The 115,343-nt window shown below is 62.4% G+C and carries 101 protein-coding genes and 1 pseudogene (1 of these 102 running past the window's edge); 59 read left to right on the top strand and 43 right to left on the bottom strand.

What is annotated here, in order from left to right; genetic code table 11:
- Both AMC88_RS23875 and melA read right to left on the bottom strand, forming a co-directional pair.
- Positions 1–1,590, bottom strand: partial view of an ABC transporter substrate-binding protein gene (locus AMC88_RS23875; protein ID WP_064826171.1) — the 5' portion only. 498 nt of this gene lie to the left of the window's left edge; the window shows 1,590 of its 2,088 coding nt (coding positions 1–1,590); the start codon lies at positions 1,588–1,590; its stop codon lies beyond the left edge, outside the window.
- A 125-nt stretch (positions 1,591–1,715) separates the two neighbouring features.
- A complete protein-coding gene (melA, locus tag AMC88_RS23870) occupies positions 1,716–3,182 on the bottom strand; it encodes an alpha-glucosidase/alpha-galactosidase (protein WP_064826170.1) in 1,467 nt (488 codons plus the stop codon).
- A gap of 244 nt (positions 3,183–3,426) precedes the next feature.
- Between melA and AMC88_RS23865 the strand changes: the two genes are divergently transcribed.
- The 5 genes from AMC88_RS23865 (at position 3,427) to AMC88_RS23845 (ending at position 8,049) form a co-directional block, all read left to right on the top strand.
- Positions 3,427–4,269 (top strand): AraC family transcriptional regulator, encoded by an 843-nt coding sequence (locus tag AMC88_RS23865; RefSeq protein ID WP_064826296.1) that lies wholly within the window; start codon positions 3,427–3,429, stop codon positions 4,267–4,269.
- A 108-nt stretch (positions 4,270–4,377) separates the two neighbouring features.
- Entirely contained in the window at positions 4,378–4,713 is a 336-nt protein-coding gene (locus AMC88_RS23860) for a hypothetical protein (protein ID WP_010012431.1), read from the top strand.
- Positions 4,714–4,974, top strand: a complete 261-nt coding sequence (locus tag AMC88_RS23855) for a hypothetical protein (RefSeq protein WP_010006063.1) — start codon at positions 4,714–4,716, stop codon at positions 4,972–4,974.
- Positions 4,975–4,985: 11 nt separating this feature from the next.
- The gene (locus AMC88_RS23850) at positions 4,986–5,225 is read left to right on the top strand and encodes a hypothetical protein (protein ID WP_016736563.1); all 240 of its coding nucleotides are present in this window, start codon (positions 4,986–4,988) and stop codon (positions 5,223–5,225) included.
- Between the two features lie 262 nt (positions 5,226–5,487).
- Positions 5,488–8,049, top strand: a complete 2,562-nt coding sequence (locus tag AMC88_RS23845; RefSeq protein ID WP_064826169.1) for a GcvT family protein — start codon at positions 5,488–5,490, stop codon at positions 8,047–8,049.
- Positions 8,050–8,107: 58 nt separating this feature from the next.
- On the opposite strand, the gene AMC88_RS23840 is transcribed toward AMC88_RS23845, so the two are convergent.
- Positions 8,108–8,845, bottom strand: coding sequence for a phosphatase PAP2 family protein (locus AMC88_RS23840; protein ID WP_064826168.1), 738 nt, complete (start codon positions 8,843–8,845; stop codon positions 8,108–8,110).
- Positions 8,846–9,035: 190 nt separating this feature from the next.
- Between AMC88_RS23840 and AMC88_RS23835 the strand changes: the two genes are divergently transcribed.
- Positions 9,036–9,578 carry a hypothetical protein gene (locus tag AMC88_RS23835; RefSeq protein ID WP_064826167.1) on the top strand — a complete coding sequence of 181 codons (543 nt, stop codon included), beginning with the start codon at positions 9,036–9,038 and terminating at the stop codon, positions 9,576–9,578.
- An 8-nt stretch (positions 9,579–9,586) separates the two neighbouring features.
- Here the strand turns inward: AMC88_RS23835 and AMC88_RS23830 are convergent, their stop codons facing one another.
- The 5 genes from AMC88_RS23830 to AMC88_RS23810 form a co-directional block, all read right to left on the bottom strand.
- A complete protein-coding gene (locus AMC88_RS23830) occupies positions 9,587–11,077 on the bottom strand; it encodes an HAL/PAL/TAL family ammonia-lyase (protein ID WP_064826166.1) in 1,491 nt (496 codons plus the stop codon).
- Entirely contained in the window at positions 11,074–11,850 is a 777-nt protein-coding gene (locus tag AMC88_RS23825; RefSeq protein WP_064808170.1) for an ABC transporter ATP-binding protein, read from the bottom strand. The genes AMC88_RS23830 and AMC88_RS23825 overlap by 4 nt, the downstream gene beginning before the upstream one ends.
- A 28-nt stretch (positions 11,851–11,878) precedes the next feature.
- Positions 11,879–12,583, bottom strand: a complete 705-nt coding sequence (locus tag AMC88_RS23820; protein ID WP_004674851.1) for an ABC transporter permease — start codon at positions 12,581–12,583, stop codon at positions 11,879–11,881.
- A gap of 10 nt (positions 12,584–12,593) precedes the next feature.
- Positions 12,594–13,319 (bottom strand): ABC transporter permease, encoded by a 726-nt coding sequence (locus AMC88_RS23815; RefSeq protein WP_064826165.1) that lies wholly within the window; start codon positions 13,317–13,319, stop codon positions 12,594–12,596.
- 105 nt (positions 13,320–13,424) lie between these two features.
- Complete coding sequence (locus tag AMC88_RS23810) at positions 13,425–14,267, bottom strand: transporter substrate-binding domain-containing protein (protein ID WP_012490473.1); 843 nt, start codon at positions 14,265–14,267, stop codon at positions 13,425–13,427.
- A gap of 191 nt (positions 14,268–14,458) precedes the next feature.
- Here AMC88_RS23810 and hutC (AMC88_RS23805) point away from each other — a divergent pair, with 191 nt between their 5' ends.
- Positions 14,459–15,214, top strand: a complete 756-nt coding sequence (hutC, locus tag AMC88_RS23805) for a histidine utilization repressor (protein ID WP_064826164.1) — start codon at positions 14,459–14,461, stop codon at positions 15,212–15,214.
- 32 nt (positions 15,215–15,246) lie between these two features.
- Here hutC (AMC88_RS23805) and hutC (AMC88_RS23800) read toward each other — a convergent pair whose 3' ends face one another.
- Both hutC (AMC88_RS23800) and AMC88_RS23795 read right to left on the bottom strand, forming a co-directional pair.
- A complete protein-coding gene (hutC, locus tag AMC88_RS23800) occupies positions 15,247–15,969 on the bottom strand; it encodes a histidine utilization repressor (protein WP_064826163.1) in 723 nt (240 codons plus the stop codon).
- 61 nt (positions 15,970–16,030) lie between these two features.
- On the bottom strand, positions 16,031–17,377 hold the full coding sequence (locus tag AMC88_RS23795) for a formimidoylglutamate deiminase (protein WP_064826162.1): 1,347 nt from the start codon (positions 17,375–17,377) through the stop codon (positions 16,031–16,033).
- A gap of 121 nt (positions 17,378–17,498) precedes the next feature.
- Here AMC88_RS23795 and hutI point away from each other — a divergent pair, with 121 nt between their 5' ends.
- The 6 genes from hutI to AMC88_RS23765 all read left to right on the top strand — a co-directional run bounded on the left by hutI (position 17,499) and on the right by AMC88_RS23765 (position 24,418).
- The gene (gene hutI / locus AMC88_RS23790; RefSeq protein WP_064826295.1) at positions 17,499–18,761 is read left to right on the top strand and encodes an imidazolonepropionase; all 1,263 of its coding nucleotides are present in this window, start codon (positions 17,499–17,501) and stop codon (positions 18,759–18,761) included.
- The gene (gene hutH, locus AMC88_RS23785) at positions 18,758–20,293 is read left to right on the top strand and encodes a histidine ammonia-lyase (RefSeq protein WP_064826161.1); all 1,536 of its coding nucleotides are present in this window, start codon (positions 18,758–18,760) and stop codon (positions 20,291–20,293) included. The genes hutI and hutH overlap by 4 nt, the downstream gene beginning before the upstream one ends.
- A 235-nt stretch (positions 20,294–20,528) precedes the next feature.
- Positions 20,529–21,335 carry an N-formylglutamate deformylase gene (gene hutG / locus AMC88_RS23780; RefSeq protein WP_064826160.1) on the top strand — a complete coding sequence of 269 codons (807 nt, stop codon included), beginning with the start codon at positions 20,529–20,531 and terminating at the stop codon, positions 21,333–21,335.
- A 24-nt stretch (positions 21,336–21,359) separates the two neighbouring features.
- Positions 21,360–23,033 (top strand): urocanate hydratase, encoded by a 1,674-nt coding sequence (hutU, locus tag AMC88_RS23775; protein ID WP_016736553.1) that lies wholly within the window; start codon positions 21,360–21,362, stop codon positions 23,031–23,033.
- A gap of 5 nt (positions 23,034–23,038) precedes the next feature.
- Positions 23,039–23,614: a HutD/Ves family protein gene (locus AMC88_RS23770; protein ID WP_012490464.1), complete on the top strand. Its 576-nt coding sequence runs from the start codon at positions 23,039–23,041 to the stop codon at positions 23,612–23,614.
- Between the two features lie 174 nt (positions 23,615–23,788).
- On the top strand, positions 23,789–24,418 hold the full coding sequence (locus AMC88_RS23765; RefSeq protein ID WP_012490463.1) for a J domain-containing protein: 630 nt from the start codon (positions 23,789–23,791) through the stop codon (positions 24,416–24,418).
- A 17-nt stretch (positions 24,419–24,435) separates the two neighbouring features.
- Here the strand turns inward: AMC88_RS23765 and AMC88_RS23760 are convergent, their stop codons facing one another.
- The 4 genes from AMC88_RS23760 to AMC88_RS23745 all read right to left on the bottom strand — a co-directional run bounded on the left by AMC88_RS23760 (position 24,436) and on the right by AMC88_RS23745 (position 27,736).
- Entirely contained in the window at positions 24,436–25,137 is a 702-nt protein-coding gene (locus tag AMC88_RS23760) for a DUF899 family protein (protein WP_064826159.1), read from the bottom strand.
- 243 nt (positions 25,138–25,380) lie between these two features.
- The gene (locus AMC88_RS23755; protein WP_064826158.1) at positions 25,381–26,283 is read right to left on the bottom strand and encodes an NADP-dependent oxidoreductase; all 903 of its coding nucleotides are present in this window, start codon (positions 26,281–26,283) and stop codon (positions 25,381–25,383) included.
- An 88-nt stretch (positions 26,284–26,371) separates the two neighbouring features.
- Positions 26,372–26,770, bottom strand: a complete 399-nt coding sequence (locus tag AMC88_RS23750; protein WP_064826157.1) for a DoxX family protein — start codon at positions 26,768–26,770, stop codon at positions 26,372–26,374.
- 117 nt (positions 26,771–26,887) lie between these two features.
- Positions 26,888–27,736 (bottom strand): DODA-type extradiol aromatic ring-opening family dioxygenase, encoded by an 849-nt coding sequence (locus tag AMC88_RS23745; protein WP_150126764.1) that lies wholly within the window; start codon positions 27,734–27,736, stop codon positions 26,888–26,890.
- Between the two features lie 128 nt (positions 27,737–27,864).
- On the opposite strand from AMC88_RS23745, the gene AMC88_RS23740 reads away from it, so the two are divergent.
- Complete coding sequence (locus AMC88_RS23740) at positions 27,865–28,764, top strand: LysR family transcriptional regulator (protein ID WP_064826155.1); 900 nt, start codon at positions 27,865–27,867, stop codon at positions 28,762–28,764.
- A 402-nt stretch (positions 28,765–29,166) separates the two neighbouring features.
- Here the strand turns inward: AMC88_RS23740 and AMC88_RS23735 are convergent, their stop codons facing one another.
- Entirely contained in the window at positions 29,167–29,349 is a 183-nt protein-coding gene (locus AMC88_RS23735; protein WP_016736542.1) for a hypothetical protein, read from the bottom strand.
- A gap of 69 nt (positions 29,350–29,418) precedes the next feature.
- On the opposite strand from AMC88_RS23735, the gene AMC88_RS23730 reads away from it, so the two are divergent.
- A complete protein-coding gene (locus AMC88_RS23730; protein ID WP_064826154.1) occupies positions 29,419–30,057 on the top strand; it encodes an alpha/beta hydrolase family protein in 639 nt (212 codons plus the stop codon).
- On the opposite strand, the gene AMC88_RS23725 is transcribed toward AMC88_RS23730, so the two are convergent.
- The 3 genes from AMC88_RS23725 to pcaQ form a co-directional block, all read right to left on the bottom strand.
- Positions 30,054–30,752, bottom strand: coding sequence for an RES family NAD+ phosphorylase (locus AMC88_RS23725; protein ID WP_064826153.1), 699 nt, complete (start codon positions 30,750–30,752; stop codon positions 30,054–30,056). The genes AMC88_RS23730 and AMC88_RS23725 overlap by 4 nt on opposite strands.
- Positions 30,749–31,261 carry an MbcA/ParS/Xre antitoxin family protein gene (locus AMC88_RS23720; protein ID WP_010012843.1) on the bottom strand — a complete coding sequence of 171 codons (513 nt, stop codon included), beginning with the start codon at positions 31,259–31,261 and terminating at the stop codon, positions 30,749–30,751. The genes AMC88_RS23725 and AMC88_RS23720 overlap by 4 nt, the downstream gene beginning before the upstream one ends.
- A 71-nt stretch (positions 31,262–31,332) precedes the next feature.
- Complete coding sequence (gene pcaQ, locus AMC88_RS23715) at positions 31,333–32,250, bottom strand: pca operon transcription factor PcaQ (RefSeq protein ID WP_064826294.1); 918 nt, start codon at positions 32,248–32,250, stop codon at positions 31,333–31,335.
- Positions 32,251–32,583: 333 nt separating this feature from the next.
- Between pcaQ and pcaD the strand changes: the two genes are divergently transcribed.
- The 8 genes from pcaD (at position 32,584) to AMC88_RS23675 (ending at position 38,874) form a co-directional block, all read left to right on the top strand.
- On the top strand, positions 32,584–33,393 hold the full coding sequence (gene pcaD / locus AMC88_RS23710) for a 3-oxoadipate enol-lactonase (protein ID WP_064826152.1): 810 nt from the start codon (positions 32,584–32,586) through the stop codon (positions 33,391–33,393).
- Entirely contained in the window at positions 33,390–33,788 is a 399-nt protein-coding gene (gene pcaC / locus AMC88_RS23705) for a 4-carboxymuconolactone decarboxylase (RefSeq protein ID WP_016736535.1), read from the top strand. The genes pcaD and pcaC overlap by 4 nt, the downstream gene beginning before the upstream one ends.
- Before the next feature lie 9 nt (positions 33,789–33,797).
- Entirely contained in the window at positions 33,798–34,547 is a 750-nt protein-coding gene (pcaH, locus tag AMC88_RS23700) for a protocatechuate 3,4-dioxygenase subunit beta (RefSeq protein WP_064826151.1), read from the top strand.
- Entirely contained in the window at positions 34,547–35,158 is a 612-nt protein-coding gene (pcaG, locus tag AMC88_RS23695; RefSeq protein WP_012490449.1) for a protocatechuate 3,4-dioxygenase subunit alpha, read from the top strand. The genes pcaH and pcaG overlap by 1 nt, the downstream gene beginning before the upstream one ends.
- 194 nt (positions 35,159–35,352) lie before the next feature.
- Positions 35,353–36,399 (top strand): 3-carboxy-cis,cis-muconate cycloisomerase, encoded by a 1,047-nt coding sequence (locus AMC88_RS23690; RefSeq protein WP_029531928.1) that lies wholly within the window; start codon positions 35,353–35,355, stop codon positions 36,397–36,399.
- A gap of 301 nt (positions 36,400–36,700) precedes the next feature.
- A complete protein-coding gene (locus AMC88_RS23685) occupies positions 36,701–37,531 on the top strand; it encodes an MBL fold metallo-hydrolase (protein WP_012490447.1) in 831 nt (276 codons plus the stop codon).
- A 96-nt stretch (positions 37,532–37,627) separates the two neighbouring features.
- Entirely contained in the window at positions 37,628–38,002 is a 375-nt protein-coding gene (locus tag AMC88_RS23680; protein WP_012490446.1) for a GFA family protein, read from the top strand.
- Between the two features lie 29 nt (positions 38,003–38,031).
- On the top strand, positions 38,032–38,874 hold the full coding sequence (locus tag AMC88_RS23675; RefSeq protein ID WP_046977164.1) for an alpha/beta fold hydrolase: 843 nt from the start codon (positions 38,032–38,034) through the stop codon (positions 38,872–38,874).
- Positions 38,875–38,882: 8 nt separating this feature from the next.
- Here the strand turns inward: AMC88_RS23675 and AMC88_RS23670 are convergent, their stop codons facing one another.
- Together AMC88_RS23670 and AMC88_RS23665 are read right to left on the bottom strand one after the other, a co-directional pair.
- A complete protein-coding gene (locus tag AMC88_RS23670; protein ID WP_064826150.1) occupies positions 38,883–39,635 on the bottom strand; it encodes a polysaccharide deacetylase family protein in 753 nt (250 codons plus the stop codon).
- A complete protein-coding gene (locus AMC88_RS23665; protein ID WP_064826149.1) occupies positions 39,632–40,726 on the bottom strand; it encodes a glycosyltransferase family 4 protein in 1,095 nt (364 codons plus the stop codon). The genes AMC88_RS23670 and AMC88_RS23665 overlap by 4 nt, the downstream gene beginning before the upstream one ends.
- A 183-nt stretch (positions 40,727–40,909) precedes the next feature.
- Between AMC88_RS23665 and AMC88_RS23660 the strand changes: the two genes are divergently transcribed.
- The 3 genes from AMC88_RS23660 (at position 40,910) to AMC88_RS23650 (ending at position 45,651) form a co-directional block, all read left to right on the top strand.
- Positions 40,910–42,622, top strand: a complete 1,713-nt coding sequence (locus AMC88_RS23660; RefSeq protein WP_064826148.1) for an adenylate/guanylate cyclase domain-containing protein — start codon at positions 40,910–40,912, stop codon at positions 42,620–42,622.
- On the top strand, positions 42,622–43,500 hold the full coding sequence (locus AMC88_RS23655) for an FkbM family methyltransferase (RefSeq protein WP_064826147.1): 879 nt from the start codon (positions 42,622–42,624) through the stop codon (positions 43,498–43,500). Before AMC88_RS23660 ends, AMC88_RS23655 begins: the two co-directional genes overlap by 1 nt.
- A 219-nt stretch (positions 43,501–43,719) precedes the next feature.
- On the top strand, positions 43,720–45,651 hold the full coding sequence (locus AMC88_RS23650) for an adenylate/guanylate cyclase domain-containing protein (RefSeq protein WP_064826146.1): 1,932 nt from the start codon (positions 43,720–43,722) through the stop codon (positions 45,649–45,651).
- A gap of 110 nt (positions 45,652–45,761) precedes the next feature.
- Here the strand turns inward: AMC88_RS23650 and AMC88_RS33270 are convergent, their stop codons facing one another.
- Both AMC88_RS33270 and AMC88_RS23645 read right to left on the bottom strand, forming a co-directional pair.
- Positions 45,762–46,250, bottom strand: coding sequence for a hypothetical protein (locus tag AMC88_RS33270; protein ID WP_150128066.1), 489 nt, complete (start codon positions 46,248–46,250; stop codon positions 45,762–45,764).
- 67 nt (positions 46,251–46,317) lie between these two features.
- Positions 46,318–46,797 carry a class I SAM-dependent methyltransferase gene (locus AMC88_RS23645; RefSeq protein ID WP_010024037.1) on the bottom strand — a complete coding sequence of 160 codons (480 nt, stop codon included), beginning with the start codon at positions 46,795–46,797 and terminating at the stop codon, positions 46,318–46,320.
- 122 nt (positions 46,798–46,919) lie between these two features.
- Here AMC88_RS23645 and AMC88_RS23640 point away from each other — a divergent pair, with 122 nt between their 5' ends.
- Entirely contained in the window at positions 46,920–48,095 is a 1,176-nt protein-coding gene (locus tag AMC88_RS23640; RefSeq protein WP_012490438.1) for a DUF3095 domain-containing protein, read from the top strand.
- A gap of 37 nt (positions 48,096–48,132) precedes the next feature.
- Here AMC88_RS23640 and AMC88_RS23635 read toward each other — a convergent pair whose 3' ends face one another.
- The 3 genes from AMC88_RS23635 to AMC88_RS23625 form a co-directional block, all read right to left on the bottom strand.
- Positions 48,133–48,405, bottom strand: coding sequence for a Txe/YoeB family addiction module toxin (locus AMC88_RS23635; RefSeq protein WP_010025739.1), 273 nt, complete (start codon positions 48,403–48,405; stop codon positions 48,133–48,135).
- 1 nt (position 48,406) lies between these two features.
- On the bottom strand, positions 48,407–48,658 hold the full coding sequence (locus tag AMC88_RS23630) for a type II toxin-antitoxin system Phd/YefM family antitoxin (RefSeq protein ID WP_010025738.1): 252 nt from the start codon (positions 48,656–48,658) through the stop codon (positions 48,407–48,409).
- A 79-nt stretch (positions 48,659–48,737) separates the two neighbouring features.
- Complete coding sequence (locus AMC88_RS23625) at positions 48,738–50,075, bottom strand: nucleotide sugar dehydrogenase (RefSeq protein ID WP_010025737.1); 1,338 nt, start codon at positions 50,073–50,075, stop codon at positions 48,738–48,740.
- 501 nt (positions 50,076–50,576) lie between these two features.
- Here AMC88_RS23625 and AMC88_RS23620 point away from each other — a divergent pair.
- The 10 genes from AMC88_RS23620 (at position 50,577) to AMC88_RS23575 (ending at position 65,209) form a co-directional block, all read left to right on the top strand.
- Positions 50,577–51,920 carry an adenylate/guanylate cyclase domain-containing protein gene (locus AMC88_RS23620; RefSeq protein ID WP_064826145.1) on the top strand — a complete coding sequence of 448 codons (1,344 nt, stop codon included), beginning with the start codon at positions 50,577–50,579 and terminating at the stop codon, positions 51,918–51,920.
- A gap of 155 nt (positions 51,921–52,075) precedes the next feature.
- Positions 52,076–53,965 (top strand): ABC transporter ATP-binding protein, encoded by a 1,890-nt coding sequence (locus tag AMC88_RS23615; protein WP_064826144.1) that lies wholly within the window; start codon positions 52,076–52,078, stop codon positions 53,963–53,965.
- On the top strand, positions 53,965–55,872 hold the full coding sequence (locus AMC88_RS23610) for an ABC transporter substrate-binding protein (RefSeq protein ID WP_012490434.1): 1,908 nt from the start codon (positions 53,965–53,967) through the stop codon (positions 55,870–55,872). Before AMC88_RS23615 ends, AMC88_RS23610 begins: the two co-directional genes overlap by 1 nt.
- Before the next feature lie 3 nt (positions 55,873–55,875).
- Complete coding sequence (locus tag AMC88_RS23605) at positions 55,876–56,874, top strand: ABC transporter permease (RefSeq protein ID WP_016736520.1); 999 nt, start codon at positions 55,876–55,878, stop codon at positions 56,872–56,874.
- Positions 56,874–58,046, top strand: a complete 1,173-nt coding sequence (locus tag AMC88_RS23600; protein ID WP_012490432.1) for an ABC transporter permease — start codon at positions 56,874–56,876, stop codon at positions 58,044–58,046. Before AMC88_RS23605 ends, AMC88_RS23600 begins: the two co-directional genes overlap by 1 nt.
- Positions 58,047–58,142: 96 nt before the next feature.
- Positions 58,143–59,348: a glycosyltransferase family protein gene (locus AMC88_RS23595; RefSeq protein WP_004679754.1), complete on the top strand. Its 1,206-nt coding sequence runs from the start codon at positions 58,143–58,145 to the stop codon at positions 59,346–59,348.
- 9 nt (positions 59,349–59,357) lie between these two features.
- Positions 59,358–60,605: a glycosyltransferase gene (locus AMC88_RS23590; RefSeq protein WP_064826143.1), complete on the top strand. Its 1,248-nt coding sequence runs from the start codon at positions 59,358–59,360 to the stop codon at positions 60,603–60,605.
- The gene (locus tag AMC88_RS23585; RefSeq protein ID WP_016736517.1) at positions 60,602–61,762 is read left to right on the top strand and encodes a glycosyltransferase family protein; all 1,161 of its coding nucleotides are present in this window, start codon (positions 60,602–60,604) and stop codon (positions 61,760–61,762) included. Before AMC88_RS23590 ends, AMC88_RS23585 begins: the two co-directional genes overlap by 4 nt.
- Before the next feature lie 165 nt (positions 61,763–61,927).
- Positions 61,928–64,642 (top strand): ABC transporter ATP-binding protein, encoded by a 2,715-nt coding sequence (locus tag AMC88_RS23580; protein WP_004679749.1) that lies wholly within the window; start codon positions 61,928–61,930, stop codon positions 64,640–64,642.
- 99 nt (positions 64,643–64,741) lie between these two features.
- Complete coding sequence (locus tag AMC88_RS23575; RefSeq protein ID WP_004679746.1) at positions 64,742–65,209, top strand: cyclic nucleotide-binding domain-containing protein; 468 nt, start codon at positions 64,742–64,744, stop codon at positions 65,207–65,209.
- Between the two features lie 87 nt (positions 65,210–65,296).
- Here AMC88_RS23575 and AMC88_RS23570 read toward each other — a convergent pair whose 3' ends face one another.
- From AMC88_RS23570 to AMC88_RS23550, 5 genes and pseudogenes are all read right to left on the bottom strand, one after another.
- Positions 65,297–65,926: a metallophosphoesterase gene (locus tag AMC88_RS23570; protein WP_237353181.1), complete on the bottom strand. Its 630-nt coding sequence runs from the start codon at positions 65,924–65,926 to the stop codon at positions 65,297–65,299.
- Positions 65,927–66,271: 345 nt separating this feature from the next.
- A pseudogene (locus tag AMC88_RS23565) lies at positions 66,272–66,561 on the bottom strand (type II toxin-antitoxin system RelE/ParE family toxin).
- Positions 66,558–67,019: a hypothetical protein gene (locus AMC88_RS23560; RefSeq protein ID WP_010011552.1), complete on the bottom strand. Its 462-nt coding sequence runs from the start codon at positions 67,017–67,019 to the stop codon at positions 66,558–66,560. The pseudogene AMC88_RS23565 and the gene AMC88_RS23560 overlap by 4 nt, the downstream one beginning before the upstream one ends.
- Before the next feature lie 151 nt (positions 67,020–67,170).
- Positions 67,171–67,734, bottom strand: coding sequence for a dienelactone hydrolase family protein (locus AMC88_RS23555; protein WP_039752211.1), 564 nt, complete (start codon positions 67,732–67,734; stop codon positions 67,171–67,173).
- A gap of 50 nt (positions 67,735–67,784) precedes the next feature.
- A complete protein-coding gene (locus AMC88_RS23550) occupies positions 67,785–69,116 on the bottom strand; it encodes an MFS transporter (protein WP_012490424.1) in 1,332 nt (443 codons plus the stop codon).
- A 375-nt stretch (positions 69,117–69,491) separates the two neighbouring features.
- On the opposite strand from AMC88_RS23550, the gene cyoA reads away from it, so the two are divergent.
- Genes cyoA through AMC88_RS23525 form a run of 5 tightly spaced genes read left to right on the top strand, consistent with a single transcriptional unit; the run spans position 69,492 to position 74,553 of the window.
- Positions 69,492–70,679 (top strand): ubiquinol oxidase subunit II, encoded by a 1,188-nt coding sequence (gene cyoA, locus AMC88_RS23545; RefSeq protein WP_064826141.1) that lies wholly within the window; start codon positions 69,492–69,494, stop codon positions 70,677–70,679.
- 42 nt (positions 70,680–70,721) lie between these two features.
- The gene (cyoB, locus tag AMC88_RS23540; RefSeq protein ID WP_064826140.1) at positions 70,722–72,725 is read left to right on the top strand and encodes a cytochrome o ubiquinol oxidase subunit I; all 2,004 of its coding nucleotides are present in this window, start codon (positions 70,722–70,724) and stop codon (positions 72,723–72,725) included.
- Positions 72,726–72,729: 4 nt separating this feature from the next.
- Entirely contained in the window at positions 72,730–73,350 is a 621-nt protein-coding gene (gene cyoC, locus AMC88_RS23535; protein WP_004679733.1) for a cytochrome o ubiquinol oxidase subunit III, read from the top strand.
- Complete coding sequence (gene cyoD, locus AMC88_RS23530) at positions 73,347–73,748, top strand: cytochrome o ubiquinol oxidase subunit IV (protein ID WP_004679731.1); 402 nt, start codon at positions 73,347–73,349, stop codon at positions 73,746–73,748. Before cyoC ends, cyoD begins: the two co-directional genes overlap by 4 nt.
- A gap of 46 nt (positions 73,749–73,794) precedes the next feature.
- A complete protein-coding gene (locus tag AMC88_RS23525) occupies positions 73,795–74,553 on the top strand; it encodes an SURF1 family protein (RefSeq protein ID WP_064826139.1) in 759 nt (252 codons plus the stop codon).
- Positions 74,554–74,588: 35 nt separating this feature from the next.
- Here AMC88_RS23525 and AMC88_RS34120 read toward each other — a convergent pair whose 3' ends face one another.
- Positions 74,589–74,837: a hypothetical protein gene (locus AMC88_RS34120; protein ID WP_225884121.1), complete on the bottom strand. Its 249-nt coding sequence runs from the start codon at positions 74,835–74,837 to the stop codon at positions 74,589–74,591.
- Between AMC88_RS34120 and AMC88_RS23520 the strand changes: the two genes are divergently transcribed.
- Complete coding sequence (locus AMC88_RS23520; RefSeq protein WP_225884118.1) at positions 74,721–75,812, top strand: acyltransferase family protein; 1,092 nt, start codon at positions 74,721–74,723, stop codon at positions 75,810–75,812. The two genes, AMC88_RS34120 and AMC88_RS23520, sit on opposite strands and share 117 nt — an antisense overlap.
- A 193-nt stretch (positions 75,813–76,005) precedes the next feature.
- On the opposite strand, the gene AMC88_RS23515 is transcribed toward AMC88_RS23520, so the two are convergent.
- From AMC88_RS23515 to AMC88_RS23505, 3 genes are all read right to left on the bottom strand, one after another.
- Positions 76,006–77,940 carry a hybrid sensor histidine kinase/response regulator gene (locus AMC88_RS23515; RefSeq protein WP_064823453.1) on the bottom strand — a complete coding sequence of 645 codons (1,935 nt, stop codon included), beginning with the start codon at positions 77,938–77,940 and terminating at the stop codon, positions 76,006–76,008.
- A gap of 69 nt (positions 77,941–78,009) precedes the next feature.
- Positions 78,010–79,416: an FAD/NAD(P)-binding protein gene (locus AMC88_RS23510; RefSeq protein WP_064826137.1), complete on the bottom strand. Its 1,407-nt coding sequence runs from the start codon at positions 79,414–79,416 to the stop codon at positions 78,010–78,012.
- Between the two features lie 285 nt (positions 79,417–79,701).
- Positions 79,702–80,319, bottom strand: a complete 618-nt coding sequence (locus AMC88_RS23505) for a flavodoxin family protein (protein WP_010014552.1) — start codon at positions 80,317–80,319, stop codon at positions 79,702–79,704.
- A gap of 276 nt (positions 80,320–80,595) precedes the next feature.
- On the opposite strand from AMC88_RS23505, the gene AMC88_RS23500 reads away from it, so the two are divergent.
- The 5 genes from AMC88_RS23500 to AMC88_RS23480 all read left to right on the top strand — a co-directional run bounded on the left by AMC88_RS23500 (position 80,596) and on the right by AMC88_RS23480 (position 87,454).
- Complete coding sequence (locus AMC88_RS23500) at positions 80,596–82,404, top strand: ABC transporter ATP-binding protein (RefSeq protein ID WP_064826293.1); 1,809 nt, start codon at positions 80,596–80,598, stop codon at positions 82,402–82,404.
- A 258-nt stretch (positions 82,405–82,662) separates the two neighbouring features.
- Entirely contained in the window at positions 82,663–84,561 is a 1,899-nt protein-coding gene (locus AMC88_RS23495; protein WP_064826136.1) for an ABC transporter ATP-binding protein, read from the top strand.
- Between the two features lie 111 nt (positions 84,562–84,672).
- Positions 84,673–84,987, top strand: coding sequence for a hypothetical protein (locus AMC88_RS23490; protein ID WP_064826135.1), 315 nt, complete (start codon positions 84,673–84,675; stop codon positions 84,985–84,987).
- Between the two features lie 303 nt (positions 84,988–85,290).
- Complete coding sequence (locus tag AMC88_RS23485) at positions 85,291–86,331, top strand: LacI family DNA-binding transcriptional regulator (protein WP_064826134.1); 1,041 nt, start codon at positions 85,291–85,293, stop codon at positions 86,329–86,331.
- Positions 86,332–86,416: 85 nt separating this feature from the next.
- Complete coding sequence (locus AMC88_RS23480) at positions 86,417–87,454, top strand: LacI family DNA-binding transcriptional regulator (RefSeq protein WP_012490412.1); 1,038 nt, start codon at positions 86,417–86,419, stop codon at positions 87,452–87,454.
- A 10-nt stretch (positions 87,455–87,464) separates the two neighbouring features.
- Here AMC88_RS23480 and AMC88_RS23475 read toward each other — a convergent pair whose 3' ends face one another.
- A complete protein-coding gene (locus AMC88_RS23475) occupies positions 87,465–88,757 on the bottom strand; it encodes an MFS transporter (protein WP_012490411.1) in 1,293 nt (430 codons plus the stop codon).
- Positions 88,758–88,895: 138 nt separating this feature from the next.
- Entirely contained in the window at positions 88,896–90,095 is a 1,200-nt protein-coding gene (locus tag AMC88_RS23470; protein ID WP_012490410.1) for a multidrug effflux MFS transporter, read from the bottom strand.
- Positions 90,096–90,377: 282 nt separating this feature from the next.
- Here AMC88_RS23470 and AMC88_RS23465 point away from each other — a divergent pair, with 282 nt between their 5' ends.
- The gene (locus AMC88_RS23465; RefSeq protein ID WP_041683959.1) at positions 90,378–91,118 is read left to right on the top strand and encodes a TetR/AcrR family transcriptional regulator; all 741 of its coding nucleotides are present in this window, start codon (positions 90,378–90,380) and stop codon (positions 91,116–91,118) included.
- Here AMC88_RS23465 and AMC88_RS23460 read toward each other — a convergent pair whose 3' ends face one another.
- Positions 91,119–91,559, bottom strand: coding sequence for a response regulator (locus AMC88_RS23460; protein WP_004673023.1), 441 nt, complete (start codon positions 91,557–91,559; stop codon positions 91,119–91,121).
- A gap of 285 nt (positions 91,560–91,844) precedes the next feature.
- On the opposite strand from AMC88_RS23460, the gene AMC88_RS23455 reads away from it, so the two are divergent.
- Complete coding sequence (locus AMC88_RS23455) at positions 91,845–92,366, top strand: L,D-transpeptidase family protein (RefSeq protein ID WP_081277767.1); 522 nt, start codon at positions 91,845–91,847, stop codon at positions 92,364–92,366.
- Between the two features lie 8 nt (positions 92,367–92,374).
- Here the strand turns inward: AMC88_RS23455 and msrA are convergent, their stop codons facing one another.
- Positions 92,375–93,079, bottom strand: coding sequence for a peptide-methionine (S)-S-oxide reductase MsrA (gene msrA, locus AMC88_RS23450; RefSeq protein WP_041683957.1), 705 nt, complete (start codon positions 93,077–93,079; stop codon positions 92,375–92,377).
- A 208-nt stretch (positions 93,080–93,287) separates the two neighbouring features.
- Here msrA and AMC88_RS23445 point away from each other — a divergent pair, with 208 nt between their 5' ends.
- Positions 93,288–98,759: an alpha-2-macroglobulin family protein gene (locus tag AMC88_RS23445; RefSeq protein ID WP_064826133.1), complete on the top strand. Its 5,472-nt coding sequence runs from the start codon at positions 93,288–93,290 to the stop codon at positions 98,757–98,759.
- The gene (gene pbpC, locus AMC88_RS23440) at positions 98,756–100,837 is read left to right on the top strand and encodes a penicillin-binding protein 1C (RefSeq protein ID WP_064826132.1); all 2,082 of its coding nucleotides are present in this window, start codon (positions 98,756–98,758) and stop codon (positions 100,835–100,837) included. Before AMC88_RS23445 ends, pbpC begins: the two co-directional genes overlap by 4 nt.
- A gap of 149 nt (positions 100,838–100,986) precedes the next feature.
- Here pbpC and AMC88_RS23435 read toward each other — a convergent pair whose 3' ends face one another.
- From AMC88_RS23435 to AMC88_RS23425, 3 genes are all read right to left on the bottom strand, one after another.
- Positions 100,987–101,895, bottom strand: a complete 909-nt coding sequence (locus AMC88_RS23435) for a glycosyltransferase family protein (protein WP_010024367.1) — start codon at positions 101,893–101,895, stop codon at positions 100,987–100,989.
- A 65-nt stretch (positions 101,896–101,960) separates the two neighbouring features.
- Positions 101,961–102,707, bottom strand: coding sequence for a hypothetical protein (locus AMC88_RS23430; RefSeq protein WP_016736495.1), 747 nt, complete (start codon positions 102,705–102,707; stop codon positions 101,961–101,963).
- A gap of 76 nt (positions 102,708–102,783) precedes the next feature.
- Positions 102,784–104,247 carry a lipopolysaccharide biosynthesis protein gene (locus tag AMC88_RS23425; RefSeq protein WP_225880714.1) on the bottom strand — a complete coding sequence of 488 codons (1,464 nt, stop codon included), beginning with the start codon at positions 104,245–104,247 and terminating at the stop codon, positions 102,784–102,786.
- A 349-nt stretch (positions 104,248–104,596) separates the two neighbouring features.
- On the opposite strand from AMC88_RS23425, the gene AMC88_RS23420 reads away from it, so the two are divergent.
- The 4 genes from AMC88_RS23420 (at position 104,597) to cueR (ending at position 111,402) form a co-directional block, all read left to right on the top strand.
- Positions 104,597–105,622, top strand: coding sequence for an acyltransferase family protein (locus AMC88_RS23420; RefSeq protein WP_064830099.1), 1,026 nt, complete (start codon positions 104,597–104,599; stop codon positions 105,620–105,622).
- A gap of 165 nt (positions 105,623–105,787) precedes the next feature.
- Positions 105,788–108,394, top strand: a complete 2,607-nt coding sequence (gene treY / locus AMC88_RS23415; protein WP_064826130.1) for a malto-oligosyltrehalose synthase — start codon at positions 105,788–105,790, stop codon at positions 108,392–108,394.
- 88 nt (positions 108,395–108,482) lie between these two features.
- Positions 108,483–111,002 (top strand): heavy metal translocating P-type ATPase, encoded by a 2,520-nt coding sequence (locus AMC88_RS23410; protein WP_064826129.1) that lies wholly within the window; start codon positions 108,483–108,485, stop codon positions 111,000–111,002.
- Between the two features lie 10 nt (positions 111,003–111,012).
- The gene (gene cueR / locus AMC88_RS23405) at positions 111,013–111,402 is read left to right on the top strand and encodes a Cu(I)-responsive transcriptional regulator (protein WP_004678499.1); all 390 of its coding nucleotides are present in this window, start codon (positions 111,013–111,015) and stop codon (positions 111,400–111,402) included.
- A 5-nt stretch (positions 111,403–111,407) separates the two neighbouring features.
- On the opposite strand, the gene AMC88_RS23400 is transcribed toward cueR, so the two are convergent.
- Entirely contained in the window at positions 111,408–111,716 is a 309-nt protein-coding gene (locus tag AMC88_RS23400) for a hypothetical protein (RefSeq protein ID WP_004678501.1), read from the bottom strand.
- Between the two features lie 175 nt (positions 111,717–111,891).
- On the opposite strand from AMC88_RS23400, the gene AMC88_RS23395 reads away from it, so the two are divergent.
- From AMC88_RS23395 to AMC88_RS23385, 3 genes are read left to right on the top strand one after another with little or no spacing between them, the layout of a single operon-like run.
- Entirely contained in the window at positions 111,892–112,431 is a 540-nt protein-coding gene (locus AMC88_RS23395; RefSeq protein ID WP_016736796.1) for a sigma-70 family RNA polymerase sigma factor, read from the top strand.
- A complete protein-coding gene (locus AMC88_RS23390) occupies positions 112,418–113,185 on the top strand; it encodes an anti-sigma factor family protein (RefSeq protein ID WP_037144868.1) in 768 nt (255 codons plus the stop codon). Before AMC88_RS23395 ends, AMC88_RS23390 begins: the two co-directional genes overlap by 14 nt.
- Before the next feature lie 20 nt (positions 113,186–113,205).
- Positions 113,206–113,916: a Bax inhibitor-1/YccA family protein gene (locus AMC88_RS23385; RefSeq protein ID WP_010022389.1), complete on the top strand. Its 711-nt coding sequence runs from the start codon at positions 113,206–113,208 to the stop codon at positions 113,914–113,916.
- Between the two features lie 121 nt (positions 113,917–114,037).
- On the opposite strand, the gene AMC88_RS23380 is transcribed toward AMC88_RS23385, so the two are convergent.
- Positions 114,038–115,171 carry an RHE_PE00001 family protein gene (locus AMC88_RS23380; RefSeq protein ID WP_064826128.1) on the bottom strand — a complete coding sequence of 378 codons (1,134 nt, stop codon included), beginning with the start codon at positions 115,169–115,171 and terminating at the stop codon, positions 114,038–114,040.
- Positions 115,172–115,343: the final 172 nt, after the last annotated feature.

Here is a 115,343-nt window from a genome sequence, read left to right as displayed (position 1 = left end):
CGCATTGATGACGATCTTCAGCCCGAGCTTCTCCATCTGGCCGACGACACCTTCGGCAAGGCTCTTGTCGGTCGTGTACTGATTGTTGATCAGCATGACGATTTCGACATTCTTGCCGCCGGCCGTGCCGGCCGGGAAGTTCACGATGCCGTCGCCGTCGGTATCCTTCAGCCCGGCCTTGGCCAGTTCGGCCTTGGCGCCCTTGAGATCGAAGGGATAGTAGACGGTGGAGTTGCGGTCGTAGAAGCTGGTGCCGGAGGACAGCCCGCCCGGATAGATCGCCGTGAACGGCCCCTTGACCAGCGAGTCGCCGATTGCCTTGCGGTCGAGCGCCATGGTGACGGCCTTGCGGAAGTCCTCGTTGCGGTTCAGTTCGCGGATCGCCTGGCCGCGCTCATCCGGATTGCCCCAGCCATTGGCGGAGAAGTTCATGCGCAGGTTATAGCCGATCAGGCGCGGCCCGAAGGCGAGACGGGCGGGCGCGGTCTTCTCGGCGGCGCGCTTCAGCGAGGCGACGAAGTTTTCCGGCTGCTCGAGGTTCGAGAAGTCGGCGGAGCCCGCCACCGCCTGCACGTCGCGGTCGGCCCAGGTCGAGAGCTTGTAGTGCAGCTCGTTCAGATAAGGCAGCTGATTGCCCTTCTCGTCGACCTTCCAGTAATAGGGGTTGCGGCGGAGCACGATGATGTCGTCGGAGCGATATTCCACCGGCACCCAGGCGCCCATGACAGGCATGTTCATGTATTCCGGCGGGAAGGCGTTCTTGAACTGGTCGTAGGTGTTCTTCGAATATTTCGGATGCTGCGGTTTGAGGATATGCGACGGACCCGGGCAGAAGTTCGGGTAGGCCATCGTATAGAGATATTGTTTCGGGAAGGCCTCCTTGAAGGTCCATTCGACGGTGTAGTCGTCGATCTTCTTCAGCGTCGTGCCGACACCAAAGGCCTCCGGCGAAGCGCCGCCGCCGAGCGGCGAGACGTTCGGGTCGATCACCTCGTCGTCCCAGTAGAACATGATGTCGTCGGCGTTGAACGGCGCGCCGTCCGACCATTTGGCGCCTTCGACCAGGTGCATGGTCAGCTTATGGCCGTCCTCGGACCAGTCCCAGCTCTTGGCGAGATTCGGCAGCGGCTCGGTATCCTGGGCTTTCACCTGGAACAGCGGTGCGGTGCGCGTCAGGCATTCGGAAAGGCCGATATCGATGCCGCCCCAGCCCTGTGTCTGGCCGGCGCCATAGTTCCAGCCTTCTGGGCGGCCGCCGATGACATGGCGCATCGTATCGCCGTAGACGCCGGTGCCGTCGGGCATATTGCCCGTCTTGAACACCATCGGCTCCTTCGGCAGCCGATCCTTCACCGGCGGCAGCTTGCCGGCGGAAACGAAATTCTTCGTCACCCAGTCGGGCTCGTGATATTCGGGCAGCGCCTTGAACTCCAGAATGGAGTCGCGCGCGACATAATTGATCTTGCCTTCGGCCGGAAATTCCGGCGGCACCGGCGGCACGGTCGGTTCGGAAGCATGGGCATGCAGCGCCAAGACCGAAACGCCGAGCGCCAGTCCGGCCAGAATGCCTGCTTTGCGGAAATTCATCATCGTTTCTCCCTCTTGTTCCGGAGCGCGGGCGTCACCGGGCTCCTTTCTCCTCGAACGGCGTGAAAGCGGGCTGATGTCATGGATTTTCCTCCCGGAAACCCATGACGACCCATCCTTCACGAAAATCAGCCGGCCTGTTTCAGCGCCGCCTTTTCCGCGCGCAGCTCCTCGATCGAGCGCACGTTGCGGCGTGCGGCCCCGGCCCAGTCGCGGGTCTGCACCTTGGATTTCGACAGCCGCTCCTTGGCGGCCGGCACGGCATCTGCATATTGCGGCAGCCAGCGCGCCTGGGCAACGACCATCTCGTCGACCATCTGCCAGACCTCCTCGGGCGTCGACACGGCGCCGACCAGCGGATCGTGCAGCACGGCGAGCTTCAGCAGGTCGATATCGCCCGAGATGGCGGCATGCACCGACATGCGCTGGACGTTGATCGAGGCGATGCAGGTCGCCGCGCAGGCTTCCGGCAGGGTGACGCCGGAGACCATATTGATGCCGAAGCGATCGACGAAGCCGGGCGATTCGATGATCGCATCGGACGGCAGGTTGGTGATGACGCCATTGTTCTTGACGTTGAAGTGGCCGCGATAGACCCGGTTGGTCTCCAGGGCCTCCAGAATGTGGCTCGCATGTTCGTTCGAGCGCTTGGCCGGATCGATCGGCTTGGAGGCGGATTCCAGGAACTGCGGGAACTCCGTCTCGAACCAATTGCGCGTCTCGGTGGAGTGGCGGAGATAGCCGCCGGTCTCGCCGTGGATCCAGTCGGACATGTCGATCCAGCGGGTGATTTCCTCCGGCCGCTTGCGGTACCAGGGCAGGTATTCCGAAAGGTGGCCGTTGCTCTCCGTCGAATAGACGCCGAAACGCTTCAGCACGTCGATGCGCAGTTTCTCCTGCTGCGAATAAACAGGATGCGCCTCGAAGGCGGCGATGAGCTCATCCTTGCCGATCTTGCGGCCGTTGAGGCGCAGGTCGATAAACCAGGTCTGGTGATTGATGCCGGAGCAGATATAGTCGAGTTCACCAAGCGATTTGGCCCCGAGCACCTCGGCGATCTGTTCGGCGCCGTGCTGGACACCGTGGCAGAGGCCGACCGTATCGACCTTGCCGTATTCGATGGCCGCCCAGGTGTTCATCGCCATCGGATTGGCATAGTTCAGGAACTTCGCGCCCGGCTCGGCGACCTCCCTGATATCCTTGCAGAAATCGAGAATGACGGGGATGTTGCGCTGGCCGTAGAGAATGCCGCCGGCGCAGATCGTATCGCCGACACACTGATCGATGCCGTATTTCAGCGGAATTCTGATATCGTCGGCATAGGCCTCGAGCCCGCCGACGCGGACACAGCTGATGATATAGCGCGCGCCTTCCAGCGCCTGGCGCCGGTTGGTCGTCGCCGTCACCTTGGTCGGCAGCTTGTTCGACTCGACGATACGGTCGAGGATCGCTTTGATCATTTCGAGATTGTGTTCGCTGAGATCGGTCAGCGCGAATTCGACGTCGCGGAACTCCGGAACGCACAATATGTCGGTGAACAGCTTCTTGGTGAAACCGACGCTGCCCGCACCGATGATAGCGATTTTGAAACTCATGATCTTCACCTCGACCCGATGGAATGCTAGAGAAAATATGGTTGTGAGGGATCAGGCCGCATGCCGGCGCATGTGGTTGAAAGAGCCGTAAAACCTGCCTGTTTTCCTCCCGGCCGCTGTATCGGCCGCGTTCTCCTCGTTTTGTTGAGCGGGATTATGCCCGAATTCGGCAGGCCGACCAGAGAAGGATTATGCTTTCAGGGGTAATTTTGTGCTGCAGGATTTGATCGCCAACGGACAGTCGATGAGGACGGTTTCGCTGCCCCGCGGACGCCAGCGTCTGCACGCCATGCCGACCAGCGCCGGCTATGAAGTGCGGGAGAACGAAACCTATGACTGGGACGGCCGAAAACGCGGCCAAACCCCGTTCACCGTGCTGCAGCACACGATCAGCGGCAGCGGCCGGCTGCGCTATTTGAATCGCAATTATCGCCTCCACGGCGGCGACACGCTGCTGGTGCTCGTGCCGCACAATCACCGCTACTGGCTGGAGAAGGGCGAGCGCTGGGAGTATTTCTGGATCTCGATGAACGGCGAGGAAACCCTGCGCATCCACCAGCTGGTGCTGTCGACCGCCGGCCCGGTCTTGAAGCTGCAGCCGTCGACCATCGATCATCTCGCCGATTGCAGCCTGCGTCTCGTCAAGGGCGCGGCCTCGCCGGGTGCGGCCTCGGCAATCGCCTATGAAGCGGCGATGGCGCTTTATGACGACGTCTTCAACTCGCCGGCCTTTGCCGCCGAGCTCAGTCTGATGCAGCCTGTCATCGACCACATCAACGCCAATCTCGACAAGCCGCTGCCGGTCAGCGAACTCGCCGCCATCGTCGGCCTCAGCCGCGCGCATTTCTCCCGCAGCTTTGCCGAGAGCGAGGGCGTGCCGCCGGCCGAATTCGTGCTGCAGCAGCGGCTGCAGCGCGCCGTCAAGCTGCTGACCAAGGCGGATTTCCTGCCGGTCAAGGAGGTCGCCATCATGTGCGGCTTCGAAGACGCCAATTATTTCTCAAAAGTCTTCCGCCGCGTCTACGGCACCAATCCCACCGAATTCCGCACGACCGGCATGTATGCCAGCATCGGCCGGCCGAAATAGCGTCGCAAGAGCGGCAGCCAGGCGATCTTCAGTCAGCAGCACCCGCTTGCCTTCGACGCCCGCGGGCACATCTTCAATGCTGAACCCGGGCCAACGATTGGAGTTTCAATGCAAGGCGGTTCTTCATGTCTATCTCCAGCCCAGTGCCGTGCCGCGCGTGCTCTCATCGCCTGGTCCAAGCAGGATCTGTCCGCAGCCTCCGAGGTAACCAAGGCGACGATTGCCGGCTTCGAGGCCGAGAGGCTTTTTCCGGACGAGCGAACGCTGCGACATATCAAGCGCACCCTGCAAGACGCCGGCGTGCTTTTCATTTCGGAAAATGGCGGCGGCGCCGGCGTTCGCTTGGCAAAACCGGCATCGGCTTCTATAGACACTGACGAGACCGAGACGGTTCAATATGAAGAATATCTCAAAAACGACGCCCCTCCCGGCGCTGGCGGCTGAATGACGAAGAAGCAGAAGCTTGAGCACTCCGAACTGGCCGGAGAATTCACCGACGACGGCATCACCCTGCTCGTCGATATTTTTCGAACGGCCGGCAGCAACGAAGACTGGACGATGGAAGTCGTCACCCAGTCGGAGGACCTGATCCGCTGGGACGAGCCGTTTGCGACCGACCGGGAGGCTTTCGACGAATTCCTGGCGGTGGTGGCGCGCGACGGCATCCGGTCCTTTCTCGAGGACGAAGAACCTTCCGTGCATTGAGGGGCAGCCCCGTGAAAAGCATCAATGATCTCGTCGCCTCGGCGAAAACCGTCTGCGACCGATACCGGGCCGGACGAATGGAGCGCGAAACCGTGCGTGAATGGGTCCTCGGATTGGGCGCCTATCCATCGCCGCATGGGGAGCGCGTGCGCGAAGCGATGGAATGGTTCCGCCTGCACAATCACGAGCCTGTTTCGGAAGATATCGTGCTGGTGGACATCGACCGGCTGAAGGCGATTTCGGCGCCGTGACGAGGAAGCGCTTTGCTTCAGCGGCGATCCGGACTAGCGCAATTGCGCCGTTACTCGGCGGCGTAGGACCAATGACGATCATGAGCCTTAGGCATAATGCGCTCATCGCAGCTTACATGCGAAGAGGGCTGGGGGTTCTGCGGGCTTCGGTAAACGTGACACGCTTACGAAGGCTGATATGAGTCCTGGATCTCAGGCGTGAAGCGCAAACCAAGCGCGGCTGGGTCAATTTAGTTCGTGCGATATGTAGAAGGAACAGCACGTGGCAGCATTTCCGGAAAAGGCAAAGGTCGTCATCATCGGGCTCGGCGGCATCGTCGGCGCCTCTATCGCGCACCATCTCGTCGAGCGCGGATGGGACGATATCGTCGGCATCGACAAGTCGGGCATCCCGACCGATATCGGCTCCACAGCCCATGCCTCGGACTTCTGTTACACCACCAGCCACGATTATCTCTCCGTCTGGACCACGCAATATTCGATCGATTTCTACGAGAAGATGGGCCATTACGCCCGCATCGGCGGCCTCGAAGTCGCCCGCACCGGCGACGATGCCTGGATGGAGGAAATCAAGCGCAAGCTGTCCTCGGCCCGCGCCTTCGGCACCCGCGCCCATTATGTCAGCCCTGCCGAGATCAAGGAAAAGTTCCCGCTGATCGAGGAAGATCAGGTGATGGGCGGCCTCTTCGATCCGGATGCCGGCCTCGTCATCCCACGCTCGCAGACCGTCGCCGGCAAGCTGGTCGATGCCGCCGAAAAGGCCGGCAAGCTCAAGGTGTTCGGCAACACGCCGGCGAAATCGCTGATTGTCGAAGGCGGCCGCATCAAGGGCGTCGTCACCCATCGCGGCACGATCATGGCCGACCACGTCATCGTCTGCGCCGGCCTCTGGGGACGCCTGATCGCCGAGATGGTCGGCGAAGACCTGCCGGTCATGCCGGTCGATCACCCGCTCACCTTCTTCGGCCCCTATAACGAGTTCGAAGGCACCGGCAAGGAAATCGGCTTCCCGCTGCTGCGCGACCAGGGCAACTCCGCCTATATGCGCGATACCGGCGACCCGGCGACGACCGAGGGCGGCCAGATCGAGTGGGGCTATTACGAAGCCAACAATCCGCGCATGTGCCATCCGCGCGAGCTTCTCGAAAAGCACGAAGCCCGCCTTTCGCCCTCGCAGCGCGATCTTGAGATGGAACAGATCCTCGAGCCGCTCGAGCGCGCCATGGAACTGACGCCGATCCTCGGCGAACTCGGCTATAACGAAGGTCACTCCTTCAACGGCCTGCTGCAGGTTTCCGCCGCCGGCGGCGCCTCCTGCGGCGAGAGCCAGAAGGTGCGCGGTCTCTGGTATTGCGTTGCCATCTGGGTCAAGGACGGCCCGGGCTACGGCAAGCTGATCGCCGACTGGATGACCGACGGCCGCACCGAAATCGATCACAACAGCATCGACTACGCCCGCTTCTATCCGCATCAGTTGACCGAAGAATTCATCGAAGGCCGCTGCTTTGAGGCCGCGCAGAAGATCTATTTCCCTGCCGTTCACACCCGCGAACCCTATCTATCCGGCCGCAACGCCAAGCGCTCGCCCTTCTACGAGCGCGAAAAGGAGCTGGGCGGCTACTTCATGGAACTGGGCGGCTGGGAGCGTGCGCACGGCTATGCCGCCAACGAGCACCTGCTTGAGAAGTACGGCGACCGCGTGCCGGTGCGTGAGAACGAATGGGACAACCGCCATTTCTGGCGCGTGTCGAACGCCGAGCATCTGGCGATGAGCGAGGATTGCGGCATCGTCAATCTCAGCCACTTCCACATGGTCGATATCGAGGGACCTGACCATGTCGAACTGATGGAATGGCTGTGCGCCGCCAAGGTCGGCGGCGATGCCAATATCGGCAAGGGCGTCTACACCCACTTCCTCGACGACGAAGGCATGGTCCGCGCCGACTTCACCGTCTTCCGCATGGCCGACCGCTGCCGTCTCGTCAACGGCGCCGATGCCGGCCCGCGCGACCTGCACTATATGAGACGCGTCGCGCAGGATCGCGGCCTTGACGTGACGATCACCGACGTCTCGGAAAAATTCGTGACGGTCGGCATCTGGGGTCCGAACGCGCGCGAGACGCTGAAGAAGGTCGTGGCCGATCCGGCCGGGCTCGATCAGGAAAACTTCGCCTTCGCAGCCATCAAGCCGATCGAAATCGCCGGCAAGACGGTCACTGCCTTCCGCATCTCCTATGTCGGCGAGCAGGGCTGGGAACTGCACATGAAGTACGAAGACGGTCTCGCCGTCTGGGATGCGCTGCGCTCGACCGGCGTGATGGCCTTCGGCGTCGAGACCTATGCAAACTCGCGCCGCATGGAAAAGAGCCTGCGCCTGCAAAACGCCGACCTGCTGACCCAGTACAACCTGATCGAAGCCGATCTCGCCCGTCCGAAGGTCAAGGAAGCCGATTTCCGCGGCAAGGCAAAACATCTCGAATACAAGGCGCGCGAACACCAGCCGGCCATGCTCTGCACGCTTGTGATGACCGAGAATACCGACAAGTCGGGCGTCAAGCGTTATCCGCTCGGCAACCTGCCGGTCGTCGATCCCGCCACCGGCGAGGTCTTGGTCGACGAGCTCGGCCGCCGCTCCTACACCACCTCGATCGCCTACGGCCCGACGGTCGGCAAGAACATTGCGCTCGCCTACCTGCCCTGGTCCTATTGCCAGGTCGGACGCAAGCTGAATATCGAATACTTCGCCGAGACCTATCCGGTGGAAGTCGTCGGCGTCGGCTACAAGCCGATCTACGACCCGGAAAACCTGAAGCCGCGCACTTAAGCGCTGAAATCGCTGTGGCGCCCCATGCGGGCGCCACAGTCTTTTTACGCGATGTGCGCTAGTTGCCGTCGTGATCGTCACCTTCGGCGCCATTGTCCGGCGCTCTGCTCGGAACGAACCGTTTCGAGATCAGCCAGCAGCCGAGCGCCCACAGCGCACCGGCGCACCACCCGGCGAAGACATCCGTCGGGTAGTGGACGCCGAGATAGATCCGGCTCAGACCGATGATGACGGCGAGGAAAACGCCGGCCCCCATGACGAAGATCCGGGTCGAGCGGTAACGCTGTGTGCGCGCCACCAACGCCCCGAGCGTCAGATAGGTGACCGCCGAAACCATCGCATGGCCCGAGGGAAAACTGAGATCGCTGACCTCGACGAGATGCGGCACGATATCGGGGCGCGGCCTCGCGACGAGGATTTTCAGCGTCGTGCTCGCCAGCCATCCTGTCAGCACCGAGGAAAAGACGAAGATCGCGATCGGCCAGCGCCGGTCAAGCAAGAGATAGACTGTGACGAGAACGGTCATCAGCGAGAGAACGGTGATGCCACCGAGACTGGTGATGTCGCCGACGGCATGCGTCAGCCAGCCGGGGCCGATCGGCACGCCAAGCTCACCCGGCCGTCGCAACGCCAGCAGGATCGTTTCGTCGAAACGGAGCGTCTCGCCTTCGAGCACCTCGCTCGTCATCCGCTGCAGCACGAACAGCCCGCCGGCGATTGATGCCATGGTGATCAATGTCAGCGGTTCATATGCGCCGAGTCTCGTCCAAAATCCGCGTTGTTGAACCTCGCTCATCCCTGAGTTCGAACTCCCTTCTTATCATGCCGCTCTCCGCCAGATCGGCAAGGTGAGCCGCAAATTCAAGACCTTGCGACATTTAAGGCGTGTTCATAATGGCATCCGCTGCCCATCCCGGCGGCCCGGTAGCAAAAGCTCAACCTTCTTTTGCTATCGCTGGAGCGATTGACCTGGAGAGGTTTCGGCGATGAAAATTCTGACCGCGATGGTTCTGATGGCAGGCGTCCTGCCGCCGGTCTCGGCCTTCGGCGAGACCGAATGGATGGGCGGCGCAAGGCAATGGTCGGTCGGCTTTGCCGGCGAACACCCTGCCTACTGCCGGCTGCTGTGGGACAGCGAACTGGGCAAGACGATGGAATTCCGTCAGAGCGCCACCGAAACCTTCTGGCTGGTCTCGAAGAACACGTGGGACATTCCCACCGGCACCACGACCGAGGTGACGCTGACCGATCGAGCGGCAACGAAGGTGGTCGCCGCCGAATTCTTCGACAAGAACACGCTTCGCCTCTGGCCCAAAGGCAGCAAGGGCAGCGGCGGACTGAAGAAGATCATCAAGAATTCCTTTGCTGGAACGCCTGACGTGCAATTGACCTTTGCCGGCGACGAAGGTGACTGGACGCTGCCGCTTTCGCGGGTGGATCAGCTCTATCCAACCTTCGCCCAATGCCTCAAACGGCTCGAGGCCAGCGAGCCGGCCAAGCAGGATTCGGCAACCAGTAAACCTTTCTGACGAGTCGCCTAGACAGCCGGCGGCGCTGTCTCGCGGATCAGATTGCGTACGGCCTCGATATCGCCGTTCAGCGGCCGCTCGTCGCCATAATGAACCACATGTTCACGCACGGCTTGATAGAGGAGCTCCGTGCCTGCCGCCCGCGGCGCGGTTGCCGCCAGGAAATCATGCGCCTGGGCTGCGGCCATCAACTCGATCGCCAAGATATATTCGGCATTGTCGATGACGGCGAGCAGCTTGCCGGCGGCCGCCGTCGGATGGGCGAGAAAATCCTCCTGCAGGCCGGAGGTCAGGCCGCCGTCCATGGCCGCGGGCGCGGCAAGCCGACGGTTGTCGTTGCTCAGCGCGGCTGCGGTATATTGGGCGATCATGAAGCCGGAATGGCTGCCGGCATCGCTCGCCAGAAACGGCGGCAGGCCGCTGACCAGCGGATTGACCAGCCGGTCCATGCGTCGCTCGCTGATCGCGCCGATCTGCGCCAGCGCAACGGCGAGGCTGTCGGCCGCCTGCCCGAGCGCCGGGGCGACGGCATGCGCCTCGGAGGAAACGATCGGCTGCTCCGGCGTGCCTGAGACAGCCGGATTATCCGTCACCGAGGCAAGTTCCTGATCGGCGATGCGGGCGGAATTGTCGAACACGTCGCGGGCGGCGCCATGGGCATGCGGTACCGAGCGAAGGCTCAGCGCATCCTGGGTGCGCCGGCCGAAGGCGGCGGCGACGAGGCCGCTGCCCTGGAGGCGGGCGCGCAAGCTGGCTCCGACCTTTTCGATCCCGGCAGACGGGCGCAGCGCCAGCACCGCCGCGTCGAAGGCGGCGATCTGGCAGCCTGCCGCTTCCAGCGTCAGCGCCGCGATGGCATCGGCCCAGTCGAGCAGCCGTTCGGCACGCAAAAGCGCTGCTGCGATCAGCCCCGTGGCGCAGGCCGTGCCGTTGACGAGGCTCAGGCCCTCCTTGGCGCCGAGCACCAACGGCTGCAGGCCGATCGCCGCCAGCGCCTCGCGGCCGCTCATGCGCCGACCGGCCACAGTGGCGCTGCCTTCGCCGATCAGGACGAGCGCGGTATGAGCATTGTGGGTGAGGTAACCGGCCGAGCCTTTCGACGGCACGTCAGGAATGCAGTCATGCTCCAGCAAGGCTGTGAGATGCTGGACGATCTCGCGCCGCACGCCGGAATGGCCGTGGGCGAAATTGGCGATCTGGGCGGCGATGATGGCGCGCACCTCCCGCCCGGCCAGCAGCGGCCCGACGCCGCAGGCATGGCTGAGCACGATGCTGCGCGACAACAGGCTCTGCGAGGCGCGGTCGACCACGGTATCGGCGAGCGCTCCGACGCCGGTGTTGACGCCATAAGCGCGCACGCCCGTCTCGACGATGCTGGCGACGATGCGGCTTGCCTGCTCGACCCGCGCCCAGGCGGCCGGCGACAGCGCAAGCGCCTCCCCTGACCCGACCCGCGCGACATCGCGCCAGGTTAGCACCCTATCGATGGTGATCGTCATTGGCCTGTTCCGAAATGACCGATGAACTGGCGGAAAGCCGGCGACGCGCCGCCGCCGAACATATCGTCCGGCTTGCCGCTGCTTTCGACCAGCCCTTCGCGCATGAAGACGACGCGGTTCGAAACGTTGCGGGCAAAACTCATCTCATGGGTGACGACGAGCATGGTCATGCCTTCCTCGGCAAGCGCCCGCATGACGCGCAACACCTCGCCGACGAGTTCCGGATCGAGCGCCGAAGTCGGCTCGTCGAAGAGCATGACCTTCGGCTTCATCGCCAAAGCGCGGGCGATTGCGGCGCGCTGCTGCTGGCCGCCGGAAAGATGGGCGGGATAGGCATGACGCTTATCCGCAATACCGACCTTTTCGAGCAGCGCTTCGGCCTCGGCGATGCAGTCAGCGCGTGGCCGCTTCAGCACATGGATCGGGCCTTCGATGACGTTCTGCAGGATCGTCATATGGGACCAGAGATTGAAGGACTGGAACACCATGCCGAGTTCGGAGCGGATATGGTCGACCTGCTTCTGGCTGGCCGGCCTTGTCTTGCCGTTCTTGTGCACCATCTCGATGTGCTCGCCATCGACCCAGATCTCACCGTCGCTGGCGGTTTCGAGCAGGTTGATGCAGCGCAGAAAGGTCGATTTACCGGAGCCGGAGGCGCCGAGCAGCGAAATCACATCGCCGTCCTCGGCATCGAGGGAAATGCCGCGCAGCACTTCGTGCGTGCCGAAGCTCTTGCGGATATTGCGGACCGAAAGTCGGGTTACGCCTGGCATGATTGCTCCAATCGAAATCAGGTTCCGCCTAGACCTTCAGCGCCTGCGGGATCGCGCGGCGGTGTCGGGACAGCGAATATTCGAGCAGAGCCATGCCCTGCAGGATGATGAAGTTCAAAACGAGATAGATGATCGCCGCGCAGAGGAAGACTTCCATAGTGCGGTAGGTTTGCGAGATCAGCCGCTGGGCCACACCGGTGACCTCCCAGACGGTGACGAGGCTGGCGAGCGCCGTCGACTTCATCATCAGCACGATCTCGGTGGAATAGGCCGGCAGCGCGTGGCGGAAGGCGATCGGCGCCAGGATGCGGCGCACCATCAGGAAACCGGACATGCCGATCGAGCGGGCGGCCTCGATCTCCTTCGGCGAAACGGCGCGGATGCCGCCGCGGAAGATCTCCGCCGTGTAGCCGGCGGTGCAGAGCGCCAGCGACAGCACGGCGCAGACCATCGGCTCGCGCAGGAACGGCCAGAGGAAGGAATAGCGGATGACGCCGAACTGGCCGAGGCCGTAGAACACCAGGAACATCTGGATCAACAGCGGCGAGCCGCGGAAGACGAAGATATAGCCCTTGGCGAAACCCGACAGGTAGCGGTTGCCGCTGACCCGCATCGTGACGATGACCAGCGCCAGCAGACCGCCGAAGAAGATCGACAGTGAAAACAGGATCAGCGTCGTCGGCACCGCCTTCAGCAGCGTCACCATGGTCGAGGCGAGAAAGGTGAAATCCATCGTCGCCCCCTTACGCCTGGCCCATGGCGGAGGCCGGCATGCTGCGATTGGCGCGGCGTTCCGCGCCGTTGAAGATACGGTCGGAAAGACTGGTCAGGATCAGGTAGAGGCAGCCGCCGGCGATGAAGAACAGGAAATATTGCCGGGTCGAGCCGGCCGCGACCTGGCTGGTGCGCATCAGCTCGGCAAGGCCGGTGACCGAGATCAGCGCCGAATCCTTGAGGCTGAGCTGCCAGACATTGCCGAGGCCGGGAATGGCGAAGCGAAGCACTTGCGGGATGATGATGCGGCGGAAACGCATGCCGCGATGCATGCCGATCGCCGAAGCCGCTTCGAGCTCACCCTTGGCGATCGCCAGATAGGCGCCGCGAAACACCTCCGCCTGATAGGAGCCGGAGATGATGCCGACGGCAAGCGCGCCGGCGGCGAAGGAGGGCAGGCCGAGGAAACCCTCGTAGCCCATCACCTTGCCGATCGAGGTGACGGCGGAGGAGCCGCCGAAATAGATCAGATAGATGATCAGCAGTTCCGGAACGCCGCGAAACACTGTTGTATAGACGTTGCCCAGCGAGACGAGGAGAGGATTGCCGGAAAGCTTCGCACCCGCGACGATCGCGCCCAGCACCGCGCCGATCGCAAGCGCCGTCGCGGTGACGGCCAGCGTCATCAAGGCAGCGAGAATGAGCAGCGCGCCCCATCCCGTCGAGCCGAAGCCAAGCAGTTCCAAGGTTGCCATAGCGTCCGTTCCCCGTCCGTGGCAGTGTTTTGTCGATCGAGAATAACACGCGGTCTCCGGCGATAAAGCCGGAGACCGGCGCCTGCGGCCAAAGGGCCGAAGCGCTTACTGTTGCGGGCTGACGTCGACCTTGAACCACTTCATCGAAAGGTTCTTGACCGTGCCGTCGGCGAGCGCCGATTTGATCGCCACGTTGAACTTGTCACGCAGATCGGTGTCGGCCTTGCGGATGCCGAGGCCTTCGCCCTCGCCCCAGATCGAGCCGACGATTTCCGGGCCGGTGAAGTCGAGCGCGCCGTTGGCGGCCTGGAAGGCATTGGCGAAATAAACGGCGTCGTCGAATCCGAGGTCGATACGGCCGTTCTGCAGGTCGAGGTCGCGGTCGGCGCCGGTCTTGTATTCGCGGATCTCGGCAATATCACCGAAATTGTCATAGACGAACTTGGCGTAGACGGTCGCCGCCTGGATGCCGATCGTCTTGCCCTTGAAGGCTTCCTTCAGCGCGTCGATCTCCTTCACGCCGGTCTGGCCAGGCGTCATCTTGATCGTGGCGCCGGTGCCGGCGGCTTTCGCCAGCGGGCTGTCCTTGGCGGTGGCGAAGGCGGCGGGGGTCGCAGCATAGGGAACGGTGAAGTCGATGACCTGCTTGCGCTCCTCGGTGATCGATAGCGCATCCATGATGACGTCGAACTTGCCGGCATTCAGTGCCGGGATCATGCCGTCCCAGTCGGAGGCGACGAGCGTGCATTCGATCTTGGCGCGCTCGCACAGCACCTTGGCAAGCTCCGGCTCGAAGCCGCCGAGCGTGCCGTCGGCATTGGTGAGGTTCCACGGCGCATAGGCGCCCTCGAGCGTGATGGTCGCCTTCGTCCAGTCCTTGGCAAAGGCAGGGGCGGCAAAGGCGGAAAAAGCGGCGACGCCGCAAAACAGGATGGCGCTAAATTTCATTGATGAATTCTCCTCTGGAGTTGAAACAGACCTTGCGGCACCGCCGATCTCCGCCGGCTTGCCCTTTCCGTCCTATTTTTATCTTGAGGACCGATTGGGAGGTTGTATATGGTACCATATGAGAAATTTTGTGATATGCAAGAGGAAAGTCGATTATGTGGCAAATTCCATCCGTGCAAAAGGAATAGGCAATGAAGCGTTCCGGCGAGATGAAGCGCGACCTGGCGGGAAATGACAGCACGCCGCTTTACGCCGGCGTCAAGCAGGTGATCCTCGACCGCATCCACAGCGGCGAATGGCCGCCGAAATACCGCGTGCCGTCGGAAAACGAACTGGTCGTCGAACTCGGCGTCAGCAAGATGACCGCCAACCGGGCGCTGCGCGAACTTGCCAATGAAGGCGAACTCGTCCGCATCCAGGGCGTCGGCTCCTTCGTCGCCGAGCGCAAGGGTTATTCGGCACTGTTCGAGGTGCGCAACATCGCCGAGGAGATCGCCGAACGCGGCCATATCCATGAAGCCTCGGTCATCGTTCTGGCCCGGGAAACCGCCTCTCCGGAGATTGCCGACGCCCTGGAGCTGGCAATCGGCGCCGCCGTTTTCCACTCGCTGATCGTCCACAGCGAAAACGGCGTTCCGGTGCAGATCGAGGACCGTTTCGTCAATCCGGAGGCCGCGCCCGAATATCTCGAGCAGGATTTCACGACGCTGACGCCGAACGCCTATCTGACCGCCGCCGCCCCGCTCAGCGGCTCCGAGCACGTCGTCGAGGCGGCGATGCCGCAGGCCTGGGAATGCAAGCTCCTGACCATCCTCAAGAGCGAGCCGTGCCTGACGATCCGCCGGCGCACATGGTCGGCGAAACAGGTGGTCTCCACAGCCCGCCTCGTCTATCCCGGCTATCGCTACCGGCTCGAGGCGCGCAGCGGCAAGATGTTCGAAGACTAGAACACCCGCGATGTTGTATATGGAACTTACGGTTATTGCGACGCCGGCGTGAACCGCGCCACCAGCGCGTGACGATCGCCTGGATAGGTGAAGCGCACGTGGGTCACCGGGCCGGCACCGCTCCAGGTGCGGCGCTCGACCACCAGGCAGGCGGTGTTGCGGGCGATGTCGAGGGCGGCCGCCACCTCGGCGCTGGCGGAAACGGCGTGAATCCGGTGTTCGGCGGTGCTCCACGGCACCTGGTTGAGCAGCCACGGCCCCGGCGCCACCGTCAGGAAATCGGCATCGGCCGCCTCCGGCACGGTCGCAAGGCTGATCAGCCGCTCCTCCAGACAGAAAGGCCGCGCGCCGGCATTGTGGATGCAGACCACCTCGACGACCGAGGACGTCAGAGGCAGCTCCAGCCGGCGACTGTCTTCCGCCTTGGCCTTGCGGCTCGTCTTCTTCGACACCGCATAGGAATAAGGCAGGTTCAGCGACTGCACCTCGGCCTTGATGTCGTGGATTTCGAGAACCGCCGATTGCGCCTGCGGCTGTGTGACGAAACTGCCGGATTTCTTGCGGCGCTCGATCAGCCCAGCCTTGGCGAGCTGGGTCAGCACCTTGTTCACCGTCATCCGTGAGACGTCATACTGCGTGGCGAGATCGACCTCGAAGGGAATGCGATGCCCCGGCGGCCATTCGCCCGAGACGATACGGCCTTCGATGTCGCCCAGGATGCGCTGATGCAAGGTGGGGTCCCTGCTTTGATTCATCGCCACGTTCCGATTGGTTTCCCGATCTAGTCCGAATGCCCCGCTCATGAAAAGCTCTTTTTCAGGCGGCCAGCAACTCACCCATCGCGGCAACGAAGCGACGGTCGATGGCGTCACGCTTGCGATGGCGACCGCCCTCCACCTGCTTGCGGCCGCGTGCCCAGACGCAATCGACGGAGATGCCGCCGGCAAACAGCCAGTGATCGAGGATCTGGTCGCCTGCGAGATAAGGAACGGCTGACATATCGAGCGAAACAAGATCGGCGTGATGGCCCTCGACGAGACCGGCCGGGGCTTTCAGCGCCGCGGCGCCGCCGGCAAGCGCCTTGTTGAACAGGCAAAGCGCCGTCGAACCGCCGGGTACGGCCACGACATTGCGGGCGCGCAGCGCCAGGCGCTGCGAATATTCGAGCTGGCGCAGTTCCTCCGGCAGGGAGATCCGCACGTTGGAATCCGAACCGATGCCGTAGCGCCCGCCCTCTTCGAGGAAAAGCGGCGCGGCAAAGGCGCCGTCGCCGAGATTGGCTTCGGTGATCGGGCAGAGGCCGGCGATCGCGCCGCTTTTCGCCATCCGGCGCGTCTCGTCCTCGGTCATGTGCGTCGCATGGATCAGGCACCAGCGCTCATCCACCGGCATATGATCGAGCAGCCATTCGACCGGCCGCGCGCCGGACCAGGCGACGCAGTCCTCGACCTCCTTCACCTGCTCGGCGACATGAATATGGATCGGGCCGTCGCCCGCCATCGGCGCGAGCTTCGCCAATTCCTCCGGTGTTGCGGCGCGCAGGCTGTGCGGCGCCAGTCCGAGCTCGGCGCCGTCGAGCCGCCCGGCCACCGCTCGGCATCCCTCCATCAGCCTTTCGAAGCTTTCGAGCGAATTGATGAAACGCCGCTGGCCGTCGATCGGCTGAGCGCCGCCAAAGCCGGAATGGGCATAGAAGACCGGTAGAAGCGTCAGGCCGATGCCGGTCTCCTGGCTCGCCGCGCCGATACGTTCGGCCAGCTCGGCGATATTGGCGTAAGCGCTGCCATCCCTGTCGTGATGGAGGTAGTGGAACTCACCGACGCGGGAAAAGCCCGCCTCCAGCATCTCCGCATAGAGCTTCGCCGCGACCGCCTCGACATGCTCCGGCGTCATCGCCAAAGCGAATTTGTACATGACCGTGCGCCAGCTCCAGAAGCTGTCGTTTGCCGGACCGCGCACTTCGGCAAGACCGGCCATCGCCCGCTGGAAGGCATGGCTGTGCAGGTTGCCCATGGCCGGGACGATCAGGGCATGGCGCTCATCGCCGGGTGCTGCGGCGACGCCCAGCTCGACCCGGGCGATGCGCCCGGCCTCGAGCGTCAGCCGCACGTCCTTCTGCCAGCCTTGCGGCGTCAGCGCAGTCCTCGCGTGAAGTATGGTCATGGCCTTTCTCCCCTTCTGCCGCGCCGCCGATCTTTCTTTTCCAGAAGAGCGCGCAAAATTTCTCTTGTCACCTGCTTATTATGTATATACATGTTTCAGCATAAGGAAAGGCGCAAAGCTGATGACCGGGAACAATTTTTCAGACGAAACCGCATCCGCCGATACCAGGCCGGTGCTGTGGCGCAACGCCCGACTGGCGACGCTCGCGCCTGATAGTCCCGGTCTCGGCATCGTCGAAAAGGGTGCCGTGCTCACCGAAAACGGCCGTATCGCCTTTGCCGGCGCCGAAAGCGAACTGCCGGCATCGGCCATCGAACGCTCCGAGATCGTCGATCTCGAAGGCCGCTGGATGACACCCGGCCTCGTCGACTGCCACACCCATATCGTCCACGGCGGCAATCGCGCCCGCGAGTTCGAGATGCGGCTTGAAGGCGCGACCTATGAGGAGATTGCGCGTGCCGGCGGCGGCATCGTTTCCTCCGTTCAGGCGACCAATGCGATGTCGGTCGAAGAGCTCGTCGCCACAGCTCTGCCGCGGCTCGATACGCTGCTTGCCGAAGGCGTGACGACGATCGAGATCAAATCCGGCTATGGTCTCAACCGCAGCGGTGAAGTGAAGATGCTGCAAAGCGCCCGCCTGCTCGGCCATGTCAGACCGGTGCGCATCGCCACCAGCTATCTCGGCGCCCATGCGACGCCTGTCGACTATAAGGGCCGCAACGGCGACTATCTCGACGATGTCGTGCTGCCCGGCCTCGACGACATGCATAATCTCGGCCTTGCCGATGCCGTCGACGGCTTCTGCGAAGGGATCGCCTTTTCGACAGCCGAGATCGCCCGCGTCTTCGACAAGGCCAAGGCGCTTGGCCTGCCTGTCAAGCTCCATGCCGAGCAGCTCTCCAATCTGGGCGGCGCCAAGCTGGCGGCCGCCTATGGCGCGCTTTCGGCCGATCATCTGGAATATCTCGACGAGGAAGGCGTCGCCGCAATGGCCGCCGCCGGCACCGTCGCCGTGCTGCTGCCCGGCGCCTTTTACGCGATCCATGAAAAGCAGAAACCGCCGGTGGAGGCACTGCGCCGGGCCGGCGTGCCGATCGCAATCGCCACCGATTGCAATCCGGGCACCTCGCCGCTCACCTCGATGCTGCTCACCATGAACATGTCGGCGACGCTGTTCGGCCTCACCGTCGAGGAGTGCATCGCCGGCGCCACCCGCGAAGGCGCGCGCGCGCTCGGCCTCATCGGTGAGACCGGAACGCTCGAAGCCGGCAAATCCGCCGATCTCGCCGTCTGGAATATCGAGAGCCTTGCCGAACTCGTCTATCGCATCGGCTTCAACCCGCTTCATACACGCGTCTTCAAAGGCGAAAGGAACGGTCGATGACCATCACCCTCCACCCGGGCTCCGTCTCGCTCAAGGATCTGGAAATCATCTATTGGACCGGTGAGCCGGCAAGGCTCGATCCCGCCTTCGATGCCGGCATTATCAAGGCCGCCGCCCGCATTGCCGAGATCGCCGCCGGCAATGCGCCGGTTTACGGCATCAACACCGGCTTCGGCAAACTCGCCTCGATCAAGATCGACAGCGCTGACGTCGCCACGCTGCAGCGCAATCTCATCCTGTCGCATTGCTGCGGCATCGGCGCGCCGCTGCCGGAAAATATCGTCCGGCTGATCATGGCGCTGAAGCTGGTCTCGCTCGGCCGCGGCGCCTCCGGCGTTCGGCTGGAGCTGGTGCGGCTGATAGAAGGCATGCTCGAAAAGGGCGTCATTCCGCTGATCCCGGAAAAGGGCTCGGTCGGCGCCTCCGGCGATCTTGCGCCGCTTGCCCATATGGCCGCGGTGATGATGGGCGAGGCCGAAGCCTTCTTCGCCGGCGAACGCCTTTCCGGCGCAGCTGCCCTTGCACGGGCCGGGCTGAAACCCGTCGTGCTCGCCGCCAAGGAAGGCCTGGCGCTGATCAACGGCACGCAGACCTCGACGGCGCTGGCGCTCGCCGGCCTCTTCCGCGCCCATCGTGCCGCGCAGTCGGCGCTCATCACCGGCGCCATGTCGACCGATGCGGCGATGGGGTCCTCGGCGCCCTTTCATGCCGATATCCATACGCTGCGCGGCCATAAGGGCCAGATCGATACCGCAGCCGCGCTTCGCGGGCTGCTCGAAAACTCCGTCATTCGCCAGAGCCATATCGAGGGCGACGAGCGCGTGCAGGATCCCTATTGCATCCGCTGCCAGCCGCAGGTCGACGGCGCCTGCCTCGACCTCTTGCGTTCGGTCGCCCGCACCCTCGAAATCGAGGCCAATGCCGTCACCGACAATCCGCTGGTGCTGTCGGACAATTCGGTCGTATCGGGCGGCAATTTTCACGCCGAACCGGTCGCCTTCGCCGCCGACCAGATCGCGCTTGCCGTCTGCGAGATCGGCGCGATCTCGCAGCGCCGCATCGCGCTGCTGGTCGACCCGGTGCTTTCCTACGGCCTGCCGGCCTTCCTCGCCAAGAAGCCGGGCCTGAATTCCGGCCTGATGATCGCCGAGGTCACCTCGGCGGCGCTGATGTCCGAGAACAAGCAGATGTCGCACCCGGCCTCAGTCGATTCGACCCCGACCTCGGCCAATCAGGAAGACCATGTCTCGATGGCCTGCCACGGCGCCCGCCGTCTGCTCGGCATGACCGAGAACCTGTTCGGCATCATCGGCATCGAGGCGCTGACCGCAGCCCAAGGCGTCGAATTGCGCGCGCCGCTGTCAACGAGCCCGGAGCTTGGCAAGGCGATCGCCGCGATCCGCGCCAAGGTGCCGAGCCTCGATAACGACCGCTACATGGCGGGCGACCTCGCCGCCGCAGCCGAACTGGTGGCGACGGGCGCGCTGAACGCCGCGGTTTCCTCGGGCATTCTGCCGGTTTTGGAGGGTTGATCGTGATGAATGTGCACCTGGCACCCCCCTCTGCCCTCCCGGGCATCTCCCCCACAAGGGGAGAGATCGGCTGGGCGTACCCGCTCGCTCCAACATCGATTGTTTGGGGAGATACCATCCGCGCGTCGATCTCCCCCCTTGTGGGGGTCCGAAGGACGGGTCGAGACCCGCGGCTCGACCCCGGGTCCGGCAGGACAGAGGGGGGTAATGCCCCCAGCGCCGGAGCGCTTTGCCCATGAGCACCCCCGTCTTCGAAATCCGTCAGGGCACGTCGCCCGTCATCCTCGCCTTCCCCCATACCGGCACCGACGTGCCGCCGGCGATCTATGACCGCCTCAACGACAACGGCCGGATCCTCGCCGATACCGACTGGCACATCCACGAGCTCTATGACGGCCTGCTGTCCGACTCGACGACGGTGCGCGCCACCTTCCACCGCTATGTGATCGACGCCAACCGCGATCCGGCCGGCGTCAGCCTCTATCCCGGCCAGAACACCACCGGTCTCGTCCCGGAAACGGACTTCGACGGCAAGCCGATCTGGAAGGATGGGCAGGCGCCTGACGAGGCCGATATCGCGGCACGGCTGCGGGACTTCCATGCGCCCTATCATGCCGCCCTTGCCGCCGAGATCGAGCGCGTCAGAGCAATGCACGGCGTGGCGGTCCTCTATGATTGCCACTCGATCCGCTCCCATATCCCCTTCCTCTTCGAAGGCAAGCTGCCGGATTTCAACATCGGCACCGATATGGGCAAGACCTGCGACGGCGCCATCGAGCAGGCGACGCTCACCGTCGTCGAAGCCGCAGAAGGCTATGACAGCGTGCTCAATGGCCGCTTCAAAGGCGGCTGGACGACGCGCCATTACGGCAAGCCGGAGACCGGCGTGCACGCGATCCAGATGGAGCTCGCGCAATCGACCCATCTGCAGACGGAAGCGCCGCCCTTTGCCTACGACGCCGCTAGAGCGGACCGGCTTCGCGTCCATCTCAAAGACATTCTGGTGCGCATTGAGCAGATCGCACCAGGCCTGAAACGATAACGATCACTCGACAGGGGAACCGCCATGAGCAATCCACGCCATAACATCCGCGAAATCCGCGCACCCCGCGGCAACGAGCTCAATGCCAAGAGCTGGATGACCGAAGCGCCGCTGCGCATGCTGATGAACAATCTCGATCCCGATGTCGCGGAAAATCCGAACGAGCTCGTTGTCTATGGCGGCATCGGCCGCGCCGCCCGCACCTGGGAGGATTTCGACCGCATCGTCGCGACGCTGAAGACGCTGACGGAAGAAGAAACCCTGCTGGTGCAGTCCGGCAAGCCGGTCGGCGTCTTCCGCACCCACAAGGATGCGCCGCGTGTGCTGATCGCCAACTCCAACCTCGTGCCGCATTGGGCGACCTGGGATCATTTCAACGAGCTGGATAAGAAGGGCCTTGCCATGTACGGCCAGATGACGGCCGGCTCGTGGATCTATATCGGCACGCAGGGCATCGTGCAGGGCACCTACGAGACCTTTGTCGAGGCCGGCCGCCAGCATTACGGCGGCAATCTCAAGGGCAAATGGATCCTGACCGGCGGCCTCGGCGGCATGGGCGGCGCCCAGCCGCTCGCCGCCGTCATGGCCGGCGCCTGCTGCCTCGCCGTCGAATGCAACCCCGACTCGATCGATTTCCGCCTGCGCACCCGCTATCTCGACGCCAAGGCCGAAACGCTCGACGAAGCGCTCGAGATGATCGACCGCTGGACCAAGGCCGGCGAAGCCAAATCCGTCGGCCTGCTCGGCAATGCCGCCGAAATCCTGCCGGAAATGGTCCGTCGCGGCATCCGCCCCGATATGGTCACCGACCAGACCTCGGCCCACGACCCGATCAACGGCTACCTGCCGAAGGGCTGGACGATGGCCGAATGGAAGGCCAAGCGCGAAAGCGATCCGAAGGCGGTCGAAAAAGCGGCACGCGCCTCGATGCGCGAGCATGTCGAAGCGATGATCGCCTTCTGGAACGCCGGTATTCCGACCCTCGACTACGGCAATAACATCCGCCAGGTCGCCAAGGACGAAGGCTTGGAAAACGCCTTCGCCTTCCCGGGCTTCGTGCCGGCCTATATCCGGCCGCTCTTCTGCCGCGGCATTGGTCCCTTCCGCTGGGCCGCCCTGTCGGGCGACCCGGAGGATATCTACAAGACCGATGCCAAGGTGAGGGAACTGACCCCCGGCAATACCCACCTGCACAACTGGCTCGACATGGCGAGAGAACGCATCTCCTTCCAGGGCCTGCCTGCGCGCATCTGCTGGGTCGGCCTCGGCGACCGCCACCGCCTGGCTTTGGCCTTCAATGACATGGTCAAGAACGGCGAGCTCTCCGCCCCGATCGTCATCGGCCGCGATCACCTCGATTCCGGCTCCGTCGCTTCGCCGAACCGCGAAACCGAGGCGATGAAGGACGGCTCCGACGCTGTCTCCGACTGGCCGCTGCTGAACGCACTGCTCAACACCGCGTCGGGCGCCACCTGGGTATCGCTGCATCATGGCGGCGGCGTCGGCATGGGCTTTTCCCAGCACTCCGGCGTCGTCATCTGCGCCGATGGCACCGACGATGCGGCAAAGCGCCTCGAGCGGGTGCTCTGGAACGATCCGGCGACCGGCGTCATGCGCCACGCCGATGCCGGCTACGACATCGCCCTCGATTGCGCGAGGGACAAGGGCCTGCGCCTACCCGGCATTCTCGGGAACTGAGACCCATGCGGATCCTGCGGGCCGGCGATCACAAGCGCATGCCGTGGAAAAACGGCGGCGGCGAAACGGTGGAGATCGCCGTTTCGCCCGAAGACGCCGGCCTCGCCGGCTTCGACTGGCGCGTCAGCATGGCGACCGTCGCGGCCGACGGGCCATTCTCGATCTTTCCCGGCATTGACCGAACGCTGGCAATCCTCGACGGCAACGGCATGGTGCTCGAGATCGAAGGCAGCGCGCCGGTGCTGCTGACGACGGCGAGCGATCCGCTGGCCTTCCCGGCAGATATCCCGGTGGCTGCCAGGCTCCAGGACGGCGCGATCACCGATCTCAACGTCATGACGCGCCGCGACGGTCTCGCCCACACGCTGATCCGCATCGACATCGACGGCGGCACGTCCGTGCCGCTGACGTCGTCGACATGCCTGCTGCTTTGCCATCGCGGCGCATTGTCGTTCAGGCGGGACGGTGAGAGCGGCACGCTTGCGGCCGGCGATGCGCTGCTGATTGCGGATGCGGCTGGAACCGCACTGGAAATCGACGGCGAGGCCAGATGTTATCTCGTCTCGATCGCCACGCCCTGATCTTCGCACAACGGATTGAAAAAACGGGACAATCGAAAAATGGCTTGGGCCTTCGCAGCGACGATTGCGATTTCCGGCCATGGACGTCATTCCTACTTTTGGTCTAAACTTCGCCTTGCTGATGCAGAAGAAGACCTAGACTGTCCGGACGTGCCGGGTAGCAATGGAGCAGGCGTGACGGATCCCTACGATATTCTCGGAGTTGACCGCGATGCGGACGAGGCCCAGCTGAAGGCCGCCTACCGGCGCCTGGCGAAGGTTGCCCACCCGGATTCGGGCGGCGATTCGCAAGCCTTCGACCATCTGCAGAAGGCCTATGCGCTGCTTCTCGACCCGGTCCGCCGCAAGGTTTACGACGACACCGGCTATGATGTCGAGTTCGCCGATGCCGCCGAGCTGCAGGCGCTTGTCATCATTGAGAAGCTCGTCACCGACGCGGTGCTCGACGAGCGCGCGCCCGGAAGTTTCGATCCCGTCGCCGTGATGCAGGACAGCCTGTCGGAGGAACTGCGCAAGGCGCGGTTCAGCAAGAGTGAACTGGAACGCCACGCCTCACGAGTCGGCCTGCACCTGGAGCGGCTAGAAAAACAGTCCGGCCGCGATGTGCTCGCGCACATGTTCCGCGCCCGCATCGAGGCGATCGGCAAGGCGGTGGCCGAAACCGAAGCGAAGATCAAGGCGACCGAACGCGCCGCCGACATGCTGAGCGGCTATGTCTACGACATCGATCCGTCGCTGTTGCCGGAGGCCTCGGTCACAAACCTCGAATGGATCGAGCCCTCCAGAAACCGCTCCACCGGCTAACGAAGCGCGCTGACGCGTCAATAGGACAGCTTCGGATACCAGTCCGGCGCGCGGCCTTCCGGCGTCGTGTCGATCAAGGTCCAGAGCGGCATCAGGTCGGGGGCGCCGCGCGGGTCCTCGCCGGGATCCGAGGTGACGTCGCCCATTTCCTGGCTCCAGAAGTGGCGGATGGTGCCGTCGCGCCGTGTGAAGACGTTATAGGCAGGGTCATCGCCCCCGCCTTTGCCGATGGCGTTGTAGTCGCGGCTGTAATCGCCCGTCGTGTCGGAATAGAGCGGCAGGTGATGCCATCCGCGTTCCTTCTTCAAGGCAAGCAGCTTTCCGATCGGCGAGCGGGCTACGACCGCAAGGGCGGCGCGTTGCTGGATGTCAGGCACCTCACCGTCCCAGGCCGACAGCAGCGAGGTACACATCGGGCATGGGCGCTCGCGCTCGGGGCCGAACATGTAGCTGTAGACGATCAGCGTCTCCTTGCCGGCGAAGAGTTCGGTGAGCCAGATCGGCCCGTCGGCACCTTCGAAGCGGTAATCCTTCTTCACCGCGCCGCCCGGCGGCAGCGCCCGGCGCTGTCTCGCGACGCGCTCGATGTGCCGGCGCAATTCGATCTCCTCGGCAAGCAGCGCGTCGCGGGCTCTGCGATATTCCTCGCTCTCGTTGGGAAAACGGACGCCGTTTTTTGCCGCGAGCACGGCGGCGGGTACCAGCTGTTGATCATCCATCACATATCCTCCTTCTATCGTCGCGCGGCTCTGGCGCTCAAAGGATGTGCCGCGATCGCAACGGATTTCCAGCACATCGTTAGAATGACGATCGGCAGATGCGAAAATCGACAGGACCGGCTGGAAAAATCCGCTTTCGAGGAGGAGTGGAACAGAAAACCGCGGTAGCGACCGAGGCGACCGGCATGAAGAACTTCATGCCGGTGCTACCGTTCGCGTGATGCCGTGCCGCTTCTCTGTCTTTCAGTGCTTGAGAACGACCTTCCCGGGAGCACCCGCCGCAACCGCATTCTGGGCAAGGCCGATCTGCTCCAGGGTGAAGGTGTGGGAAATCGGGATCACCAGCTCACCGCTGGCGGCGGATGCCAGAATAGCGTCGAGCATGGCCGCGTCGGTGCGATGGTAGAGTTCACGGACGATAACGCGGCCTGCGGTATTGGCGCCTTCCGGCACCGGAACGATGCTCGCAACCGTGCCACCGTCGCGGACATGACCGATGAGGTTGCCGGCCACCGGGCCAGCCGTGCTGATCGCATAGTCGAAGCTCGGGCTTGCGGCGGCAACCGTGATGTCGAGCGCTTCGCCCGCCAGCCCCCGGCCTTCGTTCAGCCGCTCGGGCCGGACGCCGGCAACCGGCTGGGCGCCGATCTGCTTGAGGTATTGGATGGCGGACCGTCCGACCGTGCCGAGTCCGCCGGAAACCAGAACCCGTTCGCCGGCCCTGACGCCGAGCGCTTCGACGGTCTGCCGGCCGGTAAGACCTGCCTTGACCAGCGAGGCGCCCTGCTCGAAGCCGAGTGCGGCGGGCAGCCTTGCGATGGATGTCGAGGGAACGACACCATACTCTGCATGGGCGCCCTTGCCGTTTGCGGCAAAATCGGCGACGACCCGCTCGCCGACCGCAAAACCGGTCACGCCTTCGCCGAGGGCCGAGATGGTGCCGGCGGCGTCACCGCCGAGCACGGCCGGCAGCGGAAGCGGGATATACTGGGCCATGAGGCCCTGGCGGAGAATTAGATCGAAAGGGTTGACGGCGGATGCCTCGATCTTGATCAGGACTTCGCCCGGTCCGGGCTTCGGCGCCGGAAGGTCCGCGATTTCAAACTGGTCGACATCACCGTAGGATTTGAGAAGTGCCGCTTTCATGGCGTCTCCAGAATTTCAGCGTTTCGTTGCGCCTATGCCCAATTGCCGCCCGGCAGCCGGGCACAGGCGATTTCCGGATAGTGCCGTCTCAGGCCGTGGCGGGACGACGCGCAGTGTCGAGCGTCCAGGCGCCGCCGCCGGCAAAGGCGATGTAGAAGAAGATGAAGCAGAACAGGATGGCGCCTTCGCCCATGTTGAGCGCCGGCCAGAAGCCATACGGCATGTGGCCCATGAAGTAGGCGGCAGCCATTTCGCCCGAAGCGATGAATGCTGCGATGCGCGTTTGAAATCCGACGAGCATCAGAGCAGAGGTGATCACCTCGATCGCGCCTGCAACCAGCATGATGGTGGGCAGCGGATAGGGGACGCCTTGAATCGGACCCGGAAACTGCAGAAACTTCATGGTTGCATGTTCGAGGAAGAGTAAGGCCGCCATGATGCGCACAAGTGCGAGGACGTATGGCGTCCATTTGCCGGTATTGGTCATCGAGTTTCTCCAACGAGGTTGAGGGGAGGTCAGGCGGCGGAGGCCGCCTTCTTGAGTTCCTGATTTTCTTTCCAGAGCCTTATCGACACGGCGAAGACGGCCTGACGGTTCCGCTGGTCATTGCAGGTCTCCGTTCGCGGGCGCGGCTGCGGGGACCCGGCCGAAACGGAAGCTCGATGCGGTGAGCCCGCCGGCGAAGTCCTTCTGGTGATAGGTGGTCGCGCCGGCTTCGTTCTCGGCGGCGCCGACCACCACCATCAGCGGGATGAGATGGTCTTCGCGCGGATGCGCCGCCCGCGCAGCCGGCGCCTGCTGCCAATCGAGCAGCCGCTCGGCGCGCTTGTCGCAGGCCGTGTGAACCAGCGTTTCCTGAAGCCAGGCGTCGAAGCGGCGGGACGGCTCATATCCGCCCGTGCCGCGCATGGCCGAAAGGTTGTGATAGCTGAGACCGCTGCCGATGATCAGGACGCCCTCGTCACGCAACGGCGCAAGTGCCCGGCCGACGCTGATGTGCAGCGCCGGATCGTAACCCGCATCCAGCGAAAGCTGCACGACGGGGATGTTCTCTTCCGGATAGAGCGGCTTCATGATGCTGAAAGTGCCGTGATCGTAACCGCGGGTCGGATCGAGCACCGCTTCGATGCCGCTCGCCCGCAGCTGATGCTGCACGCGGTTTGCGAGATCGGGCGAACCGGGGGCATTGTAGGTGATGTGATAGAGGTGTTCGGGAAAGCCGTAATAATCGTAGACCATGCCCGGCTTGACGCCCGACGATATGGCAAAACCATCCTCTTCCCAGTGACCCGAGACCACGAGGATCGCCTTCGGTGCATCACCGAGTTCGGCACGCATGTCGACCAATGACTGTTCGAGCACATCGAAATTGCGGCGGAATTCACCCGTCATATAGGGCCAGGGGCCGCCGCCATGGCTGACGAAATAGGTCGGGAGTCTGGAATTTGTCACCGGCATTGTCCTTCGCATCATTGCCACGAGCACGGGGGCGGCACTTCGATGGGAAGATTTTGAATTTTTCTCCATTATTGATCAATGTGGCAAATATTGAAGAACCATTTCCTGGATGTTGATGATCAATGGATACGTTGACGAGCCTGCGGGTGTTCTGCACCGTCGCCGAACTGAAAAGCTTCACCGCTGCCGCCGATCGCCTTGGCGTTTCACCGGCAATGGCGAGCAAGCATGTGATGCAGCTCGAGAATCGGCTGGGGACGCGGCTGCTCAACCGAACCAGCCGCCATGTCAGCCTGACGGAGACCGGGCGGCTTTATTTCAACCAAACCAGGGAGATGCTCGAACGGCTGGACGAGGTGGAAGACGCCATCGGCAATGTGACGGTGGCGCCCCGCGGTACCCTGAAATTGAGTGCGCCGGTTTGGGCGGCAACCGGCTATTTTACAGACATGCTGGCAGCCTATAACCGGCGCTACCCCGATGTCTGCCTGGACTTGGATCTCAGCGGCCGGCTGGTGAACCTGGTTGACGAAGGTTTCGATCTTGCGCTGCGGGCAACGTCGCAGGACCGGCTCGATCCCGGTCTCGTCGCCCGCCCACTGACGAATGTGCAGTTTCGTCTCATGGCCTCGCCGGATTACCTCGCGCGAACCGGGCGGCCTCAAAACGTCGCCGAACTCAACGGCCATGCATTGCTTCGCTACTCCGGCGTCAACCTCGGGGAAAGCATGTCGCTGGAAGGTCCTGACGGACCACACAAGATCACCTTCCGCACGGTGATGCTGAGCGACAACGAGACAATTATGCACCTCGCGGCCCTGCGCGGCATGGGCCTCGCCTTCCTGCCGGCGTGGATGGCCGAGCAGGATCTCGAAGCCGGCCGCCTGGAAATCGTGCTTCCCGCCATCACGCTCGGTTTCAACAGCACACTTTACGCCGTCTATCCGAGCCGCAAATATCTCTCCGCCAAGGTCCGCACCTTCATCGACTTTCTGACGGCGAGCACCCGGGAGATAGGATAATCCTGCTCAACGAGAAACGGCGGCGCGAAAAAAAATCTCACTTCGGAATCCCGAAATTCCCCCGCTTCGGGATCCCGAAATACGCCGGCTTTTTTGCCCCGCCACGGTGGATAGATATGTAATGATTTCAATCCCGCAGCCAATTTCGGGATTCCGAAGTGCTATATAGATTTTGGTGGGGATACCTCAAGATCGCCCAACTTCGAAAGCGAGGCCTCGAGAGCGGAATGTCCGAAAGCAAAAAGGGCGCTCGACCCTTGCGGGGAGCGCCCTTATCCTGTCGGACGGCAAAGGGTTCGACGACGTCGATACCCCAAGCATCCGTTTTTCAGGCAGGGCTGCTATATGCGCCCTTTGCCTCGCCGTTTCAAGGGCCGATCTGCATGATAATTTTGCGATCCGCTAAAAGGCGACGCCGGTCACGGGGTTGACCACCGGCCGTTCGCTTTTGTCCCTTTCCCCGGCCGGCTGCACGGCTGGCGGCGCCATCGATTCTGAGTCGGCGGGCTCGGGTTTCTCGGGAACGGCGGCGACATCCTTGGGACGGCGCTGCTCCGGCTTTACGTTTTCGTCGTTTGTCGACATTGTCTGTCTCCTTTCCAGGAACAAGTCGCGGCTGTCGACATGGTTCCAATGGCGGATGGAGGACTGCCGATGCTTGACCGATTTCTGCTCGACGGCCCGGAGGATGCCCGCTTCACGATCCTGCTTGCGCATGGCGCCGGCGCGCCGATGGATTCGGCGTCGATGACGGCAGCGGCGAAAGCGCTTGCCGACGCCGGTTTCCGCGTCATCAGGTTTGAATTCGCCTATATGTCCGCCCGCCGCAGCGGCGTCCGCAAGCCGCCGCCGCGCGCCGAAACGCTCAATCCCGAATATGAGGCGGCGATCGCCGCGCTCGGCGCAAAGGGCCCCCTCATCATCGGCGGCAAGTCGATGGGCGGCCGTGTCGCCACCATGGTCGCCGACGATCTCCATGACAAGGGGAAGATCGCCGGCCTCCTCTGCCTCGGTTATCCCTTCCATCCGCCCGGCCAGCCGGACAAGCTGCGCACGGGCCATCTCAAGCGGCTGGCGACGCCCGCGCTGATCTGCCAGGGAACGCGCGACGAGTTCGGCACACGCGACGAGGTGCCGGGCTACGATCTTTCCGACAGGATCGAGATTCTCTGGCTCGAGGATGGCGACCACGACCTGAAGCCGCGCAAGAAAATCTCCGGCTTCTCCGCTGCCGATCACCTTGCCACCATGGCCAAGGCGGCCAAGGCATGGGCTGAGCGGTTGCCGGTTTAAGCGCCGGCTTTCGGCTGCCGTCGTCGGCTTGCAAGCTTCCTGACGTCGATGCGCCGATCAGTGGCCGAAACGGTGATCTCGAAATGATCGGCCTGGACGACGTCGCGAATATTGCGCGGCCGGTGCGCGGCGATGTTGACGCCGCCGCGCAGCCGCACGCTGTCATAGAGAATGCCGGCGCCGCCGCTCGAACGCACCTGTTCTCCGAGCAGCTGCGAGGACGCATAGCTCGTGCCGTCATAGACATTGGGCCGGAGCGTCTGTTCGCCGCGAATGTCGAGATAGTCGCCGATCAGGGTGGCCACGTAGCTTCGATAGGTGCGCGCCATTGTCGTCACCCCACGGGCGACAGCCTCGCGCCGGAGATGATGGCCGACCTCGGCCGCGGCTGTCTTGAGATTGTCGGCGGCATACCAGGCGCCGAGATCGGGGCCGTTGAAGCGCATGCCGCCGGGCGCGACATGCAGGAATGCCGCCATGACGATGCTTGCATTCGGGCTGCCGTAGACCCATTCCGTCTCCGGAAGCCGCCGGATGCGGTCGGCGACGAGACGATCGTTGGTCCAGCCGACGAGGTCCATCACGGCCTCGAGATCGGCCGCCCTCGCCACCGTCTCGAAAAGTCCTATCGGCGGAAATTGCGACGGAATCAGCCGGTAGGACGGCCGCGGCGCCTCGGCATAACGATCGCTCACCGGAAGACGATGTCCGTGTCTTCGTAAGGCGTGAAGGTCTCGTCGAGCCTGGTGGGCGGCATATAGAGGCCGCCGCGCGCGCCGTCGAGGAACCGGCGCACGGTCATCAGCCCGTCCTGGGTTCCGTTGGTGACGATAGCGAGCGGCGGATGGCCGCCGAACACCGGCGCCTGGTGCGGCGTGCGCAGCCAGGCGACGCCGGCCCGTTCATCGGAAAACAGCACGCCAAGCGCCTGATGAATGCCGAACACGGCGGAAATCCGGGTCAGCGTATCGACATCGAGCGTGAAAGCCCCGTGTTCGCGCGCCTGCTTGGCCCAGCTGTGATAGGTCGAGCGGGAGGGATAGCCGAGCACGAGCAGCCGCTGCTCTTCGTTCAAACCCCAGAGATCGGCAATCGCCAAGAACGTCCGCAAGGCCGGCGGGCTCAGCCGCCGTCGGTTTGCCGGCGCAAACCGCTCCGTTTCCAGCCGTTCCGGCTCCCGCTCCCTGCGTCGCGCGTGCTGCATGATGCTCTCCTGTCCTGAACTAGATTTAGTCCAAATCTGGGCATGCAGCAAGCAAATTTAAAGAGGTAAGGTCAGGATAGCTCCCGCGCCGCCTCGCGGATCGTCTGCATCAGAATCGATTGCGGCGCCGACGGCACGGCATCGGCCCGCATCGTCAGCCCGACCGGCCCCCTGGTCTCGCCGGTCTCGATCGGCAGAAGCGCCAGCCGCCCATCGGCGACATCGCCGGCCACCACGCCGTTGGAAATGATCCAGATCGCGTCGCTTGCCCTAAGGAAGGCGCGGCCGAAGGCATCCGACACCGTCTCGATCTGGTTCGGCAGGCTGGAGACGCCGTTGGCGATGAGGAAATTTTCGACAACCGGCCGGATGATCGAACCGCGCGTTGGCATCAGCACCGTATAGTCGCCGAAGGCTGAGAACAGCGACTGCCGGCCGTCAAGCAGCGGATGACCGGCGCGCACGGCAAACACGACCTGTTCGGAATAAAGGTGTTCGAAGGAAAAGCCCGCCATCTTTTCGGCGCCGGCTAGGCGCCCGACGACCAGATCGAGGTCGCCGACGCGCAGCTCTTCCAACAGCACCGCGTTCTCGCCGGTGACGATCTTCACTCGGCTCCACGTCTTCTCCTGGAGGAAGAGCTCCATCGCCCGCGGCATGATACGCGACGAGACAGTCGGCAGGGCGCCGATGCGGATCGGCGGCGCTTCGGCGAACTGTTCCTGCGACACGGAATCGAGACCCTGGCGCAGTGCCGTCAGCGCCGCTCCGGCATGGCGTAGGAAAACCTCGCCGTAGCGGGTGATCTTGATGCCGCGGCCGTCGCGCTCGAAGACGTCGACGCCCAGCACCTGTTCCAGTTCGCGGATCGTCTTCGTCACCGCCGGCTGGCTGACATGCAGCAATTCCGCCGCCTTCATCACGCTCTTCTGCCGCGCCACCTCGACAAAGGCCTGCAGATGGCGAAACTTGATACGGCTGTCGATCATCGACCACATAACTCCTGGGTTATCGAAAAGCCAGAAAATATCATTTTACTTAACCGGATCAACCATCCAATTTCACTGTCAGGAGTATTTGCGATTGGATGGTACGGCGGGGTGAGTTTGGCGAGACGCCGCCCCACTCGGGCTTGACCCAAGGATCCACGACGCAAATGCTGGTGGCTGCCGTGTGGATACTCGGCTCAAGGCCGAGCATGACGGAGGGTGGAGAGACCGACGGAGCCATTCTCGGCGTGGGTATTCGTCTCGAAACGCACTTCGCCAGTGGAACCAAACGATGCCGGCCCCTCGGCTGAGCTAACTTGATGAGGATGTGAAGTGCAGTTCGCCCGCATAAACGACGTCACGATCCATTATCAGGTCATCGGCGCGCCTGCCGACCGGCCGGTGATCGTCTTCATCAATTCGCTCGGAACGGATTTCCGCATCTGGCGCGACGTCGTGGTGCGGCTTGCCGGCGACTTCGCCATCATTCTTTACGACAAGCGCGGCCACGGCCTTTCCGATGTCGGCCAGCTCCCCGCATCGATCGAGGATCATGCGACCGATCTCGCCGGGCTGCTCGATCTGCTGTCGGTCAAGAACGCCGTCATCTGCGGCCTGTCCGTCGGCGGCCTCGTTGCCCTATCGCTCTATCAGCGCCGGCCGGATCTCGTCGGCGCCCTCGTCCTCAGCGACACCGCCCATAAGATCGGCACGGCAGAAAGCTGGAATGCCCGCATCGCCGCGGTCGAGAAAAACGGCATCGGCAGCATCGTCGACACCATCATGGAGCGCTGGTTCACGCCCGCCTTCCGCCGGCCCGAGAACACAGCCTATTCAGGCTATTGCAATATGCTGACGCGCCAGCCGGTTGAGGGTTATATCGCCGCCTGCGAAGCGATCCGTGATGCCGATTTCACCGAAGCGGCCAAGAGGATCACGGTCCCGACGATCTGCGTCGTCGGCGACCAGGACGGCTCGACGCCGCCCGATCTCGTGCTGGCAACCGCCAAGCTGATCCCCGGCGCCCGTTACGAGGTCATCCCGGACTGCGCCCATATTCCCTGCGTCGAGCAGCCGGAAGCGCTGACGGCGATCATCCGCGCCTTCCTCACATCGATTTCGCCTGGAGAAAGCAGCCCATGAACGAGACTCCCTCCGAACGCTACCGGCAGGGCATGGCGACCCGCCGCGCCGTGCTCGGCGATGCCCATGTCGACCGTGCCGCCGCGACCGCCACGGAGTTCGACCGCCCCTTTCAGGAGCTGATCACCGAAGCGGCCTGGGGCCATGTCTGGTCGCGGCCTGTCCTGACCAAGCGCGAGCGCTCGATCGTCACCATCGCGCTGCTGGCGGCGCTCGGCCAGGACGATGAGGTCGCCATGCATGTGCGCGCCACCGCCAATACCGGAGCCACCCGCGAGGATATCTGCGAGGCGCTCCTGCATGTGGCGATCTATGCCGGCGTTCCCGCCGCCAACCATGCGATCAAGATCGCCAAGCAGACCTTTGCACAAATGGACGCCGAAAAGGCGGCCTGAGGGGGAAACATGTCCGAATTGGTCAATCGCAAGCCGGAGACCGGCGCCTTCTTCGCCCGCGACCGCGCCTGGCACGCGCCGGCGCTGACGCCCGGCTACAAGACGTCGGTGCTGCGCGCGCCGCAGCGCGCGCTGCTGTCGCTCGACGGCACGATCTCGGAGACGACAGGTCCGGTCTTCGGCCATTCGATGATCGGCGAGCTCGACAACGACCTAATCCTGAATTATGCGCGGCCCGGCGAAAGCGCCATCGGCGAACGCATCATCGTCCACGGCCGCGTGCTCGATGAGCGGGCAAAGCCGGTTGCCGGCGCCCTGGTCGAATTCTGGCAGGCCAATGCCGGCGGGCGCTATCGCCACAAGAAGGAAAGCTATCTGGCGGCGATCGACCCGAATTTCGGCGGCTGCGGCCGCGCCATCACCGATGAGGAAGGCCGCTATCATTTCCGCACGGTGCGGCCCGGCGCCTATCCCTGGCCGAACGGCGTCAACGACTGGCGTCCCGCCCATATCCATTTCTCGATCTTCGGCCACGGTTTTGCCCAGCGGCTGATCACCCAGATGTATTTCGAGGGCGATCCGATGATCTGGAGATGTCCGATCGTCGGCACGATCCCGGACAAGGCGGCGATCGAGCAGTTGATCGCGCCGCTCGACTGGGGCAACACCATTCCGATGGATTCACGCGCTTATAAATTCGATATCGTGCTGCGCGGCCGCCGCTCGACGATGTTCGAAAACAGGCTGGAGGGCAATTGATGCAGCAGCTCGGCTATCTCAAGGAAACCCCGTCGCAGACGGCCGGTCCCTATGTCCATATCGGCCTGACACCGAATTTCTGCGACATAACAGGCGTCTATGACAGCGATCTCGGCGCCCAGATGATCAACGACAAGACGCTCGGCGAACGCATCACCGTCACCGGCCGCATCTTCGACGGCGCCGGCGCCCTGGTGCGCGACGCCGTCGTCGAGATCTGGCAGGCCGACAGCGCCGGCCTCTATAACAGCCCCTCGGAAATGCGCGGCGCCGCCGACCCGAATTTCACCGGCTGGGGCCGCTGCCCGACCCGCGCCGAGGACGGCGTCTATAGCTTCGAGACCATCAAGCCCGGCCGGGTCCCGTTCAAGGACGGCCGCAGACAAGCCCCGCACATCACCGTCTGGATAGTCGCCCGCGGCATCAATATCGGCCTGCAGACGCGCATGTATTTCCCGGAGGAGACGGAAGCCAACGCCGCCGATCCGCTGCTATCGCGCATCGAACATCGCGAACGCGTCGCGACGATGGTCGCCACCCGCGACGGTGCCATCTGCCATTTCGACATCCGTTTGCAGGGTCCTGACGAAACGGTGTTTTTGGATATTTGAGGGGCTGGTCGGTGGCTGCGATGGAAAGCCCTGTGCCAGTAGCCCCCTCACCCTACTCTCTCCCCCAGGGGAGAGGAGATGTGCCATACGAGATGACATGCCCATAGGCACCGGCGCTGCCCCATATCCCTTCTCCCCTCGGGGAGAAGGTGGCGGCAGCCGGATGAGGGGGCCGCAGCCACAAAGAGCAGACCATGACCGCATCGCCCTTCGACCACCCCTTCCTCTCCGGCCTCGTCGGCGACGACGAAATCGCGCCCTATTTTTCCGCCGAAGCCGATCTCCGCGGCATGCTCTCTTTCGAGGCCGCACTCGCCAAGGCCGAAGCCGATCACGCCGTCATCCCCGCGGAAGCGGCAAGACAGATCGCCGCGGCCTGCACCGGCTTTTCCCCCGATCTCGCCAGTCTTCGCGCGGCAACGGCGCGCGACGGCGTCGTCGTCCCCGATTTCATCAAGCAGCTGCGCGCCGCGGTCGGCGAGGAAGCGGCCAAAAACCTGCATCTCGGCGCCACCAGCCAGGACGTCATCGACACCAGTCTGATGATCCGGCTAAAGGCCGTGGTTTTCCTGTTTGCCGGTCGGCTTTCCGCCGTCATTGCAGGGCTGGACGGGCTCGACGGCCGGTTCGGCGGCAACCGGCTGATGGGCCATACCCGCATGCAGGCGGCGATCCCGATCACTGTCGCCGACCGTCTCGCTGCCTGGCGCGCGCCGCTGACGACCTATCGCGACCGCCTGACCGAGCAGAATTTCCCCGTCCAGTTTGGCGGCGCCGCCGGCACGCTGGACAAGCTCGGGCCGCAGGCCACAGCCATCCGCGCCTCACTCGCCCAGGAACTCGGCCTCACCGATATGAGCCAATGGCAGAGCACGCGCCTTGTGATTGCCGATATATCAGGCCTGTTCGCCTCGATCTCGGGCAGCCTCGGCAAGATCGGCCAGGATATCGCCCTGCTTGCCCAGGTGGGCCGCGAGATCGAAATTTCAGGCGGCGGCACGTCCTCGGCCATGGCCCACAAGCAGAATCCCGTCGCCGCCGAAGTCCTGGTCTCGCTTGCCCGCTTCAACGCCACGGCGCTCTCCGGCATCCACCAGTCGCTCGTCCATGAACAGGAACGCTCGGGAGCCGCCTGGACGCTCGAATGGCTGCTGCTGCCGCAAATGGCCATGGCAACGGCCGCCTCGCTGCGGCTGGCAAAGGAATTGGTGGGGAATATCAGGCGGCTTGGAATAGCCTGAGGCCACGGCCCCAAGTCGGATTCGCAGGTGAGAGCGCCCAATTGTTTTTTCGATCGCGCGCAACCATCTAATAGGCATGACTTGCGGAAAACGCCCGCCTCGAGCAGCCCATTTACCGAAAACCAACCATACTGGGTTGCTTTCCGACGCGAAAGCCGATTGCTTAGGAAAATCTACTTCTTCTTCCGCTAGCGGTTAGGAGAATGAAAGGGGGCGCAGGCAAACCCGTGGAATTCTGCTGCTTCGCATCGGGATAAACTATGAGTACGATGGCGAAGCGGGAAGGCCGGTTTGAAAAACGATGACGACAGAACTGTTTCAGATAAAATTTTGGGGCGTCCGCGGCAGTATTCCCGTGTCGGGCCCCGAATTCGACCGCTACGGCGGTAACACGTCCTGCATCGAAATTCGCTGCGGAAACCATCGGATGCTTTTCGACGCAGGCTCCGGCCTGCGCGAGGCGGGGCTGTCATTGCTTGCCGACGGCGTCAGCGACGTCGACCTGTTCTTCAGCCATTGCCATTACGACCACATTATCGGCCTGCCTTTCTTCAAGGCGATTTATTATCCCTCGATCAACGTCAACATCTGGTCGGGCCATCTCGACGGCAAGATGAGCACACGCGAAATGGTCGAGCAGTTCATCAGCCCACCCTGGTTCCCTGTTAAAACCGACATCTGCCAGGCGACGATGAACTTCCGCGACTTCCATGCCGGCCAGGTTCTGAGCCCGCATGAGGGCATCGAGATCAAGACCTTCACGCTCAACCATCCGGGCGGCGCCATCGGCTACCGCATCGAATGGCAGGGCCGTTCGATAGCGCTGATCTACGACATCGAGCACAATCCCGGCAGCTATGATCCCGTCTCGCTGGAGATGATGCAGGGCGCCGATCTCGTCGTCTACGACTGCACCTACAATGAAGACGAGATGCAGCGTTTCAAGGGCTTCGGCCATTCGACCTGGCAGCACGGCACCGAACTTGCCAAGATGGCCGGCGCCAAGCGCTTCGCGCTGTTCCATCACGCCCCCTCCCGCACGGATGAACAGTTGGCGCAGATGGAAGCGCAGGCCGAGGCCGCTTTCCCCGGCGCCTTCGCCGCCCGCGACAATCAGACCGTGGTGATCTGAACCATCGGCAGCTCGCAATGCGCGAGCTGCTGAGGGAACAGATGCAGGGTCAGGCCGTTTCCCCAGAATCGCAAGATCATCAACGGGGTATCAGCCATGACCGTGCTTTCCGGAAACTGCCTTTGCGGGCAGGTGCAGCTTTCTGTTCGCGGCGAAGCTTTGCGCGTCGGCATCTGTCATTGCACCGACTGCCGGAAGGAGAGCGGCTCGGCCTTCACATTCTATGGAATCTGGCCCGCCGCTCAATTCGAATATTCAGGGGAAACCGGCGAATTTCGCGGCCGGCATTTCTGCACCGGCTGTGGTTCGCGGCTGTTTTCCGTCGATGACGAAGAGGCCGAAATCAAGCTCGGCATTTTGTCCGAAGCCCCGACGCCCCTCGTGCCGCGCTACGAACTGTGGATCAAGCGCCGCGAAGCGTGGCTGCAACCGGTGGAAGGCGCCGAGCAGCATGAGGAGGACCGAAGGTGAGCGTGGCCGGCCTCGTCCGGCATCGCGTCATGACGGTCGCAGGCATCGAGACTTTCTATCGCGAGGCCGGTCCACCGGCTGCTCCGGTCCTGTTGCTGCCGCACGGCTATCCCTGTTCGTCCTACGAGTTTCGCAATCTGATGCCGCGCCTTGCCGACCGCTGGCGTCTGATTGCCCCGGATTTCCCCGGCGCCGGCTACAGCGGCACCCCCGACGATTTCGACTACAGCTTCGACGGCTATGCCGCCTGGCTGGAGGCTTTTGTCGGCGCGGTCGACGTCGGCCGCTTCGCCCTCTACCTCCATGATTTCGGCTCGCCGATCGGCGCGCGGCTGGCAATCAGAGATCCGGGGAGGATCACGGCGCTGATCATCCAGAATGGCGACGTCCCCTATGAAGACGCCCTCGGGCCGAAATACGCGGATATCGAGGCGACATGGAGCCTCCCGCCGGCGGAGATGAGAAAGGCGCTGGCCGACGCGATCAGCGAAGAGACTTTCAAAGAGGAATTCCTCAATGATCTGCCGCCGCCTCTCGCCGAGACCATCCCGCCGGATCTTTGGAAGCTGCATTGGTCGCTGGTGACGCCGCGGCGCAAGGAAATCGCCATCGACCTGATCGCCGGATTGAAAGAGAACCGCGCCTGGTTTCCCGCGCACCGGAAATATCTGAGAGAAAACAGGCCGCCGACCCTGATCGTCTGGGGGCCGAACGACCACTACATGCCGGAAAAGTCGGCGCGGGCCTATCTCCGCGACCTGCCGGATGCCGAACTGCATCTGCTCGGCGGCGGACACTGGCTGCTCGAGACGCATTTGGAGCCGGTCACGGCCCTGATACGGGACTTCCTCGGACGCGTTCATGCCGTCTGATTGACGGACTAGGTTTGCAGCAGCGCCGGCGCTCCCGACCAGCGGACGGCGGGATGCCGGCCTGTCGCCGCAAACAGTGCCGACAGGAAATTCCAGGCGGCTGCGTCGTGCACCAGATGGTGGGTCAGCACCCCGATCGGCTCGTTGCTGCTGGCAAACCGGTCGCGCAACTCCGCCACCAGTTCGGCCACCAGCTCCTCGCCGCCGCGGCCGCCGCGCGTGCCGTGCCAGTCGATGATGTCGACATGGGTGTTGAGAAGCGGCAGCGGGCCGCCCGGCTTGGCCCGCCCGTAGACGGAAAGCGCTGCAAAGCCGAGGCCGGGCAACGCCGGGATGAGGGCGGCGTCGATCCGGTTCCACGGCGGCACCAGCACCGGCAGGAAACGGTCGGGATGTCGCCGCTCCAGCAGCCGGAACCCTTCGGCCAGTTCACCGAGCACGACGTCCGCCGGCCGATCGCTGCCGAGTTCCTGCTTTTTACGCTCCGGCCCGGCATGGTTCGTATGCGACCAGCCATGCACTGCGACACTGACGGCGGATTCCGCCGCCAGCCGGGCGGCCAGCGCCTCGCCGGTCAGGCCGGGAATGACGGCGAGCGTCAGCGGCACCGCGCTCTCGCCGGTGACCGCCAGCAGCCTTTCCAGATGAGGCGTCGGCTCGATCGCATCGTCGTCGCGCAGCCAGAAGCGGGCCACGCGGCCGGCGGCCTGCCAGCGGTCGAGCTCGCGCTGCAGCGGCTCGAAGCTCATCCGGTCGATCATCGCACCACTCCCGTTGCTGCATAGTCGCGCAAAATCCCGTCCAGCCGCGCGGCCGCCGTCGCCAGCGAGCGTTCCGCAAGCACGAAGCGCCGCGCCGCCTGCCCCATCGCGTCGCGCTTTTGCCCGTCGTCAAGCAAGGCCGCGACGGCGCCGGCATAGGCGGCGACATCACCCTCGGGCGTGAGCAGGCCGGTCACCTCGGGTTCGACCACGGCAGGCACACCGGCCGTTTGCTGCGCGACGACAGGCAGGCCGGCGGCCTGGGCTTCCAGATAGGCAAGCCCGTAAGCCTCGCCGCAGCCGGGCCAGACATAGAGGCCGCCGCATCCGAGCAAGCCGGCGATGTCAGCTCCATCCCGCTCGCCCAGCCATTCGATGCGGCCGGCGGGGAAATCCGCAAACAGCGTCTGCACCTGCTGGCGCATCGGACCGTTGCCGATGACGGCAAGCGTCCAGGGCCGGCCTTCGATCAGCCGCAAAGCCTTTGCGAGCATCGCATAACTCTCCATCTTGTCGCCGCCCCGCATCATTGCCACCACCATCAGCCGGCGCGGATCGGGCTCCGGCGACAGACTCTCGAACGGCGCGGTGTCGATGAAGGGTTTGAGGCCGGCAAGGCGCGCCTGCGGAAAGGCGGCCGCAAGCCCGGCCTGGTCTCGCCCGGTGAAACAGATATTGACGGCCGCCTGCAGGACCGCCTCGCCCACGCGCTTCTGCTGCGCCGCCCAGCCGGTCCCGTCCCGCTTTGCCGCATAGGAGGCCTCGGCGGTGACATAGGGAATGGCGAATTCGGCTGAGATCGCGGGCCCGAAGGGATCGGGCGATTTGTAATAGGGGTGATAGCAGAACCAGAGTTCGGGGCGCGTCGCGGATTGCCATTTCAGCCGCAGCCGCTCGCCTTCGAGAGCGATGGCGTTTCCGAGCGCGGCTGCCGCCTCCTGGGTTGCGGCATAGGTGCGGAATTCGGAGACGACCTCCACCTCGTGCCCGGCAAGCGCCAGCGCCCGGATCAGCAGCCGTGCCATCAGCCGATCGCCCGACGGCACCGGATGGTTCGGCGATTTCATCGGCGCGTAGAAAGCCACCCGCATGCCGCATCCCTTATAAGACAGACTGTTTCCAAATCGGCGCTCACGGCCGGGCGAAAAATTCCGCTATTGTCCCATTCCCTAAAACTTGCGCATAAGCATATGGAATGTGATCGCGCTCGAAGCAATTCCGCCTTTTTCGCAATCTCTAAGAGCCTGCGGTTACATCGACAAGAACGGGAATGAATGACGACGGCCTCAGTCACAGGGATTTTTTCGGAGCGCGCGATCAGACGGGCGAGGCTTGGTTCCGGCCTCATCATTTTCATTTTCGTCCTGCTGCATTTGTCCAACCATGCGCTGGGGCTGATTTCGCTTGCCGCCGCCGACAAGGCCCGCCACCTTTTCCTCGCCATCTGGCGCAATCCCGTCGGCACCACGGTGTTTTACGCCTCCGTGCTGACCCATATGGGGCTGGTGCTGCGCGCCATCTACATGCGCCGCAGCCTGGTCATGCCGAAGGGGGAGACGGCGCAGATCGTGCTCGGCCTGCTGATCCCGCTGCTGCTGATCGATCATGTCATCGGCACGCGCATCGCCCATGAGCTCTATGGCTATTTCGACGATTACGAGACGGTCGTCGAGCAGCTCTGGATCAAGAACCCGGCGAATGGCGCGCGCCAGGTGCTGGGCGTCATTGCCGTCTGGTTCCATGGCTGCATCGGCATTCATTTCTGGCTGCGCTACCGGCCGCGGTATGCGGGCTCCGCGCCGCTGCTCTTGGCGCTGGCGATCCTCGTGCCGGTGCTCTCCGTTCTCGGTTTCGTCCAGATGGGCCGCACCCTTGCCGATCCCTCCTATCAGCTGGCGACCAATCCTTATGAGGTGAACCTCAACGCCCACTATCTCCAGGACCCCGAGGTTCGCGCCCGGATCGCCGCTGTCCGCGCCGGGCTCTACGGGGCGTTCTCAGCCTCGCTGCTCATCGTCGTCGTCGCCCGCGCCCGGCGCCGGCTGAAGGAGCGCCTCGATCAGGTGGCGGTGCATTATCCGGGTGGCGAGGTGATCCGCGTGCCGCGCGGCTTCACGGTGCTGGAAGCAAGCCGGCTCGGCGGTCTGCCGCATTATTCCGTCTGCGGCGGCAAGGGCCAATGCTCCACCTGCCGCGTGCAGATCCTCGGCGACTATGAAAGCCTGCCCGCGCCCGACAAGATGGAACAGACGACGCTCAAGCGCATCAATGCCGGCCCTGACGTCCGCCTTGCCTGCCAGCTGCGCCCGGACCGCGACGTGGCGGTCGCACCGCTTCTCGTGCCGGCGGTCGAGACCGCCCTTCCCGCCAACAGCCAGGAGACCAGCCCCGGCCGCGAACGCGAGATCGCCGTGCTCTTCGTCGATATCCGCCATTTCACCACGCTGACGGAAACGCGCCTGCCCTTCGACGTCGTCTTCCTGCTGAACCGCTATTTCGCCATCATCGGCAAGGCGGTGGAGCAGGCGGGCGGGCGGCTCGACAAATTCATCGGCGATGGCGCCATGGCGCTCTTCGGCCTCGGCACGACGCCGGAGGAGGCCTGCCGCCAGGCACTGACCGCTGCCGCGGCAATCGTCGCCGAGATCGAAAAACTCGCTGCAGAACTCGCCGACGAATTGACGCTGCCGCTGCGCATCGCAATCGGCATCCACACCGGCCCGGCCGTCGTCGGCACGATGGGATATGGAAGGGTGCGCAGCATGACGGCGATCGGCGATACGGTGAATGTCGCAAGCCGGCTGGAAAGCGCCGCCAAGGAATTCGAGGCGGCGATCGTCATTTCCGAGCCGGTGGCGACGCTCGCCGGCGCCGATCTTTCCGGCATCGAAAGCCGCGAAATCAACGTACGCGGCCGGGCCCTGCCCTTGAAAGTCTATGTCATTCCGAGAGAGAAAGCGGCAGAACCGCTCGAAGGAAAAGACTGATGCCCGGCAAGCCCTGGCTCACCGCCAAATATTGGAGCCGCCGCCTGCGCAAGGCGCGTAATGCTGCGGCATCGCGCATCTTCGACACCCGCTTCGGCCGGCGGCTGCTGATCGAAAATATCGGGCCGCGCGTCGTCTCGATGACGGTCGACGCCGGCGATCATCTGATGACGTTTTCGCCTGCCGACTATATCGGCCGCAAGGTCTTCCGGAAGGGCCATTTCGAGCGCGACGCCGTCGACCGGCTGATCGTCATCCTGCGCGAACGCGGCCTGCTGAGAAAGGAGGCGACGCTGCTCGAGATCGGCGGCAATATCGGCACCCAGACCGTCTATTTCGCCTTGAGCGGCACTTACGCTGAGATCGTCAGCATCGAACCGGACCCGCGCAATTTCCCGCTGCTCGAGCTCAACATCCGCCAGAACCGGCTGGAAGAGAAGGTTCGCCTCGTCAATTGCGCCGCCGGCGAGCGGGACGGCGAGATCGACTTTTTCATGAACCGCAACAATCACGGCAAGAGCAGCGCCCTCCGCCAGAGCCCGACCGACAAGAAGATCAGCGTGCCGGTAAAGCCGGTCTCCGAGATCCTGGCCGACCTCTCGATCGATCCGGCGACGATCGGCCTCGTCTGGATGGATATCGAAGGCTACGAGCCCGTCGCCTGCCGCTCGATGCAGCCGCTGCTTTCCCGCCGCGTGCCGCTTCACATGGAGTTCACGCCGCTGTTCTACGGGGCTGAGGGAACGAGAACTTTCATATCGATGCTCTCCGGCTACTACGAGGACTGCCTCGTGCTCTTCGAGGACCGCGAGGAGGAGATGAAGGTGCGCGATCTGCCGGTGGAGTTCGATCAGTATAACGTGCTGTTTTTGCCGTAGCTGACCGCCGTTGGCAACGGGCCGAGCGCCCCTCTCTTCCCGCAATACTCAAAGGCGCAGTCAAGCTATCCGCGGCACGCGCCATGTTCACATCGACGCCTTGTGCAAGCCCGAAAAAAGCAGTTAGCTGGCATCGCTGGGAACGCTCATTCCGCACAGGTGGACGAGCATCGGAACGCTAGGTGCGCTGAGACGTGTCCGCATTGCGAGGGGGAGCTCGTGCGCTGGTCCAAACCGCTCAGAGTGCATCTCGGCGTCCTGGTCGTCGCGTCGTTGCTGTGCACGTCGATGCCCATCATCTGGATGGCATTCTGGCAGGGAAGCGCTGCTGCGGTCAGCGCCGGCGCGCAGCAGATGCGCGAGATGAGCTTGCGGCTGATCGAGGGCTATAAAAGTACGCTTCAGGGCGGCACCGAGGCGGTGGCGCTGGCATCGACCCTGCCGCAGCTCATTTCCCCGCCGTCTCAGGATATCGAGCCAAAACAGGACGTCTTTCTCGAGGTTCTGCGAAACGTCCCCGAGGCGACGAGCGTTTACACCGGCTATCCCGATGGCTCCTATCTGCAGGTCATCAACACCGCCAGAAAGGATGTCCGTAAGGCGCTGGCAGCGCCAGATGGCACGGCCTTCGCGATCCGAACGATCGCGGAGAGACAAGGCGCGAATGTCATCTCGACGCTTCGCTTTCTCGACGGCCGGGCCAGACCGATCGGCGAGCGGGACATCAACTACGCATCTTTCGATCCGCGGCAGCGTCCCTGGTACCAATCCGTCGTCCAGGATGGTGTGCCGGTTTCCGTCGGGCCTTATGTGACCGGAACGCTCAATGTTCCGACGCTGACGATCGCGGCGCCGATGAAGGGTGACGGCCGAGTGGTCGTCGGCATCAACATTCATCTGCAGACGATCGGCCGTCTGCTGAATGCGCAGGGGATTTCTCCGCATGCCCGAGCCTACATCGTCGATGGCGGCGGCAATCTCGTGGCTCATTCCGACGCTCAGATCATGAGCAGGATCATCGGATTGTGGGCGAGAACATCAGGCGCCTTCGCCGCGACGGCAAACAGTTTCGACAGGAGCCTGGAAGCTGTGGTCAGGCTCAGGCAGGATCCCGCCTTCGCAAGCGGCGGCCTGGCGCGGCTCGATATCGAGGGCGAAAGCCACCTGGTGCAGATCGTCCCTGTCAGCGTCTCCGGCCTGTTTAAGGGCAGCACGGCCGCCATCGTCGTGCCGCTCGAAGACCTCGTGGAGGAGGCGCATAGGCTGCTCGTTCGCAACCTCCTGATCGCCGGCGCCCTGTTGATCGCCGGAGTCGGCGCATCGGTGGTGCTTTCCCGCATAGTCAGCCGCTCTCTCTATCGGCTCGCCGACGAGGCGCGGCGGATCGGTGATCTCGATCTTGGCGAGAAGGCCGTCTCGCATTCCTGGATAACGGAGATCAACACACTGGCCGGCGCGCTCTCGGCAAGCCGCCATGCCATTGGCCAATTTGCCCTCTACGTTCCGCGTGAAGTGGTCCGTCGCATCATCAGCCCTGAAGGGCGCGCGGTCGTCAAAGCCAAGCGCCAGGATGTAACCGTGCTGTTCACCGATATCAGGGACTTCACGACCATATCCGAGCTTAATTCTCCGGAAAACGTGGTCGATACGCTGTCAGCCTATTTCGAGCTCTTGAACATCATCGCCGAGCGCCACGGCGGGACGGTCGTGCAGTATCTCGGCGATTCCATTTTCGTCATGTGGAACGCCCCCGTTGCGGATGCCAGACATGCCGAAAACGGCTGCCGCTGCGCGCTCGCGATGAAGGCGGCAATCGACGGCCTTAACGAGGAGAACAGAGGGAACGGCCGTCCTGTTCTCATCACGCGATTTGGCCTGCACACAGGCCCGGCCGTCGTTGGCAGTTTCGGGGCGATTTCGCGCCAGCAATACACGGCCATGGGCGATACGATCAATGTCGCCTCACGCCTGGAAGGATTGAACAAGGAATTCGGTACGTCGATCCTGGTCAGCGCCGCCATCCATAACGCCGTCGGCGATCGTTTCGCGTTTCGGTCGCTCGGTTTGGCACAGGTGAAGGGCCGGGCGGAGAAGGTGGGTATATGGGAATTGGTCGGGGAGAGTGGCGGCCAAATGTCTGGGCGCGAATAAGCGACCTCCTATTCCTCGTGAGGGATTACCTCCGACAAGAGAGGAAGATAATGCTTTCCCTAGCGTCGTTCAAAGTCTTCGGGCAATCCCCATCGCCCACTGATAACGGCCTACCGGGCCAAAAGAGAAACTGAGGCCATCATTCCGCTCCACACGCAGGCAAACCAGACGATGCAATAGTCGAGGGACCCGAATAGGCTGACGCCGAATTCGCACTTTGGAGTCGTGCAATCTGCGGGAACGTATGCCGCGCCGTAAGCGACGACCGAGGCAAAAGCGAGTCCGCATATTGCGTACAGAGCCGCCTTGGCGCGGGAGAATTTTGGATTCCCAATGGACTTGACGCGAAGCCTACGCATCAAAAAGAATGAAAGACACAGACAAGGCACTGCGGTCGCCGCTACCGCCGCAGATATCGAAATCGGCGTTCTGCTGAAATAGATCGCAAAAACATTGGCATAGAGATACCCTAAAACCGGAACGCAGGTGATCGCGGAAGACCAAGTCCTTGGATTTTCGCGGAACATGACCCAAAGACTGCCAATTGCAAGCAGCATTGGTATTGGAGGGAAATGCCAATTCAAAAGCAGCTTCAACAAGGCGCACCTGCGGCTATACGGTCTTGGTGTTCCGGCTCAAGGTGCGGCATTCGCTGCTCAACACCGCCTACGTCCTGCGATACAGAAAATACCGCCCTTCCTTGATCCCCTCCGGCAGCGGCAGCGCCGCCAGCTCGGGATGCTCCAGCGGCAGGCCGCTGACGGCGATGCCGTTGGGGGCGAGCACGCCGGCCACCAGCTGCGGCAGCCAGGTCAGGATCACCGCGTCGATCTCGTCATGGCCGGTGCCGATATCGGCATGGGCGAGCGCCGCGCCGATGCCGAGGAAGGGCTGGCCGGAGTCGCGGATATTGCCGGTTACCATATCTTCCGGATCCGGAGTCGAGGCCGAATAGGAGCGGACCTCCCAGTCGAAGGCGATGATGCGGCGGCCGGGAAAATTTTCGCGCAGATGGTCATAGGTGCGGCCGTTGCCGAGGCCGAATTCCAGCACCGGGCCTTCAATTTCTGCGACCATATCGGTGATCGCGTTCAAAATATCGCGTTGGGCCGTCAACCGGCGAATGAAGCTGTCGAGGCGGCTCATTGAAATCCGTATCCGTCATGAAATCGTGAGCGCGTGCTAACACCGAAACCTTGCCAAGTCGATTGCCGTAAATGGGAATTGGCGTTGCAGCACCGATATGGGTCTGTGCTAGGATCGATGACATGGAAACCGTGACCGACGAAGACTTCTTTGCCGCCGTGCCGCTCTTCAGCGCCTTCGAGGGCGTGACCGATGCCGCCAACTATCGGCCATTGCCCGATGGATGGGTGTTGGCGCTCGCCGATATCGTCGGCTCGACGCAGGCGATCGCCGGCGGTCGCTACAAGGACGTCAACATGGCCGGCGCCAGCGTGATCTCCGCGGTGTTGAATGCCGTCGGCAAGGGCGACTATCCCTTCGTCTTCGGCGGCGACGGCGCGCTGATCGCGCTGCCAGGCGCGCTCGAGCAGACGGCGCGAGAGGCGCTCGCCGCCGTGCAGGTCTGGGTCGAGGAGGATCTCGGCCTGATGCTGCGGGTCGCGATCGTCCCGGTTGCCGATACCCGCGCCGAGGGGCTCGACGTGCGCGTCGCGCGTTATTCCGCAAGCCCCTATGTCACCTATGCGATGTTCTGGGGCGGCGGCACCAGCTGGGCGGAACGGCAGATGAAGCGTGGCCACTACGCTATCGAGCGCGCCGCCCCGGGAACGCGGCCCGATCTCACCGGCCTCTCCTGCCGCTGGAGCCCGATCGATGCGCAGAACGGCGAGATCGTCTCGATCATCGCGGTTCCCGGCGAAGGCCGGCCGGGCGAAGAATTCCGCGACCTCGTCAACGGTATCGTCGCCATCACCGGCGAGCAGAACCGCGGCAGCCATCCGGTGCCGGCCGGCGGCCCGGATTTCGCCTTCTCGCTGCACGGCATCAATCGCGAGGCCAAGGCCACGGCACCCGCCGGCCGCCGCTTGCGCCAGAAGCTCTTCATCTTCCTGCAGCTCGCCATCACCGTCCTCTGCTACCAGCTCGGCATTCCGCTCGGCCGCTTCGACGCGCGCCGCTACAAGCGCGACGTTGCCGGCAATTCCGATTTCCGCAAGTTCGACGACGGGCTAAAAATGACGGTCGATGTCGATGCCGAGCACCTGAAACGCATCGAGACGCTGCTCGAAGCCGCGCGGGCAAAGGGCATTGCCCGCTATGGCCTGCATCGGCAGGCCTCGGCGCTGATGACCTGCTTCGTGCCGACGCCGATCTCGCGCGACCATATGCATTTCATCGACGGCGCATCCGGCGGTTATGCCGTGGCCGCAAGCCGCATGACCGGCAAGGCGCTTTCTACAGCGCCGACCGTCGTTTAGACGCGCAAAGTCGCGATCGCCTACAATGCGCCAGAATCTATTTTTCGTAATGAAATCGGCATTGGATGATTTCCAACTGCTGGTCTGAACCCTTGCCAGTAACGCAGTAGACGAGTCGATGCTCTCCGAGGATACGCCGGGACCAAAGTCCGGATAGATCGCCCTTCAGCGGTTCCGGCTTGCCGAGACCTTTAAAGGGCGATCTTTTTGTATCCTTGAGCAGTTCGTTGATTTTCTCGACCATCTTCTGGTCGGTTTTCTGCCAGTATTGGTATTCTTCCCAGGAAGTCGGGGTCCATAGCAGCTTCATCTCAGAGAGTCGGGTCGCTCTCTATCACCTGGCCCTTGCGAAGCTGTGCGATGCTTTCACGCAAGCGGGCGGAATTGGCAGGCGTCGAGAGCAGGTGCAGCGTCTCTTGCATGCTTTCGTACTCGCTTTCGGCAATCAAGACCATTGCTTCCGAACCTTGACGAGTCACGAGCAGAGGAGCCCGAGAAGACAGGACCTGATCAAAATAGGTTGCGATGTTCTGCCGGAACTCCGTCAATCGGACGTGTGCCATCGATCATTCTTTCATTGCTCACGAATGTACGGATATATGTACATATCCCCAAAAAGTCAAATACGCGATCGCCCCTCTGTCACGCCTTGACGACGTGATCGGCCGACAGGCCCAGCCGGTTGAAGACGTTGCGGGTGTCGATGATCAGTGCTGCGCTGTTCGCGATCGCCGCATAATCCACGCTCTCATGGTCGGTCGCCACCAGAACCGCATCGTAGCCGGAAACGGCGTCCGGCGTCAGCGCCACCGATTTGCGGCCCTTTAGCGCCTGGTGTTCGCGCGTCGGCGGGATTTCGGCGACGAAGGGGTCGTGATAGTCGGCGCGTCCACCGCGTTCCTCGATGATCTCGATCAGCCGCAGCGACGGGCTCTCTCTTATATCGGCGACGTTCTTCTTGTAGGCGAGCCCGAGCACCAGCACCCGGCTGCGGCTCAGCGCCTTGCCGGCGCGGATGTCAAGCGCTTCGGCGAGCTTGCCGACGACATGCCGCGGCATCGCCGAATTGATCTCGCCGGCCAACTCGATGAAGCGGGTCGGCAGCTCGTATTCGCGCGATTTCCAGGTGAGGTAGAAAGGATCGATCGGGATGCAATGGCCGCCAAGGCCGGGGCCGGGATAGAAGGGCATATAGCCGAAAGGCTTGGTCTTGGCCGCGTCGATCACCTCCCAGACGTCGATGCCCATCGCCGCATAAACGGTCTTCAATTCGTTGACGAGGGCGATGTTGACCGAGCGGAAGATGTTTTCGGTGAGCTTCACCGCCTCGGCCGTCGCATTCGAGGAAACAGGCACAACCGTCGATACCGCCGCACCATAGAACGCTTTCATCAGCGCCAGCGCCTCGGGCCCGTCGCCGGCGACGACCTTCGGGATGGTGGCGGTTTGATAATGCTGGTTGCCGGGATCCTCGCGCTCCGGCGAGAAGCCGACGAAGAAATCCGCGCCGGATTTCAGGCCCGTGCCTTCGAGGATGACCTTGACGATATCGTCGGTCGTGCCGGGATAGGTGGTCGATTCCAGCACGACGAGCTGACCGGGGCGCAAATGCTGGGCGATCGAGCGTGACGTCGCCTCGACGAAGGAAAGATCGGGATCGCGATGTTTGGTGAGCGGCGTCGGCACGCAGATGATGATGACATCGCAGGCGGCAAGCCCGGCGAAATCGGTCGTCGCCCGGAAGCGTCCCGCATCGATCTCGGCGGCAAGCGCCTCGTTGCTGACCGCGTCGATATAGGAGCGGCGGGCATCGAGCGCCACCATCTTGGAAGGATCGATGTCGAAGCCGGTGACCGCAAAGCCGCTGCGCGCCACCGCCATCGCCAGCGGCAGGCCGACATAGCCGAGGCCGATGACGCCGGCGCGTGCCGCACGGGTTTCGATCTTCTGCAAAAGCGTGTCGAAGGTGGAGGTGGCCAAGGCAGGATCTTTCAAACCGAGAAATTCAGAACGCTGATCTAATGCATGATGACGGCGAATTAAACCCGGTCCTCTTCTCCCCGGCGGCAATAGCATGCCGGCGCCACAGGTTAGCCCCTCCCCCTTGTGCGGAGGTGTTGGGGAGGGGTTTTGGGTGTGTCAATCGACCGGATGCTGTTCAAAGACCCTTAGCCGGGTGTGGCCAAAATGTCCCGGCAGATCGCCCGATGCAACTTTGGAGCACAAAAAAATTCCGCTCCCATTGTTTCGCATATGCAGCATCCCTATTTTGACTTTTGATAATGAACTGCCGCGAAAGGACCATCCTCCGGCCCCCGCCCCGGGGAACTGAGGGGCGCTGCTGCCGGGCTTTCGGCAGATCGTTGACACAATATTGCCGCTCGTACATCCTGATTTCCCTGTGACCTGCGCATGAAAATGGGCCGGCCAAGGGATTTTTGCCTCTTGGGGATGGCGTGCCTTATGAGGATTCTACCGAGAATGAGCACGATCGACTCCAGCGTGTCGCCCATCCTGTTGGACCGGGTCGCCGAATGGCTGACGAATTCTTCGCTGGCAGGCGACGATCTCGAGAACATCGTGCGCGGCTTTTGCGAAAGGATTGCCGCCGCCGGCCTGCCGATCGCCCGCGTGCACCTGACGTTCTCAATGCTGCATCCGCTTTACGACGCGCTGAGTTTTACCTGGCGGCGCGCCAGCGGCGTCACCATCGAAGGCTTCCGCATGCCGGCCGGGCAGAAGCCGGATCGCTTCCTCCAGAGCCCCTATTATTACCTGCTTGACAACAACCTGCAGCACATCCGCCGCCGGCTGAGCCAAGAAGGACCGGCCGAATTCCCGATCTTCGAGGACCTGCGCAAGGACAAGTTCACCGACTACCTCGCCTTCGTGCAGCCCTTCGGCGACGGCTCGGTGCAGGGCATGATGGGCTCGTGGTCGACCGATCACCATAACGGCTTTTCCGACGACATGATCGACGCGCTTTTGAGAATGCAGAACCATCTGGCGGTCGCCGCCAAGATGGCGGTGCTCGGCAAGCTCGCCAACAACATGCTGACCACCTATCTCGGCGGCGACGCCGGCAAGCGGGTGCTGAACGGACAGATCCGTCGCGGCGACGGCGAGACGATCCGCGCGGCGCTCGTCATGGGCGACATGCGCGAATCCACCATGTATGCCGAAAAGGAAGGCCGCCAGGCCTATATCGACACGCTGAACCAGTTTTTCGATGCGATCGCCGCCCCCTTCAACCGCAATGGCGGCGAGATATTGAGCTTTCTCGGCGACGGCTTCCTGGCCGTCTACCCCTGCGGGCGCCACAAGGACCCGTCGAAAATCGCCTGCGAGGCAGCGCTTTCGGCCGTCCACCAGGCACAGGCGCGGGTCGCCGAACTCAATAGCGATCGCCAGCAGAAGGGTCTCAGCAAGATCGGCTACGGCATCGGCCTGCATGTCGGCAACGTCATGTTCGGCAATGTCGGCCTAAAGGACCGCCTGACCTTCTCCGCCTTCGGATCGGCGGTCAACGAGGTGCAGCGGCTGCAGATCCTGACCAAGAAATACGGCCGCGAGGTTGTCGCCAGCCAGGCCTTCGCCGGTTATTGCGGCGGCGAGTGGACGCGGCTCGGCGAAGAGAAGCTGCGCGGCATCCGCCAGAAGGTGACGGTGCTGCAGCCGCGCGCGCCGGCCCCGGAGATCCATGTGGACGAACATTTCCGCGAGGCCGTGCAGAACGGACTTTCCGAAGCCGAGCAGGTCATTCTGCTGCACCGGGATGCGAAGCAACAGGTCAAGCGCACCAGCATGGAGAAGTTCATCCAGTAAAACGCCAGGCCGGCACCGATAAAATTGCGTGTTTCGTCCGCACCACCACGGCGAAAGGCGACAATATCCCCTTGATTGTCATCAGCTAGACACCCCGTTTGCGGTACGATAGTGTGCCCTAACGGGAACATAGAAGACTGGGGAATTTCATTGGTATGGCGTCCGCTGCCGATTTGTTGCGTATTGAGAACCTCGATGTCTCTTTCTCCGTTTTCGGCGACCGGCTGCGCGTCGTAAAGGAAGCCAATCTCCGCATCCTTCCGGGCAAGGTCACCGCTCTCGTCGGCGAATCCGGCTCGGGCAAATCGGTGATCAGCCAGGCGATCATGGGCATCCTGCCCAATCCGGCCAAGGCATCGGGCAGCATCTTCTTCACCGATCCGCTCGACAACAACACGACCGATATTCTCTCCCTGTCGCGCGACAGCGAGGACATGCGCGACTTGCGCGGCCGGCGCATGGCGACGATCTTCCAGGAGCCGATGACCTCGCTGTCGCCGCTGCACACGGTCGGCAACCAGATCAGCGAAGTGCTTTTGATCCACACCGAGGTCGACAAGCAGGAGGCGCGGGAAAGGACCGAGGAAATGCTCGGCCTCGTCGGTTTTTCCAATCCGCACCGCACCTACGACATGTATCCGTTCGAATTGTCCGGCGGCATGCGCCAGCGCGCGATGATCGCCATGGCTTTGATCTGCAAGCCGGCGCTCCTGATCGCCGACGAGCCGACAACGGCGCTCGACGTGACCATCCAGGCGCAGATCCTGGAATTGCTGCGCGATCTGCAGGCCAAGCTCGGCATGGCGATGCTGCTCATCACCCACGATCTCGGCATCGTCGCCAACATGGCCGACGAGGTGGTCGTCATCTATCACGGCGAGATCATGGAAGCCGGCCCGGTCGAGGCGATCTTCCGCAATCCGCAGCATCCCTATCTCAAGGCGCTGATGGCCGCGGTTCCGCATTTTGACATGAAACCCGGCGAGCGGCTGAAGGCGCTGCGCGACGTGCCGGTCAATCTCGAGACGCTGGTCGGCAAGAAGAAGCCGCTGCAGGCGGAAACGCCTGGTACGCTGCTGTCGGTCAACAATCTCTCCAAGACCTACAAGACGCGCAGGCGCAGTCTCCTCGGCAGGCAGGAGGCCACCGTCGTACGCGCCGTCGACGATGTCAGCTTCGACATCCGCCGCGGCGAATGTCTCGGACTCGTCGGCGAATCCGGCTGCGGCAAGACGACGCTCAGCAAGATCCTGATGCGCGCCGTAACCCCCGACAGCGGCGCGGTCGTGTTCAACGACGGCAAGGATGTCATCGACGTGCTTGCCGTCAAGGGCGCCGAACTGCAGGACATGCGCACCAAGATCCAGATGGTGTTTCAGGATCCGGTCTCCTCGCTTTCGCCGCGCATGACGGTGCGCAACATCTTGAGCGAACCGCTGGAGATCCATGACCGCGGCGACAGCGCCGAGCGCAAGCGCAAGGTCGAAGGACTGATGGGGGCAATCGGCCTCGACAAGCGTTATCTCAGCCGCTACCCGCACAGCTTCTCCGGCGGCCAGCGCCAGCGCATCGGCATTGCCCGCGCCCTTGCCCTCGGGCCGAAACTCGTCATCCTCGACGAACCGGTCTCGGCGCTCGACGTCTCCGTCCAGGCGCAGATCCTCAACCTTTTGAAGGATCTGCAGAAGGAGCTGGGGCTGACCTATCTGTTCATCTCGCACAACCTCGCCGTCGTCGATTACATGGCCGATCGCATCGCCGTCATGTGCAAGGGCCGTATCGTCGAAATCGCGCCACGCGAAATCATCCTGCGCGATCCGGTGCACCCCTATACGAAATCGCTGCTCGCCGCCGTCCCCTTCCCCGATCTCGACCGGCCGCTCGATTTCAAGGCGCTGCGCGAAAACGGCGCCGCCGACAAGCAGAACTGGGGGAAAACCTTCACCGCCGAGCATGACGATGCCGCCGAGCTTGCCTATGCCGATCTCGGTGACGGCCATCTGGTGCGCGCCCGCAAGGGCGCCGATATCAGGGAGTTGCGCTGATGGTGACGCGTCGCACCTTTTTGGGCGGCCTTGTCGGCGCCGCGATCGCCCCGGCGGTGCTTCGCGCCGAGCAGGCCGGCGAGCCGGATTTCCTCAAGGAGCGGTTGGCCGCAGGCAGCCTGCCTGGCATGGCCGAGCGCATTCCCGCCCGTCCGCGGATCGTCAATCTGAAGGAGATGGGGCTCGAACCCGGGACCTATGGCGGCACGGTGCGCACCATCATCGGCAGCCAGCGCGACATCCGCTTCATGACGATCTACGGCTATTCCCGCCTGGTCGGCTACGACAAGCACCTGCAGTTCCAGCCTGACATACTCGCCGACTTCCGCTCCGAGGACGACACGGTCTTCACCTTCACGCTGCGCGAAGGCCATAAATGGTCCGATGGCGAGCCGTTCACCGCCGACGATTTCCGCTACTGGTGGGAAGACGTCATCCTGAACGACAAGCTGACGCCGGGCGGCGGTGCGCTCGAGCTTCGTCCGCATGGCAGCCTGCCGCGCTTCGAGATGCTCGATCCACTGACGGTGCGCTATACGTGGGAAAAACCCAATCCGATGTTCCTGCCGACGCTCGCAGGTCCCCAGCCGCTCGTCATCTTCGGTCCGGCGCATTACCTCAAGCAGTTCCATAAGAAGTTCCAGCCGGACGAAGCGAAGATGGAACAGATGATGCAGACCTCCCGCGTCAAGAAGTGGCAGGATCTGCACATCAAGATGGCGCGCTCCTACCGGCCGGAAAATCCCAACCTGCCGACGCTCGATCCCTGGCGCAACACGACGGCGCTGCCAGCCGACCAGTTCGTCTTCGAGCGCAACCCGTTCTTCCACCGCGTCGACGAAACCGGCAGGCAGCTGCCCTATCTCGACCGTTTCATCCTCAACGTCTCCTCCTCGTCGATCATCGCCGCCAAGGCGGGTGCCGGCGAAGCCGACCTGCAGGCGACCGGCATCGATTTCAACGACTACACTTTCCTGAAGGAGGCCGAGAAGCGCTTCCCGGTGAAGGTCAATCTCTGGAAGGTGGCCCGCGGCTCGCGCATCACGCTGCTGCCGAACCTCAACTGCGCCGACGAGGTGTGGCGCGGCCTGTTCCGCGACGTGCGCCTGCGCCGGGCGCTGTCGCTGGCGATCGACCGGCATGAAATCAACATGGTCGCCTTTTACGGCTTGGGGACGCCGAGCGCCGATACCGTGCTGCCCGACAGCCCGCTGTTCAAGCAGGAATATGCCGACGCCTTCGTCAAGTTCGATCCCGACGAGGCCAACCGCCTGCTCGACGAACTCGGTCTGACCAAGCGCGGCGGCGACGGCATCAGGCTGCTGCCGGACGGTCGGCGCGCCGAGATCACCGTCGAGACCGCCGGTGAAAGCAATCTCGATACCGACGTGCTGGAACTGGTGCACGATCACTGGGCCAATATCGGCCTGGCGCTCTATACCCGCACCTCGCAGCGCGACGTCTTCCGCAACCGCGCCATGAGCGGCACGATCATGATGTCGATCTGGTACGGCCTGGACAATGGCGTGCCGACGGCCGACATGTCGCCGTCCGGGCTCGCCCCGACGCTCGACGACCAGCTGCAATGGCCGCTCTGGGGCATGCACTATCTCTCCGCCGGCCAGGAGGGTGTGGCGCCCGACCTGCCGGAGGCGGCCGAACTGATCGATCTGCTCAATCAATGGGGCTCGACGGCGAAGTTCGAGGAGCGCCAGGCGATCTGGCACAGGATGCTGTCGCTCTATACGCAGCAGGTGTTTTCGATCGGCCTGATCAACAGCACGCTGCAGCCGATCCTTCGCGCCGCCAAGCTGCAGAACCTGCCCGAGAAAGCCCTCTACGGCTTCGATCCCACCTCCTATCTCGGCATCTACATGCCGGATGCATTCTGGTACAAGGAGGCCTGAGGCGTGCTCAGATATATTCTCTGGCGCATCGCCGCCATGGTCCCGACGCTCTTCGTCATTTCGGCGCTGGTCTTCACCATCATCGAACTGCCGCCCGGTGACTTCTTCGAGAGCCAGATCGCCGAGCTGCGCGCTTCCGGCGAGACCGCCAATCTCCAGGAAATCGAGGAGATGCGCCAGCAATACGGCTTCGACAAGCCGGAGATCGTGCGCTATTTCTACTGGGTCGGCGGCATGCTGCACGGCGATTTCGGCTATTCCTTCGAATATCAGCTGCCGGTGTCCGACGTCGTCGGCGACCGGCTGTGGCTGACGATCCTCGTCTCCTTCACGACGATCCTGCTCACATGGCTGATCGCCTTTCCGATCGGCATCTATTCGGCCACGCACCAGTACAGCTGGGGGGATTACGGGCTGACCTTCCTCGGCCTGCTCGGCATCGCCATTCCGAACTTCATGCTGGCGCTGATCCTGATGTATTTCGCCAATGTCTGGTTCGGTCTGTCGATCGGCCATCTGATGGGCCAGGAATATATCAACGAGCCGATGAGCTGGGCGAAGGCGAAGTCGATCCTCGCCCATCTCTGGATCCCCGTCATCATCGTCGGCACGGCTGGCACGGCCGGCATGATCCGGCGGCTGCGGGCCAACCTGCTCGACGAGATGCAGAAGCAATATGTGACGACCGCCCGCGCCAAGGGCCTGCATCCGATGCGGGCGCTGGTCAAATATCCGCTGCGCATGGCGCTCAACTTCTTCATCGCCGATATCGGCTCGATCCTGCCGTCGATCATCTCGGGCGCGGAAATCGTCGCGATCGTGCTGTCGCTGGAAACGACGGGGCCGATGCTGATCAAGGCGCTGCAGAGCCAGGACATGTATCTCGCCGGCTCGTTCCTGATGTTCCTCGCCTTCCTCAACGTCATCGGCGTGCTGATATCCGATATCGCCCTCGGCTTCCTCGATCCCCGCATCCGTCTGCAAGGCAGGAGCACCAAATAATGTCGCCCCTTCCCGCACCCGGCGCGCCGCTTCCGCATTACGTCTCGACCGCGCCTTTCGATCCGCATGCGACCGAAACCATGACGGCGGCGCAATCGCGCATCCATCTCGCCTCGCAGAAGCATCTGATGTGGTGGAAGTTCAAGCAGCACAGGCTGGCCTTGGTCTCCGGCATCTTTCTCGCCGTCGTCTACCTGATGATCCTGATCGTCGAGTTCTTGGCCCCCTACGGCCTGCATACCCGCAACGTCGATTTCATCCATGCGCCGCCGCAGCGCGTCCACTTTTTCGACAAGGGGGAGTTCGTCGGCCCCTTCGTCTACGGCCGCAGCATGACGCTCGATCTCGACACATTGCGCAGGGTCTATACCGACCGGCCGAACGACGTGCAGCCGATCCGTTTCTTCTGCCGCGGTGATTCCTATAAATTCTGGGGCCTCGTCGCCTCGAACTATCATCTGGTCTGCCCGTCGATCGGTGGCCAGATGTTCCTGCTCGGCACCGATCGGCTCGGCCGCGACGTGCTCTCGCGCATCCTCTACGGCGCGCGGATATCGCTGACGATCGGCCTGATCGGCATTTCGATCAGCTTCGTGCTCGGCATCGTCATCGGCGGTCTTGCCGGCTATTGGGGCGGCGTGTTCGATCTCATCGTCCAGCGCCTGATCGAGGTCTTGCAATCGCTGCCGAGCCTGCCGCTTTGGATGGCGCTCGCCGCCATCATGCCGGTGACCTGGAGCCCGATCGTCATCTATTTCGGCATCACCGTCATCCTCGGCATTATCGATTGGACCGGGCTAGCGCGTGCCGTTCGCTCCAAGCTGCTGGCGCTGCGCGAGGAAGATTACGTGCAGGCCGCCCAGCTGATGGGCGCCAGTACGCCGCGCATCATCGGACGCCATCTCGTGCCGGGCTTCATGTCGCATCTCATTGCCTCGGCAACGATTTCGATCCCCGGCATGATCCTCGGCGAGACCGCGCTCTCCTTCCTCGGCCTCGGTCTCCGCCCGCCGATCACCAGCTGGGGCATTCTGCTGACCGAGGCAAAAAGCGTCAGCGTCATCGCCTTCTATCCTTGGCTGCTCTTTCCGATCATTCCTGTTGTTCTTGTCATTTTGGCGTTCAACTTTCTGGGAGACGGCTTGCGTGATGCGGCAGATCCCTACAAATAGCAGGAAAGCCGGCGGCGCCTCACGGCATCGCCCCCGCCTCATGGCCTCCGGACGGTGGGGGTGCTAACAATGTTGTTCACCCCGGAGGGAACGCCCATGGCCAGACGTCTCGAAGATGCACGCATCCTCATGTACAGCCACGACACCTTCGGCCTCGGCCATCTGCGCCGCTGTCGCGCCATCGCCCATGCGCTGGTCGAGGATTATCGCGGCCTCAACATCCTGATCATTTCGGGGGCGACGATCGCCGGCGCCTTCGATTACCGCGCCCGCGTCGACTTCGTGAAGATCCCGAGCGTCATCAAGCTGCGCAACGGCGAATATACGTCGCTCGCCAGCCACATCGACCTGCACGAGACGCTGAAGATGCGCGAATCGAGCATCCGCCACACGGCCGAAACCTTCCAGCCCGATATCTTCATCGTCGACAAGGAGCCGATGGGGCTGAAGGGCGAGGTCGAGGATACGCTTGCCTATCTCAAGGCCCGCGGCACCGTGCTGGTGCTCGGCCTGCGCGAAATCATGGACGCGCCGCATCTGCTCGAGGCCGAGTGGAAGAGGAACGGCATCATGCAGAAGATCGACCAATATTACGACAGCGTCTGGGTCTATGGTCCGCCTGACTTCTACGACCCGCTGATCGGTCTCGACGTGCCGGCGAGCCTGCGCCGGAAGATGGATTTCGTCGGCTTCCTGCAGCGCAGCGTCTCCAAGGGCAAGAGCTCGATCAACGCCCGCAAGGATAATTACCTGCTGGTCACGACCGGCGGCGGCGGCGACGGCTCCGATCTCGTCCACGACGTTCTGAATGCCTATGAGGCCGATCCGACGCTGACGCAGAAGGCTCTCGTCGTGCTCGGACCCTATATGCCGGCGGCCGAGCGCGCCAAGCTGGTGCAGAAGGGCGAGGCCATTCCCTATATCGAGGTGATCGAGTTCGACAACCACATGGAAGAGCTGATCGACGGCGCCACCGGTGTCGTCGCCATGGGCGGCTACAACACCTATTGCGAGATCCTCTCCTTCGACAAGCCAGCCCTCATCGTGCCGCGCGTCAAGCCGCGCGAGGAACAGCTGCTGCGCGCCATGCGCGCCAGCGAGCTCGGCCTCGTCGATATGCTGCTGCCGGACCAATCGGCCGATCCGACTGTGATGGCCGAGGCGCTGAAACGGCTGCCCTCTCGCCTGCCGCCGTCGAAGAGCGGCAGCAATATGCATCTCGAAGGGCTGGACCACATTTCGCAGACCGTCGGCCGATGGATCGACGGCCGCGCCAGCCACCTTTCCCTCGTCGCGGAATAGGGCACAGCCTTGCCGCCACGCCGCAAGATCCTCGTCGTGCTGAAAGGCTATCCCCGCCTTTCGGAAACCTTCATCGCCCAGGAACTGCTCGGCCTCGAAAAGGCCGGCTTCGATCTGACGCTGATTTCGATGCGCCGGCCGACCGACAAGAAGCGTCATCCCGTGCATGACGAGATCAAGGCGCGCGTCGTCTATCTGCCGGAATATCTGCACGAGGAGCCGATCCGGGTGCTGAAAGGCCTGGTCGCCGGCGTCTCCAGACCCGGCTTCAAGGCGCTGATCAAACGTTTTCTTGCAGACCTGCCACGCGACCTCTCGCGCAACCGCTTCCGCCGTCTCGGCCAGGCGCTGGTACTGGGGCGCGAATGGCCTGATGGAGGCGAGTGGCTGCATGCGCATTTCATCCACACGCCGGCTTCGGTGACGGAATATGCGAGCATGCTGACGGGCACCCCCTGGAGCTGTTCGGCGCATGCCAAGGACATATGGACCTCGCCCGACTGGGAGCTCACCGAAAAACTGAAGAGCGCCCGTTGGACCGTCACCTGCACCCGGACGGGCTACGAGCACATGCGCATGCTGACATCGCGCAAGGATGCGGTGCATTTGAGTTACCACGGTCTCGATCTCGCCCGTTTCGGTCACTTTGCCGGCGAACGTCCGCAGCGGACCGGCGATAACCCGGACGATCCCGCCCTCATCCTGAGCGTCGGCCGCGCCGTCGAGAAGAAGGGCTACGACGTGCTGCTGCGCGCGCTCGCCCTGCTGCCCCCCGACCTGCACTGGCGCATGGACCATATCGGCGGCGGCGAGGCGCTCGCAAAGCTGAAGGCGCTGGCCAGCGAGCTCGGCCTCTCCGGCCGCATCGTCTGGAAGGGCGCCATGGCGCAGGAAGACGTGCTCGATCACTACCGCCGCGCCGACCTCTTTGCGCTGGCCTGCCGGATCGCCGCCAACGGCGACCGCGACGGCCTGCCGAACGTGCTTGTCGAAGCCTCGAGCCAGCGGCTCGTCTGCGTTTCGACCGCCGTGTCCGGCGTGCCGGAACTGCTGAGGGACGGCGAAAACGGCCTTGTCGTGCCGCCGGAAGATCCGGCGCTTCTGGCCGAGGCCCTGACGGCAGCGATCCGCGATCCGGTGCTGCGCAAGCGTCTCGGCGATGCTGCCGAAAGGCGGGTGCGCGAAGAATTCGACTACCATTCCAGCATCCGACAGCTCAGCGGCCTGTTCGAGGCCGAATGGCAGAAGGCCTCATGACGGCACCGCGCATCTTCTTCTACGTCCAGCACCTGCTCGGCATCGGCCACATCGCCCGCGCCAGCCGCATCGCCAATGCCCTCGTCAAGGACGGTTTCGACGTCACGGTCGTGACCGGCGGCCTGCCGGTACCGGGCTTTCCCGGCGAGGGCGTCAAGACCGTGGCGCTGCCGGCGGTCGTCGCCAGCAATGCCGGCTTTTCCGGCCTCGCCGATGCCGAAGGCCGCCCCGCCGGCGAGGAATTCCTCCATGCGCGTCGCGATCTGCTGCTGGAGGCCTTTCATGCCGCAAGGCCCGATGTCGTCATCATCGAAGCCTTCCCCTTCGGCCGCCGGCAGATGCGCTTCGAACTGCTGCCGTTGCTCGCGGCGATCGAAAAGGCCGAGCCGCGGCCGAAACTCCTGAGCTCGGTCCGCGACATCCTGCAGGAAAACCGCAAACCCGGCCGCGACGCGGAAACCGCAACCCTGGTCAGGGATCATTTCGACGCCGTGCTCGTCCACGGCGACCCTGCCTTCGTCAAGCTCGAGGACACCTTCCCGCTGACAGCAGAGATTGCCGACAGGGTGCGTTATACCGGCCTCGTCAGCCCGCCGTCGGCCCCCGAACCGACCGAAACATTCGATATCATCGCCTCGGCGGGAGGCGGCGCCGTCGGCGCCGAACTGATCGGCGCGGCGAAAGAGGCGGCAGCGCTCATGCCCACCAAGCTTCGCTGGCTGCTGATCGCGGGGCCGAACCTGCCGGAGGCCGATTTCACCGCGCTGTCGCGGGACGCCGCCCCCAACGTGACGCTGGTGCGCTTCCGCAAAGATTTTCCCTCGCTGCTGCGCGGCGCCAAAGTCTCGATCTCGCAGGCCGGCTACAACACGGTCGGCGACCTCATGCGCAGTCCATGCCGGGCGATCCTCATCCCCTTCGTCGCCGGCGGCGAGACCGAACAGACGGTGCGCGCCGAACGGCTGCAGGCGCTTGACCTTGCCGACATTCTGCCGGAACAGGGGCTGACGCCGGCCCATGTGAAAGCGGCGGTCGAAAGGGCGCTCGCAGCATCCCGGCGCGGGCCGGTCTCGCTCGATCTCGAGGGGGCGGAGAAAACCGCCGGCATCATTCGCTCGATGATTGCGAATCGCTCGCCTAATTCAAAATTCCTGTGATATAAGCAAAGTTCGGGCGAGAATCGGCCTTTCCACAGCCGGTCACTTCGCCTTGTTTTCATTGCGATATCGGCGGTCCGACGGCATGGTTCGTTCTCAAGGATTTCTCCCGTTCCGACGCACGGATCGCGCCTCCGGAATTTCCCAGCAAGCTGACGGTTAGCCATGGAAAAAAGCCTCGCCCGCTACATCTGGAAGAACACGCGGCTGCAGCAGCTGTGGATCCTGGCTGTCGTCGCCGCTTCGATGGTGCCTTACTTCCTGTCCTTCGACCTGCCGAAGCAGATCGTCAACGGGCCGATCCAGGGCGACGGCTTCGAAGGTCCGGGCGCGACCCAGACCTTCATGCACATCGCCTACAATATTCCGCTGATCGGCCATGTCGAATTCTTCCAGGGCGTGCAGCTCAACCGCTTCCAGATGCTGATGGCGCTCAGCCTGGTGTTCCTGGCGCTGGTGGTGCTGAACGGCCTCTTCAAATTCTACATCAACACCTATAAGGGCCGGCTCGGCGAGCGCATGCTGCGGCGCATCCGCTTCGAGCTGATCGACCGGGTGCTGCGGTTTCCGCCCGCGCATTTCAAGCGGGTGAAATCGGCCGAGATCGCCACCATGATCAAGGACGAGGTGGAGCCGATGGGCGGCTTCACCGGCGATGCCTTCGTCTCGCCCGCCCTGCTCGGCGGCCAGGCAATCACCGCCCTCGCCTTCATCATCGTGCAGAATTTCTGGCTCGGCATGATCGCCGCCGCCATCGTCGGTGTCCAGGCGGTCGTCATTCCCCGCATGAGGAAGCGCCTCCTGGACCTCGGCCGCCAGCGGCAGTTGACCGCCCGCGAGCTTTCCGGCCGCGTCGGCGAAATCGTCGACGGCATCGGCACGATCCACGGCAACGACACCTCCAACCTCGAGCGCGCCGACATCGCCTCGCGGCTCGGCCGCATCTTCTCGATCCGCTACGACCTTTACCAGTGGAAATTCCTGGTGAAGTTCATCAACAACTTCCTCGCCCAGGTCACGCCTTTCCTGTTCTACGCGATCGGCGGTTATCTGGCGCTGCAGGGCCGGCTCGACATCGGCCAGCTCGTCGCCGTCATCTCGGCCTACAAGGATCTGCCCGGTCCGCTGAAGGAACTGATCGACTGGGACCAGATGCGCCAGGACGTGCAGGTGAAATACCAGCAGGTCTACGAACAGTTCAACGTCGAGCCGCTGATCGACAGCCGTATTCAGGAACTGGCCATCGCCCCCGTCGGCGCCTTGACGAGTGCGCTCGTCGTCACCAACCTGACGCTGTCCGACGACAGTGGCGCCCGCCTCGTCGACCACGTCTCGGTCGAAATCAAGCCGAACGAGACGGTGGCGATCGTCGGCCCGAACGGCAGCGGCGCGGAAGCCTTCGCCGAAGCGCTCGGCCGGATGATCTGGCCGGATTCCGGCCGCATCACCATCGACGGACGCGACCTGCTCGACCTGCCGGAATCGATCACCGGCCGGCGCATCTCCTATGCCTCGGCCGACACCTTCTTCTTCCATGGCTCGCTCGCCAGCAATCTGCTCTACGGCCTCAAGCATGCGCCGATGACCGATCCCGTCTACGACGAGAAGGAAGCGCTCGAATATAAATGGCATTCCGCCGAGGCGGTGAAGGCCGGCAATCCGACGCTCGATCTCAACAGCGACTGGGTGGATTACCAGGCGGCCGGCGCCAGCGGGCCGGAAGACCTGCTGAAAGCGATCCGGCCGGTGCTCGACGCCGTGCTGATCTCGCAGGACATTCTCGATCTGGCACTGCGCTCGAACGTCAACACCGACGTGCATGTGGCGGTCAGCGACCACGTCGTCGCACTGCGCGCCTCGCTCCGGGACCGGCTGCGTGACGAGGGGCTCGACGGCATCGTCGTGCCTTTCGATTTCGACGCCTACAATGCCCAGGCAACGGTCGGCGAAAACCTGCTCTTCGGCACGATGAAGCGGCCGCTGATGACCAACCGCAGGCTGGCGGCGCACCCCTATTTCCAGCAGCTCTTCCGTGAGACAGGCCTCAGCACCGATCTCTACGCCATGGGCCTCGAGATCGCCGAGAACGCCGTCGAACTCTTCCACGACCTGCCGCCGGACCATCCCTTCTTCCAGCAGCTGACCTTCATGACGGCGGACGATATCCCGACCTACCAGGCGCTGCTGCAGAAACTGCAGAGCCGCCGCTTCGAAGACGCCACCCCGGAGGAACGCTCGGCGATCATCCGCCTGAGCTTCGCCTATATCGAACCGCGCCACCGCTTCGGCCTGTTGACCAACGAGCTGATGGACAAGATCGTCAGCGCCCGCAAACAGTTCCACGCCCATATTCCGGCTGATCTCGCCGAGTTGATCGAGCGTTACGACGCCGAGCGTTTCACCCCGTCGGCCAGCCTGATGGACAATGTGCTCTTCGGCCGCATCGCCTATCAGCAGGCCGACGCCTCCGACCGCATCCGCGCCATCATGGGCGAACTCTTCGACGCGCTCGATCTTTATGACGACGTGCTGTCGATCGGGCTGGAATTCGACGTCGGATCCGGCGGCAAGCGGCTGACCATGGTGCAGCGGCAGAAGCTGAACCTTGCCCGCGCGCTTCTGAAGCGTTCGGACTATTTCATCTTCAACCGGCCGCTGTCGGCGCTCGACCAGCGCGTCCAGGACCAGATCACCCGCAACATCATCGAAGACCTGCATAAGGAAGGCGAGCGGCCGGCGATCATCTGGGTGCTCTCCAATGCGCGGCTCGCCGAGATGTTCGACCGGATCCTGCTCTTCGACCGTGGCGGCTTGGCCGAGGCCGGGAACTATCCGGAACTTTCCGAGAAAAACGGTATGTTCAAGGAACTGTTATCGTAATATTCTATGGGAGCGGCGATGGTAGGCATTCCCTAGGGAATGCCGGGAATTTAAGGCGCCTGGTTCGAAGAACCCTGCGCCCAGGGGATTGAAACGCTAATGCTGTTGAGAGACGAAGTCGAAATGCTGCGACGGGTGCCGATCTTTTCAAGGATTGCGCCAGCAAAGCTCAAGCTTTTGGCCTTCACCTCCGACCGCATGACCTACAAGGCCGGTCAGGATCTCTTCCATCAGGGCGATGTCGGCGACGCCGCCTATGTCATTCTCTCCGGCAGCGCCGACATCATCGTCTCCTCGCCGGCCGGCGAGATCAAGGTCGCCGACGTCGAGCTCAATTCCATCGTCGGCGAAATCGCCATCCTCTGCGACGTCTCGCGCACGGCAACGGTGCGCGCCACCTCGCCGCTCGAAGTGCTGCGCATCAGCAAGGAACACTTCCTGAAGCTGCTCAGCGACTTCCCCGAGATGGCCGTCGAAATCATGCGCGTGCTCGCCGACCGCCTGAATCACACCACCGCGGAACTGACCGCGGCGCGGGCGGCGAAGCAGCCGCAGATGGCGCAGTAAAGTCGCCGAACCAGAATTGCTCTGCAGCACATACGAAGACCGAACGGGCCGTAAACATCGTGGAGTCCGGAGGATTTCGCAGGCGCTTCAACCGGTCTGCAAGAGCTTCATCCGACCGCCATGGATCAGAAGCGCGCTCAAAACACCTGTTTCGCAAGCCCCGGTATCCAGGTTGATCCTGTGCTGGTTGCTGAGAACGACATCGGCGATGGGCGTGTGACCATGGATGATGGCCAGCCCATCTTCATATGGTCCCTGCGAAGAAAGCCAAGGCTCGCGGATCCACGCAAGGGTTTCTGCGGTCTGACGATCGATCGGAACCTCTACATCGATGCCTGCATGGACGAAAAGCAGCTCTCCGAGCCGCAGCTTTAGAGGCAGCGAATGCAGCCATTCAATTGTATCGCGGCCTAGAAGCTCCGACACCCGGTCTTCCCATCCGTCGCGGGGATCAACGCCGAGTTCCTCGAAGAATTCGGTACCGCCATGCGCCAGCCATCGGTCCATCATCCTGGCGTCAGGCGTGCGAAGCAGCTGAAGCAATCGATCTTCATGATTTCCGATCAGGGTGCAGTTGGTGGCACCGGGAATGCCTTGCCTAGCCAAGCCGAGCGCCCGCAAGCTTTTCGGGCCGCGGTCGATCAGATCGCCGAGATGGATGCAATAAGCAGCGCGCGGAGAGATGAGGTCAAATTCATGGGCGAGACCGGCATGCATTTGTTGGAGAAGATCAGCGCATCCATGAACGTCGCCGATCGCGCAAATGGCCGTCTGTTCGGTGATTTCGCGGATGGAGGGCATCCATTCTGAACAGGCTATGAGCACTCGACCTTCCTGGGATTGGATATCGTCAAAGAGGGATAAAAGTTCGGCCTGAAGGCCAAGGTGGCCAGGCTATGTTAAGAGACCAGCAAACCGCCGCGCAGTCCCACTACACCACGGAAGTTGGTCATGTGATTGTTTCGCTGCTCGCAGCAAACGGCGTGGCATCATTGGTTCAAGCTCTGTTTGATCTCAGCGTGCGATTTGGAGCGGTTCTTGTTCCGCCTCTAAGGTTTCAAACTAAGATCTCGGCGGCCAGCGCTGGCGCCATGAAGAAGGCGCAATATTTCCACCCTCTGCGCCTTTCTGTCGATGCGATAGATCAGCAGAAATGCGGTGCGCGGAATGACCAATTCCCGTGTTCCCTGGAGACGACCGCTGCGTCCTGCTTCGGGGTGATCGGCGAGCATTTTGGCCTGATGCCGGGTAACATCATCCAATGCGATCGCAGCCTGTGGATTCTGGGTGAAGATGTGCCGAATCTGACCCTCCCGATCAAGAAGAGCCTGGTGCAGCCATTTGACGATCAAGCCTTATCTCCGGATTCGGGCTGCGCCAGCAGTTCGGCCCGAAGCTTGTCCATTTGCTTTTCGGCATCCTGCGCACTAATCCAGACCGCATTCGGATCATCGGCTTGGCGGATCGCTTCTTCGACCTGTTCGCGGAACCACTTGTCATATTCCGCCGCCTCATGGGTCCGACGCAGGGCGGCGGCCCGATCCGGCCGCGAAGCCTTGTCGGGAGCGTAATCGGCTGCATCGACATCGAAGTGCAAGATGCCGACATCCTTGAGATAGGAAACCAGGGTGTCCATGCGCCTGAACACACGCACCTGCCGGCTACGTTGGGCAGCGAGCGGACGCTCCGCCTTGCCGTAGCGGATGACGACGGACCAGCCGCCGGTTTTGCCGACGACATGCGCGGCATCGACTGCTCCTGCATCGACAAGACGGGAAAGGGTGGAATGATCGATGGTTTCTGAGGTCATGGCATCTCCTCGCTGATCATGGATATCATATCGCAATTAATTATAGGTTGCAATGCAATCAATAATTGGATCTGCAGCCGCAAACGAAAGCCTGCATGTTCGCAAAACCACGGCGTCCGGCCCGCGCCGACGGAAGCGCCACAAATATGCGCTATGCGAACAGGAAACGGCCTTCAATGAACGCGGCGATATCGGCCCGTAACGGCGATTCGGATGCAAGCGCATCGATGCGGTAAAAATCGTGCTGCTTGCCGGCGTAGGTTTTCCAACGCTGGGCAACAGCGTGGTTCCAGCTTTCTGGCGGCCGGTATGGATCGAGTTCTCCCCAGAATACCATGGTGGGTATATCCAGTGGAGACGTTTCGAAGCGCAATCTGGTTGATGACACACAGATCAGGGCCTGGAGCTCCAGCCCCTCTTTGACGGCATTCCACAAAGCAGTGCCACCGGCGCTAAAACCGATCCCCAAGCACGGGCGTCCGTTTATCTCGCGGAGTGCCCGAACCGCATGCCGCATGCCGTCTTCATTGAAAAGATGATTGTGAAGCTCGTCTCCGCGCAGACCGGGTCGACCGCTCAGCCCGGCCAGTTGCAATACGCGGTGCTCAGAGCACCCTACATCCAAGAGTTCGGCAAAGGTTTCGGGAAAACCGTGGATATCGCTCACGACCAACAAGGGTTGCATCAATTCGGCGGCGCCGCTCTTCGATACCATAGAGGATGAGGCAGCACGCCGGACTTTCCGGCGTGCTGCTGCGATTTATACTATTCGCGCTGTTCCAACGCCTTGCTAAAGGCGAGCGCTGCGAGCGTGCAGATGGCGCCGGAGAGCAGGTAATAGCCGACGAAGGTCAGGCCGAAGCGGCTGGAGAGGCTGAGCGCCACCAGCGGTGCGAAGCCGGCGCCGACCAGCCAGGCGAGATCCGAGGTGAAGGCAGCACCGGTATAACGGTAGCCGCGGCCGAAGCGCGACGAGATCGAGCCGGTCGCCTGGCCGAAGGACAGGCCGAGCACGCCGAAGCCGATGATGACGAAAGCGTCGTGGCCGTTATTGCCGGAGGCGATCAGGATCGGCCCGACAAAGCTGAAGACGGCGATGATGACGGCGCAGATCGCAAGCTGCGCACGCCGGCCGATGCGATCGGCGATCAGCCCCGAGGCGATGATGGCGACAATGCCGACCATGGCGCCGACCACCTGCACCACCATGAAGGCGCCGATCGGCTGGTTGCCGTAAAGGCTCATCCAGCCGAGCGGGAAGATGGTGACGAGGTGGAACATGGCGAAGCTGGCGAGCGGCACGAAGGCGCCGATCAGGATGTCGCGGCCATGGACGCGCAGCACCTCGAGGATGGGTGCCGCCTCCAGCTCGTGCTGTTCGAGCAGCGTGCCGAACTCCTTGGTCATGACCAGGCGCAGACGCGCAAACAGCGCCACGACGTTGATCGCGAAGGCGACGAAGAAGGGATAACGCCAGCCCCAGGAGAGGAAATCCTCGCTGGAAAGATTGGCGACGAAATAACCGAACAGCGTGCTCGCCAAGGCGAAGCCGATCGGCGCGCCGAGCTGCGGGATCATCGCGTACCAGCCGCGGTGATTGGCCGGCGCGTTGAGCGCCAGCAGCGAGGCCAGCCCGTCCCACGCGCCGCCGAGCGCAAAGCCCTGGCCGAGACGGAAGAGCGCCAAGAGCGCGATCGACCAGACGCCGATCTCCTCGTAACCCGGCAGGAAGGCGATCGAGGCGGTCGAGCCGCCGAGCAGGAAGAGCGCGATCGTCAGCTTGGTGCCGCGTCCATACATCCGGTCGATGGTCATGAAGACGACGGAACCGACGGGACGGGCGAGGAAAGCGAGCGAGAAGATGGCGAAGGAATAGAGTGTGCCGGTCAGCCGGTCGGGCGCGAAGGGAAAGACGAGCTGCGGAAAGACCAGGACCGAGGCGAGGCCGTAGACGAAGAAATCGAAAAATTCCGACATGCGGCCGATCACCACGCCGATGGCGATGCTGCCCGGTGACACCGGCTTGTCGTCGTGAATACGCCGCGCGTCGCGTTCCAGCGACGACGATGACGGTCCGTAATGCGATGCTGTTGCCATAAACGCCTCCTCGTTAAGGCGCTTCCGGCAAGGCGCCCCAAGCGTGATCTTGATCAAACCTGCAGGCTTATCAAGTCCGTGAGACTGAAATAGTTCATCATCACGGCCCAAATGAAGCGGAGACCGAAAAATTTGCGTGATCGAGACGGTGATTTCCCTGCAAATGCTGGTCGGACCGGCTGATGCGGCTATATTGGACTGAAACATGCGCGCGCGTAAAATCCTTCTATATTTCATCAGGATTTCAAAGCACTAGCGCCCGATGATTTTTGCCGCAGTGCGGCATGCTTGCTGCACTGCGACCTTCCGCCTCATGTCGCTATCCGGTTCAGTGCTTTAGTCGCGGACCAAACGAAACAACAAGAGCTTAGAGACGTGCCAAAACTCATGAAGTTTTCCCGCCTTCTATCCGTCTTGCCGCTGCTTTTCCTGGCAGGATGCAACATGGTGGTCATGGCGCCGTCCGGCGACATCGCCGCGCAACAGCGCGATCTGATCGTCATCTCGACGGTGCTGATGCTTCTGATCATCGTTCCGGTGATCTTCCTGACGCTGCTCTTCGCCTGGCGCTACCGCCGCTCCAACACGGCCGCGACTTACGCGCCGGAATGGCATCATTCGACCCGCCTCGAAATCGTCATCTGGGCGGCACCGCTGGCGATCATCATTGCGCTCGGCGCCGTCACCTGGATTTCCACGCACAAGCTCGATCCCTACCGCCCGCTCGACCGCCTCGATGCGGAGCGCGCTATTCCGGCCGATACCAAGCCGCTGACCGTCGAAGTCGTGGCGCTCGACTGGAAATGGCTGTTCTTCTATCCAGAACTCGGCATCGCCACGGTCAACGAGCTTGCCGCTCCGGTGGACCAGCCGATCAATTTCAAGATCACCGCTTCCTCGGTGATGAACTCCTTCTACATCCCCGCCCTCGCCGGCCAGATCTACGCCATGCCGGGCATGGAAACGAAGTTGTACGCCGTCATCAACAAAGAAGGCGAGTATGAGGGCTTCTCGGCCAACTACAGCGGCGCCGGCTTCTCGCATATGCGCTTCAAGTTCCATGGCCTCACCCGCGAGGGGTTTGACACCTGGGTGGCCAAGGTCAAGCAGCAGGGCACGATGCTCAACCGCGACGCTTATCTGAAGCTCGAGAAGCCGAGCGAAAAGGAGCCGGTGCGTTATTATGCCGGCGCCGACGCCGATCTCTACAGCGCTATCCTCAACATGTGCGCCACGCCGGGCAAGATGTGCATGAACGAGATGATGCACATCGACATGATGGGCGGCGGCGGCAAGGAAAGTGCCGAGAACCGCGAGAAGCTGCAATACGACAATCGCCATGCCGACGAAGGCGTCGTGGCGCCCGCCGCCACCGTGCCGGCAACGGGCGCACCGGCACGCAGCGAACCTGCCAGGAACGATGGTGGCAGCATGCAAGACATGCCGGGCATGCAGGGCACGGACAGCACGCCCGGTACGGGCATGCGGCATGAGGGCCATTCCATGCCCGGCATGAGCAACGGCACCGATCCGGCGCCTGCGCAGCTCAACAACAACAATTAACCTGGCGCTTTGCGTCGCAAGACATAATGAACGGGTTGTTCCATGTTTTCCAATCCTGACCTCCTGAAGTTCATCTTCGGCCGGTTGACCCTCGATGCCATCCCCTATCACGAGCCGATCCTGGTCGTGACCTTCATCGGCGTCGTCATCGGCGGTCTCGCCGTGCTCGGCGCCATCACCTATTTCAAATTCTGGGGCCCGCTCTGGCGCGACTGGATCTGCAGCGTCGATCACAAGAAGATTGGCATCATGTATGTGATCCTGGCGGTCATCATGCTGCTGCGCGGCTTTTCCGACGCCATCCTCATGCGCATCCAGCAGGCGATCGCCTTCAACGGATCGGAAGGCTACCTGCCGCCGCACCATTACGACCAGGTCTTCACCGCCCACGGCGTCATCATGATCTTCTTCGTGGCGATGCCTTTCGTCACCGGTCTGATGAACTTCGTGGTGCCGCTGCAGATCGGCGCGCGCGACGTCTCCTTCCCTTTTCTCAACAACTTCTCCTTCTGGATGACCACCGCCGGCGCGATCATCATCATGCTGTCGCTGTTCATCGGCGAATTCGCCCAGACCGGCTGGCTCGCCTATCCGCCGCTGTCGGGCGCCGCCTATAGTCCGGGCGTCGGCGTCGACTATTATATCTGGGGTCTGCAGGTGGCAGGTGTCGGCACGACGCTCTCCGGCATCAACCTGATCGCCACCATCGTCAAGATGCGCGCGCCGGGCATGACCTTCATGAAGATGCCGGTTTTCACCTGGACCGCACTCTGCACCAACGTGCTGATCGTCGCCTCCTTCCCGATCCTGACCGCAACACTCGTGCTGTTGTCGCTCGACCGCTATGCCGGGACGAACTTCTTTACCAACGACCTCGGCGGCAATCCGATGATGTACATCAACCTCATCTGGATCTGGGGCCATCCGGAGGTCTATATCCTTGTGCTGCCGGCCTTCGGCATCTTCTCCGAAGTCGTCGCCACCTTCTCGGGAAAACGCCTGTTCGGCTACGCCTCGATGGTCTACGCCACCTGCGTGATCATGATCCTGTCCTACATCGTCTGGCTGCACCATTTCTTCACGATGGGCTCGGGTGCATCCGTCAACTCCTTCTTCGGCATCACCACGATGATCATCTCGATCCCGACGGGGGCGAAGATCTTCAACTGGCTGTTCACCATGTATCGCGGCCGTATCCGCTATGAGGTGCCGATGCTGTGGACGGTCGGCTTCATGGTGACCTTCGTCATCGGCGGCATGACCGGCGTCATGCTCGCCGTGCCGCCGGCCGACTTCGTGCTGCACAATTCGCTGTTCCTCATCGCCCACTTCCACAACGTCATCATCGGCGGCGTTCTGTTCGGCATGTTCGCCGGCGTGAACTACTGGTTCCCTAAGGCCTTCGGCTTCAAGCTCGATCCTTTCTGGGGCAAGCTGAGCTTCTGGTTCTGGCAGATCGGCTTCTGGTTCGCCTTCATGCCGCTCTATGTGCTCGGCCTGATGGGCGTCACGCGGCGCATGAGCCAGTTCGAGGATCCGTCGCTGCAGATCTGGTTCATTATCGCTGCCTTCGGCGTCGGCCTGATCGCGCTCGGCATTGCCGCCTTCCTGATCCAGATCGTTGTCAGCTTCATGAAGCGCGAGGAACTGCGCGACGACAGCGGCGATCCCTGGGACGGCCGCACGCTGGAATGGTCGACCGCCTCGCCGCCGCCGGACTACAACTTCGCCTTCACGCCCGTCGTCCACGACCATGACAGCTGGTACGACATGAAGAGGCGCGGCTACGAGCGTCCGCTCGGCGGCTTCAAGCCGATCCACATGCCGAAGAATACCGGCACCGGTGCGATCCTGTCGGCCATCAGCGTCGCACTCGCCTTTGGTCTTATCTGGTACATGTGGTGGCTGGTCGTCGTCTCCTTCGTCGCCCTGATCGTCGTGGCGATCGGCCATACCTTCAACTACAGACGCGACTTCTACATCCCCGCTGAAGACGTCACCGAAACGGAAGGCAAGCGCACCACGCTGCTTGCCGAGCAGGTGTAAGACCATGAGCGATCACACTGTCGACACGGCCGAAAAGCCCGAATTCTACCTGACGGAAGATCATCATCCGGAGAACAGCACCAATCTCGGTTTCTGGCTCTACCTGATGAGCGACTGCCTGATCTTCGCGGTGCTGTTTGCAACCCACGGCGTGCTCGGCCGCAATTATGCCGCCGGCCCGTCGCCGGCGGATCTCTTCGATCTGCCGATCGTCGCCCTCAACACCTCGATGCTGCTGTTCTCGTCGATTACCTACGGCTTCGCAATGCTGCAGATGGAGCGCAACGCCAAGGCGGAAACGCTGTTCTGGCTCGCTGTCACCGGCCTGTTCGGCGCCGCCTTCATCGGGCTCGAACTCTACGAGTTCATCCACCTGATCCACGAAGGCGCCGGGCCGACGCGCAGCGCCTTCCTCTCCTCCTTCTTCACGCTGGTCGGCACGCACGGTCTGCACGTCACCTTCGGCATCATCTGGCTGATCACGCTGATGGTGCAGGTGTCGATGCACGGCCTGATCGAGGCCAATCGCCGCCGGCTGATGTGCCTGTCGATGTTCTGGCACTTCCTCGACGTCGTCTGGATCGGCGTCTTTTCCTTCGTCTACCTGCTCGGAGTTGTCGGATGAGTTCGCAAGCACCCGCCCATGAGGACGCCCACGAGGCCCATCACGGCCACAGCCACGGCCATCAGGCCGGCCACGGCACCTTCCGCAGCTACATGACGGGCTTCGCGCTCTCCATCGTCCTGACCGCCATTCCCTTCTGGCTGGTCATGTCAGGCGTCTTCGAAAGCCCGGCGGTAACGGCGGTGCTGGTGATGGCCATCGGGGCGATCCAGATCGTCGTCCATATGGTCTTCTTCCTGCACATGAACCCCCGCAGCGAGGGCGGCTGGACGATGATGGCGCTGATCTTCACGATCATCATCGTTGCCATCGCGCTCTCCGGCTCCCTCTGGGTCATGCATCATCTCAACACCAACATGATGCCGATGAGCCCCGAGATGATGAAGAACATGCCGTGACGGCGTCGAAAGGGCGGCCGCATCGCCGCCCGAAGCGATTCTTGCCATGAGCGAGGCTCACCCCGAAAAAGCGGACAAGCGGCATTCGCCGGTAAAACGCGCCGCCTTTGCCGTCTGCCTCGCTCTGTTAGCAACTGCGCTCGCAGCCCTCGGTACCTGGCAGGTACAGCGCCTCGCCTGGAAGCGTGATCTCATCCTCCGCGTCGACCAGCGCGTGCATGCCGCAGCCGTGCCCGCCCCGGCGCAGGCCGATTGGGACAAGATCGATGCCGGCGATGACGAATATCGCCGGGTGAGCGTGGCCGGGAAGCTCGCCAACGACAAAGAGACGCTGGTCTATGCCTCGACGGCGCTCGGCCCGGGTTACTGGGTCATGACGCCGCTGATGCTTGCAGACGGCACTGCCATCCTCATCAACCGCGGCTTCGTGCCGACTGACAGGCGCGACCCGGCGACGCGCCGTGAAGGCCAGCTGCCGGGACCGGTCGAAATCACCGGTCTGATGCGGATGACCGAGCCGAAGGGATCGCTGCTGCAATCCAACGACGTCAATGCCGACCGTTGGTATTCGCGCGATGTCGCGGCGATCGCGCAAAAGCGCGGCGTCCGGACGGTCGCACCCTATTTCATCGACGCCGATGCGACCGCCAATCCGGGCGGCCTGCCCGTCGGCGGCCTGACGATCATCCATTTCCCGAACAACCATCTCGTCTACGCGATCACCTGGTACGGCCTGGCGGCGATGGCGCTGGCACTGCTGGTGTTCATCTTGCGCGGCGAGATCGCAAGAGGCCGCCGCGAATAGCACGATCCCCTGCAAGCTGGTGCGCCGCCGATGTTTCAGCGCGGCGGATTAATGTCTTGTAAAGTCATGTCGGCTACTGCTTGCCTGACCAGAATAGATAAAAGCTGCAGATGAGCCGGCCGGATTACATCCCCAGTCTCGATGGCCTGCGCGGCATCGCCGCGCTTCTGGTCGTTCAAGCGCATATCGGCCTCATCTTTCCAGGTATCGCCCAGCATCTGGTGTCGATGGGCAGCGAAGCTGTCGGCTTGTTCTTTGCCCTCAGCGGCTTTCTGATGGCCCATCTCTACGGTTCGCGGCCTGTGACCAGGGAAAACGTCCTGGATTTCCTGGTGAGCCGCTTTGCCCGCATTTATCCGGTCTATCTGGTGGCTGTCCTGCTCGTGGCGATCCTGTCCAGCATACAGGATCTGGATTTCGTTCAGCCGATCACCGGCGGCACGGACTTTGTACGTCATGTCCTGCTCCTGGGTTCGAGCGGTGTTTTCTGGTCAATTCCCCCTGAGATTCAATTCTATCTGCTCTTTCCGATCCTGTGGCTCTGCTTGAGCCGGCCGAACCGCTACCGAGGCTTGATCGCCGGCTTCGCAGCGGTCGTTGTCGTCGATGGACTGCTTGCATTGCCGGGGCCGGGAATCCTGCTCGTTTCCAAGCTCCCTTACTTTCTTTTCGGCGCCCTTGCCGGCGCGCTGCATGCCTTCAGCGATAGATGGAGGCCATCCGCCCTCACGGGAATTTTGACGCTGCTCCTGCTGGGAGTATTCTTCACCTACAGGCATGTCCTGCCGAATTTCTCCCCAGAATTCTGGGGTTTGCAGAGCGCGGCCGCCGCAGCTGTCATTGTCGCGCTCGTTGCGCGACAGCCGCCCATCGCGGCACACGTCCTGGCGGCTGCACCCGTAAGGTTCTTCGGCGCGATCAGCTTCTCGCTCTATCTTTTCCACGTCCCCATCATGTTCCTCGTTCACCGGACTCTCGGATCTCTGGTGCCCGAACCAGCGTTGATCGCGGCAGCGCTTGCCGTTGCGGCGGCGGGAGCATGGTTTTTGCATGAAACGATCGAAGTCCCGAGCCGACGCATTCTCGTCACCTTGTGGCAGCAGCATCGGTGGCGTTTGGTCTCGCGCCAAACGCCGGCTGAGGGCATCGAACAAGCGATCCTAGACCTGCAGGAGACCGAAAAGCGTCTTCTCAGCGGCACAGCTTCAGCCGCGACACCGGAGCTCCTGGATGGCGGCGACGAGAAGCTTCGCGCCTAGAGCATGATGCCGAAAAGTGTGAGCGGTTTTCGGACGACATCATGCTCTAACTCTTTAATTTAGAACAGGATTTGGATTTTAGGCCGACCGGGCCTAAAATCCAAATCCTGTTCTAGCGCGGGGGTTTGTCCACGTTCGGCGGACCAGTTGGACTGTATCCGACTATCGAGCGCCGCCAGTCACCCTCCGCCTTTCACGCACCTTGAGAAGCGATCCGGCTGATGGCGTCGGCGAGCTGCGCTTGCGAGAAGGGTTTGCCGAGGCGGGGCAAATTGGCGCCTGCCCCGTCGGGCAGATCGGCATAGCCGGTGGCGAGAATGATCGGCATCTTGGGCCATTCGCTGCGGATCGCCTCGGCGAGCTGCGCGCCGGTCATGCGCGGCATGGCGTGATCGCAGATCACCAGATCGACCGGCTCCTTGCGCAGGATGTCGAGCGCCTCGGGACCGGCCATCGCCTCGAAAACCGTGTGGCCGAGGTCCTCCAGCATCAGCGTCGTGTTCATCAGAACCAGACCGTCGTCGTCGACGGCGACGATCCGCAGCCCGCGCTGTGCATCATCATCCCGTTGCGGCAGCTCGGCCACGGCCTCTGTCCTCTTCTCGATTGTTACGACCGGGAACCACAATTCGGCCGTCGTACCTTCGCCGGGGGTGCTCTTCAGGATGAGGCGGCCGCCGGACTGAGTGGCGAGACCCTGCACCATGGAAAGGCCGAGACCCGTGCCCTTGCCGACACCCTTGGTGGTGAAGAACGGCGTGACCGCCTGCTCCAGCGTTTTCGCATCCATGCCCTCGCCTTCATCGACCACCGCGATCCTGACATAGCGGCCGGCCGACAGCGGCCCCTTGCCGGCGGCGATCGATTCTTCGGACGCGCGCAGCGTGATGCGGCCGCCGGCCGGCATGGCGTCACGGGCGTTGACGACGAGGTTGAGGATCGCCATCTCCAGCTGGTTCGGATCGGTGAGAATGGTCGGCAGCCGGACAGGATAATAAGTCTCGATCGTCGTAAGGGGGCCGAGCGAACGGCTGAGAATATCCATCATGCCGCGCACCAGGCCGGAGACGTCGATCGGCTCCATATGCAGTTCCTGGCGGCGGGAAAAGGCCAGCATGCGCTGGGTCAAGGCCGCGCCCCGCTGGGCGCCCTGCATAGCATTGTCGACAAGCGATGTCAGCGACAGATCCTGCGGCATGCGCTTCTTCAGGATCTCCAGGCTGCCGAGCACGGCCATCAGCAGATTGTTGAAATCATGGGCGATACCGCCGGTCAGCTGACCGATCGCCTCCATCTTCTGTGATTGGAAAAGCTCTTCGCGCGCCTGCTCCAGCGCCCGCTGCGTCTCCATCTTCTCGGTGATATCGCGGGTGATCTTGGCGAAACCGAGCACGTCGCCGTCATCGCCCCGGATGACGTCGACGACGATGCTCGCCCAGAAGCGGGTGCCGTCCTTACGCACACGCCAGCCTTCCCGCTCGAAGCGGCCTTCGGCGCGGGCGACGCTGAGCGCGGTCTCCGGCAGGCCGGCGGCGCGGTCCTCCGGTGTGTAGAAAGTCGAGAAGTGCCGGCCGATGATCTCCTCCGGCCGATAGCCCTTGATCCGCTCGGCGCCGAAATTCCAGCTGCTGACATTGCCTTCGGGATCGAGCATGTAGATCGCGTAGTCGGAGACGCCCTGGACCAGGCGTCGAAATTGTTCCTCGCTCTGCCGGATCGCGTTTTCCGCTGCCTTGCGTTCGGTGAGATCGCGGGTGATCTTGGCAAAGCCGATGAGCTCGCCGGAGGGGCGGCGGATCGGATCGATGACGACATGCGCCCAGAAGCGGCTGCCGTCCTTTCGCTGGCGCCAGCCCTCCCCCTCGAAGCGCCCCTGCTCGAGCGCCGTGGCAAGCGCGCGCTCGGGAATTCCGGCCGCGCGATCCTCGTCGATATAAAAACGGGAAAAATGCTCACCGAGAATTTCCGAAGGCTTGTAGCCCTTGAAGCGCTGAGCGCCGGTATTCCAGCTGGTGACGATGCCTTCGGGGCTCAGCATGTAGATCGCGTAGTCGGTGATGGCATCGACCAGAAGACGAAAGCGCCCCTCTTCTTGAAGAGACGTATCATGTCGATCCAGCACTTCCATTTGCCCCTCTCGGTCACCAGCGCTTTTAACGCGGCGACGCGCAGATGGTTCCGAAAAGATCACACTTTTTCAGACGGCCCTGACCTGCGGATAGAAGCGCGCGCCGATGCGTTCGGCCGCCGCATAGGCTTGTGAGACGATCTCGGGCACGAGATCGATATCAGGCAGGCTGCCGAGGCCGAGCGGGCCGACGGCAAAGAGCCCGGCAACCGTCGAACCGTCCTCCAGGAGGGGCTCGCCGCACGCCGTGACCGCCAGTCCGAGCGAGAGCTCGTCCGGCATGGCAAGGCCGGCGGAAAACAGGCTTTGCATCAGCGGCGCGGAGAGATCCGGCGCCTGGCAGCGGCAATCGATGATGCGCTCGGCGTGGATCACCTCCTCGGCACTGGAACCGGCCGGCGTGAAAAACAAGCCGCTCAGGCCCCGGCGGCCGGCCCGGCCGCGGCGGAGCACGGTGCGGCCTTCGGCAAGCTCGCGCTGCAGGCGCAGGTGCATGGCTTCCGGCAGGCGGTTGCGATGGCTGTCGTAGATCGCTCGCAAATGCCGGTTGAACTGATGTTTGTCGCGGGCCGGCAGCGAGCGCCAAAGTGAACGGGCATGTTTCCTCAGCCCGTTCATCACCGATTGCCAGCTTTGCCCCTCTTCTTCCGCCTCGCGGCAGGCCTGGCGGATGAAGCGCACGATGTCGGGCAGGGTCTCGGGCAGCGCTTCGGCCGGAAATACCGGATCGGCGGAGTTCGGCGTGTGGCTCTGCGGCAGAAAACCGTGCCGCGAAATGATCGTCACCTGGCCGGCATAGCCGGAATCGCGCAGCTGCAGCAATTGGTCGACGACGCGGATGCCGCTGCCGAGCAGCACCGCATGCGGCCGCGCGACGAGGCGCTGGGCGCGGACCGGCGAAGCATCCGGCTGCTCGGCACGCGGATCGCTGAGGCCATAACCGGTGGCGAGGATCACCGTGTCGAACAGCGGATTGGCCGGATTGGCGCTTTCAAGCAGGAAGCGATTGCCGTGGCTCCGGCGGATCGTCACGACGGGATCGTTGCAGACCTGAACGGTGATGTCCCGGCGCGCCGCCAGCGCTTCAGAAAAGCGCTGGTAGACATAATCGCTGAAGATTTCCTTCGGCACGAAGATCTGCCGGAAGCCTGGAATGGCCGCGGGCACGGCGGCGCGGAAGGCGGCGTTGCTACAGAGCCAGTCGTTGAAATCGTCGCTGTCGCCGACCGAGACCGAGAGATCGCGAACGCGGGTATTGAGGATCGTCGACGTGCGGGCAGAGGCAAGCGCCTGGCCGCCGCTGACCGACGAATTCGGATCGAACAGTTGCAGGTGGAAGGGAGCGCGCACCGTCTTCATCAGCGCAATGGCCGTCATCATGCCGGAGAAGCCGCGCCCGACGATGGCAACGCGCGGCACGGCCGATATCTGCGCCGCCGCACTCGCCCTTCCGGAAAAAAGTCCCTGAACCGTCATCGCAACTCCTTTGCGGCTTCATCAGCACCTGGGGTCGATCGAGGTTTCAACGCATGAGCATCGGGTCACGCGTTGATGAGGGTCATGCGGCCATTGACGTCAGTTGCCGCAGCATCGGGTCCGATCGGGCGAACCCGGAACGAGGGGAACAGTCACCTTCGCGATAGTCTATCAAACTGGTCGTGTATGAAAGCGCCAAATGGCGTGTCTGGCAAGGGTTTTGTTGTCGCTTGTCGCAAGCTATTGAATTTGCAGAAAATATGAAGACCCAAGGACAATGCGATCTCAGCTTCCCTCGCCCGGATATTGCTTCGCCTTCAGAAGACCCGCCAGATGCGCCGTATTGCGCGCCAGCATGTCGACGGCTTTCGTGACGACTTTCGGCACCTTGCCGAGATCGACGAAATTGGTGGAGCCCATCGCCTCTCCAACCCAATAGGCGACGGCATTGGCTGGAATGGTGAAGCCGACATCGTTCAGCGCTTGGTAAAGTTCGGCCGAAACGTGATGGGCACCGTCCTCGTTGCCGACGACGGCAACGGCCGCGACCCTGCCATAGGAGACCATGCGGCCCTGATCGTCCGTTTCCTCAAGGAAGGCGTCCATGCGCTCCAGCGCCCGCTTGCAGAGGCTGGACGGCTGGCCGAGCCAGATCGGCGTCGCCAGCAGCAGGATATCGGCGTTCAATAGCTTGGCGCGAATATCGGGCCAGTCGTCGCCGGCGCCCTCGTCCGACGTGACGCCCGGCTTGATGTTGAAATCGGCAAGGCGGAGCACTTCGGTTACAACGTCATATTCGGACAACGCCTTGTCGATGAGACCGATCATCCGGTCGGTCGACGACGGGTCCTTGGCGTCGCTGGTCTTCAGCGTGGCGTTGAGAGCAACGGCTTTCAGCGGCATCGTATCTCTCCGGTAACGGTTGCCCGACGGGTCTGCCCGCTGCAACCCACCCGCGCGCCGATTGTTCCCGCGGCTGAGGCGAGGCGGCCTCACGCAAAAATAACCAGTTGGTGAATTCTTTACTTGAACCGCCAATTGGAATCGGCAAAACTGACGGTGCTATCAATCCTTTCATGGATTTGCCGTCTTTTCGGGCCAGCGTCCGAGCACACATCTATTGGAAAAAATACCGTGAGCAGCGATGCGTTAACACGCGCGACGAAGCCTTCGGCTTCGATGGCGCTTGCAACTGCGGCAGGCTGGGGCCGAGGCCTCTTTACACTGGTGCGCATCACCGTGATGGCCTTCCGCCACCCCTGGCAGGCGGGTTTTGCGATCGGCGCCACGCTCATCGCCTCGACCTTCCAGCTGATGATCCCCCGCCTTCTCGGCCAGGCCGTCGACCACACCCAGATGGCGATGGGCGGCGGGACGGCGGGCCAGGCGGCACAGGACGCGCTCTTGACCACGGCGCTGCTGCTGCTCGGCGCCAGCGTGTTGCGCGGCCTCTTCACCATGGTGCAGAACTATTTCAGCGAATCCGTCGGCCACCATATGGGCTACGAGCTGCGCCTGGCCTGCTACGAAAAAATCCAGCGCCTGTCCTTCAGCTTTCACGATACGGTGCATTCCGGCGATCTGATCACCGTCGGCATGCTCGATCTCGAAGGCGTGCGCATGTATTTTTCCACCGCGCTGGTGCGCATGATCCTGCTCACGATCCTGATCGGCATCGGCGCCTACATGCTGCTGTCGACCGATGTCGTGCTCGGCCTTCTCGCGCTCTCTTTCGTGCCTTTCGTCGGCTGGCGCTCCTCGGTGACGCAGCTGAGATTGCGCGCCACCTGGCTCGACCTGCAGGAGCGGCTGTCGGTGCTGACCCGGATCATGGAGGAGAATCTCGGCGGCATCCGCGTCGTGCGCGCCTTTGCCGCCCAGGAGCATGAACTGTCGAAATTCGAGGCGGCCTCGAAGAACGCGCTGGCGCTGGCGCATCAGCGGGTCGGCATCCGCGTGGTCAATACCAGCGCCATGACCTTCTCCTTCTTCGCGGCGATGGGCCTCGTGCTCTGGATCGGCGGCGGCAAGGTCATGTCCGGCGAGATCACCGTCGGCACGCTCGCCTCGTTCCTGACCTTCATGACCATCCTGCAGATGCCGGTGCGCCAGCTCGGCCTGATGGTCAATGCCTTTGCCCGCGCCTCCACCTGCGGCTCGCGGCTCTTCAACCTGCTCGACCTCGACATCGCGATCAAGGATGCGCCGGATGCCAAAGAATTGGCGGTATCGGAGGGCGTGCTGCGTTTCGAGAATGTCAGCTTCGCCTATCCCGGCTCGGAAAAGCGCACCGTGCTCCACGATGTCTCGTTCGAAGCCCGGCGCGGCCAGACAATCGGCATCGTCGGCCCGCCCGGCAGCGGCAAGTCGACGATCGCCCATCTGATCCCGCGCTTCTACGACGTCAGCGGCGGCAAGATCACCATCGATGGTCAAGATATCCGCAAGGCGACGCTGCAATCGCTGCGCCGCGCCGTTGCCGTCGTGCAGCAGGATTCCTTCCTGTTCACGACAACGATCGAAAACAACATCGCCTATGGCGACCCGTGGGCAAAGGAAAGCCGCATCGAACGCGCCAGCGAAAGCGCCCAGCTGCACAATTACGTGCTCGGCCTGCCCACCGGCTACGGCACCGTCGTCGGCGAGCGCGGCGTATCGCTGTCCGGCGGTCAGCGGCAGCGTCTTTCGATTGCCCGCGCGCTGATGCTGAAGCCGGCGGTGATGGTGTTCGACGATTCGACGGCGGCGATCGATGCCGCCACCGAACAGCGCATCCGCAGCGCCATGCGCCGTTATGCCGCCGACCGGGTGACGATCATCGTCGCCCACCGCCTGAGCTCGCTGATGCATGCCGACCAGATCCTGTTCGCCGAAGACGGAAGGATCGTCGAGCGCGGTACGCATCAGGCGCTGCTTTCGCTCGGCGGGCGCTACAAGGCGCTCTACGACCTGCAGGTCCGGCCGGGCGACGAGGTGTTGAGTGCTTGATGCCTGGGTGGTGGCGTTTCCTCTTGCTCCCTCATCCCTGTGCTCGTCACAGGGATCCAGTGCGCCAAGTCCTTGGCGCGGGAAACCGTTTTAAGTGTCATTCACCGCGCAGACGCGCGGTGGCTGGATTCCTGTGACGAGCACAGGAATGAGGGGAGGAGAGGTTATTCCTCCACAGCCACTCGCTGCGGATTGAGGCTTTCCGCGGTCAGCGGCCGGCCAAACCACAACAAAGGCCGTGGTACTAGGGAGATTGTGATGGCCGAGGAACTGGAAACCGAGCGTCCCGACGTTCGCGAGGACGGCCGCCGCCCGCCGCGGGCAGTGGTCGGTTCGCATCGCATCGAGGAGGAAATGTTCGGCAAGGCCTTCGACGGCAACATCGTCAAGCGCATCTGGGCATTCGTTCACCCCTACCGCACCCAAGTCCTCTGGGCGGTCGTCGCCGTCCTGACCTTCACGACGATGCAATTGCTGATCCCGCTGATCATCCGTTACGCCATCGACCACGGCATGTCGCCGGGCGGCAATCCTCCGGCGCTGATCTCGGCGATCGCCGCCTTCGCCATCGCCATCCTTATCAATTATGCGGCAAGTTATGCCCAGGAGACGCTGGTCGGCAACGTCGCCGAAGAGGTGCTCTTCGACATCCGCAAGGCGATGTTCTCGCATCTCCAGCGCGTCTCGCTCTCCTTCATGGACAAGACCGAAGTGGGGCGGCTGATGTCGCGCCTGCAAGGCGACGTCAATTCGATGCAGGAATTCCTCGAAACCTCGGTTCTCTCGGTCGGCGATATCGTGCTGCTCTTCGGCATCGTTTTCGTCATGCTCTATCTCGATTTCAAGCTGGGCCTGCTGACGCTTGCGGTGCTGCCGGTGCTGTTCGTGGTCCGGCTGTTCTGGCTGCCGCTCGCCCGCAAATCCTTCATGGCTGCGCATGAGACCAATTCGGTGGCGAACGGCGCACTCGCCGAAGCGATCCATGGTGTGCGCGCCGTCCAGAGCATGGACAGGCAGGGCGTCAACTTCACGCTCTACGACGACAAGGCGCATGCCAATCTCAGCACGCACCTCACTGCGGCGCGTTATGCCCAGGTGATGGTGCCGATCGTCGACAGCCTGACGGGTGTGGCGATGGCGCTTGTCATCGTCGTCGGCGGCGCCCGCGTTCTCAACCAGGCGCTCGATGTCGGCGTGCTCGTCGCCTTCCTGTTCTACATCCAGCGCTTCTTCGACCCGATCCGGTCGCTGACGCTGCAATATTCGGTGATGCAGCGCGCCATGGCGTCCGGCCAGCGGCTGACCGAGGTGCTCGACGTGCCCGTCGACATCAAGGACGCGCCCGACGCCAAGACCCTGTCGCGCGACATGGACGGTTCGGTGGAATTCAAGGATGTCGTCTTCGGCTACAATCCGAAACATCCGGTGCTGAAACATGTGAGCTTCAAGGTCAATCCCGGTGAGACGGTGGCGCTGGTCGGGCCGACGGGGTCCGGAAAATCGAGCTGCATGTCGCTGATCCACCGCTTCTACGACGTGCAGCAGGGCCAGGTGCTGGTCGGCGGCCACGATGTGCGTGCGCTGACGCAGGATTCGCTCGGTGCGCAGATCGCCATGGTGCTGCAGGAGCCCTTCCTGTTCACCGGCACCGTCTTCGAAAACATCCGCTACCACAAGCTGGAGGCGACGCGCGAACAGGTGATCGAGGCCGCCAAGGCCGTCGGCGCCCATGATTTCATCATGCGCCTGCCTTACGGCTACGACAGCATTCTTGGCGAGCGCGGCGGCAATCTTTCGCTCGGCCAGCGCCAGCTCCTGAGCTTCGCCCGCGCGCTGGTGGCCGACGCCAAGATCCTCGTGCTCGACGAGGCGACGGCGAATATCGACAGCTATACCGAAATGCTGATCCAGAAGGCGCTGGTGAAGCTGCTAGAGAATCGCACCGGCCTGGTCATCGCCCATCGCCTGGCAACGATCCGCGAGGCCGACCGCATCATCGTGCTGCAGAACGGCGAGATCATCGAAAGCGGCGACCATCGGCAGCTGATGAAAAACGGCAAGCTCTACTCCAGGCTCTATAACCTCAACTACGCCTCGTTCGACGATATTCCCGAAGATGTGCTGGAGGAGACGACGGCGACGCAATCGGCGACCTAAGACTAAAGGCGGATGACATGCATTAACTCATGTTGCAAAGATTGAACGAACCAACGCCTTGCTGCCGCATTTCCCTTTTAATCGGGGGCCGGTACCACTGAGGAGAATATTATGATGAGAATTATCAGCAGCCTGTTGATCGCGACGGCCCTTGTTGGATCGGCTATTCAGCCCGCTGCCGCGCGTGACCATCACCACCACAACAATACCGGCCGCATTATCGCCGGCGGTGTAGCCGCAGGCGTCGTCGGCGGCCTGATCGGCGGCGCACTCGTCAACGGCGGCGGCCCTCGCTACGTCGATGAAGGCCCTCGTTATGTCGAGAGCCCCCGCTATGTCGAACCGAGATGCTGGTATGAGGACCGCGACGTCCGCAATCGTTATGACGGCGGCTACCACGCCGAAACCGTGCGGGTCTGCGAGTAGATCTGAAGCTTTGAAGTGGTGCTGAATTCGTCAGCGCCGCTCGACCCTCAGCCGAGGCTGCGTTCCGCAGCCTCGGTTTTTTTAGGTCATATCAACGGCATGCCGACCAGGAGAGCCGCCGCTCATCCGGCTGCCGCCACCAACCGGGGTCGAGACCAGCGGCTCGACCCCCGGTTGGGTTAGGGTGAGGGGCAGCCTTTGGCGCGAATCGGCGGTCATCCTGACGACAATACCTTCGCAAAAAATCCCCCCGCCCCGCAGCCTGTCATCTGCCTGTCAGAGACGAGCAATAGCTGAGAGCCGATGAATGATGGTCCCGTAAACGACGGCAAAGCGCCGAAAAAAGAACGCATGCGCTTCGTCAGCGCCGAGCAGGTCGCGCAACTGGCGGGCGTTTCGCGCTCGGCCGTCTCGCGCAGCTTCACGCCGGGCGCAAGCGTTGCGCCTGCCACGCGCGAAAGGGTGCTGCGGGCAGCTGACGAACTCGGCTACCACGTCAATGATCTCGCCCGCGGCGTGCTTGCCAATCAGAGCCGCCTCGTCGGCATCGTCGCCACCCGCCCCGAAGTGGGTTTTCGCGCGCATCTCGCCGCAGCTCTTGCCAAATCGCTGATCCGCCGCGGCAGCATTCCGATCCTCATCAACACCGGTCAGACGGAAGACGAGCTGCTCGCCGCTCAGAAAATGCTGATCGGTCATCGCGCCGAGGCGATCATCATCCTGTCCGGCTCGCCGCCGGCGAGTTTCCTCGAGCTCGCACAGCGAAACGGCCAGCCGCTCGTCGTGATCGGCCGCTCGGAACCCGATGCCGACCATGTGCGCGTCGGCAACTCTGAAGCTTCGCGCAAGGCGGCGACGGCCTTTTACGACAGCGGCAGACGGCGGCTGGCGGTCGCCGGTTCCAACACCGGCACGCCGTCTATCCTCGAGCGCGAAACCGCCTTCCTTGCAACGGCAGAATCGCTCGGCGCATCCGTCACCGTCCAACGCGGCGGCGATTCCGATTATGACGGCGGTGTCACCGCGGGGCGGGCGCTCTTCTCCGGGACGATCAAGCCGGACGCCGTCTTCTGCGCCAACGACCAGATCGCCTTCGGCCTGATGGATGTCGTGCGTCAGGAGGCGCGGCTGCGCATCCCCGAGGATGTCGCCGTCATCGGCTTCGACGACGTGCCGGAATCCGCCTGGCTGAGCTACCAGCTGACCACCTTCCGCCAGGATCCGCTGACCATGGCGCAACGCGCCGTCGCGCTGATGGAGCGGCGGCTTGAAAATCCGGACGCGCCTGCCGGCCACGAACGCGTCATCCCCGAACTCGTCATTCGCCAAAGCTTCAGACCGTAACCTCTCCCCCATGGCTTTTCGCAGAGGTCATCCTGTGGCAAGAAGGGCCAGGACTCGGCGCCGCAGGGGAGGAAGATCGGCTGACATGAAGGGAATCCGCCAGCTCGCCGAGCATCTCGACATTTCGATTGGGACCGTGTCCCGTGCGCTGAATGGCAAGCCCGACGTCAACGAAGAAACGCGCCGGCGGGTGCTCGCCGCCGCCGAAGAGCTTGGCTACGTCGCCAACCAGTCGGGCCGCAGCCTGCGCCAGGGCATGACCAATGTCATCGGGCTGATGCTGGAAGTGAGCCGCGAGACGGTCGAAAACAGCGACGACTTCTTCCTCGGCGTCACCGACGGGCTGCAGAGCGTCTTTTCCCGCCACAAGCTCGATCTGGTCATGCTGCCCTGCCCTGACGACGAGGACCCGCATGAGTATCTGAAGCGCATGGTGGCGCGCCGCCTCGTCGATGCGCTGATCATCTCGGCGACACGGCGCACCGACCGGCGCATCGAGCTTCTGGAAAAGGCCCGCATCCCCTTCGTGGCGCTCGGCCGCAGCGCGTCCGGCGGCAGCTATACCTGGATGGACCTCGATTTCGAAGGCGTGGCAGCGCGCGGCGTCGAGCGGCTGGTCGCCAAGGGCCATCGGCGGATCGCGGTGGCCGCCCCCTCCTCCGACATCAATCTCGGCTACATCTTCCTCGACAGCTACCGCCAGGCGCTGCAGCGCCACGGCCTTGCCTTCGATCCGGCGCTGGTCATCCGCGTCAAATCGAGCGAACAGGGCGGCTATCAGGCCGGCCACGAACTGCTGATGATCGACGACCGGCCGACGGCGATCATCCTGATCCACGAGCTGATGGCGATCGGGCTTTACCGCAGGCTGGCCGAGGCCGGCATCGTGCCCGGCCGCGATCTCGCCGTCGTCGGCTTCCGCGAAGAGCCGCGCACACATTTCCTGCAGCCGTCGCTGACCTCCTTCCGCATGTCGCTGCGCGATCTCGGCGCCCAGCTCGGCGAAACCCTGCTCGCCACCATGCCCGCCTATGCCGATCATTATCCGCAGGGCGCCCGCAACAGGATCTGGCCGATGGAGCTCGTTCCGGGCGAAAGCGACGCTTTCACGCTGACGGCTTGAAGCATACCGCTCAGACCCGGCTCGGTGCCGCCGCAGCTTCGCGGCTTGACAACTGGCGCGTCACGAAGAAGACCAAGAGGGCGCCGGCGGCAAGGCAGGCGGCGAGGAAGAACATCGGCGCGATCGTGCTGCCGCTTTCATCCTTGATCCAGGGCACAACGTTCTGGGCGACGAAGCCGCCGAGATTCCCGACCGAATTGATGGCGGCAAGCCCGGCCGCCGCACCCGCCCCTTTCAGGAACCGCGAGGGCAGGCTCCAGAACACCGGCTGGGGGGCGAAGATACCGGCGGCGGCGACGCAGAGGAAGGCGAATTGCAGCGTGTGGTTCGGGATCAGCGCCGACAGCAGCAGGCAGGCGGCGCCGATGAACGCCGGAATGACGATATAGGGCGTCTTCGATTGCGCCTTGTCGGCCATGGCGGGAACCGCATAGAGCGCGACGGCGACCAACAGCCAGGGAATGACGTTGAGGAAGCCGTTCACCGTGTTGCTGACGCCGAAAGCCTTGACGATGGTCGGCAGCCAGTAGCTCAGCCCATAGGCGGACAGCGGAAAGGCGATATAGCAGAGCGCCATCAAGAGAACGCGCGGGTCGACGAGCGCCTTGAAGCCGTTTCCGGCATTTTCGTCCATGCCGGCATTTTCCGAAGCGAGCCTTCGTTCGAGCCAGAGCTTCTCCTCGCTGCTGAGGAAGCTCGCGTTTTCGGGCCGGCCGGGAAGATAGAAAAAGGTGACGACGCCGGCGATGACGGCGGGAATACCGGTCGCCAGGAACACCCACTCCCAGCCGGCAAAGCCGTACAGGCCGTCGAGATCGAGCAGCGCGCCGCCGAGTGGTGCGCCGACGGCATTGGCGATGGCGCTGAAGATCATGAACAGCCCGACCATTCGGCCGCGATAGGCCGAGGGGAACCACAGCGTCAGCAGATAGAGAACGCCGGGAAAGAAGCCGGCTTCGCACACACCGAGCAGGAAACGCAGGATATAGAACATAGCCGCGTTCTGGGTGAAGGCGAGCGCGATGGTGACGAGCCCCCAGGAGACCAGGATGCGAGCGAACCAGACACGGGCGCCGAGCCTGTCGAGGAAGAGGTTGCTCGGCACCTCGAAGAGAAAATAGCCGATGAAGAAGAGCGAGGCGCCAAGACCATAGGCATATTCGCTCAACCCGAGCGCATCGACCATCTGCAGCTTGGCGAAGCTGACATTCTGCCGGTCGATATAGGCGATGAGATAGAGGATGCCGAGAAACGGCATCAGCTTCCAGGTGATTTTCGAGATCAGCCGCTTCTCGTCGACCATGCATATTCTCCGCAATGACAATGTCGTTAGACGCCTAGATAGCGCTATCGACCAATATTCAATTGTGCGAGGTATTTTCTCCGGTGCCGCAACCCTGATTGGTGGCCGCAACCGACAACCGGCTACGGCCTGTCCGGATCATTCGGCGGCGGCGACCGCGGCGCGGCGGCCGATCGTGGCCTGCGTCAGCACGAAGGCCAAGAAGGCGCAGACGGCGATGCCGGCAGCCATGGGAACGGCGGTGCCGTCGAAGAACAGGCTCGAGATCACCATGGCGACGGCGGCGATGACGAAGTGAAGCGTGCCCATTAGCGACGAGGCGGTGCCGGCGATGGCGCCGTGATCCTCAAGCGCCAGCACGGCGCTTGTCGGAATGACGAGGCCGAGGAAGCCGTAACCGATGAACAGGAAGCTCGCCATGACCGGCAGCTGGTTGAAGCCTGCGGCCATCACCACCGCCATGACGACCATGGCCAGCGCAAAGGCGCTGACGGCAAGCCGCATGACGCGCACCAGACCGAACCGCTCGCCGAGCCAGCCGGTCGCCTGCGACACCGCAAAGAAGGAGACGGCGTTGATCGAGAAGGCGAAGCTGTATTGCGTCGGCGTCAGCCCGTAATGCTCGATCAGCACGAAGGGCGAGTTGGCGAGATAGACGAGGAAGCTCGAAATGCCGAGGCCGCCGATGAAGGTCAGCGTCAGGAAATTGCGGTCGGACAGCAGCAGCCGGTAGGCAGCCATGGCGCTCCCGAGACCGCTGCCATGGCGCTCGGCGGCCGGGCGAGTCTCGTCAAGCTGGGTGGCAAGCAGGATGAGGCCGATGAAGGCAGCCGTTGTCACGGCCCAGAACACGCCGCGCCAGCCGTAGAATTCGATGACGGCGCTGCCGGTCAGCGGCGCGAGGATCGGCGAGATCGAGAAGACCAGCATCAGCAGCGACATTAGCCGCGCCGCCTGAACGCCGGTATGCATGTCGCGCACGATGGCGCGCGGAATGACCATGCCGGCAGCACCGCCGATTCCCTGGACGAAACGGAAGGCGATCAGCGTCTCGATATCGGTCGAAAGCGCGCAGCCGATCGAGGCGACAGCAAAGAGGCCGATACCGAGATAGAGCGGCAGCTTGCGGCCCCACATGTCCGAGATCGGACCATAGACGAGCTGGGAGAGCGCAAAGGAGATGAAGAAGGCGAGAAGGGTCAGTTGGGTGACGTTATTGTCGGCATGCAGATCCTGGCCGATCGAAGGCAGCGCCGGCAGATACATGTCGATGGCAAAGGGACCGATGGCCGATAAAAGGCCGAGAATGAGGGCAATGCGGAAGAAGGAAGCCGTCATAATGGTGATCTTTCATAAAAGCGCGAACGAAGACGCCGGAGCGTCGGTTCGCCGCAGTGCTCCTAGAACAGGATGATTTTAGGCCGACCGACCTGAAATCTGAATCCTGTTCTACATTAAGGAGTTAGAGCATGATGTCGCCCGAAAACCGCGCACTTTTCGGCATCATGCCCTGGGTTCAATGATGATCGTTCGCGCGAAGACGAAGTTGGGAGCTCATATCTTCAGCGGCCGAACCAGGAGTGTCAATAAATTTGGACACTGATGTAAAACTAGACGCCATTGTCTAAGACGTCAAGACGTCTTATCTTCGCTCTCATGAACGATCGCATGACACCGGGAGTCCGGATGACGGGGCATAGCCAGCGCGGGCAATGTGCCAAGCGCATATCAATCCTCGATGCCGCCGCCGACGTTTTCTGCCGCCAGGGTTTTGCCGCCGCCAGCATCGACGAGATCGCCGCCGTCGCCTGTGTCTCCCGCCAGACGATCTACAATCACTACCGCGAGAAGGAAACGCTGTTCGTCGCCGTCGTCGAGGACGTCATGAACCGCGCCAACGCCATGCTCTTTTCCGTGCTGTCGGCCTTCCCTGATAACGCCGACAATCTGGAGGATGACCTGACGGCTTTTGTCATCCGCCTCAACAAGAACTGCATCTGCAACCATGACGGAAAATTCCTGCGCAAGCTGGTGCAGATGGAGGGTGAGCGCTATCCGCATCTCTTCGAAAGCTGGCGCCAGCACGGGCCCGGCAAGCTGACGACCGCGCTTTCCGCGCTTCTCGCACGGCTGGCGCAAAAAGGAGCGCTCGTCATCGACGATTTCGACCTCGCCGCCCGGCAGTTCGTCGCGCTCGGCAATGCCGACCTGCAGATGATGACCCTTTTCGGGGGAACGCCGAGCGACGCGGAACTGGAAAAGGCGGCCCGCAATGCCGTTCGTACCTTTCTCAGAGCCTATGGCCGACCGGCGGCGGATAAGGCCGGCGCCCAGCCGCAACTGGCAGCCCTATCCGGCTGATCAGGCGAAAACCGTCATCTGCGCCGGCACGACCGCGAACATTCCGACGCGGCGCGCGGCAAGATATTTGACCAGCTGTTCGACAACCGAGGGCATGACCGGCTTCTGAACGACGCCGACTGCGCCCTTGACGCCGTCGGCGACAGTCTCTGGATTGCCGGTCATGAAGACGACGGCGATGCCATGCTCTTGCGCCAGCCGCCTGCCGAGATCGGGCCCGGTCGGCCCATCGGCGAGATTGACGTCGACGAAGGCGATATCGGCCGACGGTGCCAGCCGCAGCGCCTGTTCGCGATCATTCGCCAGGCCGACGACCTGCATGCCCATGCCTTCCACCGTCGCGCCGAGATCGAGGGCGATGAGGAATTCATCCTCGACGATCAATACGCGCTGTTTGATGAGATCATCTCGCTGCCAGCGCCGCACGACATTGGTGGCCATGATACGTCCCCTTGTTACGCACATACTTCGAAAGAAGGATCCGCTTCTGCAGCTGTGCCTGCCGAAACTCATTGTCGTAACGGCGAACTTGACAATATGTTCCGCGGTGGAACGCGATTTTTGTGATTTAAGATATTGTTAACGTTAATGAATTCCTAGGCGCGCTGGCAGGGCAGGAAAACTATGGCCGATCTTGAGCGCGCACCTCTAGTTGAGGGCGCGATGACACGATATGATTATTCATTGGCTTGAGGACTGAGGGGCGACTTGAGAAACAGGATTATCGTGTTGGCCATCGCGGCCGTCAGCCTTTTCGTCTACACCAAGGTGATGGCCAGGGTCGGCTCGGGCTCACCGCCCCCGGCCGCGCCGATGGAACAAAGCGCCGACCTCATTCGCGTCTATAAATCCGAACGCCGCATGGTTCTCCTTAAAGGCGACGCTCCCATCGCGGCCTATGAAATTTCTCTGGGCAGTGGTGCCAATGCAGGCCCGAAACAACGCGAAGGCGACGAGAAGACGCCGGAAGGCCGCTATGAAATAGACTGGCGCAATGCGAAATCGACGGCGCATCTGAGCCTGCATATTTCGTATCCGAAGCCGGAAGAGCAGCGGGCGGCTGAAGTGAACGGCTTTCCGGCAGGCGGCAATATCATGATCCACGGGCTGCCCAATGGCTGGGGCCTGCTCGGAAAAGCCCATCGGCTGTGGGATTGGACCGATGGCTGTATCGCTGTCACCAATGCGGAAATGCGCGATATCTGGGCTCGCGTCCCCGACCACACACCCATCGACATCATGCCCTGACCCGCCGATCAGCCCTTGGTCTTGCCGACGAGCACCGGCTGGCTGCGGTAGTCGGCGGGAAACAGCGACTTCAGGCTCTCGATCTTCGGCAGGTCGTTATAGACGATGTAGGGATAGGTCGGGTTGAGCGTCAGGAAGTCCTGATGATAGGCTTCGGCAGGATAGAAGCCGTCGGCATCGGACACTTTGGTGACGATCGGCCGCGGAAAGGCATGCGCCTTGTCGAGCTGGTCAATATAGCGCTCGGCGACCTTGCGCTGCTGCGGATGGGAGACGAACAGCACCGAGCGATATTGCGTGCCCCGGTCCGGTCCCTGGTAATTCAGCTGCGTCGGATTGTGCGCCACCGAGAAGAAGATCTGCAACAACCTGCCGTAGCTGACCTGTTTCGGATCGAACTTCACCTCGACGGCTTCGGCGTGACCTGTCGAGCCGGTGCTGACGGTTTCGTACTGCGCCGTCTTGGCCGTGCCGCCGGCATAACCGGAGACGGCGCTTTCGACGCCCTTCACATGCTGGAACACGCCCTGGACGCCCCAGAAGCAGCCGCCGGCGAAAATGGCGGTCTCGGTGCCGGAGCCGGCAGCCTCGTCGACATCAGGCGGCGGGATGACGACCGCCTCTTCGGCAGCGACAGTTACATCCGCACCGAGCAAGAAAGCCGCGACGGCAAGGAACGCGGCGAGGCGCCGGCCGTTGGAAGACATGGACATCGGGCTACCTCCAGAGGGTCGGCCAAATCCTTGCTCACCCTTGCAAAAGCTGCAAATCACAAACCGGTTGCTCACGCTGATGTGACAGCCAGAAGAAAGCGCCTGTGCGAAGTTGAAACAACCCTCAAGTTGAGTTGACAATCTCGTGAGGAGTGAGGAGAGTGCGGCCGGTCAGAGCCAGCATCGCCTGTATCCTTGGGGGGAACCTATGTCCGTGCGCTCGTTCTTTGCTTTCGCCAGCATTGCATTTTTATCCATGATCGCCGCCAGTTTTCCAGCCGCCGCTGCGGAAACCAAGCGTGACATCCAGACGATCAAGGACGCCGATTTCTTCGGCTTCGACCTTCGCACCGAGCAGAACGTCTCGCTCGATCAGTGCAAGACCTCCTGCATCGGCGACAAGAGCTGCAAGGCCTTCACCTACAATCCCAAGGTGAAATGGTGCTTCCTGAAATCCGATTTCAAGACGATGAACGCCTTCCCCGGCGCCATCGCCGGCAAGATCGTCGAAACGGCCGCCCAGAAGGAGCCGGATATCGGCGCGCCGCCGCGCCTGACCTTCCTGACCAACGACCTGATCCAGCAGGCCCACGACTTCAGGGACAATCTGGCGCTGACCGACGCCCAGCAGGGCCAGAGCGTCGACAGCCTGACGGCCAGCGCCCGTCTCGACATGACCGCCAACAATCTGACGGACGCGCTGACAGCCTTCCACGGCGCGCTGTCGATCACCCCCGGCGATGCCGATCTCTGGCTCGAAACCGCACGTGCGGCCATTTCCTACGGCAGCACCGAAAGCAGCGTCACCGGCCAGGCCGTGCTCGACGCGCTGAACGGCTACGAGCTGACGCGCACCAAGGCAAAGCGCGCCGAGGCGCTGTCCGTGCTCGCCACCGCGCTGGAACGAAACGCCAATTACCGCCCGGCGCTCTATGCCTACAAGGCGAGCCTGGCGCTGGTTGCCTCCGACGAGGTGCAGACCGCCTATGTGCAGCTGAGAGCGACTCAGGGCTTCCGCATCACCGAACACACTGTCGACGCCGACAGCGCCACGCCACGGGCTTGCGTCACCTTCTCCGAAGCGCTGATCAAGACCACCGATTACACGCCCTTCGTGACGCTGAACGGCGCCGCACCCAAGGCGCTGGAAACCAAGGACAAGCAGATCTGCGTCGAGGGGCTGACGCATGGCGAGACCTATAAGATCGCCTTCCGCACCGGCCTGCCGTCCTCGGTCGACGAGGCGCTCGAAGAGCCCGTTACCATCGACGTCTATATCAAGGACCGCAGCCAGATGGTGCGGTTTACCGGCGACAGCTTCGTGCTGCCCTCGACCGCGCGCCGCGGCATTCCCATCGTCTCGGTCAACCTGGCCTCGGCCAATCTCAAGCTCTACCGCATCGGCGATCGCGCCATCGCACCGCTGTTGACCAACTCGCAGTTCCTCAGCCAGCTCGACGGCTACAGCGCCCAGAACATCGAGGATCAGAACGGCGAACTGGTCTGGCAGGGCTCGATCGACATCGCCAACGACCTCAACAAGGACATTGTCACCAGCTTCCCGGTCGACGAGGCGCTGCCGGAGCGCAAGCCCGGCATCTACGTGCTGACCGCGACGGCGCCGAACGCCCCGGCACAGGAGTGGGATTCGCAGGCGACGCAATGGTTCCTCGTCTCCGATATCGGCATCACCACCTATGCCGGCACCGACGGGCTCAACGTCTTTGCCCGCTCGCTTGCCTCGGCCAAGCCGATGGCTGGCGTCGAGCTGCAGCTGCTTGCCAAGAACAATGAAGTGCTCGGCACCGCGACGACCGACGAAAACGGCCGCGCCACCTTCACTGCCGGCCTGATCCGCGGCACGGCGGCGCTGACCCCCGCCGTCATCGCTGCCAAAAACGGCACGTCGGACTATGTTTTCCTCGACATGACCCGGGCCGGCTTCGACCTCTCCGACCGTGGTGTCACCGGCCGCGCCGCACCCGGCGCGATCGACGTTCTGACATTCACCGAACGCGGCATCTACCGCGCCGGCGAGACGGTGCATGCCCAGGCGCTTGCCCGCGACACCGACGGCAATGCCATCGAGAACCTGCCGCTCACCTTCATCTTCAGCCGCCCGGACGGCGTCGAAGACCGGCGGATCGTCAGCCAGACCAGCAATCTCGGCGGTTATTCCGTCGATTTCGCAACCCAGGAAAACGCCATGCGCGGCACCTGGACGATGAACATCTATACCGATCCGAAGGGCAGCGCGATCGCCAGCAAGAGTTTCCTCGTCGATGATTTTGTGCCCGATCGCACCGACATGGAGATCAAGACCGAGGCGAAGGAAATCGGCCCGGATACGCCGGCGCATATCACCATTTCGGGCAAGTATCTCTACGGCGCTCCGGCCGCCGGGCTGACGCTCGAGGGCGACGTCGTCGTCAAGCCGACGCGTGAGAGCGCCGCCTATAAGGGCTTCATGTTCGGGCTCGCCGACGAAGAAGCGAACGAAGATTCCCGCCTGCCGATCGACGATCTGCCGGTGCTCGACGAGAACGGCGAAGCTACGACCGATCTGACCGTCGTCGACCTGCCGGCAACGACGCAGCTGCTCAACGCCACCGTCTATGTGAGAATGCAGGAAGCAGGCGGACGCGCCATCGAGCGCTCGCTTGTCATTCCGGTCAAGAGCGAGCGGGCGACGATCGGCATCAAGCCGGAATTTTCCGACGAGCTGCCCGAGAATTCGATCGCCAACTTCACGGTGATCGGCGTCGATGCCGACGGCAAGAAGCAGGAGACCAAGGGCCTGCGCTGGAAATTCTACAGCCTCAACCGCGAATACCAATGGTATCGCGAGGGAACGGCGTGGAAATACGAGCCAGTCTATACCGCCGAGCAGGTCGCCAACGGCAGCGTCGACGCGACGATGGACGGCGGCAAGATTTCGGTGCCGGTGAAATGGGGCCGCTATCGTCTCGAAGTGGAAAGCCCGGATGCCGACGGTGCGACCTCGAGCGTCGAATTCGACGCCGGCTGGTTCGTCACTTCGACGTCGACCGAAACGCCCGACGGCCTGGAAATCGCCCTCGACAAGGACAGCTACAAGATCGGTGAGACGGCCAAGCTGAAGGTCACCTCGCGCTACGGCGGCGAGCTGATGGTAACGGCCGGAACCGAAAAGCTCGTCGCCGTACAGAATGCCGCGATCGGCGAGACCGGCGGCGAGGTCGACATTCCGGTCACCGCGGACTGGGGCGCCGGCGCCTATGTGACCGCGACACTCTTCCGCCCCGGCGACGCGCAGGACAGCCACATGCCGATGCGCTCGATCGGCATCAAATGGCTGAAGGTCGATCCCGAACAGCGTGCGCTGCAGGTCAAGCTCGACACGCCGGAAAAGATGCTGCCGCGCGGACCGTTGAACATCGGCCTGCAGGTGGCCGGTGCGGGCGCCAATGAGGATGCCTATGTCACGGTAGCCGCCGTCGATGTCGGCATTCTCAACCTGACGCGCTACGAACCGCCCAATCCTGAGGATTGGTATTTCGGTCAGCGCCAGCTCGGCCTTGAAATCCGTGACCTCTATGGCCGCCTGATCGACGGTTCGCTGGGGGCGACCGGCAAGCTCAGGACCGGCGGCGACGGCGGCGCCATTGCGCTGCAAGCCAGCCCGCCGACACAGAAGCTCGTCGCCTTCTTCTCCGGTCCGGTGAAGCTCGACGCCGAAGGCAAGGCCAACGTCTCCTTCGACATTCCGCAATTCAACGGCACGGCCCGCGTCATGGCAGTCGCCTGGTCGAAGAGCGGCGTCGGCCACGGCGTCAAGGATGTCATCATCCGCGACCCTGTCGTCGTCACGGCCAGCCTGCCGAAATTCCTCGCCCCCGGCGACAAGGCCAATCTGCGCCTCGACATCGCCAATACCGATGCGCCGGCCGGCGACTTCAAACTGCAGCTGACCGGCAATGAGGCGGTCGGTATCGAGCAAGCCTCGGCCGCGCAGACGATCCGCCTCGAGGCCGGCGCAAAGACGGAGCTGACGCTTTCGCTGATCGGCAAACAGCCGGGCCCCGGCAGCGTCTCGATCAACCTCTCCGATGCCTCCGGCCTGTCGCTCGACCAGACCGTCGACGTGCCGGTACGCCCGTCATCCCTGCCGATCACCCAGCGCAGGGTGCTGGCGCTGAAGCCGGGGGCCAAGCTCACCGTCGACAAGAACCTCTTGGCCGACAGCGTGCTGCCCGGGGCCGCCATCAGCGTCAACGTCACCCGTTCGGCCGCCTTCGACATTCCGGCGCTGCTGATGACGCTCGACCGCTATCCCTTCGGCTGCGCCGAGCAGACCACCAGCCGGGCGCTGCCGCTGCTCTACTTCGCCGAAGTGGCGAAGCAGGCCGGCATCGAAAACGACGACGACGTGCACAAGCGCGTGCAGGACGCGATCTACCGGGTACTCTCCTACCAGGCCTCGGCCGGCAGCTTCGGCCTCTGGGGGCCGGATTCAGGCGACGTCTGGCTCGATTCCTACGTCACCGATTTCCTGACGCGAGCCCGCGAAATGAAATATGACGTGCCGGAACGGGCCTTCGTGCAGGCACTCGAAAACCTGCAGAATACGCTCTCCTACACCACCGACATCAAGGGCCAGGGCGACCAGATCGCCTATGCCATCTATGTGCTTGCCCGCAACAAGAAGGCGGCGATCAGCGATCTGCGTTATTACGCCGATACGATGATCAACGACTTCCCGACGCCGCTCGCCAAGGCGCATATCGCCGCCGCACTGGCGCTCTACGGCGACGCCCAGCGCTCGAAGAACATTTTCGTCGACGCGCTGCAGATGTCGCAGCAGTCGATGGTGTCGCGCGTGAACCTGTCGCGTACCGATTACGGCACGATCCTGCGCGACGGCGCGGCGATCTTGGCGCTTGCCGCCGAAAGCCGGCCGGTTCCGCCTGTCATCCCGGATCTTGCCAAGGCCGTCGCCAAGGAATGGGGCCGCAGCAAATACAAGAGCACCCAGGAAGAAAGCTGGATGCTGCTTGCCGCCCGCGCCATCCAGGGCGGTGATGACGGCCTGAAGGTCGACGTCAATGGCGCGCCGCACACCGGCGCCTACATGGCCCGGATGACCGGCGAGGCGCTCGCCGACCATCCGCTGACCTTGACCAACCAGACCAACGATGCGGTCTCGGCTGTCGTCACCACCGTTGCCGCTCCGACCGTGCCGCTGCCGGCCGGCGGCGACGGCTTCCTCATCGAGCGCAGCTATTACACGCTCGACGGCGAAGAGGCGAATGTCAGCGAGGCGCAGCAGAACGAACGCTATGTCGTCGTCATCCATGTGCGCGAGACCAACGACTGGCAATCGCGCATCGTCATCACCGATCTGCTGCCGGCCGGTTTCGAGATCGACAATCCGAACCTCGTCGACAGCGCCCAGATGACGAACTTCGACTGGATCGGCGAAATCTCCGCCGCCCATACCGAATTCCGTTACGATCGTTTCGTCGCTGCCTTCAACCGCGCGCCGGGCGACGAACGCGAATTCAACGTCGCCTATGTCGTGCGCGCCGTCACTCCCGGCACCTACGACCATCCGGCCGCAAGCGTCGAAGACATGTATCGACCCGAGCTTTCGGCCCGCACGGCGACCGGCAAGATGGAGGTCGTGGCAGCGCAACAATGAGGCTGTGGCGCAAGTTTGCGATCGGATCCGCCGCCGGCATCGTTGTTGCCGGCGCGGCTCTGCTTGCGCTCGACGCCGCCGACAAGGCCTTTCCGCCGCCGCTCGACAAAGCGGGCATGGTTTCGCCGGAGGTGCTGGATGCCGACGGGCAGTTGCTGCGCGCCTTCGCGACCGGTGAAGGCCGCTGGCGGCTGAAGACGACGGTCGCCGATGTCGATCCGCAATTCCTGCGCATGCTTGTTGCCTATGAGGATCAGCGTTTCTACGATCACGGCGGCGTCGATGCCTGGGCCCTCGGGCGGGCCAGCCTGCAATTCGTCCGCAATGGCCGCATCGTCTCCGGCGCCTCGACGCTGTCGATGCAGGTGGCGCGGCTGATCGAGCCGCGCGCGGAACGGTCGTTTTCGGCAAAACTCCTGCAGCTGGTCCGCGCCGTGCAGATCGAACGGCGGCTGTCCAAGGAAGAGATTCTCGATCTCTATCTCACCCATGCGCCCTTTGGCGGCAATCTGGAAGGCGTGCGCGCCGCAAGTCTCGCCTATTTCGGCAAGGAGCCGCGCCGCCTGATGGTCGCCGAAGCCGCGCTGCTCGTCGCCCTGCCGCAATTGCCGGAACGGCGCCGGCCGGACCGCAATCTCCAGGCGGCGCAAGAGGCGCGCAAGCGGGTGCTCGATCGCGCCGCGGTGGCCGAGGCGGTCGGCGCCGGCGAAGCAGAGCGGGCCGAGGCGGTTGCCGTCCCCATGCGGCGCATGCAGCTGCCGGCACTGGCCGCCCATGTCGCGGAAGCGGCGCTTCGCAAGGAACCTGATGTGCTCAAGCATCAGACGACCTTGAGGAAGCAGGTGCAGCAAGGGCTGGAAGCGGTCGCCCGGGCCGCGGCGATGAAGCTCGGACCGAAGCTGTCGCTCGCCATGGTCATGGCCGATGCTGAGACCGGCGCGATCGTCGGCGAGGTCGGCTCGGCCGATTATTTCGACGCCAGCCGCTCCGGCTGGATCGATATGACGCGCGTCAACCGCTCGCCCGGCTCGACGCTGAAGCCCTTCATCTACGGGCTCGCCTTCGAACAGGGCCTTGTTTCCCAGGAGACGATCATCGAGGACCGGCCGGCCGACTTCTTCGGCTACCGGCCGCGCAATTTCGACATGAGTTACCAGGGCGACGTCACGGTGCGCGAGGCGTTGCAGCTGTCGCTGAACGTACCGGCCGTCAAGCTGCTCGACGCCGTCGGGCCATCGCGGCTGCTGGTGCGCTTCCGCCGCGCCGACGTGCGCCCGGCCCTGCCGCCGAACGAGACGCCGGGACTGGCGATCGGTCTTGGCGGCGTCGGCATCACGCTCAAGGATCTGGTGCAGCTCTACACGGCGCTCGCCGATCGCGGCCGGCCGGCAAGGCTCGGCGATGGCATCACCGGCACCCCTGGCAAGCTCGACGGTGAACCGATGCTCGAGGCGGTCGCGGTCTGGAACGTCGCCGATATTCTCTCCGGCGTCATCCCTCCCGCCGGCGCGCCCCAGCGCGGCATCGCCTACAAGACCGGCACGAGCTACGGCTATCGCGACGCCTGGTCGGTCGGGTATGACGGACGTTATGTGCTCGGCGTCTGGGTCGGGCGGCCCGACAACAGCGCCGTGCCCGGCTTGACCGGCTACGGCACCGCAGCACCCATCCTGTTCGAAGCATTCGCCAAATCAGGCATCGCCACGACGCCCTTGCCGCGGCCCCCGGCCGGGGCCGTGCGCATCGCCCAATCGGAGCTGCCAATCAGCCAGCGGCGTTTTGCGCTGAATGCCAGCGGCCTGCTCGTCGCCTCCGGGCGCGAACCCGCGCCGCAGATCGTCTATCCGCCCGAAGGCGCCCATATCGATCTCGGCGCAAAAGGCGGCGATCTGTCGCCGTTGATGCTGAAGCTGCAGGGCGGCCGCGCGCCCTTCCGCTGGCTGGCCAACGGCAAGCCGCTGCCCGACCTCTCGCGCCGGCGCACTCAGCAATGGCAGCCCGATGGCGGCGGCTATTCGAAGCTGACCGTCATCGATTCGGCCGGACGAGCAGCGAGCGTCGGCGTCTTCATCGACTAGCGCACGTCGCCCGGAAGGCACAGCGGTTCCGGGACAACGACATGCAGAAAAAAGAGCTAAAGCGCGTTGCATGAATAAAATCTGATGCAACGCTCTTTAGAATGGTGACAAATTAACGACATTTGCCGACCGCCTTGGCACTGGCTAAATCAAAGCGTCCCGCTCTTGGAGAGAACGGCCGGAGTGAAATCCATCGTCAATCGATCAAGTTCGACGAGCATACGACGTGTCACAAGCTCAATACTGGCATCTGAGCTCAATTGCCCCTTGGCTTGGCTAGCCGCTTTCAACGCGCTGGTGGCGGTGATCAATGGCAATCCGAAACCAAACCTGAAAAACCTGTTCTTGTACTTACGCAGGGCATAGACGAAACGCCGCTTTTTCCAAAAGAAGCTCATTAACCATTCCAGAAGGTTGGATGGCCCGAGATGCTGGAAATCGATACTGAGATCGAGCACACTCGCCCAGTCGTTCCATTTCTTCCTGTGGTTTGGATCGTGCGGCAATATGGCTTTCCACGGCACCCGCAAGGCATCTGCGATGATAGCGCCGTGCATGGCTTCGGAAACCAAGAGCTCTGAAGACAACATTTGCTCCAGCACAGTATCCACATCCCATCGTGGATCGATGAAATTGATACCTAGCCTTTTACAGATTTTTTGCCAGCTGCCAAACGTGGCGCTTTCGTAATGCGGCATAAAGGAAACGCGGAAACGCTTTTCATATTGTGGAAGCTCGACAGCTCTTATCAGAATACCCGAGTCACCAATCGCTGTATCTTCAGACAGATTCAATGCTGCGGCGGTATCCTTGCCGCGCACGAAGTAGACCTTCCATGTCTCATCAATAGTTGGAGGCGCCGAATACCCGGCATAACCTGCCCCAAAAACTATTTTCTCTGCGCTGGCGGGATGGTTGTCATACAATATAGACCCAATTCCCAAAAACAACGTTGTTTTATCGTCGTCGAAAAAATCAATCGGCAAAAGCTTTGGCCAAAGCCAATAGTTCAGCGCGTCCCCAAAATTGGGAACTTTACTGTAAGCAAACATTTTCACTAAGACACCCCTGCCTTCAAAATCGTCTTAAGCTCAAGACGACCTGCCCCTTTAAATATATTCCCCTAAATAGATATTGACCGGCCCGTGCTCTTATTGAAAGGCATAGGAAACGCCTGCGGATAAGCCGCTCGGACCGAATTCATCAATAAATCCATGGACTCGTTAAATGAAAGTTTATTAGGGGGCAAGTACTTATTGTAGATTTTTGCTGCGCGATAAACCACTTTTTCGAACAAGGTAAATTCGTAAAATTTGCGCATCGGTCCTGCGCTGTAATGACGAAAATAATCATCCAGCGTCGGTGAAAAGTTGTTATTCCAGCGGGCGTCGAGAATCTGAAGGCCGTTGTATCTCTTCGTATAATGAATGACGTGACCATTCTCGCCCCACCCAACATCGTCCTCTGCCGGTATGGGCTTCATTGCGTTGGAGTACATCTCACTGAACAGAGAGACCACTCTCTCCGAGCGCCGAGCAATAATGACACCGGAGTTCACTCGGCCCGAGAACCCATTGGCAAGATAGAGGTCACTGCTCCCCGTTTCATTGGAAAGAAAGCTGGGGGCACTCACTTTGACTTCAACATCCGAATCTAAGAAAAGAACCCAAGGCCTTCCGGCTTCCAAAGCCGCCGTAATCAAGGGTATTTTCAGCCACGCACACTCCATGAGCATATTCGAGAAGCGTGGGCGGGAAACCATTACATAATCGAACCCATGACGGACGCAGTACGCTCGTTGCGTCTCCACGTTCCGCGCGTAGATCCACTGGTATCCATTAAATCCCAAGGAGATTACAAGTGGTTTCATGTCTGGCTCATTACACCTTTCAATTCGCGCTTACAGAAATACCCGCGCCGGGTAGCGGCTGTCGCAGATCACTTTGTTAACTGCGTTTCTCAGCACGCGATCTCGCCAATTGGATCAACCAAACAATCGATTGCCGATCAATCAGAGATAGAACCGTCGTATAAATGATTATTCCAGCACTGACAGCGGCAATTAAGCGCCAAATAACATTCTGAATTGGCGCAAGCCCATACTCAACGAGGAAGTAACAAGCAAGCCCCATGGCCGAGGCGGCTGCTAGCGGGCGCAGAATTGCCAATCCAACTTCCGCCAATGAGCATTTGGTGTGCGGCTCTATCAGTCTAATTTGATAAGGTATCATCACATAACCACGCGCGAGCAGCGACAATATGATGGGCCACAGACCGAAAGGTGCGGCAACTAGTGCTAATATGACCGTCACAATGAATTGGATAGTAGTAAACCGAAGGGCCTTCTTTGACTGCCCAAAGGAGGTCAGCACCGGGAGAAACAGCAGGCTGATTAAACTCGGTATACAGAAGAGCGATAACGCTTGCATCAGCGGCACGACGTCTAGCCATCGCTCCCCATATAGAATTGTCACCAAATCCTTGGCTATCGCAGCCAGCCCAAAGAACGCCGGAAATGACAATGCGCCTGAGACGCTCAACAGCCTTATGAACGTCTGCTTGACTTTTGCCTGGTCCTCACGAATGGCGACAAAAAGATTAACTGAGACCGTTGAGATGGGGGTAAGCGTACCGATCGAAAGCATATCAATTGTTCGGCGCGCTACCCGATAGAAGCCGACGGAAGCGGCACCAACGAAAATTCCAATAATCATATCCTGCACGCGAGAATTTATCACTCCGATCAGTTTCGAAGCGGACATGCTCGCGCTGAATGGAAGCACCTCGATAAGTTGCGCTCTTGTGAATTTAACCGATGGCCACCAACGAAAGGCAAGCCACGCCGTCAGCGTAGTAACGAGCTCAGTAATGAATCTCTGTATCACCAGAGCGTAGACACCGAAATTGTGATAGGCCGCCCAAACTGCAACGACACTGCCAATTAACCCCGCAACGATGGATCTAATTGCCAATGTTTTGTGCCCGAACCGGCGCAACTGGCGCGCCATGTGAATCGCGCCGCCTGCGGATATAGGAAGCGTCCAAGCAAGAGCAGTAAGTACGCCCTCCAGCCGATCAGTTGCCATAAGCCATGAAATTGGGCGAGCAAGTACTGTTATCAGCGCCGCACAAACCACAGCCATTCCCACGTTACCCCAAAACGCTACTCGCGAGACGATTTCTTCATCGTCCGCCCCCGCCTTGGTTACGGCGTCAGAAAAGCCTGACGTTGCAAATATACGCCCAATCTCGGCAACGATCATCCCGATTGCAAACAATCCAACTTCGACAGGGCCAAGTATGCGAGCGATCACTACGAATACTATAAAAGAAAAAACTTGATCAACGCCGATCCTTACAACCGACCATAATGTTGCCTCCATAGCTTTTTTCTTCACGTTAACAAACAATTTTTGGACCTGCTTTTAAATAACAAATTAATACGTGAATCTCTCAAGCCACTGAACTTAGGTGAGCGGACGACATTCGCCAGCCAAGAAGCCATCCGTTACACGCGATAGGGACGTTGTCGGCTTATCTGTATCGCGCAGTGATTTATAGAGGCATTTTTGCATACGGTAGATTATGACAAACACCTAGATTTTACATGGCAGGCATCGGACGAGGTGCGGCCTTGAAGACCGAAACGAAACCACGATAAAAATGTCCGAGAATATATCACAGGCTTACCTCAACCGCGTTGCGCGACAGATCGCCTTGTACTAACAGATCAATTTTTAGATTCAATGATCACTTCAAATGAATATGAACGATACCACTTTTCCTACCGCAACCCCGATGACACATAATAACGATGTCAAATTTCACCGCCCTGAACTGGATGGGTGGCGGGCTACTGCTATTATTTTCGTGATGATTGGTCATTTTACACCGATACCGAAAGTTGATCTCGGCAAAGCTGGCGTACAGCTTTTCTTTGTGTTGTCAGGTTTGCTGATGGCGAATCTGCTTTTCGTAAAGCGGGAGCCGATCGGTGTATTTCTCAAACGCAGGATTTCACGCGTGTGGCCTGCGCTGTTTGCGTTCCTATTTATAATTTGCCTTACCTATCCAGTACCCGCGGTGCACATCGCCGCGACATTCGTATTTGTCCAGAATTATGCGACGATTTATTTCGGTCATATGCGCCAGATAGACCATCTCTGGTCCCTCTCGGTTGAGGAGTGGACCTACCTCTTCTTAGGGGCCATTGCCATTTGCGCGCGGGCGCGGAATTATCCGGCATTTCCAGTTCTTGTCGTCGCAACCATAGTCTTGATGATCAACGAACTCGTCCAGGGGAGCAGAGGCCAGGATTACTATTCTATCTACTGGCGTACTGATGTGGCAGGCGTAGCGATATTGTCTGGAGCAGTCGCGTTTATGGCCTTGAGAGAAGCCAAATCCTTACCCTCCTGGCTTCCAATAGTGGCTGGAGCGTGCGGCATGATATTGTCATTTCGTCACTTCCCGGACGTTATCAAATATTCCGCCGGCACGATTTGTTTTGCTATTTCGATCGGATCTTTACACGCGGCCCCCGTTTGGATGTGCCGTATCTTGTCCATCACGCCTTTGAGCTGGTGTGCGAATATCTCCTATTCCTTGTACTTATGGCAACAGCCATACTTCAAGGCCATAGGGCACTATCCAAAATCCCTTCTATTGGCCGGCGCCATAACATCGGCCCTCGCATCATACTATCTAATAGAGCAGCCAGCGCGCCGGTTTTTGAACGAGCGCTGGGCTCAACGATCACGTTTCCTTCGGTCTGGTGCGCAGTAGGACGAAGGTTGGGGCTGAAGGATAAGCACCGCCTCGAAAGTCGGATAAATTTTCCCAAGTACGACAGCCTCCTTTGAGGGGCTAAAAAGACACGTGGCGCTCTGACGGAACCAAAGCCCGACCACAACCGTTGAAAAGGGTCTCCCTCGAACGTCAGACGGCCTCATGACTTTTCCGACAGCGACCTACCGGATACAGTTCCGCAATGGCATGACCTTCGATCGCGCCCGCGGCCTTATTCCCTATCTGAAGACGCTCGGCATCAGCCACCTCTATGCCTCCCCCATCTTCACGGCCGTCAGCGGTTCGACCCATGGCTATGATGTCACCGACGCCAACGAGATCGATCCGGCGCTCGGCGGCCGGGCAGGCTTCGACCGGCTGACGGAACGCCTCGCCGCAGCGGGCATGGGCCTCATCCTCGACATTGTCCCGAACCATATGGCCGCCTCGCCGGAAAACGGCTGGTGGCGCGACGTGCTGACATTCGGACGGCAGAGCGCCTATGCCGGTCATTTCGACATCGACTGGCGCGAACCGCTGACCCTGCCGCAGCTCGGCCAGCATTTCGAAGAGGCACTGGCTGCCGGCGAATTGCGGCTCGTGCTCGACGAGACGCACGGGAACTTTGCCTTGGCCTACTTCCAGACCTTGTTGCCGCTGAACCCCAGCAGCTACGGTGCGCTCGCCAACCGCCTCGACGATCCGGTCGCCATGCGAATGGCGGAGGCGGCCGTGACATCGAGCGCGGATTTTGCCCGTGCGCTGCGCGATATTCTCTTCGAAGGCGGCGATCGGGCGATCCTCCGGCAAAAACTCGAGGACGTCTCATCCGATCATGAGTTTCTCAGAAGCCTGCATGAGGAACAGCATTGGCGCCTGAGCCATTGGAAGGAAGGGGCACGGCATCTGAGTTATCGCCGCTTTTTCGAGGTGACCGGCCTGGTCGGCACTCGCGTCGAAGATCCCCCGGTTTTTCAAGACCTGCATCGGCTGGTGCTCGAACTGGTGCGCCAGGGCAAGGTGCAGGGTCTGCGCATCGACCATGTCGACGGGCTCGCCGAACCCAAGGCCTATCTCGACAGGCTTCGGGCTGCGGTCGGAGCCGATATCTATATCGTCGTGGAAAAAATCCTCGGGGCGGGCGAGGTGCTGCCGGAGAGCTGGCCGGTTGCCGGCACGACAGGATATGAATTCATCGCCGCGCTGAACGAACTCTTCATCGACGCCGGCGGACTGCGCCTATTGGACGATGCCTATCGCGGCCTTGCCGGCGAGGCGGCTGATCCCGAAGAGGGCCGGCGGCTCGCCAGGCAACAGATGGTGGAGCGCAATTTCGCCGGTGAAACCAGCCGGCTGGTAGCGATCGCAACGAGTATCTTTCCCGACCTCAACAGCGCAGAGATCGCCGCCGCGGTCGGCGAGTTACTGATCGCCTCTCCCGTCTACCGCACCTATGGCGACGGCGGTCCGCTTTCCTGGCAGGATTCGGCCGTCCTTGCCGTGACCGCATCACAAGTCATGGCAGAGCTCGATGACCGGCGGGCGCTCGATCATGTGCTGAAGCTTCTCGAAGGCAAGATCGACGGCGATGCGGCCCACGAATTCCGGATCCGCTTCCAGCAGTTGAGCGGGCCGGTCATGGCGAAGGCGGTGGAGGATACGCTGTTCTACCGCTATAACAGGCTTCTTGCCGCAAACGAGGTCGGCAGCGAACCGGGCAAGCCGCCGGAGGGCCCGGACGGCTTCCATCGCCGCATGGCCGAACGCGCGCGGCTGCAGCCGCATGGGCTTTCGGCAACGGCCACCCACGACACCAAGCGCGGCGAGGATGCGCGCGCAAGGCTTTATGCCTTGAGCGAGGGCGCGGATGTTTTTGCCCAGGCGGTGGCGCGGTGGCGCGAGATGAACCGGCCGTGGCTGCAGGATCTCCCTAATGGCGTGGCACCGGAGCCAAATACCGAATGGATGCTCTATCAGGCGCTTGCCGGCGTCTGGCCGGAGGATTTCGACAGAGGACAGATGGAAGAGCTTCGCGACCGCTTTACCGGCTACGCGATCAAGGCGGTGCGCGAGGCGAAATTGCGCACCGCCTGGACCGAACAGGATAACGCCTATGAAGAGGCCGTCACGAGTTATGCCGCGGCGCTGCTGTCGCCGGACAATGACGCTTTCCTCGAAGATTTCGAAAGGGTGCTGCAGCCCTTCATTGCGGCAGGCTACGTCAACAGCCTGTCGCAAACCCTGCTCAAACTGACGGCTCCGGGCATTCCGGACATTTACCAGGGCGCGGAAGGTTTCGATTTCAGTCTCGTCGATCCCGACAATCGCCGATCTGTCGACCACCAACAGCTGACTGCCTGGCTTGACGAAGCCGGACCGATCGCCAAGCTCCAGGCGGCGGCGTTGAAGCAGCGCATCATCGGGATCGGCCTGCAATTGCGCCGACGGCAGCCGGCTCTGTTTTCGAAAGGTGACTATCTGCCGTTGAAGGTGACGGGCAGCCGGCGCGACCATCTGCTCGCTTTTGCCCGGGTGCAGGATGGTGATTTCGCAATCGTCGCCGCGCCCCGGCTGATGTTCGGCTGGCTCGACCCGGGCGTGCTTTTCGCCGGTCCCGAATTCTGGGAGGACACGACCATCGCCGTCCCCTCCCCGCTTCACGGCCTGAAGGCGGACCTGCTGATCGGAAAGACGATCGAGCCGGGCGGCAGCATTTCGGTCTCTGCCCTGCTCGGGAGCCAGCCGGTCGGGCTTATCAGCCCGATCTGAAGATCTCGCCGAAATTAGCGCTTGACCTTCCAGTTGCTGGAAGGTCGATAAGTCTCTCCAACTGCCCCTACGGGCATAGGAGACAAGCATGAACACAAAACACGACCACCACCACGGCCACGCCCATGGCGATGATGATCATAGCCATTGCTGCCATGATCGTGCGGGCGCCGACACTGTCATTCGTGATCCGGTCTGCGGCATGACCGTCGATCCGGAAGCCGGCAAGCCCTCGCTTATGCATGCTGACCGCCTTTACCATTTCTGCTCCGAGAGTTGCCGGACGAAATTTGCCGCCGCACCCCAGGATTACCTGACAGCGAAGGATCCTGTCTGCGGCATGACCGTCGATCGTTCGACGGCAAAACATTTCTTGAAGGTCGACGGCGAGAAATTCTACTTCTGCTCGGCCGGCTGCAAGGCGAAGTTCGAAGCCGACCCCACGGCCTATCGCGACGGCAACCGCCCGGCAGCAAAGCCGGCGCCGAAGGGCACGCTCTATACCTGCCCGATGCATCCGGAGGTCATCAGCGACCGTCCCGGCGACTGCCCGAAATGCGGCATGGCGCTGGAACCGATGGGTATTCCTCCCGCCGACGAAGGCCCGAATCCGGAACTTGTGGACTTCACCAGACGGCTCTGGGTCAGCGCCATCCTTGCGTTGCCGCTGCTGGCGCTGGGCATGGGGCCGATGCTCGGCCTGCCGCTCCGCGAAGCGATCGGCGAACCGCGGGCGAGTTACATCGAGCTGTTGCTGGCAACACCTGTGGTGCTGTGGGCGGCCCTGCCGTTCTTCCGGCGTGCATGGGCGTCCCTCGTCAACCGCAGCCCGAACATGTGGACGCTGATCGGTCTCGGCGTCGGCACCGCCTATGTCTACAGCCTCGTCGCCACGCTCGCGCCCGGAATCTTCCCGATGAGCTTCCGCGGCCATGGCGCCGCCGTGCCGGTCTATTTCGAGGCCGCCGCCGTCATCGTCGCGCTCGTCTTCGTCGGCCAGGTATTGGAATTGAAGGCGCGCGAACGCACCGGTTCGGCGATCCGCGCCCTGCTCGACCTCGCGCCGAAGACGGCGCGGCGGATCGCTGCCGACGGCAGCGAAAGCGACCTGCCGGTCGAGGAAATTCAAACCGGCGACCGGCTGCGCGTGCGTCCCGGTGAACGCATTCCGGTGGACGGCTCCGTCGTCGAGGGCCAGTCGACCGTCGATGAATCGATGATTACCGGCGAGCCCCTGCCTGTCGAAAAAGCGCAGGGCGATGCTCTGACCGGCGGCACGATCAACAAGAATGGGTCGCTCGTCATGGCGGCCGAGAAGGTCGGCGCGGACATGGTGCTGTCGCGCATCGTCGACATGGTCGCCACGGCGCAGCGCTCGCGGGCGCCGATTCAGGGCGCGGTGGACAAGGTATCGGCCGTCTTCGTACCGGTCGTCGTTGCCGCAGCCATCCTCGCCTTCGTCGTCTGGGCCGCGATCGGACCGGAACCGAGCCTGGCCAATGCACTGCTCGCCGCCGTCGCCGTTCTGATCATCGCCTGCCCCTGCGCGCTCGGCCTTGCGACGCCGATGTCGATCATGATCGCGACCGGGCGCGGCGCTCAGGAAGGCGTGCTGATCAAGGATGCCGAAGCGCTGGAACGCTTTTCCAAGGTCGACACACTGATCGTCGACAAAACAGGCACGCTGACCGAAGGCAAGCCGGTTCTGACCGACATCGTTGCCGTCGGCGGCATCGAGGAAAGCCGGCTGCTGTCGCTGGCGGCAAGCCTGGAGCGCGGTTCCGAACACCCGCTGGCCGAAGCGATCGTTTCCGGCGCCGAAGAGCGCGGCGTCCCCTTCGTCGACGTCACCGGCTTCGAGGCAAAGACTGGCAAGGGTGTGAAGGGTCTTGCCGGCGGCACGTCGGTCGCGCTCGGCAATGCGGCAATGCTCGCCGATCTCGGCATCGACCCCGCAGCGCTGTCGGAGAAGACCGAAGCCCTGCGCGGCGATGGCAAGACGGTGATGTTTGTGACGCTCGACGGTACGCTTGCCGGCCTCGTCGCCGTCGCCGACCGGATCAAGCCGACAACGGCCGCCGCCATCAAGGCGCTGCACGACAGCGGGCTGAAGATCATCATGGCGACGGGCGACAACGAGCGCACGGCACGCGCGGTGGCAAAGAGCCTAGGCATCGACGAGGTCCGCGCCGACGTCCTGCCGGAAGGCAAGAAGGCGCTGATCGAGGAATTGCGCGCCAAAGGCGCCGTCGTCGCCATGGCCGGCGACGGCGTCAATGATGCGCCGGCCCTCGCTTCGGCCGATGTCGGCATTGCCATGGGCACCGGCGCAGATGTTGCGATGGAAAGTGCGGGCATTACATTGGTAAAGGGCGATCTCAATGGCATCGTCAGGGCACGGCGGCTCGCGGAGGCGACGATGCGCAATATCCGCCAGAATCTCGGTTTCGCCTTCGGCTATAATGCCCTCGGTGTTCCGGTCGCCGCCGGCGTGCTCTATCCGGTCTTGGGCCTGCTGCTGTCGCCGATGATCGCGGCGGCGGCAATGAGCCTCTCGTCCGTGTCGGTGATAGCAAATGCGCTGCGGTTGCGATTCGCAAAATTATAGGAGATGGCAAATGAACATCGGCGAGGCATCTGAGCGGTCCGGCCTGCCTTCGAAGACAATCCGCTACTACGAGGATATCGGCCTCATCCGCCCCGAAAGGGGCGGAAACGGTTATCGCGACTACGCCGCGAGCGATGTTCATAAACTGCGTTTCCTGCAACGCTCGCGCGGTCTCGGCTTTTCCGTCGAGGAATGCCGGCAATTGCTGGCGCTCTATGAGGACAAGGCTCGGGCGAGCGCCGACGTCAAGGATATCGCCGAGACCAAGCTCGGCGAGATCGATCGCAAGATCCGCGAGCTGACGGAACTTCGCCGCACGCTGGAGCATCTCGTGCATGCCTGCCACGGCAACGATCGACCGGATTGTCCGATCCTCGAACAATTATCGGACGGCCGCTGACCGTCTCAGGAAAGCCGGGAGATGTCCTGCTTGACCGCCTGGGAGAACGGAGCCGGCTCGTCCGGCTCCTCTTCATCGCCGTCATCAAGCACGCCGTCATCAAGCCGATGCTTGATCGCCAGCGCATAGATGACGTCGAGAATGTTACGGTCTTTGAGATGGGGATCGGTCAGAGCGAGAAGCGAAGCCCGGACGATTTTCTTGCTGGTGGCCTTCGGACAACGCATCTTGACGAAATCATAAAGCGCCTCACCCGTCAGTCCTTCCATGGCGCCGTCCACGAGAGCCTCGTAGACCCGCTTCTTTTCTTTCATTTCGTATCTTCCCCTCAAATCAGCGGGGGAATGATCAGTCATATAATTGTCATAAACAATCGCCGATTTGAGGCGCTCATCGCATGTCGGCCGGATCTCGGCGGCGATCGCTCGGCCGGCACGATTTTTTTGCCGTGCCGGGAATAAAATCCGGCGCGTTTGCGTATACTCACTCATGGAACGCAAAGACCGCCCCTTCGACGTCATCGGACAGCTCGCAGCGCTGAGGCGCTATGCGCGCGCGCTGGTGCGCAATTCGGACGAGGCGGAGGATCTGGTGCACGATGCGCTGGTGCGCGCCTTCGAGAAGCGAAAGAGCTTCCGCAGCGGCGGCAACTTGCGCACCTGGCTGCTTTCCATCCTGCACAATGCCCATATCGATCGCCTTCGCCAGAACCGGTCGCTGACGCGCCGCCACGATGAAGCGGCTGTCGAAGCCGAGCAGTCCTTGCCTGCTGGTCAGGAACATGCCGTACGTCTGCAGCAGGTGCGCGATGCTTTCTTCGATCTGCCGGAGGAACAGCGCGAGGCGCTGCATCTCGTGGCGATCGAAGATCTTTCCTATCAGGAAGCCGCCAATGCGCTCGGCATTCCGATCGGCACCTTGATGTCGCGCATCTCCCGCGCCCGCGCGCAGCTGCGCGAATTCGAGGAGAAGACGCCGCGCGTTTCGCATCTGCGATTAATCGGAGGGAACGGCAATGAAAGCAGTTGATCCGATCGTCGATGCCGATCTCGACGCCTATGTGGATGGCGAGCTCGATGTCGCCCGCCGCATCCAGGTGGAGTCCTATCTTTCGGACCACCCGGCGATTGCCGCCAAGGTGATGGCCGATCTCAGCATGAAGGGTGAGTTGCGGCTGGCGCTTGCCGGCGAAAGCGCCTTCGGCCGTCCCGAGACCCGCGATGCCGCCCGCCGGCTGGAGCGTGGCCTTTCCTATGGCCGCATCTTCCACTCAATGCAGCGCATTGCCGCCGTCGGCATTCTGATCACCGCAGGCTGGGTGGCGCACAATTCCTTCGGCGCCTTCTCGGCGACTGAGGTGGCGGCTTCCGTCCCTGCACCCGCCTATGTCGAGGATGCCGTCCGCGCCTATCAGACCGCCACCCTGCGCGCCTCGATGCCGGCGCAGACGCCGACCATCTTCAGCGCCGAGGACATCCGCGCCGCCACCGCGATCGTCGTGCCCGAATTGCCGAGGGACTGGAAGGTCGTGGACGTGCAGATATTCCCATCCGAATTCGGTCCCAGCGTCGAGATGGCGATCGCGGTGCCGGACGGAAAACGGCTCTCGCTTTTCGCCGTCCGACCGGGCGCCTTCGAGGTCCAGCCGGTCAGCCATCTCGCGCTCGAAAAGGCAGAGGCCGCCTATTGGCAGATCGGTGAGGTCGCTTATGCGCTGATCGCCGAGGATAGCGGCCTCAATCTCGACCAGGCAGCCGAACGGCTTGCCCGTTCTCTCTATTAGTTCAAACCGAGGAGATCAGCATGAACCCGATCAATCCCCGTTACGGTGCCGTTCCCGGCTCCCAGGCCCTGTTCGACGAGGGTCTGCGCCAGCATATGCTGCGCGTCTACAATTATATGGGCCTTGGCCTCGTCATAACAGGCATCGTCGCCTTCATCGTCGGCTCGACGCCGGCGCTTTATGTCCCGATCTTCGGCTCGCCGCTGAAATGGGTGGTGATGCTGGCGCCGCTCGCCTTCGTCTTCTTCTTCTCGTTCCGCATCCAGACGATGTCGGCGAGCACCGCGCAAATTACCTTCTGGGCTTTCTGCGCCGTGATGGGCCTGTCGCTTGCATCCGTCTTCCTGGTCTTCACCAAGACGAGCATCGCCCAGACCTTCTTCATTACCGCCGCCATGTTCGGGACCACCAGCCTCTACGGCTACACGACGAAGCGTGACCTCTCCAGAATGGGCTCGTTCCTGATGATGGGCCTCTTCGGCATCATCATCGCCGGCATCGTCAACATCTTCCTGGGTTCGAGCGCGCTGCAGTTCGCGATCTCTGTGATCGGCATCGTCGTTTTCGTTGGTCTGACCGCCTACGACACCCAGAACATCAAGGAACAATATTCGGAAAATTACGATCAGGAATCGAACCAGAAGCTCGCCGTCTTCGGTGCGCTCTCGCTCTACCTGAACTTCGTCAACATCTTCCAGCTTCTGCTCAACTTCACTGGCGAGCGGGAATAGGATCGCGCTTCCGGGGGCAATGGAAGCGCAAGAGCCCCGGTCTGCACTCTGTGACAGGATGGCAGATCGGGTGCTCATCTCAAAACGAAGCGGCCGGGTTCACGACCCGGCCGCATTCGTTTCAGATGATACCCCAGGCGCGATAGCGGCCGCGCCCGGTGATTTCGCGAATGCCGATCTCATTGACGAGGTTCAGCGCGCCACGCGGCGTAATCCTGAGATGGTGGGCAATCATCGCCGCCGAGACCATCGGCCGCGACAGGATGAAATCGGCAAGGTCCGGCAGGCTGCTGTTCGAACGGCGGCCGCGATAGCGCAGTTCCATTTGCGTGCGTGCCAGCGACAACCGGTCGATTTCCTTGAGACCGGCCGCGGCGCCCAGATGCATCGCCTCCAGAAACGCTTGCAGCCGTGTGGCCCGGTCGCGGGCCCGACGCCGCTCGTGGCGCACCAGCTTCAGCCCGCCGTAAAAGGAAAAGAGATGCGAGGCGACCTTGCCGCGGGCGCGCAGATAACTTGCGACCAGAAGACCACCGAGCCAATGCTGGCGCCGTAGCGGCTCAATCCTGTCCCAGGCCTCGAAAAGTATGATGGCGCCGAGAACAGGCGGCAGGCTGTCGGCCAATGGCAGCACGCTTCGCCATTCCGCAAGCCGCTGTTCCTCATCCCATTCGTCGTCGCCAAGCAGGCCGAGCGGGTCATCATTACGCTTGGTCGTAGATACTGCCGCTGTCTCTTCAGCCGGCGCCTTGCCTGTATGGATGTCGATGAGCTTTTGCGAGCGGGCAAGAAGTGCGTCGATCTCCGCCATCTCGGCAGCGAGCGGCCCGTCTTCATCCCCCTCCTCATCGTCGGGCTCGACCATGACGGCCGGGCTTTTGGTTTCCTGGGCCGTGCCCTCCCCTTCCCCCATGGTCGCGGTCAGCGTTGCAAGGCCCGACACACCGAAGGCCCAGGCAGGTTCCCCGGTCCAGATCCGCCGACGGCTCCGCAGCACCGAATGGGCAATCGTCAGCTCGTGGCTGGGCGCGCGGCTATCCATATGCGCATCGTGCAAAACCAGATCCTCGACATGCACGAGCTCGCCGGCGACCCAGAGCGCTCCGGCAGCATCGAAGAAATGACTACGCTCAGCAAATCCCTCGCCGACCGGCGAGCGCAACACACGCTCGTCCAGCCGCGCCAGTCCGTCCTCTGCCGCAGCAAGAGCTGGAAGCAGGTTTTGAAGCATCGTACCGTCAATGTCATAGCGCATTGTTAAGCTTTGCGGTTTTTCACAAATGGAAGCAAAAGGCATGTTTTCTTCCGCCACCATGACATGGTTAACGGTGTATTTCAATGAAAGCAGTGGGGAAGAAAGCGGATAAAGGTCACAGCGACAGGCCGCATTTTCTTCTACACCGCGCAGCTGGCGCGAGGCTTTATGA

The organism is Rhizobium phaseoli (genome assembly GCF_001664385.1).
In the GTDB taxonomy this organism is placed as follows: domain Bacteria; phylum Pseudomonadota; class Alphaproteobacteria; order Rhizobiales; family Rhizobiaceae; genus Rhizobium; species Rhizobium phaseoli.
Note: the sequence above shows the minus strand (reverse complement) of the source record. Positions and strands in the feature narration are given on the sequence as shown.

What these genes read in the sequence shown, in the direction of transcription:
- AMC88_RS23830 (WP_064826166.1), bottom strand. Translation starts at nt 11,077, where the DNA reads ATGACGATCACCATCGATAGGGTGCTAACCTGGCGCGATGTCGCGCGG.
- AMC88_RS23865 (WP_064826296.1), top strand. Translation starts at nt 3,427, where the DNA reads ATGAGGACGGTTTCGCTGCCCCGCGGACGCCAGCGTCTGCACGCCATG.
- AMC88_RS23615 (WP_064826144.1), top strand. Translation starts at nt 52,076, where the DNA reads ATGGCGTCCGCTGCCGATTTGTTGCGTATTGAGAACCTCGATGTCTCT.
- AMC88_RS23810 (WP_012490473.1), bottom strand. Translation starts at nt 14,267, where the DNA reads ATGAAATTTAGCGCCATCCTGTTTTGCGGCGTCGCCGCTTTTTCCGCC.
- AMC88_RS23400 (WP_004678501.1), bottom strand. Translation starts at nt 111,716, where the DNA reads ATGAAAGAAAAGAAGCGGGTCTACGAGGCTCTCGTGGACGGCGCCATG.
- AMC88_RS23600 (WP_012490432.1), top strand. Translation starts at nt 56,874, where the DNA reads ATGTCGCCCCTTCCCGCACCCGGCGCGCCGCTTCCGCATTACGTCTCG.
- AMC88_RS23855 (WP_010006063.1), top strand. Translation starts at nt 4,714, where the DNA reads ATGACGAAGAAGCAGAAGCTTGAGCACTCCGAACTGGCCGGAGAATTC.
- AMC88_RS23380 (WP_064826128.1), bottom strand. Translation starts at nt 115,171, where the DNA reads ATGCGCTATGACATTGACGGTACGATGCTTCAAAACCTGCTTCCAGCT.
- AMC88_RS23560 (WP_010011552.1), bottom strand. Translation starts at nt 67,019, where the DNA reads ATGACCTCAGAAACCATCGATCATTCCACCCTTTCCCGTCTTGTCGAT.
- hutG (WP_064826160.1), top strand. Translation starts at nt 20,529, where the DNA reads ATGAGCACCCCCGTCTTCGAAATCCGTCAGGGCACGTCGCCCGTCATC.
- AMC88_RS23410 (WP_064826129.1), top strand. Translation starts at nt 108,483, where the DNA reads ATGAACACAAAACACGACCACCACCACGGCCACGCCCATGGCGATGAT.
- AMC88_RS23655 (WP_064826147.1), top strand. Translation starts at nt 42,622, where the DNA reads ATGCCCGGCAAGCCCTGGCTCACCGCCAAATATTGGAGCCGCCGCCTG.
- AMC88_RS23860 (WP_010012431.1), top strand. Translation starts at nt 4,378, where the DNA reads ATGCAAGGCGGTTCTTCATGTCTATCTCCAGCCCAGTGCCGTGCCGCG.
- AMC88_RS23640 (WP_012490438.1), top strand. Translation starts at nt 46,920, where the DNA reads ATGGAAACCGTGACCGACGAAGACTTCTTTGCCGCCGTGCCGCTCTTC.
- AMC88_RS23460 (WP_004673023.1), bottom strand. Translation starts at nt 91,559, where the DNA reads ATGGCCACCAATGTCGTGCGGCGCTGGCAGCGAGATGATCTCATCAAA.
- AMC88_RS23770 (WP_012490464.1), top strand. Translation starts at nt 23,039, where the DNA reads ATGCGGATCCTGCGGGCCGGCGATCACAAGCGCATGCCGTGGAAAAAC.
- AMC88_RS23820 (WP_004674851.1), bottom strand. Translation starts at nt 12,583, where the DNA reads ATGGATTTCACCTTTCTCGCCTCGACCATGGTGACGCTGCTGAAGGCG.
- AMC88_RS23585 (WP_016736517.1), top strand. Translation starts at nt 60,602, where the DNA reads ATGACGGCACCGCGCATCTTCTTCTACGTCCAGCACCTGCTCGGCATC.
- treY (WP_064826130.1), top strand. Translation starts at nt 105,788, where the DNA reads ATGACTTTTCCGACAGCGACCTACCGGATACAGTTCCGCAATGGCATG.
- AMC88_RS23390 (WP_037144868.1), top strand. Translation starts at nt 112,418, where the DNA reads ATGAAAGCAGTTGATCCGATCGTCGATGCCGATCTCGACGCCTATGTG.
- cyoD (WP_004679731.1), top strand. Translation starts at nt 73,347, where the DNA reads ATGAGTTCGCAAGCACCCGCCCATGAGGACGCCCACGAGGCCCATCAC.
- AMC88_RS23670 (WP_064826150.1), bottom strand. Translation starts at nt 39,635, where the DNA reads ATGATCGACCGGATGAGCTTCGAGCCGCTGCAGCGCGAGCTCGACCGC.
- AMC88_RS23580 (WP_004679749.1), top strand. Translation starts at nt 61,928, where the DNA reads ATGGAAAAAAGCCTCGCCCGCTACATCTGGAAGAACACGCGGCTGCAG.
- AMC88_RS23395 (WP_016736796.1), top strand. Translation starts at nt 111,892, where the DNA reads ATGGAACGCAAAGACCGCCCCTTCGACGTCATCGGACAGCTCGCAGCG.
- AMC88_RS23595 (WP_004679754.1), top strand. Translation starts at nt 58,143, where the DNA reads ATGGCCAGACGTCTCGAAGATGCACGCATCCTCATGTACAGCCACGAC.
- AMC88_RS23675 (WP_046977164.1), top strand. Translation starts at nt 38,032, where the DNA reads ATGACGGTCGCAGGCATCGAGACTTTCTATCGCGAGGCCGGTCCACCG.
- AMC88_RS23750 (WP_064826157.1), bottom strand. Translation starts at nt 26,770, where the DNA reads ATGACCAATACCGGCAAATGGACGCCATACGTCCTCGCACTTGTGCGC.
- AMC88_RS34120 (WP_225884121.1), bottom strand. Translation starts at nt 74,837, where the DNA reads ATGGGCCATCAGAAAGCCGCTGAGGGCAAAGAACAAGCCGACAGCTTC.
- AMC88_RS23660 (WP_064826148.1), top strand. Translation starts at nt 40,910, where the DNA reads ATGACGACGGCCTCAGTCACAGGGATTTTTTCGGAGCGCGCGATCAGA.
- AMC88_RS23500 (WP_064826293.1), top strand. Translation starts at nt 80,596, where the DNA reads ATGGCGCTTGCAACTGCGGCAGGCTGGGGCCGAGGCCTCTTTACACTG.
- hutC (WP_064826164.1), top strand. Translation starts at nt 14,459, where the DNA reads ATGAAGCGTTCCGGCGAGATGAAGCGCGACCTGGCGGGAAATGACAGC.
- AMC88_RS23755 (WP_064826158.1), bottom strand. Translation starts at nt 26,283, where the DNA reads ATGAAAGCGGCACTTCTCAAATCCTACGGTGATGTCGACCAGTTTGAA.
- AMC88_RS23490 (WP_064826135.1), top strand. Translation starts at nt 84,673, where the DNA reads ATGATGAGAATTATCAGCAGCCTGTTGATCGCGACGGCCCTTGTTGGA.
- pcaQ (WP_064826294.1), bottom strand. Translation starts at nt 32,250, where the DNA reads ATGATCGACAGCCGTATCAAGTTTCGCCATCTGCAGGCCTTTGTCGAG.
- AMC88_RS23430 (WP_016736495.1), bottom strand. Translation starts at nt 102,707, where the DNA reads ATGAAACCACTTGTAATCTCCTTGGGATTTAATGGATACCAGTGGATC.
- melA (WP_064826170.1), bottom strand. Translation starts at nt 3,182, where the DNA reads ATGAGTTTCAAAATCGCTATCATCGGTGCGGGCAGCGTCGGTTTCACC.
- AMC88_RS23690 (WP_029531928.1), top strand. Translation starts at nt 35,353, where the DNA reads ATGACCGCATCGCCCTTCGACCACCCCTTCCTCTCCGGCCTCGTCGGC.
- AMC88_RS23620 (WP_064826145.1), top strand. Translation starts at nt 50,577, where the DNA reads ATGAGCACGATCGACTCCAGCGTGTCGCCCATCCTGTTGGACCGGGTC.
- AMC88_RS23835 (WP_064826167.1), top strand. Translation starts at nt 9,036, where the DNA reads ATGAAAATTCTGACCGCGATGGTTCTGATGGCAGGCGTCCTGCCGCCG.
- AMC88_RS23525 (WP_064826139.1), top strand. Translation starts at nt 73,795, where the DNA reads ATGAGCGAGGCTCACCCCGAAAAAGCGGACAAGCGGCATTCGCCGGTA.
- hutH (WP_064826161.1), top strand. Translation starts at nt 18,758, where the DNA reads ATGACCATCACCCTCCACCCGGGCTCCGTCTCGCTCAAGGATCTGGAA.
- AMC88_RS23685 (WP_012490447.1), top strand. Translation starts at nt 36,701, where the DNA reads ATGACGACAGAACTGTTTCAGATAAAATTTTGGGGCGTCCGCGGCAGT.
- pcaG (WP_012490449.1), top strand. Translation starts at nt 34,547, where the DNA reads ATGCAGCAGCTCGGCTATCTCAAGGAAACCCCGTCGCAGACGGCCGGT.
- msrA (WP_041683957.1), bottom strand. Translation starts at nt 93,079, where the DNA reads ATGTCCATGTCTTCCAACGGCCGGCGCCTCGCCGCGTTCCTTGCCGTC.
- AMC88_RS23470 (WP_012490410.1), bottom strand. Translation starts at nt 90,095, where the DNA reads ATGACGGCTTCCTTCTTCCGCATTGCCCTCATTCTCGGCCTTTTATCG.
- AMC88_RS23420 (WP_064830099.1), top strand. Translation starts at nt 104,597, where the DNA reads ATGAATATGAACGATACCACTTTTCCTACCGCAACCCCGATGACACAT.
- AMC88_RS23495 (WP_064826136.1), top strand. Translation starts at nt 82,663, where the DNA reads ATGGCCGAGGAACTGGAAACCGAGCGTCCCGACGTTCGCGAGGACGGC.
- AMC88_RS23795 (WP_064826162.1), bottom strand. Translation starts at nt 17,377, where the DNA reads ATGACCATACTTCACGCGAGGACTGCGCTGACGCCGCAAGGCTGGCAG.
- AMC88_RS23665 (WP_064826149.1), bottom strand. Translation starts at nt 40,726, where the DNA reads ATGCGGGTGGCTTTCTACGCGCCGATGAAATCGCCGAACCATCCGGTG.
- AMC88_RS23825 (WP_064808170.1), bottom strand. Translation starts at nt 11,850, where the DNA reads ATGCCAGGCGTAACCCGACTTTCGGTCCGCAATATCCGCAAGAGCTTC.
- AMC88_RS23505 (WP_010014552.1), bottom strand. Translation starts at nt 80,319, where the DNA reads ATGCCGCTGAAAGCCGTTGCTCTCAACGCCACGCTGAAGACCAGCGAC.
- cyoC (WP_004679733.1), top strand. Translation starts at nt 72,730, where the DNA reads ATGAGCGATCACACTGTCGACACGGCCGAAAAGCCCGAATTCTACCTG.
- AMC88_RS23475 (WP_012490411.1), bottom strand. Translation starts at nt 88,757, where the DNA reads ATGGTCGACGAGAAGCGGCTGATCTCGAAAATCACCTGGAAGCTGATG.
- AMC88_RS23385 (WP_010022389.1), top strand. Translation starts at nt 113,206, where the DNA reads ATGAACCCGATCAATCCCCGTTACGGTGCCGTTCCCGGCTCCCAGGCC.
- pcaC (WP_016736535.1), top strand. Translation starts at nt 33,390, where the DNA reads ATGAACGAGACTCCCTCCGAACGCTACCGGCAGGGCATGGCGACCCGC.
- AMC88_RS23570 (WP_237353181.1), bottom strand. Translation starts at nt 65,926, where the DNA reads ATGCATGCCGGTCTCGCCCATGAATTTGACCTCATCTCTCCGCGCGCT.
- pbpC (WP_064826132.1), top strand. Translation starts at nt 98,756, where the DNA reads ATGAGGCTGTGGCGCAAGTTTGCGATCGGATCCGCCGCCGGCATCGTT.
- pcaH (WP_064826151.1), top strand. Translation starts at nt 33,798, where the DNA reads ATGTCCGAATTGGTCAATCGCAAGCCGGAGACCGGCGCCTTCTTCGCC.
- hutC (WP_064826163.1), bottom strand. Translation starts at nt 15,969, where the DNA reads ATGAATCAAAGCAGGGACCCCACCTTGCATCAGCGCATCCTGGGCGAC.
- AMC88_RS23575 (WP_004679746.1), top strand. Translation starts at nt 64,742, where the DNA reads ATGCTGTTGAGAGACGAAGTCGAAATGCTGCGACGGGTGCCGATCTTT.
- hutU (WP_016736553.1), top strand. Translation starts at nt 21,360, where the DNA reads ATGAGCAATCCACGCCATAACATCCGCGAAATCCGCGCACCCCGCGGC.
- AMC88_RS23680 (WP_012490446.1), top strand. Translation starts at nt 37,628, where the DNA reads ATGACCGTGCTTTCCGGAAACTGCCTTTGCGGGCAGGTGCAGCTTTCT.
- AMC88_RS23720 (WP_010012843.1), bottom strand. Translation starts at nt 31,261, where the DNA reads ATGCAGCACGCGCGACGCAGGGAGCGGGAGCCGGAACGGCTGGAAACG.
- AMC88_RS23445 (WP_064826133.1), top strand. Translation starts at nt 93,288, where the DNA reads ATGTCCGTGCGCTCGTTCTTTGCTTTCGCCAGCATTGCATTTTTATCC.
- cyoB (WP_064826140.1), top strand. Translation starts at nt 70,722, where the DNA reads ATGTTTTCCAATCCTGACCTCCTGAAGTTCATCTTCGGCCGGTTGACC.
- AMC88_RS23480 (WP_012490412.1), top strand. Translation starts at nt 86,417, where the DNA reads ATGAAGGGAATCCGCCAGCTCGCCGAGCATCTCGACATTTCGATTGGG.
- AMC88_RS23610 (WP_012490434.1), top strand. Translation starts at nt 53,965, where the DNA reads ATGGTGACGCGTCGCACCTTTTTGGGCGGCCTTGTCGGCGCCGCGATC.
- AMC88_RS23735 (WP_016736542.1), bottom strand. Translation starts at nt 29,349, where the DNA reads ATGTCGACAAACGACGAAAACGTAAAGCCGGAGCAGCGCCGTCCCAAG.
- AMC88_RS23730 (WP_064826154.1), top strand. Translation starts at nt 29,419, where the DNA reads ATGCTTGACCGATTTCTGCTCGACGGCCCGGAGGATGCCCGCTTCACG.
- AMC88_RS23485 (WP_064826134.1), top strand. Translation starts at nt 85,291, where the DNA reads ATGAATGATGGTCCCGTAAACGACGGCAAAGCGCCGAAAAAAGAACGC.
- hutI (WP_064826295.1), top strand. Translation starts at nt 17,499, where the DNA reads ATGACCGGGAACAATTTTTCAGACGAAACCGCATCCGCCGATACCAGG.
- AMC88_RS23645 (WP_010024037.1), bottom strand. Translation starts at nt 46,797, where the DNA reads ATGAGCCGCCTCGACAGCTTCATTCGCCGGTTGACGGCCCAACGCGAT.
- AMC88_RS23555 (WP_039752211.1), bottom strand. Translation starts at nt 67,734, where the DNA reads ATGGTATCGAAGAGCGGCGCCGCCGAATTGATGCAACCCTTGTTGGTC.
- AMC88_RS23740 (WP_064826155.1), top strand. Translation starts at nt 27,865, where the DNA reads ATGGATACGTTGACGAGCCTGCGGGTGTTCTGCACCGTCGCCGAACTG.
- AMC88_RS23510 (WP_064826137.1), bottom strand. Translation starts at nt 79,416, where the DNA reads ATGACGGTTCAGGGACTTTTTTCCGGAAGGGCGAGTGCGGCGGCGCAG.
- AMC88_RS23550 (WP_012490424.1), bottom strand. Translation starts at nt 69,116, where the DNA reads ATGGCAACAGCATCGCATTACGGACCGTCATCGTCGTCGCTGGAACGC.
- AMC88_RS23815 (WP_064826165.1), bottom strand. Translation starts at nt 13,319, where the DNA reads ATGGCAACCTTGGAACTGCTTGGCTTCGGCTCGACGGGATGGGGCGCG.
- AMC88_RS23630 (WP_010025738.1), bottom strand. Translation starts at nt 48,658, where the DNA reads ATGGCACACGTCCGATTGACGGAGTTCCGGCAGAACATCGCAACCTAT.
- AMC88_RS23840 (WP_064826168.1), bottom strand. Translation starts at nt 8,845, where the DNA reads ATGAGCGAGGTTCAACAACGCGGATTTTGGACGAGACTCGGCGCATAT.
- AMC88_RS23515 (WP_064823453.1), bottom strand. Translation starts at nt 77,940, where the DNA reads ATGGAAGTGCTGGATCGACATGATACGTCTCTTCAAGAAGAGGGGCGC.
- AMC88_RS23760 (WP_064826159.1), bottom strand. Translation starts at nt 25,137, where the DNA reads ATGGATGATCAACAGCTGGTACCCGCCGCCGTGCTCGCGGCAAAAAAC.
- cueR (WP_004678499.1), top strand. Translation starts at nt 111,013, where the DNA reads ATGAACATCGGCGAGGCATCTGAGCGGTCCGGCCTGCCTTCGAAGACA.
- AMC88_RS23635 (WP_010025739.1), bottom strand. Translation starts at nt 48,405, where the DNA reads ATGAAGCTGCTATGGACCCCGACTTCCTGGGAAGAATACCAATACTGG.